This window comes from Bacillus sp. NMCN1, assembly GCF_002998085.1.
GTDB lineage: Bacteria > Bacillota > Bacilli > Bacillales > Bacillaceae > Bacillus.
Genome location: NZ_PVQL01000002.1, coordinates 692057 through 807399, shown reverse-complemented (window position 1 = coordinate 807399; position 115343 = coordinate 692057). Strand labels below are relative to the sequence as shown.

118 protein-coding genes, 1 pseudogene and 2 riboswitches (2 of these 121 running past the window's edge) are annotated in these 115343 nt (G+C 42.5%); of the genes and pseudogenes, 29 read left to right on the top strand and 90 right to left on the bottom strand.

Going from position 1 to position 115343, the window contains the following annotated elements; all coding sequences use genetic code 11:
* From C6W21_RS13920 to yutH, 6 genes are all read right to left on the bottom strand, one after another.
* Window positions 1-1314, bottom strand: the 5' portion of a protein-coding gene (locus C6W21_RS13920; RefSeq protein WP_106056526.1) for an alpha/beta hydrolase family protein. 657 nt of this gene lie to the left of the window's left edge; the window shows 1314 of its 1971 coding nt (coding positions 1-1314); its start codon is at window positions 1312-1314; the stop codon falls past the left edge of the window.
* A gap of 101 nt (window positions 1315-1415) precedes the next feature.
* Entirely contained in the window at window positions 1416-2348 is a 933-nt protein-coding gene (gene thrB, locus C6W21_RS13915; protein ID WP_106050838.1) for a homoserine kinase, read from the bottom strand.
* Window positions 2345-3406 (bottom strand): threonine synthase, encoded by a 1062-nt coding sequence (thrC, locus tag C6W21_RS13910; protein ID WP_024423361.1) that lies wholly within the window; start codon window positions 3404-3406, stop codon window positions 2345-2347. Before thrC ends, thrB begins: the two co-directional genes overlap by 4 nt.
* Window positions 3406-4707 (bottom strand): homoserine dehydrogenase, encoded by a 1302-nt coding sequence (locus tag C6W21_RS13905; RefSeq protein WP_106056524.1) that lies wholly within the window; start codon window positions 4705-4707, stop codon window positions 3406-3408. Before C6W21_RS13905 ends, thrC begins: the two co-directional genes overlap by 1 nt.
* 222 nt (window positions 4708-4929) lie before the next feature.
* Window positions 4930-5898, bottom strand: coding sequence for a 2-hydroxyacid dehydrogenase (locus C6W21_RS13895; protein ID WP_106056522.1), 969 nt, complete (start codon window positions 5896-5898; stop codon window positions 4930-4932).
* Between the two features lie 85 nt (window positions 5899-5983).
* Window positions 5984-7012 (bottom strand): spore coat putative kinase YutH, encoded by a 1029-nt coding sequence (yutH, locus tag C6W21_RS13890; protein WP_106050834.1) that lies wholly within the window; start codon window positions 7010-7012, stop codon window positions 5984-5986.
* A 115-nt stretch (window positions 7013-7127) separates the two neighbouring features.
* On the opposite strand from yutH, the gene C6W21_RS13885 reads away from it, so the two are divergent.
* Complete coding sequence (locus tag C6W21_RS13885) at window positions 7128-7628, top strand: phosphatidylglycerophosphatase A family protein (protein ID WP_106050833.1); 501 nt, start codon at window positions 7128-7130, stop codon at window positions 7626-7628.
* A gap of 46 nt (window positions 7629-7674) precedes the next feature.
* Here the strand turns inward: C6W21_RS13885 and C6W21_RS13880 are convergent, their stop codons facing one another.
* From C6W21_RS13880 to C6W21_RS13870, 3 genes are read right to left on the bottom strand one after another with little or no spacing between them, the layout of a single operon-like run.
* Window positions 7675-8442, bottom strand: a complete 768-nt coding sequence (locus tag C6W21_RS13880) for a TIGR01457 family HAD-type hydrolase (protein ID WP_106050985.1) — start codon at window positions 8440-8442, stop codon at window positions 7675-7677.
* 18 nt (window positions 8443-8460) lie between these two features.
* A complete protein-coding gene (locus C6W21_RS13875) occupies window positions 8461-8895 on the bottom strand; it encodes a DUF86 domain-containing protein (RefSeq protein WP_106050832.1) in 435 nt (144 codons plus the stop codon).
* Window positions 8896-8914: 19 nt separating this feature from the next.
* The gene (locus C6W21_RS13870) at window positions 8915-9190 is read right to left on the bottom strand and encodes a YutD family protein (RefSeq protein ID WP_003213192.1); all 276 of its coding nucleotides are present in this window, start codon (window positions 9188-9190) and stop codon (window positions 8915-8917) included.
* A 120-nt stretch (window positions 9191-9310) separates the two neighbouring features.
* Here C6W21_RS13870 and C6W21_RS13865 point away from each other — a divergent pair, with 120 nt between their 5' ends.
* Window positions 9311-9946 carry a YhcN/YlaJ family sporulation lipoprotein gene (locus tag C6W21_RS13865; protein WP_106056520.1) on the top strand — a complete coding sequence of 212 codons (636 nt, stop codon included), beginning with the start codon at window positions 9311-9313 and terminating at the stop codon, window positions 9944-9946.
* Between the two features lie 40 nt (window positions 9947-9986).
* On the opposite strand, the gene lipA is transcribed toward C6W21_RS13865, so the two are convergent.
* The gene (lipA, locus tag C6W21_RS13860) at window positions 9987-10898 is read right to left on the bottom strand and encodes a lipoyl synthase (protein ID WP_317615081.1); all 912 of its coding nucleotides are present in this window, start codon (window positions 10896-10898) and stop codon (window positions 9987-9989) included.
* Window positions 10899-11210: 312 nt separating this feature from the next.
* On the opposite strand from lipA, the gene C6W21_RS13855 reads away from it, so the two are divergent.
* Complete coding sequence (locus tag C6W21_RS13855; RefSeq protein ID WP_411266037.1) at window positions 11211-12155, top strand: M23 family metallopeptidase; 945 nt, start codon at window positions 11211-11213, stop codon at window positions 12153-12155.
* Window positions 12156-12189: 34 nt separating this feature from the next.
* Here the strand turns inward: C6W21_RS13855 and yunB are convergent, their stop codons facing one another.
* From yunB to C6W21_RS13835, 4 genes are all read right to left on the bottom strand, one after another.
* The gene (yunB, locus tag C6W21_RS13850) at window positions 12190-12954 is read right to left on the bottom strand and encodes a sporulation protein YunB (RefSeq protein ID WP_044140941.1); all 765 of its coding nucleotides are present in this window, start codon (window positions 12952-12954) and stop codon (window positions 12190-12192) included.
* Window positions 12955-13029: 75 nt separating this feature from the next.
* A complete protein-coding gene (locus C6W21_RS13845; RefSeq protein ID WP_106056516.1) occupies window positions 13030-13335 on the bottom strand; it encodes a YunC family protein in 306 nt (101 codons plus the stop codon).
* Between the two features lie 67 nt (window positions 13336-13402).
* Complete coding sequence (locus C6W21_RS13840) at window positions 13403-14776, bottom strand: bifunctional metallophosphatase/5'-nucleotidase (protein WP_106056514.1); 1374 nt, start codon at window positions 14774-14776, stop codon at window positions 13403-13405.
* Between the two features lie 63 nt (window positions 14777-14839).
* Window positions 14840-15691, bottom strand: coding sequence for a DUF72 domain-containing protein (locus tag C6W21_RS13835; RefSeq protein ID WP_106050827.1), 852 nt, complete (start codon window positions 15689-15691; stop codon window positions 14840-14842).
* Window positions 15692-16011: 320 nt separating this feature from the next.
* Between C6W21_RS13835 and C6W21_RS13830 the strand changes: the two genes are divergently transcribed.
* Window positions 16012-17172 carry a PucR family transcriptional regulator gene (locus C6W21_RS13830; protein WP_106056512.1) on the top strand — a complete coding sequence of 387 codons (1161 nt, stop codon included), beginning with the start codon at window positions 16012-16014 and terminating at the stop codon, window positions 17170-17172.
* Between the two features lie 64 nt (window positions 17173-17236).
* Window positions 17237-17356, top strand: a pseudogene (locus C6W21_RS19065) (oxalate decarboxylase); the annotation flags it as partial.
* A gap of 179 nt (window positions 17357-17535) precedes the next feature.
* Here the strand turns inward: C6W21_RS19065 and C6W21_RS13820 are convergent.
* Both C6W21_RS13820 and C6W21_RS13815 read right to left on the bottom strand, forming a co-directional pair.
* Window positions 17536-18726, bottom strand: a complete 1191-nt coding sequence (locus C6W21_RS13820) for an MFS transporter (protein ID WP_106056508.1) — start codon at window positions 18724-18726, stop codon at window positions 17536-17538.
* 159 nt (window positions 18727-18885) lie between these two features.
* Window positions 18886-20121: a pyridoxal-phosphate-dependent aminotransferase family protein gene (locus C6W21_RS13815; protein WP_106056577.1), complete on the bottom strand. Its 1236-nt coding sequence runs from the start codon at window positions 20119-20121 to the stop codon at window positions 18886-18888.
* A 169-nt stretch (window positions 20122-20290) separates the two neighbouring features.
* On the opposite strand from C6W21_RS13815, the gene C6W21_RS13810 reads away from it, so the two are divergent.
* Window positions 20291-21169: an endonuclease I family protein gene (locus tag C6W21_RS13810; protein WP_106056506.1), complete on the top strand. Its 879-nt coding sequence runs from the start codon at window positions 20291-20293 to the stop codon at window positions 21167-21169.
* Between the two features lie 15 nt (window positions 21170-21184).
* On the opposite strand, the gene C6W21_RS13805 is transcribed toward C6W21_RS13810, so the two are convergent.
* From C6W21_RS13805 to C6W21_RS13770, 8 genes are all read right to left on the bottom strand, one after another.
* On the bottom strand, window positions 21185-21928 hold the full coding sequence (locus C6W21_RS13805) for an IucA/IucC family C-terminal-domain containing protein (protein WP_106056504.1): 744 nt from the start codon (window positions 21926-21928) through the stop codon (window positions 21185-21187).
* A 21-nt stretch (window positions 21929-21949) separates the two neighbouring features.
* Window positions 21950-22987 (bottom strand): FecCD family ABC transporter permease, encoded by a 1038-nt coding sequence (locus tag C6W21_RS13800; protein ID WP_106050821.1) that lies wholly within the window; start codon window positions 22985-22987, stop codon window positions 21950-21952.
* Window positions 22980-23996, bottom strand: a complete 1017-nt coding sequence (locus tag C6W21_RS13795) for a FecCD family ABC transporter permease (RefSeq protein WP_106056502.1) — start codon at window positions 23994-23996, stop codon at window positions 22980-22982. The genes C6W21_RS13800 and C6W21_RS13795 overlap by 8 nt, the downstream gene beginning before the upstream one ends.
* A gap of 69 nt (window positions 23997-24065) precedes the next feature.
* Complete coding sequence (locus C6W21_RS13790; RefSeq protein WP_106056500.1) at window positions 24066-25022, bottom strand: ABC transporter substrate-binding protein; 957 nt, start codon at window positions 25020-25022, stop codon at window positions 24066-24068.
* Between the two features lie 564 nt (window positions 25023-25586).
* A complete protein-coding gene (locus C6W21_RS13785; protein WP_106056575.1) occupies window positions 25587-26126 on the bottom strand; it encodes a cupin domain-containing protein in 540 nt (179 codons plus the stop codon).
* Window positions 26127-26482: 356 nt separating this feature from the next.
* Complete coding sequence (gene psiE / locus C6W21_RS13780; RefSeq protein WP_106050818.1) at window positions 26483-26911, bottom strand: phosphate-starvation-inducible protein PsiE; 429 nt, start codon at window positions 26909-26911, stop codon at window positions 26483-26485.
* Window positions 26912-26948: 37 nt separating this feature from the next.
* Window positions 26949-28256: a HAMP domain-containing sensor histidine kinase gene (locus C6W21_RS13775; RefSeq protein ID WP_106056498.1), complete on the bottom strand. Its 1308-nt coding sequence runs from the start codon at window positions 28254-28256 to the stop codon at window positions 26949-26951.
* A complete protein-coding gene (locus tag C6W21_RS13770; protein ID WP_106050816.1) occupies window positions 28243-28938 on the bottom strand; it encodes a response regulator transcription factor in 696 nt (231 codons plus the stop codon). The genes C6W21_RS13775 and C6W21_RS13770 overlap by 14 nt, the downstream gene beginning before the upstream one ends.
* A gap of 252 nt (window positions 28939-29190) precedes the next feature.
* On the opposite strand from C6W21_RS13770, the gene C6W21_RS13765 reads away from it, so the two are divergent.
* Complete coding sequence (locus C6W21_RS13765; RefSeq protein ID WP_106050815.1) at window positions 29191-30396, top strand: DUF418 domain-containing protein; 1206 nt, start codon at window positions 29191-29193, stop codon at window positions 30394-30396.
* Window positions 30397-30477: 81 nt separating this feature from the next.
* Here the strand turns inward: C6W21_RS13765 and C6W21_RS13760 are convergent, their stop codons facing one another.
* Window positions 30478-31410 (bottom strand): helix-turn-helix transcriptional regulator, encoded by a 933-nt coding sequence (locus tag C6W21_RS13760; RefSeq protein ID WP_106050814.1) that lies wholly within the window; start codon window positions 31408-31410, stop codon window positions 30478-30480.
* Window positions 31411-31492: 82 nt separating this feature from the next.
* Here C6W21_RS13760 and C6W21_RS13755 point away from each other — a divergent pair, with 82 nt between their 5' ends.
* Both C6W21_RS13755 and C6W21_RS13745 read left to right on the top strand, forming a co-directional pair.
* Window positions 31493-32143, top strand: coding sequence for an FMN-dependent NADH-azoreductase (locus C6W21_RS13755; protein ID WP_106050813.1), 651 nt, complete (start codon window positions 31493-31495; stop codon window positions 32141-32143).
* A gap of 844 nt (window positions 32144-32987) precedes the next feature.
* Window positions 32988-33344, top strand: a complete 357-nt coding sequence (locus C6W21_RS13745) for a tyrosine-type recombinase/integrase (protein ID WP_106050811.1) — start codon at window positions 32988-32990, stop codon at window positions 33342-33344.
* A 78-nt stretch (window positions 33345-33422) separates the two neighbouring features.
* Here the strand turns inward: C6W21_RS13745 and sufB are convergent, their stop codons facing one another.
* The 19 genes from sufB to C6W21_RS13655 all read right to left on the bottom strand — a co-directional run bounded on the left by sufB (window position 33423) and on the right by C6W21_RS13655 (window position 50353).
* Window positions 33423-34820 carry a Fe-S cluster assembly protein SufB gene (gene sufB, locus C6W21_RS13740; protein WP_106050810.1) on the bottom strand — a complete coding sequence of 466 codons (1398 nt, stop codon included), beginning with the start codon at window positions 34818-34820 and terminating at the stop codon, window positions 33423-33425.
* Between the two features lie 17 nt (window positions 34821-34837).
* Window positions 34838-35284 carry a Fe-S cluster assembly sulfur transfer protein SufU gene (gene sufU, locus C6W21_RS13735; RefSeq protein WP_106050809.1) on the bottom strand — a complete coding sequence of 149 codons (447 nt, stop codon included), beginning with the start codon at window positions 35282-35284 and terminating at the stop codon, window positions 34838-34840.
* A complete protein-coding gene (locus C6W21_RS13730) occupies window positions 35274-36494 on the bottom strand; it encodes a cysteine desulfurase (RefSeq protein WP_106050808.1) in 1221 nt (406 codons plus the stop codon). Before C6W21_RS13730 ends, sufU begins: the two co-directional genes overlap by 11 nt.
* A complete protein-coding gene (gene sufD, locus C6W21_RS13725; protein ID WP_106050807.1) occupies window positions 36494-37807 on the bottom strand; it encodes a Fe-S cluster assembly protein SufD in 1314 nt (437 codons plus the stop codon). The genes C6W21_RS13730 and sufD overlap by 1 nt, the downstream gene beginning before the upstream one ends.
* Before the next feature lie 18 nt (window positions 37808-37825).
* Window positions 37826-38611 carry a Fe-S cluster assembly ATPase SufC gene (sufC, locus tag C6W21_RS13720; RefSeq protein WP_106050806.1) on the bottom strand — a complete coding sequence of 262 codons (786 nt, stop codon included), beginning with the start codon at window positions 38609-38611 and terminating at the stop codon, window positions 37826-37828.
* A 211-nt stretch (window positions 38612-38822) separates the two neighbouring features.
* Entirely contained in the window at window positions 38823-38960 is a 138-nt protein-coding gene (locus C6W21_RS19055) for a YuzK family famiily protein (RefSeq protein ID WP_162839378.1), read from the bottom strand.
* Between the two features lie 215 nt (window positions 38961-39175).
* The gene (locus C6W21_RS13715) at window positions 39176-39544 is read right to left on the bottom strand and encodes a carboxymuconolactone decarboxylase family protein (RefSeq protein WP_003212803.1); all 369 of its coding nucleotides are present in this window, start codon (window positions 39542-39544) and stop codon (window positions 39176-39178) included.
* Window positions 39545-39647: 103 nt separating this feature from the next.
* On the bottom strand, window positions 39648-40469 hold the full coding sequence (gene metQ / locus C6W21_RS13710) for a methionine ABC transporter substrate-binding lipoprotein MetQ (protein WP_106050805.1): 822 nt from the start codon (window positions 40467-40469) through the stop codon (window positions 39648-39650).
* Between the two features lie 14 nt (window positions 40470-40483).
* Window positions 40484-41152 (bottom strand): methionine ABC transporter permease, encoded by a 669-nt coding sequence (locus tag C6W21_RS13705; RefSeq protein ID WP_106050804.1) that lies wholly within the window; start codon window positions 41150-41152, stop codon window positions 40484-40486.
* Window positions 41145-42170, bottom strand: a complete 1026-nt coding sequence (locus C6W21_RS13700; RefSeq protein ID WP_106050982.1) for a methionine ABC transporter ATP-binding protein — start codon at window positions 42168-42170, stop codon at window positions 41145-41147. Before C6W21_RS13700 ends, C6W21_RS13705 begins: the two co-directional genes overlap by 8 nt.
* Window positions 42171-42324: 154 nt before the next feature.
* Window positions 42325-42433: riboswitch (SAM riboswitch) on the bottom strand.
* Window positions 42434-42535: 102 nt separating this feature from the next.
* Window positions 42536-42877, bottom strand: coding sequence for an SCP2 sterol-binding domain-containing protein (locus tag C6W21_RS13695; RefSeq protein WP_034659911.1), 342 nt, complete (start codon window positions 42875-42877; stop codon window positions 42536-42538).
* Window positions 42878-42997: 120 nt separating this feature from the next.
* A complete protein-coding gene (locus C6W21_RS13690; protein WP_106050803.1) occupies window positions 42998-43300 on the bottom strand; it encodes a thioredoxin family protein in 303 nt (100 codons plus the stop codon).
* A gap of 12 nt (window positions 43301-43312) precedes the next feature.
* A complete protein-coding gene (locus C6W21_RS13685) occupies window positions 43313-43657 on the bottom strand; it encodes a toprim domain-containing protein (RefSeq protein ID WP_034660691.1) in 345 nt (114 codons plus the stop codon).
* A gap of 127 nt (window positions 43658-43784) precedes the next feature.
* Window positions 43785-44021 (bottom strand): YusG family protein, encoded by a 237-nt coding sequence (locus C6W21_RS13680; RefSeq protein WP_034659913.1) that lies wholly within the window; start codon window positions 44019-44021, stop codon window positions 43785-43787.
* 43 nt (window positions 44022-44064) lie between these two features.
* On the bottom strand, window positions 44065-44448 hold the full coding sequence (gene gcvH, locus C6W21_RS13675; protein ID WP_003213614.1) for a glycine cleavage system protein GcvH: 384 nt from the start codon (window positions 44446-44448) through the stop codon (window positions 44065-44067).
* Window positions 44449-44514: 66 nt separating this feature from the next.
* Window positions 44515-44871, bottom strand: coding sequence for an arsenate reductase family protein (locus C6W21_RS13670; protein WP_106056573.1), 357 nt, complete (start codon window positions 44869-44871; stop codon window positions 44515-44517).
* Between the two features lie 110 nt (window positions 44872-44981).
* Window positions 44982-46763: an acyl-CoA dehydrogenase family protein gene (locus tag C6W21_RS13665; protein WP_106050802.1), complete on the bottom strand. Its 1782-nt coding sequence runs from the start codon at window positions 46761-46763 to the stop codon at window positions 44982-44984.
* Between the two features lie 14 nt (window positions 46764-46777).
* On the bottom strand, window positions 46778-47953 hold the full coding sequence (locus tag C6W21_RS13660) for an acetyl-CoA C-acetyltransferase (RefSeq protein ID WP_106050801.1): 1176 nt from the start codon (window positions 47951-47953) through the stop codon (window positions 46778-46780).
* 12 nt (window positions 47954-47965) lie between these two features.
* Window positions 47966-50353 (bottom strand): 3-hydroxyacyl-CoA dehydrogenase/enoyl-CoA hydratase family protein, encoded by a 2388-nt coding sequence (locus C6W21_RS13655; protein WP_106056496.1) that lies wholly within the window; start codon window positions 50351-50353, stop codon window positions 47966-47968.
* A 189-nt stretch (window positions 50354-50542) separates the two neighbouring features.
* Here C6W21_RS13655 and C6W21_RS13650 point away from each other — a divergent pair, with 189 nt between their 5' ends.
* The 3 genes from C6W21_RS13650 to C6W21_RS13640 are packed head-to-tail and all read left to right on the top strand — an operon-like array spanning window position 50543 to window position 51317.
* Window positions 50543-50680: a YuzL family protein gene (locus C6W21_RS13650; protein WP_003212904.1), complete on the top strand. Its 138-nt coding sequence runs from the start codon at window positions 50543-50545 to the stop codon at window positions 50678-50680.
* Window positions 50681-50706: 26 nt separating this feature from the next.
* Complete coding sequence (locus tag C6W21_RS13645; protein ID WP_223249598.1) at window positions 50707-50958, top strand: hypothetical protein; 252 nt, start codon at window positions 50707-50709, stop codon at window positions 50956-50958.
* An 11-nt stretch (window positions 50959-50969) separates the two neighbouring features.
* Window positions 50970-51317: a spore coat protein gene (locus tag C6W21_RS13640; RefSeq protein ID WP_106050799.1), complete on the top strand. Its 348-nt coding sequence runs from the start codon at window positions 50970-50972 to the stop codon at window positions 51315-51317.
* A gap of 33 nt (window positions 51318-51350) precedes the next feature.
* Here the strand turns inward: C6W21_RS13640 and C6W21_RS13635 are convergent, their stop codons facing one another.
* The 3 genes from C6W21_RS13635 to C6W21_RS13625 all read right to left on the bottom strand — a co-directional run bounded on the left by C6W21_RS13635 (window position 51351) and on the right by C6W21_RS13625 (window position 53100).
* Window positions 51351-51602, bottom strand: a complete 252-nt coding sequence (locus C6W21_RS13635; RefSeq protein ID WP_066030425.1) for a YusU family protein — start codon at window positions 51600-51602, stop codon at window positions 51351-51353.
* A 72-nt stretch (window positions 51603-51674) separates the two neighbouring features.
* Window positions 51675-52505 carry an ABC transporter ATP-binding protein gene (locus C6W21_RS13630; RefSeq protein WP_003213584.1) on the bottom strand — a complete coding sequence of 277 codons (831 nt, stop codon included), beginning with the start codon at window positions 52503-52505 and terminating at the stop codon, window positions 51675-51677.
* 148 nt (window positions 52506-52653) lie between these two features.
* Window positions 52654-53100, bottom strand: a complete 447-nt coding sequence (locus C6W21_RS13625; RefSeq protein WP_189318203.1) for a YusW family protein — start codon at window positions 53098-53100, stop codon at window positions 52654-52656.
* Between the two features lie 110 nt (window positions 53101-53210).
* Here C6W21_RS13625 and C6W21_RS13620 point away from each other — a divergent pair, with 110 nt between their 5' ends.
* Window positions 53211-54056, top strand: coding sequence for an oxidoreductase (locus C6W21_RS13620; protein ID WP_223249586.1), 846 nt, complete (start codon window positions 53211-53213; stop codon window positions 54054-54056).
* Window positions 54057-54100: 44 nt separating this feature from the next.
* Here the strand turns inward: C6W21_RS13620 and C6W21_RS13615 are convergent, their stop codons facing one another.
* A complete protein-coding gene (locus C6W21_RS13615) occupies window positions 54101-55471 on the bottom strand; it encodes a S1C family serine protease (RefSeq protein WP_106050796.1) in 1371 nt (456 codons plus the stop codon).
* Window positions 55472-55807: 336 nt separating this feature from the next.
* On the opposite strand from C6W21_RS13615, the gene C6W21_RS13610 reads away from it, so the two are divergent.
* Window positions 55808-56485, top strand: coding sequence for a response regulator transcription factor (locus C6W21_RS13610; protein ID WP_106050795.1), 678 nt, complete (start codon window positions 55808-55810; stop codon window positions 56483-56485).
* The gene (locus tag C6W21_RS13605) at window positions 56482-57813 is read left to right on the top strand and encodes a sensor histidine kinase (protein ID WP_106050794.1); all 1332 of its coding nucleotides are present in this window, start codon (window positions 56482-56484) and stop codon (window positions 57811-57813) included. Before C6W21_RS13610 ends, C6W21_RS13605 begins: the two co-directional genes overlap by 4 nt.
* 20 nt (window positions 57814-57833) lie before the next feature.
* On the opposite strand, the gene spxO is transcribed toward C6W21_RS13605, so the two are convergent.
* Window positions 57834-57998 (bottom strand): anti-adapter protein SpxO, encoded by a 165-nt coding sequence (spxO, locus tag C6W21_RS19050; protein ID WP_095285802.1) that lies wholly within the window; start codon window positions 57996-57998, stop codon window positions 57834-57836.
* A gap of 192 nt (window positions 57999-58190) precedes the next feature.
* On the opposite strand from spxO, the gene C6W21_RS13600 reads away from it, so the two are divergent.
* Entirely contained in the window at window positions 58191-59069 is an 879-nt protein-coding gene (locus tag C6W21_RS13600; RefSeq protein WP_106056494.1) for a TetR/AcrR family transcriptional regulator, read from the top strand.
* Window positions 59070-59149: 80 nt separating this feature from the next.
* Here C6W21_RS13600 and fumC read toward each other — a convergent pair whose 3' ends face one another.
* Both fumC and C6W21_RS13590 read right to left on the bottom strand, forming a co-directional pair.
* On the bottom strand, window positions 59150-60544 hold the full coding sequence (gene fumC, locus C6W21_RS13595) for a class II fumarate hydratase (RefSeq protein WP_106050792.1): 1395 nt from the start codon (window positions 60542-60544) through the stop codon (window positions 59150-59152).
* Window positions 60545-60633: 89 nt separating this feature from the next.
* Window positions 60634-60801, bottom strand: a complete 168-nt coding sequence (locus C6W21_RS13590) for a YvzF family protein (protein ID WP_003213147.1) — start codon at window positions 60799-60801, stop codon at window positions 60634-60636.
* Window positions 60802-60910: 109 nt separating this feature from the next.
* Between C6W21_RS13590 and C6W21_RS13585 the strand changes: the two genes are divergently transcribed.
* The 4 genes from C6W21_RS13585 to C6W21_RS13570 are packed head-to-tail and all read left to right on the top strand — an operon-like array spanning window position 60911 to window position 64940.
* Window positions 60911-62335 carry a spore germination protein gene (locus tag C6W21_RS13585; RefSeq protein ID WP_106056492.1) on the top strand — a complete coding sequence of 475 codons (1425 nt, stop codon included), beginning with the start codon at window positions 60911-60913 and terminating at the stop codon, window positions 62333-62335.
* A complete protein-coding gene (locus C6W21_RS13580; protein ID WP_106050790.1) occupies window positions 62322-63416 on the top strand; it encodes a GerAB/ArcD/ProY family transporter in 1095 nt (364 codons plus the stop codon). The genes C6W21_RS13585 and C6W21_RS13580 overlap by 14 nt, the downstream gene beginning before the upstream one ends.
* Window positions 63413-64534, top strand: a complete 1122-nt coding sequence (locus tag C6W21_RS13575; protein ID WP_106056490.1) for a Ger(x)C family spore germination protein — start codon at window positions 63413-63415, stop codon at window positions 64532-64534. Before C6W21_RS13580 ends, C6W21_RS13575 begins: the two co-directional genes overlap by 4 nt.
* 37 nt (window positions 64535-64571) lie before the next feature.
* Window positions 64572-64940, top strand: a complete 369-nt coding sequence (locus C6W21_RS13570) for a hypothetical protein (RefSeq protein ID WP_106050788.1) — start codon at window positions 64572-64574, stop codon at window positions 64938-64940.
* A 46-nt stretch (window positions 64941-64986) separates the two neighbouring features.
* Here C6W21_RS13570 and liaR read toward each other — a convergent pair whose 3' ends face one another.
* The 20 genes from liaR to C6W21_RS13470 all read right to left on the bottom strand — a co-directional run bounded on the left by liaR (window position 64987) and on the right by C6W21_RS13470 (window position 86353).
* Entirely contained in the window at window positions 64987-65622 is a 636-nt protein-coding gene (gene liaR, locus C6W21_RS13565) for a two-component system response regulator LiaR (protein ID WP_106056488.1), read from the bottom strand.
* On the bottom strand, window positions 65619-66683 hold the full coding sequence (gene liaS, locus C6W21_RS13560) for a two-component system sensor histidine kinase LiaS (RefSeq protein ID WP_106050786.1): 1065 nt from the start codon (window positions 66681-66683) through the stop codon (window positions 65619-65621). Before liaS ends, liaR begins: the two co-directional genes overlap by 4 nt.
* On the bottom strand, window positions 66680-67471 hold the full coding sequence (liaF, locus tag C6W21_RS13555) for a cell wall-active antibiotics response protein LiaF (protein WP_189318193.1): 792 nt from the start codon (window positions 67469-67471) through the stop codon (window positions 66680-66682). Before liaF ends, liaS begins: the two co-directional genes overlap by 4 nt.
* A gap of 3 nt (window positions 67472-67474) precedes the next feature.
* Window positions 67475-68344 (bottom strand): LiaG family protein, encoded by an 870-nt coding sequence (gene liaG, locus C6W21_RS13550; protein WP_106056486.1) that lies wholly within the window; start codon window positions 68342-68344, stop codon window positions 67475-67477.
* Window positions 68345-68455: 111 nt separating this feature from the next.
* Complete coding sequence (liaH, locus tag C6W21_RS13545; protein ID WP_106056484.1) at window positions 68456-69121, bottom strand: stress responsive protein LiaH; 666 nt, start codon at window positions 69119-69121, stop codon at window positions 68456-68458.
* Window positions 69122-69136: 15 nt separating this feature from the next.
* The gene (locus tag C6W21_RS13540; RefSeq protein ID WP_106050783.1) at window positions 69137-69529 is read right to left on the bottom strand and encodes a hypothetical protein; all 393 of its coding nucleotides are present in this window, start codon (window positions 69527-69529) and stop codon (window positions 69137-69139) included.
* Window positions 69530-69695: 166 nt separating this feature from the next.
* The gene (locus tag C6W21_RS13535) at window positions 69696-70157 is read right to left on the bottom strand and encodes a cob(I)yrinic acid a,c-diamide adenosyltransferase (RefSeq protein WP_106056482.1); all 462 of its coding nucleotides are present in this window, start codon (window positions 70155-70157) and stop codon (window positions 69696-69698) included.
* 123 nt (window positions 70158-70280) lie between these two features.
* Window positions 70281-71567, bottom strand: a complete 1287-nt coding sequence (locus C6W21_RS13530; protein WP_106056480.1) for a heme ABC transporter ATP-binding protein — start codon at window positions 71565-71567, stop codon at window positions 70281-70283.
* Window positions 71564-72622: a FecCD family ABC transporter permease gene (locus C6W21_RS13525; RefSeq protein WP_106050780.1), complete on the bottom strand. Its 1059-nt coding sequence runs from the start codon at window positions 72620-72622 to the stop codon at window positions 71564-71566. Before C6W21_RS13525 ends, C6W21_RS13530 begins: the two co-directional genes overlap by 4 nt.
* Entirely contained in the window at window positions 72588-73538 is a 951-nt protein-coding gene (locus tag C6W21_RS13520) for an ABC transporter substrate-binding protein (RefSeq protein WP_106050779.1), read from the bottom strand. The genes C6W21_RS13525 and C6W21_RS13520 overlap by 35 nt, the downstream gene beginning before the upstream one ends.
* Before the next feature lie 175 nt (window positions 73539-73713).
* Window positions 73714-75102: a glycoside hydrolase family 28 protein gene (locus tag C6W21_RS13515; RefSeq protein WP_106056478.1), complete on the bottom strand. Its 1389-nt coding sequence runs from the start codon at window positions 75100-75102 to the stop codon at window positions 73714-73716.
* Between the two features lie 20 nt (window positions 75103-75122).
* Window positions 75123-76616 (bottom strand): UxaA family hydrolase, encoded by a 1494-nt coding sequence (locus C6W21_RS13510; protein WP_106056476.1) that lies wholly within the window; start codon window positions 76614-76616, stop codon window positions 75123-75125.
* On the bottom strand, window positions 76613-78070 hold the full coding sequence (locus tag C6W21_RS13505; protein ID WP_106056474.1) for a tagaturonate reductase: 1458 nt from the start codon (window positions 78068-78070) through the stop codon (window positions 76613-76615). Before C6W21_RS13505 ends, C6W21_RS13510 begins: the two co-directional genes overlap by 4 nt.
* 60 nt (window positions 78071-78130) lie before the next feature.
* Window positions 78131-79141, bottom strand: a complete 1011-nt coding sequence (locus tag C6W21_RS13500) for a LacI family DNA-binding transcriptional regulator (protein WP_106056472.1) — start codon at window positions 79139-79141, stop codon at window positions 78131-78133.
* Window positions 79142-79209: 68 nt separating this feature from the next.
* Complete coding sequence (gene uxaC, locus C6W21_RS13495) at window positions 79210-80646, bottom strand: glucuronate isomerase (protein ID WP_106056470.1); 1437 nt, start codon at window positions 80644-80646, stop codon at window positions 79210-79212.
* Window positions 80647-80783: 137 nt separating this feature from the next.
* Window positions 80784-82538: a HAMP domain-containing sensor histidine kinase gene (locus C6W21_RS13490; protein WP_106056468.1), complete on the bottom strand. Its 1755-nt coding sequence runs from the start codon at window positions 82536-82538 to the stop codon at window positions 80784-80786.
* 3 nt (window positions 82539-82541) lie between these two features.
* A complete protein-coding gene (locus C6W21_RS13485; protein WP_106056466.1) occupies window positions 82542-83264 on the bottom strand; it encodes a response regulator transcription factor in 723 nt (240 codons plus the stop codon).
* 176 nt (window positions 83265-83440) lie between these two features.
* Window positions 83441-84256, bottom strand: a complete 816-nt coding sequence (locus tag C6W21_RS13480; RefSeq protein ID WP_106056464.1) for an ABC transporter ATP-binding protein — start codon at window positions 84254-84256, stop codon at window positions 83441-83443.
* A gap of 21 nt (window positions 84257-84277) precedes the next feature.
* Window positions 84278-85300 (bottom strand): FecCD family ABC transporter permease, encoded by a 1023-nt coding sequence (locus tag C6W21_RS13475; protein WP_106050770.1) that lies wholly within the window; start codon window positions 85298-85300, stop codon window positions 84278-84280.
* On the bottom strand, window positions 85301-86353 hold the full coding sequence (locus C6W21_RS13470; RefSeq protein WP_106056462.1) for a FecCD family ABC transporter permease: 1053 nt from the start codon (window positions 86351-86353) through the stop codon (window positions 85301-85303).
* Between the two features lie 259 nt (window positions 86354-86612).
* On the opposite strand from C6W21_RS13470, the gene C6W21_RS13465 reads away from it, so the two are divergent.
* Window positions 86613-87551, top strand: a complete 939-nt coding sequence (locus C6W21_RS13465; RefSeq protein ID WP_106050768.1) for an iron-hydroxamate ABC transporter substrate-binding protein — start codon at window positions 86613-86615, stop codon at window positions 87549-87551.
* 35 nt (window positions 87552-87586) lie between these two features.
* Here the strand turns inward: C6W21_RS13465 and C6W21_RS13460 are convergent, their stop codons facing one another.
* The 3 genes from C6W21_RS13460 to C6W21_RS13445 all read right to left on the bottom strand — a co-directional run bounded on the left by C6W21_RS13460 (window position 87587) and on the right by C6W21_RS13445 (window position 90141).
* Window positions 87587-88993: an amino acid permease gene (locus C6W21_RS13460; RefSeq protein ID WP_106050767.1), complete on the bottom strand. Its 1407-nt coding sequence runs from the start codon at window positions 88991-88993 to the stop codon at window positions 87587-87589.
* Between the two features lie 192 nt (window positions 88994-89185).
* Window positions 89186-89364, bottom strand: a riboswitch (Lysine riboswitch).
* Window positions 89365-89486: 122 nt separating this feature from the next.
* A complete protein-coding gene (gene sspJ, locus C6W21_RS13450; protein WP_003213383.1) occupies window positions 89487-89630 on the bottom strand; it encodes a small acid-soluble spore protein SspJ in 144 nt (47 codons plus the stop codon).
* An 82-nt stretch (window positions 89631-89712) separates the two neighbouring features.
* Window positions 89713-90141, bottom strand: a complete 429-nt coding sequence (locus tag C6W21_RS13445) for a MarR family winged helix-turn-helix transcriptional regulator (RefSeq protein WP_106050766.1) — start codon at window positions 90139-90141, stop codon at window positions 89713-89715.
* Window positions 90142-90312: 171 nt separating this feature from the next.
* Here C6W21_RS13445 and C6W21_RS13440 point away from each other — a divergent pair, with 171 nt between their 5' ends.
* The 4 genes from C6W21_RS13440 (at window position 90313) to modB (ending at window position 94337) form a co-directional block, all read left to right on the top strand.
* Window positions 90313-90804 carry a metal-dependent hydrolase gene (locus C6W21_RS13440; protein ID WP_106050765.1) on the top strand — a complete coding sequence of 164 codons (492 nt, stop codon included), beginning with the start codon at window positions 90313-90315 and terminating at the stop codon, window positions 90802-90804.
* A gap of 125 nt (window positions 90805-90929) precedes the next feature.
* Window positions 90930-92780 (top strand): LTA synthase family protein, encoded by a 1851-nt coding sequence (locus C6W21_RS13435; RefSeq protein ID WP_106050764.1) that lies wholly within the window; start codon window positions 90930-90932, stop codon window positions 92778-92780.
* A gap of 115 nt (window positions 92781-92895) precedes the next feature.
* Window positions 92896-93672 carry a molybdate ABC transporter substrate-binding protein gene (modA, locus tag C6W21_RS13430; protein ID WP_106050763.1) on the top strand — a complete coding sequence of 259 codons (777 nt, stop codon included), beginning with the start codon at window positions 92896-92898 and terminating at the stop codon, window positions 93670-93672.
* Window positions 93673-93677: 5 nt separating this feature from the next.
* Window positions 93678-94337, top strand: coding sequence for a molybdate ABC transporter permease subunit (modB, locus tag C6W21_RS13425; RefSeq protein ID WP_106056460.1), 660 nt, complete (start codon window positions 93678-93680; stop codon window positions 94335-94337).
* A 39-nt stretch (window positions 94338-94376) separates the two neighbouring features.
* On the opposite strand, the gene C6W21_RS13420 is transcribed toward modB, so the two are convergent.
* From C6W21_RS13420 to C6W21_RS13390, 7 genes are all read right to left on the bottom strand, one after another.
* The gene (locus C6W21_RS13420; RefSeq protein ID WP_106050761.1) at window positions 94377-95222 is read right to left on the bottom strand and encodes an aldo/keto reductase; all 846 of its coding nucleotides are present in this window, start codon (window positions 95220-95222) and stop codon (window positions 94377-94379) included.
* A gap of 69 nt (window positions 95223-95291) precedes the next feature.
* Entirely contained in the window at window positions 95292-96161 is an 870-nt protein-coding gene (locus C6W21_RS13415; RefSeq protein WP_106050760.1) for an ROK family protein, read from the bottom strand.
* A gap of 63 nt (window positions 96162-96224) precedes the next feature.
* Window positions 96225-98240 carry a Na+/H+ antiporter gene (locus tag C6W21_RS13410; protein WP_106050759.1) on the bottom strand — a complete coding sequence of 672 codons (2016 nt, stop codon included), beginning with the start codon at window positions 98238-98240 and terminating at the stop codon, window positions 96225-96227.
* Between the two features lie 323 nt (window positions 98241-98563).
* A complete protein-coding gene (locus C6W21_RS13405; RefSeq protein WP_003212961.1) occupies window positions 98564-99175 on the bottom strand; it encodes a trimeric intracellular cation channel family protein in 612 nt (203 codons plus the stop codon).
* 146 nt (window positions 99176-99321) lie between these two features.
* Window positions 99322-99735 carry a disulfide oxidoreductase gene (locus C6W21_RS13400; RefSeq protein ID WP_003212957.1) on the bottom strand — a complete coding sequence of 138 codons (414 nt, stop codon included), beginning with the start codon at window positions 99733-99735 and terminating at the stop codon, window positions 99322-99324.
* Window positions 99732-100418: a DsbA family protein gene (locus C6W21_RS13395; protein ID WP_034660697.1), complete on the bottom strand. Its 687-nt coding sequence runs from the start codon at window positions 100416-100418 to the stop codon at window positions 99732-99734. The genes C6W21_RS13400 and C6W21_RS13395 overlap by 4 nt, the downstream gene beginning before the upstream one ends.
* A gap of 142 nt (window positions 100419-100560) precedes the next feature.
* The gene (locus tag C6W21_RS13390; RefSeq protein ID WP_106056458.1) at window positions 100561-102660 is read right to left on the bottom strand and encodes a heavy metal translocating P-type ATPase; all 2100 of its coding nucleotides are present in this window, start codon (window positions 102658-102660) and stop codon (window positions 100561-100563) included.
* A 431-nt stretch (window positions 102661-103091) separates the two neighbouring features.
* Here C6W21_RS13390 and C6W21_RS13385 point away from each other — a divergent pair, with 431 nt between their 5' ends.
* From C6W21_RS13385 to C6W21_RS13375, 3 genes are read left to right on the top strand one after another with little or no spacing between them, the layout of a single operon-like run.
* Window positions 103092-103835: a metal ABC transporter ATP-binding protein gene (locus C6W21_RS13385; protein ID WP_106050757.1), complete on the top strand. Its 744-nt coding sequence runs from the start codon at window positions 103092-103094 to the stop codon at window positions 103833-103835.
* A complete protein-coding gene (locus C6W21_RS13380; RefSeq protein ID WP_106050756.1) occupies window positions 103835-104707 on the top strand; it encodes a metal ABC transporter permease in 873 nt (290 codons plus the stop codon). The genes C6W21_RS13385 and C6W21_RS13380 overlap by 1 nt, the downstream gene beginning before the upstream one ends.
* 13 nt (window positions 104708-104720) lie before the next feature.
* On the top strand, window positions 104721-105659 hold the full coding sequence (locus C6W21_RS13375; protein ID WP_106056456.1) for a metal ABC transporter substrate-binding protein: 939 nt from the start codon (window positions 104721-104723) through the stop codon (window positions 105657-105659).
* 37 nt (window positions 105660-105696) lie between these two features.
* On the opposite strand, the gene C6W21_RS13370 is transcribed toward C6W21_RS13375, so the two are convergent.
* Window positions 105697-106245, bottom strand: a complete 549-nt coding sequence (locus tag C6W21_RS13370) for a hypothetical protein (protein ID WP_106050754.1) — start codon at window positions 106243-106245, stop codon at window positions 105697-105699.
* Window positions 106246-106333: 88 nt separating this feature from the next.
* On the opposite strand from C6W21_RS13370, the gene C6W21_RS13365 reads away from it, so the two are divergent.
* Window positions 106334-106939, top strand: coding sequence for a TetR/AcrR family transcriptional regulator (locus tag C6W21_RS13365; RefSeq protein WP_106050753.1), 606 nt, complete (start codon window positions 106334-106336; stop codon window positions 106937-106939).
* A gap of 19 nt (window positions 106940-106958) precedes the next feature.
* Here the strand turns inward: C6W21_RS13365 and C6W21_RS13360 are convergent, their stop codons facing one another.
* From C6W21_RS13360 to C6W21_RS13325, 8 genes are all read right to left on the bottom strand, one after another.
* Window positions 106959-107891 carry a response regulator gene (locus tag C6W21_RS13360; protein WP_106056454.1) on the bottom strand — a complete coding sequence of 311 codons (933 nt, stop codon included), beginning with the start codon at window positions 107889-107891 and terminating at the stop codon, window positions 106959-106961.
* Window positions 107888-109204, bottom strand: a complete 1317-nt coding sequence (locus tag C6W21_RS13355) for an ATP-binding protein (RefSeq protein ID WP_106056452.1) — start codon at window positions 109202-109204, stop codon at window positions 107888-107890. Before C6W21_RS13355 ends, C6W21_RS13360 begins: the two co-directional genes overlap by 4 nt.
* Window positions 109205-109320: 116 nt before the next feature.
* Window positions 109321-110766, bottom strand: a complete 1446-nt coding sequence (gene aspA, locus C6W21_RS13350; RefSeq protein ID WP_034659994.1) for an aspartate ammonia-lyase — start codon at window positions 110764-110766, stop codon at window positions 109321-109323.
* Between the two features lie 17 nt (window positions 110767-110783).
* Window positions 110784-112061: a cation:dicarboxylate symporter family transporter gene (locus tag C6W21_RS13345; RefSeq protein WP_003213370.1), complete on the bottom strand. Its 1278-nt coding sequence runs from the start codon at window positions 112059-112061 to the stop codon at window positions 110784-110786.
* 175 nt (window positions 112062-112236) lie between these two features.
* Window positions 112237-112371 carry a hypothetical protein gene (locus C6W21_RS19370; RefSeq protein ID WP_262982825.1) on the bottom strand — a complete coding sequence of 45 codons (135 nt, stop codon included), beginning with the start codon at window positions 112369-112371 and terminating at the stop codon, window positions 112237-112239.
* Window positions 112368-114803, bottom strand: a complete 2436-nt coding sequence (locus tag C6W21_RS13335) for a heavy metal translocating P-type ATPase (RefSeq protein ID WP_106050749.1) — start codon at window positions 114801-114803, stop codon at window positions 112368-112370. The genes C6W21_RS19370 and C6W21_RS13335 overlap by 4 nt, the downstream gene beginning before the upstream one ends.
* An 81-nt stretch (window positions 114804-114884) precedes the next feature.
* Window positions 114885-115091 (bottom strand): copper chaperone CopZ, encoded by a 207-nt coding sequence (gene copZ, locus C6W21_RS13330; RefSeq protein WP_106056450.1) that lies wholly within the window; start codon window positions 115089-115091, stop codon window positions 114885-114887.
* Window positions 115092-115175: 84 nt separating this feature from the next.
* Window positions 115176-115343 carry the 3' portion of a metal-sensing transcriptional repressor gene (locus C6W21_RS13325; RefSeq protein WP_106050747.1) on the bottom strand. 138 nt of this gene lie beyond the right edge of the window, so 168 of the gene's 306 nt are visible here — the last part of the coding sequence; its start codon lies beyond the right edge, outside the window; it ends in the stop codon at window positions 115176-115178.

Sequence of the window (115343 nt, the reverse complement as noted above, 5' to 3'; positions counted from 1 at the left end):
CGGTCCGCCATGAATCTCTAAAATAAGCGGATAAGTCTTCCCGTCTTCCATTTGGGAAGGCTTCATGAACCAGCCATGCACCTCGTCGCCCTCTTTCGACTGAAACGAAAATGGCTCTGGTACCGATAGGATATGCTCCTTGAGAAAGGTGTCATGCTCAAACGTGATTTGCTTTAAATCCGCCTCCCCTAATGTCAGCTCATACAGCTCACTTGGTGAAACATGTGAGAGCTGGCTGAGAAGCAATTTGGATTCGTCTGGATGAAGGCTGAAGTTTGTGATATGTTCTGCCTCTAATCGAACAGGATAGGCTAAGCCTTCAACGGAGAAATAATAAATCCCTGTACTGCCTTGATCAGAAACAAGCGCATAAAATCCTTGGCTGTCCTTTGTCCACTGCGGAAGCTGATTGGCTTCGCCCATGATGCTATCCCCTGCCATACAGTTGCCCACATACATATCGAGCATTTCTGACAGCTGAATGACTTTTTCTTCCTTCAGATCATACAGCCATAATGCTGGGAAGGTTGCATTTTGAAATTCGCGCTCATGCCCGATATACACGAGGCTCTCTCCATTTGGAGCAAAAGACACGGTGGAATAAGAGCCAGCTGATTGTGTGATTTTCTTTGCCTTACCGTCCTCTAATGACAGGAGGCACACGTCACTTATGTAAGGTATCTGAGGATTTGATTGAATATAGGCAAGCCATTTCCCGCACGGAGAGAGCGTGTGATTCACATGATGATGCTGACCGCTTGTGACAGCCTCTACCTCTCCTGAGTGGGTATCGACTTGAATGATCTGCGTAAAACGCCCATCTAAAAAACCTCTGCCATCTGCTTTATAGGTTAAATCATCATATACCGCAGGAGCGAAATCATCTCGCTCTTCCTTTTTTTCATCATGTATAGACTCTGTTTGTTTCAGGGACACAGCCGCATAAATGAAAGCTCCATCTGGTGAAAAGACAGGATGAGATACCCCGTATGGAATCGCCGTTAAGATGCGCACGCCGCCTCCTTGGCTCTGGATCAGCGCCAGCTGAGGGACTTCCTTTGGCTTTTGTAAAATAAAAGCAAGCTGTCTGCCGTCTTTTGACCACACTGGCTGATGATGCTTTCCATCCTCAAATGTCCATTGTGACAGCTTCTCTGTCTCTTCATCTCGAACCCATAAATGGATGTTGTAATCATCTTTTTTCTCATTCACCGTGACTTTTGTAAAAACCGCCTTTTTTCCATCTGGTGAATAAACCGGATGAGAAACAGAAACAATCTTCGTTAAGTCTTCTGCCGTCATCAATTTCTTCATGAATGTATCTCCTCCTTTTATGCATAAAAAATAGTTCGATCCTCTAAATAATAATCCCTGCTTCTTCCCATAAAAACAAGCATAAAAAAGAACGTGCATCTTCACAGCACGTTCTTTACTTGATTGACAGGATCATGCTCCACGACAACACCTTCTACTGGTACCGTCAGCAAATCTACTTCACAATGCGGGAAGTTTTGGGCAAGCTGTTCTTTCAGCGCTTCTCCCTTCCCTTTTTCAACTAAGGTTAAGATTGTCGGTCCAGCACCGCTTAATGCTGTTCCATACGCTCCTTTTAGCGAAGCGACATGCTCTACCTTCGACAGCTCTGGGACGAGCATTGTGCGGTAAGGCTGATGAAATAAATCCTTATTCATCATTTCTCCAACAAGCGGCCAGTTCTGCGACATTAATGCAGCAACAAGCACGTTGCTCACAGCACTCGCACTGACAGCATGTTTATAGGAAAGATCCTCTGGCAGGACATCACGGGCATCCTTTGTCAGCACTTCATAAAAAGGAATCACGACGACAACATCTACGTCCACATGCTGCACTTTGACGGCATGTGTCTTGTCTTCTTCATGAAGACCAATCAGTAAACCACCGAATAAAGAGGCACCAGCATTATCTGGATGACCTTCTACCTCACTTGCAAAAAAGAGCTTCTGATCATCCGTCATATTTAATTCGAGAAGCTGATTGGCCAGCTCAATGGCTGCCACAATTGCAGCAGCACTGCTGCCCAGCCCCCGTGCCAATGGAATATCACTCCACACTTTGACATAAACAGGCGGGAGTGTTTTTCCAAAATGATCTGCGACCTTTTTGGCTGTTTGATAAATGAGGTTGTCGGTGCCTGATGGAATCCCAGACACGACATCTGTTTCTGCTTCAAACAGCCAGCTATCATGGTCATAGACCGATAGCTTTAAATAGCGGCTGAGCGCCATTCCAACTGAATCAAAGCCTGGTCCTAAATTGGCAGTGCTTCCCGGTACTGTGATAGAAAAAAGCATGGAGGCTTTACTCATACGCGCGCAGCCTTTTCTAAGTGTTCAAGGATTTGATCTTCATCTGCATCGAGTGTGACCGGCTTGATTTGTGAAATATCAATCGCCGTATTCGGATCTTTCAATCCGTTGCCTGTTAATACCGCAACAACTTTACTGCCTGGCTTGATTTCTCCAGATTTCACCTGCTTTAGCACACCTGCGATAGACGCACATGAGCCTGGCTCAGCAAACACGCCTTCTTCACGAGCAATCAATTGATATGCATGAAGAATTTCTTCGTCTGTCACTTCATCAATCTTTCCGTTTGATTCATCTGCCGCCGCCACAGCTTGTTTCCAGCTCGCTGGATTTCCGATACGGATGGCAGTTGCCACTGTTTCTGGCTGCTCAATCACTTCATTTCGTACGATCGCTGCTGCACCTTCTGCTTCAAAGCCGCGCATGACAGGCAGTCCAGTTCCTTTTTTCTCATGGTATTCCTTGAAGCCTTTCCAGTAGGCAGTGATGTTCCCAGCATTTCCAACAGGAATCGCCAGCACGTCCGGGGCCGAGCCTAGCTGCTCACAGATTTCAAATGCCGCAGTTTTTTGTCCTTCAATTCGGTACGGATTGACAGAGTTAACAAGTGCAATCGGCGCTTTTTCACAGATGCTGCGGACGATTTTCAGTGCATCATCAAAGTTGCCGTCAATCGCAATGATCTCTGCTCCGTACATCACAGCCTGTGCAAGCTTCCCGAAGGCAATTTTTCCGTCTGGAATGATAACGATACATTTCATATCAGCACGGGCTGCATAAGCCGCTGCCGCTGCAGAGGTATTCCCTGTCGAAGCACACATAATCGTATCATTGCCTTCTTCTTTTGCCTTTGCAACAGCCATAACCATCCCGCGATCCTTGAAAGAGCCTGTTGGATTGACGCCTTCTGTTTTCACATGAAGCTCAATCCCCAGCTTTTCCGAAAGCTTGGCGAGGTGGATCAGCGGTGTATTCCCTTCATTTAATGTTAGTTTTGGTGTTGATTCGTTTACTGGTAAGAATTCTTGGAATTCTTCAATAAGTCCATTCCACTTCATCAGCTTAAACCGTTCCCTTCTACTCGGTACGTGCTCTTCACTTGAACCACCACGTCGAGATCGTTTAATTTTTGCAGGATATTTGAGAAATCTTCTTCTGAGGTCCGGTGTGTAATAATCACAATTTCAGCCAGCTCATCATGCCCTTTCACAGGAAGCTGAAGGATCTTTTCAAAGCTGATGCCTCTTTCAGAAAAAATAGATGTAATGCGGGAGAAAGCCCCGACTTGATCTCTGACATGAATTCTTAAGAACTGCTGAGCAAATACTTCCGATGGCGATTTGATCTTTTTCTCAAACTGCGGTGCGATAAAATTGCTTCCGTTCACACCCAGACGCATGTTTTTCATCACTGCGACTAAGTCGGATACAACAGCTGTTGCCGTTGGCAAACTTCCTGCTCCAGGTCCGTAAAACATCGTTTCTCCTACAGCACTTCCATAAACATACACCGCATTGAATTCATTGTTGACCGATGATAGCGGATGGTGATCAGGGAGTAAGGTTGGCTGGACGCTGACTTCCACTTTCTCTCCGTCTCGCTGGGCAATTCCGATCAGCTTCATTGTGTAGCCAAATCGTTTACTGAAATTAATGTCTTCATCAGAAACGTCAGAGATGCCTCTGACCTTCACATCGTCTAATTCCACATTCATGGAAAAACCGAGTCTTGCAAGAATCGCCATTTTCCTTGCTGCATCCAGTCCTTCTACATCAGCTGTCGGGTCTGCTTCTGCAAAGCCAAGATCCTGCGCTTCTTTTAAGACATCCTCATATGCGCTTTTATCGACGTTCATTTTCGTTAAAATAAAATTCGTTGTGCCGTTCACAATCCCCATCATCTTCGTGATGCGGTCAGAGGCCAATCCTTCCTCCAGCGTACGCAGAATCGGAATTCCTCCGGCGACACTTGCTTCATAATAAAGGTCACAGCCATTTTCTTTCGCAACATGTAAAAGCTCTGTTCCGTAAAGCGCCATTAAATCTTTATTGGCTGTAATAACATGCTTCTTCTCATTTAACGCATCTATTAAATATTGTTTTGTCTCTTCAATGCCGCCCATCACTTCAATAATGACGTCAACCTCTGGATCTCTAATCACATCGTATACTTCAGTTGTGAAGACCTCTCTTGCCACATCCACATCTCTCTTTTTATCGGGATTGCTCACAAGCACTTTTTGTATTAATACCGGACAGCCGATCTGGTGCATTAATTTATCCTGATGATCTTGGATAATCTTGACGACACCGCTCCCCACTGTTCCTAATCCTAATAGTCCAACTCGAATTGCCTTCACCTGAAATTCCACCTTTCTCCGTAAATGTCCTCTCTAAAAAGACATTTGTTAACCTAACACAGACATTCAATGTACACACATTATAAAGGGGTATCCTCATTTTGACAAGGTAATAAAATAAGAGATTGTTAGAATGAAACCGCTTAACAGCTATTTATATCAAGATTCTATATTTTCAAAATATTTTTGTTAGAAAAGCTCCCGAATCCGGGAAGCCTGATATTATGAACGAACCGGCGTTTTGGCTTGCTGACCTTGTAAGACGAGCGCAATATTTTCAGCACACAAACGCATCATCGTTTTTCTCGTTTCGACACTTGCACTTCCAATATGAGGGAGAACCGTGACGTTACGTAATGTTGTTAACGGATGAGACGGGCTGACAGGTTCCTGTCTAAATACATCCAGACCGGCTCCGGCAATTTTTCCTGTCGTGACCGCCTCATATAAAGCATCCTCATCTACAGTCTGTCCTCTTGATACGTTAATAAAATAAGCAGAGTTCTTCATCAGATCAAATGCCTTTTCATTAAACATGTCTTTTGTTTCCGGGGTTAACGGCGTCAGGCAGACGACGAAATCAGACTGCGTGAGCAGTTCCTCAAATGGCGCATAGGTCACACCGAGCTGCGCTTCTGCCTCTGGCTTTCTTGACCGGTTATGGTACAGCACCTTCATGTCAAAGCCTGCTGCCCGCTTGGCAAGCGCTGTTCCGATGCTGCCCATGCCAACAATCCCAAGGGTTTTATGATGAACATCAGCTCCTGCAAGAAGAAGCGGTCCCCAGCCTGTCCAATTTCCTTCCTTAATCCAATCACTCGCCTCGATAATCCGTCTAGCTGACGCCATCAGAAGGGCAAAGGCTAAATCAGCCGTGGATTCTGTTAATACATCAGGAGTATGACAAATGGTGATATTGCGCTTTTCAGCTGCCACAAGATCAATATTGTCATAGCCAACAGCAAGGTTTGCGATCACCTTAACATGTGGAGCCTTTGATAAAAGAGCTTCATCTACTTGATCTGACAGCATGGTGAGAAGTGCATCCGCTTTCGCAGCTTGTTTTTCTAATTCTTCTCGTGGACATGGCTCATCCTCGCTCGGCCACATCTCGATATGAGCGACTTCTTTTAATGGTGTAAGTGATGCTTCATCCAGCTTTCTTGTGATATAGACATAAGGTTTCGTCAAGAAGAACACTCCTTTGATTGATTTCTTTAAGCATAACGAAAAACGCCTCAAGAGAAAAGAGACGTTTCCTCTGTTCACTGAAACTTCAAATCAGTGGACCTGTGATCCAGCCAACAGCCGGAATGAGGCTCCCGCCGCTTCGCATGGCACTCATTTCTTGAAAGACCTTTAGAAAGTATTCATAGCGATTGGCATCATTTAAGACGTAATCTAGCCGTTCTTCATAATATGATTTTTCATTTTCTCCCGACATGTAGTAGCCTTCCACAATTTCAAAATAATGAAGCGGGAACAACAAGCGGCTGTATAACAAACGCTTAGAAAAGGAAGAAAGAGGGGTGACCTGCTCATATTGCTGAAGAAAGGAGAAGCCCTCTTCAATTAAATCTTCCTTATGCTGGACAAAGGTTTCTCTTAAATATTCGGCAATATCCCGGGTCGGATGATCAAAAACCCAATCTACAGGTAAACGAAGCGGCTGCTCATGCGGCCAAGTCCTCCGCGAAAAACGCTGGTGGCAGACAGTGCCCGAGTCACATTCTTTCGGTTCATCATCAAGCTCAGTATCCACTAAATATTGAATGGCGTTTTCCGTTAATCCAAGATAATACGGAAAGGATTCGATGAATTTTTTTTCAAACTGTTCTAGTGGTTTTTGGTGCATTTGCTGCATCCAAAAGCCTTCAAGCTGATCTAACCGTTTTGCCCACAATTCCTTCCAGGCTCCCACACGTTTTGTTTCGGATACCTCATATGGAAATCCTCTTCCCCTGACATGAAAGGCCGCTAGCTCTGACGCCTGTTGAAATGAGCGGCTTGAGATCGGCGGTGCTGCCTTTAATAAAGCATACAGATCCTTTCCATGAGTAAAGATGGGCTTCTCTTCATTTGTTAATTCAAACACAGCGACGTATGGGTCTCCGGCATTCAGTAAATACTGACTGATATGATACAGCTCTGTGAGTTCTTCTTCTCGCAAATGAGACACAGGAACAATGATGAAGAGAGCCTCCGACGTTTGAAAGCTCTGATAACTGCCATATGGCATAAACTGACGCACATCAATACCAAATGTGTGATAAATGGTTTCTTTCATGTTTTCACCTGCGTTCATATGATCGATCTCTTATCATATCGTAGTCGCAGGTTGAATGATTTATGAATACTATTTACTATCCGAAGCTTTTTACCACGTTGTGGACAAATTACAAGGATTGGGTGAGGAATATATGCCGCATCATCATGAGATGAACGAAGTAGAAAAAACAGCAAGACGCCGTTTACAAGAACGAGGCGTATCCATTCAAGATATAGCTGACCTTGTCTACTTTTTACAGGAAAAATATCATCCTGGCTTAGACATGACAGAATGCATCCACAATGTGGAGCGCGTCATCGCAAAACGAGAAGTCCAAAATGCGATATTAACAGGCGTCGAACTAGACGTACTAGCCGAGCAAAAAAAACTGACCGAGCCGCTTCAGTCCATTTTAGAAACTGACGAAAGCCTGTATGGAGTTGATGAAATTCTCTCCTTTGCTATCGTCAATATTTATGGTTCGATCGGCTTTACGAATTACGGATATATCGATAAAGAAAAACCAGGGATTCTCGGGAAACTCAATGATAAATCCACAGGCAAGTGCCACACCTTTTTAGATGACATTGTCGGCGCCATTGCTGCTGCAGCATCAAGCAGGCTTGCACATAGTACGAGAAATGCGGAATAAGCAAAAAAGAGGACGCGCGCGTAACGCTTGTCCTCTTTTTTTATGATCATCGCTCAATCCACTCGGATAATGAATCAATGACATAGGTTGGCTGTTTGTCATACTTCTGAAGCAACTCTTTTGTTGTCACGCCTGTATGAACGAGTAATGTGTCCATTCCTGCATTCATCCCTGCCATAATATCCGTATCATAGTTATCACCCACCATGAGCGTCTCAGACACATCGGTCCCGAGCACCCTCATCGCTTGTTCCATGATAATCGATTCTGGCTTCCCGATAAATGTTGGCTGGACCGTAGTGGTGACGGTCAATACAGATGTTAACGAGCCGTTCCCTGGCAGAAGCCCTCTTTCTGTTGGAATGGCGATGTCTCCATTTGTTGAGACAAATTGTGCGCCTTGACGGATGGCAATCGCACCGACTGCGAATTTTTCATATGTAATGTCGCGGTCAATTCCAACAACAACGAAATCAGCGTTTTCCTGACCAAACGTCAGCCCTTTTTCTTCAATGGCCTGCTTGATTCCTTCTTCACCGATGACGTAAACAGACGCGTCTTTCTTTTGTTCAGCAATATAATTAGCCGTCGCCATACTTGTTGTAAAGACTTGTTCTTCAGTTGCTGGGATATCGAATGAAACAAGTTTTTCCGCTACCTGCTTTGGCGTGCGTGACGAGTTATTCGTGACAAACAAGTAGGGAATGTTTAGCTCATTTAACTTATGAACAAATTGACCTGCTTCTTCGATCTTTTCTGTTCCTTTATACATGGTTCCGTCTAAATCAATTAAATAGCCTTTGTATTTCATGATGCTCACAACTCCAATGGATTATTTAAACGCTGATACTGGGCCAAGCTCCTGCTCCAAGTAGGTACGGATGCGGTTTGGGAAAACATGTAGCGCATGCTCAACCTCGCTGATTACCTGCAGCAAGTCGTGATGAACCACTTCCTGGTATTGCTGCACAAGTGTTTTACGACACGAGACAAGCTTTTTCAGCTGACTGCCTTCCTCTTCTGGTACAACCTTTTCATCAACAAGAATATCCATGATGTCATCATAGCTTCCTGGATCACGCATAATAAAGCCATCAATCATGTCATTTCCCGTATCAAGAATACATTCGACGAGCAAATGAACAATTCGTTCCAGCGCTTTTTTCTCTAATGGACTTGTCCATGTTTGATGACTGCGCATCAATTCATATTGCTCCTCGAAAAAACGTAATGTCTCTTCAATCTTTTTTCTGTCTACGAAATACATCATGACGCTCCCCTTTGCGTTATTTTCTGATTCGTTTTAAGACAAAATAGGCACAGCCAAAATTACAGTATTCATAAATGTATTCATCGAGTGTGCTGATTTTTGTATCAAATGTGGCCTTTTGGTTTTGGTCATCAAAGAACCCCTTCAGTCTCAGCTGATTGTAGCCCCAGTCCCCCACAATATAATCATACTTATTTAAAATATCTGAGTACCTTGCTTTAAACGCTTCTTCATCAAAACCGTCTTTAATATCTCTTACAAGATCAAAAGTAGCATTCTGAATGACGATCATCTTCTCACCTCTTTTTAAACGATCCATCTTTAATGATAATTCATTGGAAGAACTCCATCAATTGCTAAAGCATGTTTTTTCCGTTTTAGCCGAAGCTAAAGAAAAAAGGAGGTCACATTTATGAAGAAACAACTGACAGCCGCGATTCTCCTCAGCATGCTTTTAGGCGGGTGCGGCTTTCAATCAGGTATGAACCGGCAAGTGGATCAGGATTCACCAAGTAAAACCATCCGTCTATCGGATCGTCATGAAGGAAATAATTCCAATATGCCAGAAGCAGACACAAACAGAGCAGGGTATGTTCGTTATCAGCGCCAGCAAGTAACGGATCAGAAAGAAAGAACACCTGCTTTAAATCGCGAGCATCTTGCCCACGTCATTACAAGTTTAACTGTGCAGCTCCCAAACATCAAAGATGCAGCCACACTTGTGACAGATGAGGATGCACTGATTGTGTATCAAACAGGAAACAAAAACCGGGATGAATCTGCCGATCAAGTAAAGAAAACGGCGGTTTCTGTTCTCCCTCGTTATTATCATGTATACGTCTCTGATAATCCAGAGCACTTTCAATCCATTGCCAATTTTTCACGTCTTCAAACCAATTCACGTGATTTTGATCAAATTTTAACCAAAACGATTCAACAAATGAAATATTCCCCACAAGGTGGAGAAATTTCTACGGAAGAAGATGCAAATGGCATGACGAATTCCGATCGTACCATGAGAAGAAACGCTCCTTACGGCCAAAATTAATACGAGAAAAAACGCCAGAAGTGCTCTGGCGTTTTCTTTGTTATGCTTGCGCCTGACGCTTTTTAGACGCTTCGTTTACTTGTTCATCTGCATGATAGGAAGAGCGCACAAGCGGCCCAGCTTCACAATGGCTAAAGCCTTTTGACATCGCAATTTCCTTCAGCTCTGCAAACTCATCCGGATGGTAGTATTTTTGAACTTTCAAATGCTTTTTCGAAGGTTGTAAATACTGACCAATCGCCATAATATCCACGTTGCTCGCAAGAAGATCATCCATGACTTCAATGATTTCTTCCTTCGTTTCACCTAGTCCAATCATAATGCTTGATTTCGTTGGAATATCGGGCTGCATTTCTTTCGCACGGCGCAAGAATTCTAATGAACGATCATATGTAGCACGTGCACGAACCCTTGGCGTTAATCTGCGAACTGTTTCAATATTGTGATTTAAAATGTCAGGACGTGTGTCCATTAACGTCTTCAAATTATCGTAATTGCCACCCATGTCTGAAGGGAGAACTTCAATTGTCGTGAATGGGCTTTTTCTTCTAATGGCACGAACGGTTTCAGCAAACACACCTGCTCCGCCATCCTTCTGATCATCCCTTGCAACCGCTGTTATCACAGCATGCTTTAAGTTCATCAAAGCCACTGAATCTGCCACGCGTTCCGGCTCTTGCAGGTCAAGCTCAGTTGGAAGTCCAGTTTTCACCGCACAGAAACGGCATGCGCGCGTACAAACAGATCCAAGGATCATAAATGTAGCGGTTCTTCTCACTGCCCAGCATTCGTGAATATTCGGACATTTTGCTTCCTCACAAACGGTATTCAGGTTGTTTTCCCGCATCATTTTCTTCAAACCAGTATAGTTTTCATTCGTATTCAGCTTAATTTTAAGCCAGTCCGGTTTTCTTACGTGCTCTTCCTTCTTTGCCAATTCCATCATCTCCATATGAGTTCGTTAAAGGTGCATCTACAAAAATCTTCCTGCTATATACGATGGATGCAGCTAAGAAGCTGCAAAAAATTGAATCTTCGGCCTAAAGCCTTTTCTTTAGACACTTTAACATAGTACAGATTGAACAACAAGGGAATGAGCTGCAAAAATACCCAAAAGCCTCCTAAAAAAATCAGATGAAAATTACTAACATTTTCTTCTTATGAAATAGGGTGATCTAACCACACTAAACGGTAGAAGACGATGCTTGATGAAAGGAGATGGACGTTTGTGAAAGTGGTTTTAGCCATCATGATCGCTCTTTCAATGCTCCCTTTACCTGTTCATGCACAAGGGGAAGGCAAGCAGCTAGATGAACTGAAGCAGCGAATGGCACTATACGAAAAAGTCGCCATCACGACACAAGTTCCATGGTATGTGCTTGCTGCGGTTGATCAGTATGAGCACAATATTCGAAAAAGCAGAAGAGATTTACCGAAACAAAAAGGCGTCATTGGTATCTACATTCCCTGGGAAATGTGGATCGGCCCTGAAAACCCAAATAAGCAGGATACCTCTCCTTTAAGCATTAAAGTGTTTGACGGAATTGGACTTGATGGAAACGGGGATGGAAAAGCGAACAGCGATGACGATGAGGATGTATTATACACGTTTACTCAATATTTGCTTCTTTACGGCAGCAGCATTGATCAATTAAAAATTGCTTTATGGGAATATTATGGACGAGATCAAACCGTTGGAATCATTTCATCTTTTATGAAGCTATTTCAGCACTACGGCCATCTTGACCTCGGAAAGCATGCTTTCCCTCTTCCGGTTGGAGCTGACTACAGCTACCGGAGCACATGGGGAGATGCGAGAGGGTTTGGAGGCAGAAGAATTCATGAGGGCACGGATTTATTTGCCCATTATGGACTTCCCGTTCGTGCGACATCGTATGGCGTGATTGAAATGAAAGGCTGGAACCGCTTTGGCGGCTGGCGGATTGGTATTCGAGATATTCATAATCATTATCATTACTTCGCTCATTTAAATGGCTTTGCAAAAGGACTCAAAACAGGTCAAATTGTTGAACCCGGACAGGTCATTGGCTCTGTCGGAAGCTCCGGTTATGGTCCCCCAGGCACAGCCGGAAAATTCCCGCCGCATCTTCACTATGGCATGTATAAAGACAACGGCAGAACCGAATGGTCTTTTGATCCATATCCTCATTTAAGGGCGTGGGAAAGGGCTGAGCGGAAACGCAAATAGAAAACAGCCCAATCATTCCTTGGGCTGTTTTTCATTATTCTTTCTTCTCCTTTTTCTCTGGGAGAACAATCGATGGGGCACCTGAGTTTGTTCCACTGCCGTTGTAATAATCTGGTACGTCTCCTTGTACGGCTTGTATGGAGACGGGAACTGAGTTTTTGACCACGATTGTTTCAGATGCAAACGGGATAATGACTCTCACCTTGACCTCGATCAGAACACTAATATCAATTAAGGCATTGTTGATGCCATAAGGCTTAATGTTTTTTTCAACGTCTGTATGCGGGTCACCAATGACACTAAAGCGGACAGGTACTTTTGGTCCTAGGTTGGCGATAAGTGCATTTCCGGACGCTTGCCCAAGTGGAATGTTATATATAATGCCATCATGTCCATCTGTTTGATCCTTTAATGCTTCTTTGGCCTCTTTTTGAAAGTTCCCCTTTTCAATGTCCTCTAAATTTTTTTGAAGATGACGTGACAGGTCAGCCATTGCTTTCGATGTTGCTTGCGCATTAAAATCGATGGTCGTCACTTTTCCGTTCTCACTTGTATTCATGACCACCATATCCTTCATATTCTCCTGATCTTCTGCAAAATCTTGAACGGAATATTGGATCAGATGATTGGCGATACGCTCTGTTTCTAGTTCAGCAATGTGAATCAGGGTTGGTTTAATTGAACGGTTAATAAAAAATAGACTAATGACGGTTGAGAGTACAAAGAATAAGATGGCAAGCAGCATGACGTATCGAAATGGCAAAGGGCCCTTTTTATAGGGGCGATAGCGGCGGTTCATTCTCAATAAAAAATCCCCCCTTCTCCACTACAAGTGTATGCAGACAGGCGGGGGGATAGGAATCATCTCTCCATTTTATTTCACCATTTTTAATAAGGCGTCTCTTCCAATCGTTCCAGCTGTAATGCCTAGCGCTTCTGCGGCATATGTCACGGATTCTAAAGGGGCATCAAGCAATTGCTCAATGGTTCTCACACCAACTGCTCTCCCTGCAATAATTCCTCTATCTGCAAGCTTTTCATTTAAGAGCCCGACATCCAGTGCACCGCACATAATATACCCATATTCATTTGTCACTGCCATGAAATTCGTTTTCGGCAGCTTGACGGTGATGGCTGTAAAGGAATGGCCATCAATTTTAATAGGTGTTAAATTCACCAAATCCCTTCACTCCTCTCAACACAATCTATGTGACAAGAGGGCGAGTGTTGTTAGGCTGAAGCGGATTTCAGGTTGCTTCCTTCAAGCGCCATGTCAGAACATCACGTAAAAATTCCGGCATGAAATATTCAATGTGTTCATGGTCACGGATATGAGGAAATAGAGAGCCTAATGTATACATATCGACTGTGCCAACCGTATAGAAAGCGTCCTTTTTGATCAATTGATCATGTACAAAGACATCCTTTACTCGTTTGGTTTCGCCTTCTTCTACTGTATAGGTGAGGCCGCTAAACAGCATTTTCCCCATCAGCTCGCCTCTAAAGCCGAAGCCCTTGATGCGCAGCTGTTCCATTTTTTCTTCATAGGCACGCCGAACGGTTTCGATGAGCTGTTGACCGGTAAGCGTCACCCGAATGGGATTAATGGGATGCGGGCAGATTCGGTGGACTTCTTCTCTTGTCACGATTCCTGCCTCTAATGAATCAAGCACCATACCTGCATTCATCATACCGATATCTGCCCCGCACCAATCTTTAATGGCATCTGTTAAGAGCTGCGGAAGCGGGGATTCATCAAACCACTTCGTTTCTAGCCTTGATTCAATCGCTGTTACTTTCTCCTGCATGAGGGCTTTCGCTCTTCTCTCTGCTTGCTGTAAGGTAGTGATGGCTTCATCTGATTCACTGATCAGCTGATCCACTGACTGTACTGTCGCTTTTTTCTCGATCAGCTCTTTGCTCACTGTGTCAATGGTCAGCTCGACACAGCCAATATAATGCCCATACTTTTCAGCGCATGCAAGCAGCACCCCGTTATCCATTTCACCCTGCTCTAACAAATGATGCGTGTGTGAGCCTAGGATGATGTCGATGTCAGGAAAATCACGGGCGACCTCCCGATCATGGATGATACCAAGATGGGATAAGAGCACAATGACATCCGCCTGTTCCTTCACTTCCTGCAGCATGCCCCGTATGCTGTCAAACGGATCTGTAATCTCCCAGCCCAGCTTTTCATAGACGGGTGTATACGCAATGGTCACGCCTAAGAGACATATTTTTAGTCCGTTTTCCATTTTGATCATATGATAGGGCTTTGCCCACGATGGCCTTTTGCCTTTCTCAAATAAATTAGACAGGACCACTGGAAATTGTGCATGCTCGTACAATTGATCCAGCTGATCATGAGGCAGCGTAATACCTTCATTATTCCCAATCGTGACCCCGTCATAGCCAAGCTGATTGAGGAGCTTGACGTTTACCTTTCCATAATCAGCTTCTGACACGAGGTTCACTCGGTCCATATGGTCGCCAATATCAAACAAGAGCATCTGATCGTGAACTTGACGCTTTTCTTCAATATAAGCTGCGATTTTTGGCCAGTTCTCAAAGTGGCTGTGCAAATCGTTTGTATGATATAACCATAGCTTCTGCAGCATGTTGATCTCTCCCTCAAGTTGTCACTGAACCGTCTCATTCAGGTTGAAAGCCGCAGCTCTCATTTAACTAAATAAATCTAACTGCTTCGGAGAAAGGCTTGAATACGTAATATCCAACAAATCAATCATCTGCTGGCCATTCGCTGCTGCATCTCCGCCGGAGTTATTATTAAACACGACATAGACATCTTTCGATTGTTGATGCAGGATGTCGAGATTCTTTTTCCATTCTTTTAATTCAGCTTCATTATATAAATATAAGTATCGCACTTCACGCCAATTCTCATGGTCTGCTGGGTGAAGCCAGCCCTGTTTATTTCTTCCGTGAAAACGGACCAATGTTTTATCACGGTGTGTAGCTTGTATGATTGGCGGAATGGAGCCTTCTCCAACTTGCGGCTCATCACAAACAGAATGAATCCATCCTTCTTTTTCCATAAAGGACAAGGTCTGCTCATAAAATTCATCTGAGAACCATGTGCGGTTACGGAATTCGAGAGCACACGGAATATCACCCATCTTCTCTTTACACCATCTTAAATAGTGGACGTGCTCTTTTTTGCAATCAAACCATGGTGGAAATTGAAACAGAACCATGGCAAGTTTCCCTTCACGAATGAGCGGAGTCAATGAAAGAATAAATGCGTCAAACATATCTTCCTTCGAAGCAAACGGAATTTCGCCCCTCTGATGACCAGTCATTCCTTGATATGCTTTCACGACAAATTGAAAGGCATCTGGCGTATCCTTTATCCACTTTTCATGATTACGTTCAGGCTGAACTGCATAAAAGCTGGCATCCAGCTCCACAATGGGAAACGTTGACGAATAGTGAAACAGCTTTTGAGCGCTGCCGATTTTCGGCGGATAAAGACTGTCATGATCTCCCCAGCCAGTTAATCCGATATAAATCATGTTTCTCACCTCTTGCCACTCTCATGTATAGACGGCTTCTTCACATGAAAGCCTTTTTCTCTTGTGATCCCCATATTTCTGAAAGAAATTCTTCTGTCTACAACATATCATATTTGCCCGTAATTCTGAATGAAGATGACTGATGGTGCGTGATTTTATCATGAACTCTGTTTGTTTGTTATATTAGTTGACAACTTTCTATCTAAAACGATTTGAGCTGATAACATAAAATGCATATCAGAGAAGTTAACAGCGATTGTCCATTTATTTATTCATCTTCACCAAGAGCTTTAGTTCTCAATAAAGGAGACTTAGTGGATATGAACATAGACGATAACCAGTTTGAAGTATTGCAAAAAATCGCCGAAAGGATTCACAAGCCTGTCTTTTTGTGTAACCAGCATGGACGTATTCTCTGCACATCAAACGCGATGATCACGAGCCCAGATTGGGTTCGCATTCTCCCCTTTTTCCAAAGCAGGACACCCCATTATTTTTCGATGATATATGCAAAGCAACCCTTTTCCGTCTTTCCGATTGATCTAACCGAACAAACATGTGAGTATGTGGTCATCCCTTCCTTCATTTCTCCGCACAATGAAGCACTGCAAGTCATCATTGAACAAGCAGTAAACGAAATCTCGATCGCACGAATGAGACAATATACTGCCCAGCAAACGGCCAAGCGTGCCAGAAATGAAGGGTTTCGCAGATGGATAGAGGGGGCATCGTATTCTCAGCAAGACGCTGCATACATTGCGAAGGCGTTTGGATTAAACATAGATAACAGCTATTTATGTATGATCTATCAGCTTGATCAGTGTCATGAGACCACTCATTTTTTGAAGCAGCAGCTGATATTAGATCAAGTCATTGATCTGCTTGACAGCGCACTTCCAAGCTCTCCTTTCCCTTCCTATCTGTTTGTCAAAGGTGATATGGGCATTGTATTAATGGAAGAGACAGGCAGTTGGTCAGAGATGAGTGACAGACTCCTCTCTTTTTTGAAACAGTTGCAGATGCTTGTTAGCATACAAGTGAATCACACCATTTCCTTTGGAGTAAGCTTGACTAGTTGTCGCATCACCCATCTGTCTGAGGGCTACAGTGAAGCATTAGAGGCTCTTCAAGCTGGACATCTCTCTTCGCAGCCGGAATATATCCAGTTCTATCAGGCAAAGGATGTACCCGATTTACTGAAGCTCATTCCAAAAAAGGATTTAGTCACGTTTCACCAGCTGCACCTTCACCCGTTATATGAAGCTGGACAAAATCTCCTCCACACCTTATCTGTCTATTTAGAAACGCATTGCCATATTTCAGAAACAGCGAAACGTTTGTCTATTCATCGCAACACGGTCATTTATCGATTGGAGAAGTGTGAGGACCTGCTTCGAATCAGCTTAAAAGACCCTGAAGCCACATTAAGGCTGCGCTTAGCATTACGTATTCAGATGCTTCTCTCACCCCATCCTGATTGAATGTTTTCTTCCGAAGTTTCATATAGTTTGGAGGAGAAAAATGAGACACGAGGAGGGATGATAAATGGATGATGAGCTGCGTCACATCCCGCAGCCCATTCGAGAGGATGGTGCTGGTGCCACCGATCTATGCCCGCGGGACGTCCTTCGAGATATCGAGAACCCGGATATGCTTGTACCGCCTATTTCGTTGAATCAGTGGATGGCCTTAACCCCTCCTCAATTATTGAAAGAACATTTACATGTAGATGATGCCATGATTCGTGCGCTTCATAAAGAAAAATCACCTGTCGTGAAATATGAAAGATGATGCGCATCAAAAAACCGATCAAGCCGTACTGATCGGTTTTTTATAAACAAATTTTAAGAGACTGCCGAAGTATGCTGTACTTTTTTCCCCCACACGATGGATGCAATGAAGCTTATGCAAAGCACCAGTGTACCGAGCATAAAAGGAAACTCAATATTCACATCAAATAAGATGCCCGCAAGACTCGGACCGACGATATTGGCAAGACTCATAAAAGATGTATTAAGACCGCCTGCTACCCCTTGCTGATTACCTGCCATTTTGGACAGCAATGTATTAAGAGCTGGCCGAACAAATGAAGTAGCCGACAAAAATAAAATAGAGCCTGTAAAGATCAGCCAAAAGGACGGCGCAAAACGGCAGACGACGAGCATCAAAGCCGCCCCTAGCAGTGCATAACGCACGACTCTCATTTCACCAAATCGTTTCACACAGGCATTCACTAACGCACCTTGGACAAGCACGCCAGCAAGACCCGCAACCGTAATCACAAACGCAATATCCTTCGGTGTAAATCCATGTTTTTGGTCTACATATAAGCCGAAAATCGATTCAAAGTGAATGATGCCAAAATTGAGGACAAACGCCAATATAAACAAAAAACCGTAGGATGTCTTTAAAGCTTGCATCATTTGTACAAAAGGGTTGAAATGAATGTCTTTGTTTAACCGCGCTTCTTCCTGCTTTTCCTTTGTTAAAGTTTCAGGTAAAAACAGGATGGATAACAGGGTAGAAAGAGCTGCAAAGGAACCTGCGATGAGAAAAGGAAAAGCGATTCCATACTCGACCAAATAGCCGCCTACGCCTGGTCCAATAACAAAGCCTAACGTCATTGCTGCACTAAATAGCCCCATTCCTTTCCCTCGGTCCTTCTCACTTGTGATATCAGCAATGTATGCAAACATGGCTGGCATGAGTAAAGCTCCGGCCGCACCGCCTAAAAAACGTGATACAAACAGCATCCAAAGCTGATCAGCAAATGCAAAAATAAACTGGGCAATGGTAAAGCCGGCAATCCCGGCAATGATCAATTTTCTACGTCCAAATCGATCGGTCAGTGCGCCTGCAACCGGCGATAAAGCAAACTGTGTAAGACCTGTTGCAGCCACAAGAAAACCGAGTGTTTTTCCTGTTGCGCCAAAGGCTTCAATGTAACTTGGCATGACAGGGACAATGAGGCCAAAGCCAAGCATGGCAATAAAAATATTGAGCATCAAAATGTATAATCTGCCCATTTTCTTCATATCAAAAAACCTCTTTCTGCAAAATAAATGAAAATGATGACAAAAATGATCAGAACTTCTTCAGTATAGCGATATCACTGTCTATAAGTCTAGTTTTTCAAAATTTAGTTTTCTTTTCCAAATAAAAAATACCCGCAAATAGCGAGTATCCGTATGACTTTATTCATCTTGTTCATAGATAGAAAGAGCCGCCTGAAGCCCTGCTCCACAATGAATGGATGCACCGTATTTGATTAGAATCGCTTCCAGCCCTGCTAACACAAACAGCACGTTTTCTTTTCGGCAGCTATAGCCCATTGTGCCAATTCTCCATATACGTCCGGCTAGCGGTCCAAAGGAGCTGGCGATTTCAATGCCAAAATGCTTCAGCAGATCGGCACGTACCGCTTCTCCATCAATACCACTTGGAATCTCAATACATGTCACAACCGGCATTTTACAATGTGGATCACCGAACAATTCAAGTCCCATCGCTTCAAGGCCCTTCATCAAGGCTTTCTCGTGATATGCGTGCCTTTGAAAACGCTCAGACAGACCTTCTTCCAGCAAAACACGAACCCCTTCTCGAAGTGCATAGAGCATCGTTGTCGCTTCTGTATGATGATTTAACCGCCTCGGACTCCAATAATCCTGGAGCTGGCTGAGATCAAAGTAATTGCTTTTAATTGGAGAAATATCCATTTGCTCCTGCAATTCATCCTGTGTCGCAATTCCCTTTTCCACTTTCTTTCTCGATTCAACGACAGCTGCAACCCGTTCATTATACGTGATAGGTGACATGCCTGATGGAACAGACAAGCACTTCTGCGTACCGCCAATCGCCGCATCAATCTTCCATTCATCCACTTTCACCTGGACCCCGCCAATGGTTGCTACAGCGTCTACAATGAACAGTGCATCGAGTTCTCGGCATGCTTCACCAATTTTCTCAAGCGGCTGCAACCGCCCAGTGGATGTTTCACCATGGACCATCGCAACAATTTTAGGCTTGACCTGTTTCATTTCCTGAATGATATCGCTAGGATTAAAAACCGTTCCCCATTCACATTCCATTGTATGTACCTCAGCACCGTAGCGCTGTCCGATTTCAATGAGAAGATGACCGAATCGGCCAAAGACAGGCACAAGCATCGAATCACCCGGCTCAATGACACTGGCAAGCACAGCTTCAATCCCTGAACGAGATGTGCCGTCAATCGGAAAAGCCCATTCATTTTCTGTTTGGAAAAGCGACCGCAATAAGGTCATCGTTTCATTCATGATATGTGTAAATGCTGGATCAAATTGACCGAGAATTGGCGTACTCATCACACGGAGCACTCGCGGGTCTACTTCAACAGGTCCTGGTGTCATAATCGTTCTCGAAGGTATTTGCAGTTCTTTCACGTGATCCATCCTTTCCCTTGCTGTCATCCTATATGCCCACTTATACAGTAATGCTGATAAAATAGCAATCTCTTTTCCTATGAATCCATTACATAAAATTTACGATAAATCCATTTATTTCTTTCTGACAATATGATAGAAATAAAGAGAATACATTCCCTATCAAGGAGGAAATCGAATGAAGAGAACCTTATTTGGAACTGTAGCTGCCGGAATCATGATATTCGGTACGTTAGCCGCCCCGCTGCCGCAAGCTGCGAATGCTCAAAGCTTTACTCTGAATGAACCGAGCCAAACCATCACATTTTCCCCGTTACAGCTTCAAAACGAAACATCTACACAACAAGCGAAAACAGCCGCTACAAGTCAAATCGATTCCTATTATCAATCTGCTAATGGCAAATCAGGACCCGCTCTTAAGAAAGCTTTACACGATATTATTGATGATCATAAGCAGCTATCCTACAGCCAGGTTTGGGATGCCTTAAAGAAAACAGATGAAGATCCAAAGAATCCAAGCAATGTGCTCTTGCTCTATAGCGGTGTCTCCCGCTCAAAACAAGCGAATGGCGGAAATGTTGGCCAGTGGAACCGGGAGCATGTCTGGGCTAAGTCGCACGGCAATTTTGGGACAAGCCAAGGCCCCGGTACAGATCTCCATCATCTGCGGGCAACAGACGTGCAAACGAATAGCACACGAGGAAATTTAGATTTTGATCTGGGCGGAAATGAATACAAGGGAGCACCGGGCAACTTCTACGATAGCGACTCATTCGAACCTCATAGCCGCGTGAAAGGGGATGTGGCAAGAATGCTCTTTTATATGGCGGTGCGGTACGAGGGCGATGACCGCTTTCCAGATTTAGAATTGAACGACAAAGTGAATAATGGAAGCGCCCCTCTTCACGGCAAAATGTCCGTACTTCTCAAGTGGCACAAACAAGATCCAGTCGATCAAATCGAACAGAACCGCAACGAGATCATTTATGAAACGTATCAGAACAACCGCAATCCCTTTATCGATCACCCAGAATGGGCAAGCGCGATTTGGGAATAAAAAAGAAAGGCACTGCTACGAGCAAGCAGTGCCTTTCTTTTTTTCAAGCGGACAGACAAGACAATAATCGAGACTCTCCGATTTTTTCTCGAGCTTATAATACATACAGCAGGTCTTTCGGTTGGATGTTTCTAATAAGCTGTCATCTAAGTTTAAGCTGTTTTGAAATGGATTTTGTTTTGCTCCGAATACATCACCAGCCGCTTGCTTCAGATACAGATAATCCTCTCGCACACGCTGCTTCACCGCAGGCTCTTCGGCCTCCCGCATCATGCTGCGATAAAGAGAATTGATACGAACCGCTACATTCTCCCATAAAATAGAATACGGAAGTCTTGAAGTGCGCTTCAGCACATCTAAAAGAGGTGTGACACACTCCTTAAACAGCGCATGCACAACCTGCTCTCTCCATTCATGCCGATCTCCTTCTAATGGAATAAACGAACACAATGACTCATCAATTTCAATTTTCCGATCCTCTCTAAAGGCACATGCCTCCGGTGGAAACTGATAGACACCGTCATACAGCGTCATCATGTACAAAGAGGAACTGACGGCTAAGTAGGCATAACGCTTTGAAAACATCGACGCTGCTACCGCCACATTCGGTGCATGCATGGCTTCTTTTTCAGCCTCTAATAAACGCAGAACAGATGCTTCTGAAAAAAGCGCAGCAAGTGTGCGATCAGATGTCATTGGTCCATTTGTGATGTGTACCCCGAAATCAAGTAATTCTCTCTCAACCCACTCTGGCCTCATATCAAAACCTCCATCTTTCATTTATCGATTTCGCTGCTGGTATAACAAATAAATAAAGAACGGTGCACCAATTGCAGCCGTGAATACACCTGCTGGTACATCTAACGGTAGAAAAGCCGTTCTAGCTACTAAATCTGCCAGCATCACGAGAATACTTCCAACAAGCGCAGATGCCGGCACCAGTGCAATAAAGGAACGGCCGATGATCATCCGTGCGACATGCGGCGCCATCAGTCCAACAAATTCAATGCCGCCTGCAAAGGCAACAGCAATCCCCGCCAATGTCACACTCATCAGCAGAAAGAATAACCGTTTTGCCTGCACTTTTACCCCGAGACCTGTTGCGAGATCATCTCCAAGCTCCTTCACATTCATCGTTCTTGCTAACATCATGACAATCGGTAAAATGATCATGACCCAAGGAAGCATCGACGTGACGTCCTTCATCGTAGAACCATATAAACTGCCCGTCAGCCAAATATATGACTTTGTCGTTGTCATCGTATCACTAAGAACAAGAGTAAATGTCACACACGCCTTCATAATGGCAGAAATCCCAATTCCCATTAGGACAAGTGTGATCGGCTTGACCCCTTTTTTCCATGAAAGCAAATAAATGAGGCACGATACGGCAAAAGCCCCTGCAATCGCCCATAAGGATTGATACGCAATAGGCACAGTGCCCATCCAAAAGACAATAAACATAATCGCACCAAACGAAGCACCACTCGTAATCCCAATGATGTCAGGCGATGCAAGCGGGTTGCGGATTAATCCTTGCAAAATAAGCCCTGATACCGCAAGCGCGGCCCCCACTAAGACAGCCAGCAGTGTTCTTGGAATCCTCAGCGTATTTAGCACAAAGGTGTTTCCCTCTCCCTGACCGATTAAATGAAGCAGCACATCCATCGGCTGAATAAACCGGCTGCCCATACAGAGACTGAGAATAAATAACCCAAAAGCAATGGCCGTCAATAAAAGTAAAATCAAAAACGTCCGCTTTGAAAATTGAAATGAAATGCGCCCGCCCTTTGAGCGCACTGTATATGTTTTAGCCACCTGTCTTCAACCCCTTGCGCACGAGATAAACAAATAGAGGCGCTCCTGATACCGCCGTCATGACACCGATCGGCACTTCCTGCGGCATGATCAGAAAACGAGCCGCAAGGTCTGCGACAAGTAAAAGCGACGCCCCCACAACGGCACAATACGGCAGTACCCAGCGGTGATCAGGTCCGACAAGCTTTTTCACAATATGCGGCACTAGAAAACCAACAAACCCAATCGATCCTGCAACAGCGACGGAACCACCCGCTAAGAAGACAACGAGTACCCCCATCGTGATTTTCAGCAGCAGCGTACGCTGGCCAAGTCCCTTCGCAATATCATCTCCTGACAAAAGGACATTGATGGAGCGTCCAAGAAGCAGCGCCACAACTGTTGCACCTAAAATATAAGGCAAAACAGGCAGCAGCATATCAATGCTTCTTCCAGACACTGAACCCGCCATCCAGAACAGGATGCTTTGAATCGACTGTTCATTCACGATTAAAAGACCTTGTGTAAAGGACGCAAACAGTGCAGATATCGCCGCACCTGCAAGGACAATTTTGACCGGTGTCAATCCATCTCTTCCAATGGAGCCCAAGAGAAAAACGAGCATCCCTGCAATCGCAGCACCTAAAAAGGCAGTCCACATATAGCCTGTTAACGACTCTGTTGAAAAGAAAACAATTGAAATGACGATAAAAAATAGTCCACCTGCATTAATGCCTAACAAATCTGGCGCCGCAAGCGGATTTCTCGTTAATGCCTGCATCAGTGCGCCTGAAATGGCTAGACTTGATCCAACAACCGTTGCGATTAAAGCTCTTGATAATCTGGATGTCATGACAATGACACTGTTTGGATCCGATTCATCAAAATGAAGAAACGCATGGATGGTGGCTTTGAGGGAAATCGAGGTTTGCCCAAGAGAAATGCTGAGTATAAAAAAGACCAACATCAATACGACGAATCCAGCAAACAGCAACGCCTTGCTAGAATCCTTTTTTAATAAACTTCTCATCTGATTCCCGCTTTCAATCTGTTATGGAAAAAGGAGAAAATGGTTTTCACATTTTCTCCTCTGCTATCCTTATTTATCAATTCCTAGACGATCTTCAATATCATCAAGCATCATGTTTGCAGCGATAATACCGCCTCCCATGTTCCAAGTGATTTCATCGACTTTATGCACTTGTTTCGCTTTCACTGCGTCAAGCTGCTTCCATAAAGGATGACTTGTCCACTCTTTATATGCTTTTTCAACCGCTTTATCCTGATCATCCATGAAGTAATAGATCACATCTGCATCCATTTGTGGAATGCTCTCTTTGTCTGTAAGTGTAATGATGTCTTGCTTTTTATCTTTGACATTCTTAGGTCCTTCAAAGCCTAGCTCTGTTAAAATCGACCCTGCGAATCCAGTTTGATAGATTCTAGCATGATCTGCACGGAAGTTCACCACAGACACACTCATTGGCCAGTTTTTGATGTCTTTTTTCGCTTTTTCTTTGAAATCAGCGACGCGGTCATCCCACTTCGTCAGCAAATCTTTTGATTTGTCTTGCTGGTTTAACGCTTCACCCATTAATTTCACTGTATCTTTAAATGTGAACACTGTTTCTGTTGCAACAGTTGGAGCGATTTCTTGCAGCTGATCAAAAATTTGCTCGTGGCGAACTTTTGATGCAATGATCAAATCAGGCTTGAGCTTTTCAATTTCCTCTAAGTTTGGCTGTGTTTCCTGCCCAACAATTTTAACATCCTTTAAGTCATCTCTTAAATATTTATACGTAGGTGCTTCAAGCCATGATTCAACAACACCCACTGGTTTAATGCCCATAGCGACTGCTGCATCGGTTGCTCCTTGGTACAGCGTCACAATACGCTTTGGTTTATCCTTAATATTGTCAGTTGAACCGATAGCGCTTTCAACGGTTCTTGTTTTTTCTTTACTAGCTGACTTGCCTTCACTGCTATTGTTCCCGCAAGCTGCAAGTAAAACGATGGAGAGCACAACTAGCAACGACCAAAAAGATTTTTTGAACATGTACCTCACCTATCCATTCTATATGTAGTCATATCGTTTGATAACGATTCTCATTATCACACTATGATTTTATCATAGAAAAGGATGGTGTCAATGTAAAATATAAAAATAACAACTGATCATCGCCTCATCACATCATGACATATTATAGGAAAACACAATTCTTTCATCTTTTTTACCGCCTTCTTTTTCTTTCTGCGATGGAGTGAAATGATTTTTTAAAGAAAGCTTTGAACTCTATGCTTATGTTGGCTAAAGTATCAGCAATAAATTAAAAAAACACCGACAAGAAATGCTGGGATGTATTTCACAGCATCTCTTTTTATCGGTGTTTCTTTAATGAGTGATACTATCTTTGTTGAAAAAGTTTCGATTCTCCTGTACGTTTCATATGCTTTTTCAGGAGTATAGTCTTTTCCTATAAGAACTTCCTATTAGGAAAAATTCTTGAAGAATGTGTGTATAGTGTAATCCCCCTTTTAATATCCTCCAGTCCTTCAAATTCAGTGCACTGCATCCACTCATTCTCATCTAACATCTTGTCAAAAATAACTAAATTCTATTTCAATGACCATGACTTTCTTCCGAAGCTATGGCGTCTTTTTTGGTTACATGGACAGTCCCAAATGGATGATTAGGAGGTGCATATATCGAATAAAGTTTTAACGGAATATTCCCTCTATTAGTTAGGTTATGCCATGTTCCAGCTGGTATAAATATGGCAGAATCATCATACACATTTCTATAGAAATTTAAATTATGTTTACTTTTTCCCATTTGGACAATCCCATGACCTTGTTCAATTCTTAAGAATTGATCAAGGTCAGGATGCATTTCCAACCCTATATCTTCACCAACGCCAATACTCATTAAAGTGGTTTGCAAATGTGTTCCTGTCCATAAGGCAGTACGATAAGTATGATTTTGCTTTGTTGCTTCATTGATATTGATGACAAATGGTTGTGTGCCATAATCTTTTAACCGTCTTTTTCCATCAACGTTAAAGTTTTCAAGCCTTCTTTCATGAGGGAAATTCCAGTAACCAGGATGCACACTTACATAATAAGGATATTCATATGGATTAAAATAAGGATTATAGTACATTTTCAATCAATCCCTTCACCTTGATATAAAACCATCCTATGCAATGGGTAAGGAATTGTACTCCGGTTACATGAAAATCATGATGATAAAAAGAGAGACAAACCCTTCACTTATAGCGAATAAGTGCAACAAGAACAAAAAACTTGCACAGCGACATAACCTACAATGAATAAGATATGTTGATGGTTGAAAAGGGAATAAACATGTATTTCATCAATATGCACCAAATTATGTTGATTTTTATCGTGTGCCAGTTAATTTATTAATGCTATTCAAAAAGCCATAAAACTAGGCAGAAGCTATTGAATGGAAAACGAAAACCTCATTAATCAAGCGTTTTGAATATCCCTCTTCCCTCACTTCATTTCCTCTTGCTCCTGAACCGCATGTCGCTTACTGGCGATAAAGAGTGCACAGGTCATGGCAAGAATGGCCAGCGCCCACCAGAACGTCGATACAGCCTCTTCATGATCGATGATAATCAAACGGATGACAGCTGTGATGCCGATATAAATAAAGTAGCGAAGCGGAAAATGAAAGTTTGATTTAAAGTATTTAATAATTAAGGCAATAAACTCAAAATACATAAAGAAGATCAGCAGTTCTCCAAGCATCCCATAATAGCTTTCTCCTTTGTTAAACAAAGTTTTGTAGACGAATTGGACAATATACCAAGTTTCACTAATTAAGAGGACGCTTAATGCAATGGCTAGAAAGAATAGACAGATATTCAGAAGGCCTTGCAAGAGATCGGGTACCTTTTGGAAGTTGTTGAATCGTTTCATTAGATTGTCTCTCCATTCCATGTTATTCATTTGTCATCTATATTTTGATGTGCCAGAAACGCAACACGATGTAGTAAACAGCGTTCTTTTCCATCCTTTCAAACTGCCCGTGCATGCGGGACATCATTCGTTTTATGCTTCGTTCACCAAATCCAGTGCTTTCCTGCGTGTCACCTGTCTCTTTTATCGCATTACTGACATGAATCTCAAAGATTTCTTGATCGGATAAAAACGTGAGATTGATGTCTTTTTTGGGATCGGCGTATTTAAGTAAGTTGGACATCAAATTATCAAACACTCGGCCAAGCTCCTCGACATTCACGTTGATATAGCTGTCGGGCATCTCTCCTAAAAGATGAACCTTGAATTTCTCTTGCTGCAAGATCGCCACCTGATCTGATAAGAGATCGTAAATGACCTCTTTGACTGCAACGGTCTCAAGCTCAGGTTCATGTTCTTTATCAAGTAGAAAATAGGCAAACAGATTATCAGACAGATTTTTCAACTGCAATGCTTTTCCATACGCATTGGTTATATATTGATCTTTGTGGGTATCCGCTCCAGCCTCCTCTTTTTTCGCAAACTCCAAATTCATTATCAGCGACGTCAGCGGTGTCCTCATATCATGTGACATTTCGGTAACGAGACTGCGGCTCTCTTCTTGCAGCTCGTCGATGGCTTGAAGCTTGTCCAGAAAAGCTTTTCGAAGATCCTCAATACTTTTGGCAATCATGGCTAATTCATCGTGCCCTTTCACCGTCATCTCATAGTCCAGTTCACCGCCTTCAAGAATATGAATCTCTTGATGAATCGTTTGCAGGTAGCGAAGACTTTTGCGAATGCCAAGAAGAACAATGATGAGAAAAATAAACGTCGCCCCGAGCAGCTCGAGTGTAAAGGCAAGATCGTGGTAACGAGATGAATAGAAACCATCCACCATGACCAGGCCTTCACCATCGCTTAACTGAACCGGATACGAATGATGCTCAGCGTACTGGGTCACCTTTTCTTTTCCGTACGCCGATTCATCAGCAGCGGAATAGATGGAGTCATATTGCAGCACTTCATCCTTGAAGATGGTCAAATTAATGTAATTCTCTTTTTTCACCCACTGACCAAAGGCTTTTCGATCTGTTGAAGACAGCTCATTCTCAGACACATAGCGGCTGAATTTTTCAATATACCTGCCTGACTCCTCCTCGTAATACTCGTCCGAACTCAAATATCCGTCAATTAGGTCATTGGTGATCTTTTGCAGCGTCAAAAAGACAAGTCCACTCACGACCGTAGCTGTCAAAATCAGCAGTGCCAGCTTTTTGGCTAGTGTATATTTACGATGTGCCAAATCGGTATCCTCTTCCCCATTCCGTTTTGATATATACAGGACGAGCTGGATCATCTTCAATTTTGGCACGCAGCTTTCGAATATGCACCATCACCGTATTGTTGGAACAATAGAAATAAGGCTGTCCCCACACGCTCTCATAAATATTTTGGGCTGAAAAGATTTTGTTTCGCCTGCTCATGAGCAGCTTCAACATACGATATTCTAATTCAGACAGCTTGATTTGCTGACTTTCTTTCCACACTTCATTAAATTCTTCACTCACCCTCAGCTTGCCCCCAACAAGAAAGGTCTCTTCCTGCTCCTTCTTTTCCTGATAGACGGTGTACCTGCGTAATTGTGCAATCACTCTAGCATGAAGCTCCTTTTCTGAAAAAGGCTTTGTCATATAATCATCTCCGCCGGCGAGTAAGCCTTCGGTTTTATCGAATGTACTTGATTTGGCTGTCAGAAATAGAATCGGGACGTTAGAAGACGCTCTCATCTGCTGGCACGTTTCGATGCCTGAAATACCTGGCATCATCACATCCAAAATCACCAAATCGAGCGAATCGTTCACAAGCTTCAATGCTTGCTCGCCATTCATCGCTCTTAGTACCTCATATCCTGCGCGTGTAAGGGATTCCTGCAAAAGGTCTCCAATATCCTGATCATCTTCTACGACTAATATTCGATGGTTCATATCTCTCTCACCTCATGATACGTGATGTACTTTTTTTTATGTCTTTACTATATATCATCTAGCTATGTGAAAAGATACAGCATAAATCTTAACAGTTTATGAATATGACCATCTGCCATCAATTTGTCACATTCATTTTCAAAAAATTGGATCTTCATAAATTGTTAAGAATTGGGTCGTATATTGAATCATTGTAAGGATCGATGTGTTGATCCGAATTACATTTATCATAACAAGAAAAGGAGCATGGATATGAATGCAAACAAAGTAGCACACGGACAACCGATGAGTCTGCGGGATCGGGTTCATTTCTTAGACATTGTACGGGGATTTGCCTTAATGGGGATTATTCTCGTCAATTACTTTTTGATCGTGGATTCGGCGAAGGGGTTCGATATGGAAGCAAATGATGTTTTTCACAACTTGGTGAATTGGTTCGCCTCAGGAAAATTCATTACGCTGTTTTCCTTCCTATTCGGGGTTGGCTTTATGATTTTTATGGATCGAGCTGCTCAGAAGGTGGACAGCCCAAACAAGCTGTTTGCACGCAGGTTAACCATTCTCTTAGGAATTGGCCTTCTGCATGTCACCTTTGTTTGGATTGGTGATATTTTCACCCATTATGCTGCCGCTGGCTTTTTATTGCTTTTCTTTTACAAACGTACAGCTAAAACCATCCTATACTGGCTGATCACACTCTTTGTCATACAATTGCTCACTCCTTTTTTCGCGATGCTGTTCAATAACATTAATACAGTATCATCAGGCAAGCCGGTTTTTGCTGATTTCGAGTTGGCCAGCCACAACAGCCTGACTTATCTAGCATCTATTGGTGATCGGTGGACAGATATGGTCACAATGGCTTCTGGTTCATTTTCTATCATCTATTCTATGTTCCTCATGTTTTTGCTTGGTGTGTATTTTGTGAAAATGGAGTTTTTCAAAAACATGGAGGCGAAAAAAGCGATTTGGAATCGCATTTGGATCATTTTCACAATCGCGTTTATGATTACACAGAGCAGTACGATCATAGCAGCGGTCAATCCTGTTGAAAATACACTGTGGATGGACATGACCTCTGCCCTTGAACAAAATGGTGGATTAACGGGCAGTATGTTCTATATGAGTACACTTGCGATGCTCTTTCTGCACGTTCCTCAGCTGCGAGGTGCTTTGATGGTCTTTACCAAAGTTGGACGGATGTCACTGACCTGTTATTTGCTTCACTCCATCATTGGGACAATGCTATTTCTGAAGTATGGAGCCGGGCTTGTCGATCATCTTCAGCCGGCTGGCACGTTCTTCATTGGAATTGGAGTATATGCCTTCCTTGTGCTTTTCAGTACGTTATGGTTAAAGCGATTTAAGTACGGACCGATGGAGTTTATCTGGCGTCAGCTGACTTATGGAAAAGTACATGACAAACCAAAGTCAAATACATTCCATGCGGCGAAATAACTGACATGGCAGCTAAAAAGAGTAAGAAAAAGGCGAACTTTAGTGGTTCGCCTTTTCTGTAGTATGTTAGTTTTTTGTGATTCAATACTGGTCGATCATTTCTTGCAATTGATTCAGATAACTTTCTTTTAATTCATCTGGGTATTCAATTTTCACATGTTTTCCAAATGAGATCAAATAGTGAGTCATATACGATAATTCTTCTTGGTTGTACCCACCCACAATATAAGGAGTATCATCCATGATCTCCAATCTCATATTCGGGTAATGATTCTTCAAAAACTTTTCTTTTCCTTGTTCCGTTAATCGACATTTAAATGAGATATCATGATAGGTTTCTTCATACTCAAGTTGCAGTGCTTTTAACTCTTCCTTCGTAAATGTGTCTCTGAATTCTTCTTCAATCACCATTTCGGTCATAAAATCACATCTGTAGATGCCCCACTTTTTATTTTGAACATCATATGCTTTAGCGAACCAAATCCCATTCCGATAAAATAACTCAAGGAATTGCAGTCGAATCAATTTATTTTCATATTGAGTATAGGTTATATTCACAAATTGATCTTCCATCATCGCCTGCAAAATCAATTCTAAGTTATTTTGTTCACTCACTGGCGCGACATTATAATAATGAATGACATCCAAAGTCTCCGTGATCATATATTTTCTCTCATCAGACATTGTGGCCAACAGTTTTTGACGAATCTGTGAGTAAGATTTTTTAAACGGTGTTGCTGACAACAAGTCTAGGGCTTTAAGAGCGAAAAAGATGGCTTGAACTTCATCTATATTGAAATAAATAGGAACTAATGGAGATTGATTCACGAGTCGATATCCTCCATGTCTTCCATTTTCAACATAAAAAGCTAAGCCCATGGACTCTAGCTCTTCCATATCTCTCAGAGCCGTACGTTTAGAAATGCCAAATTCGGATTGTAAATCCTTTAACTGAAAAGAGTGTTTATCGCTTAAAAAAATAAGTTCTTGGTTTAATCGTTCAGATTTTTTCATTTGCCTTCCCTCTTAAAAAGGTGACTTCTTTTGTCACCTTTATCATTTATACTCAGCTTATCAAAAGAAAAGGAGCATGTACATGCAAACATTAATCATTAACGCGCACCCAGATTTCACTCATCGAGAAAGTTATTCAAACAAACTGCAAACACTATTTTCAGAACAGTTTAAAGAAAGATTTCCTCATGAACAGCCAACAATTTTACATTTATATGGAACTGAAATTCCTCGTATCGAAAAAGAACAGCTGCTACGTATTTGGGATAAGCAAGCATCCGAACAAACATTAACAGCTACGGAAGAAAAAATCGCCGCTGCCTCATCTGCTTTATTGGCTCAATTCAAAGCACATCATCGAATCGTGATCGTGTCACCTGTTCATAATTTCAATGTGACTTCACGTATGAAAGATTATATAGATAATATCTTTATTGCTAGAGAAACGTTCAAATATACAGAAGATGGTTCAGTTGGTCTGATGACTGACGATTATCGTGTACTTTTGCTTCAAGCAAGCGGCTCAATTTTCACAAATAACGATCGATATACACCTCTGGAATTTTCACATCATTACCTAAAAGAAATATTTCAAAACTTGATGGGGTTTCATCAATTTCATATTGTCCGGGCACAAGGAATAGCGATTTTAGAGCAAGAAGCGATCTTGACATCTGCCGCTGACGATTTGTCTAAAGCCTTTGATGCGTTTTACTCGCATGGCGGGATATAAGCTATGTTCTTTCAATAACAAAAAGACAAAAAACGTTTGATATCTCGTTTTTGTCTTTTATTATTAACCGATTGAACCTTCCATTTCGAACTTAATTATTTTTGGGAATCACACACAAACATACGTTCTCTGGTTGGTGTGATTCCTTCGGTTTATATTAGTTTTACGTCATATAAAATAATAAGCAGTCATATGTTTGTGGGTGTTTTGTGGGAATACCCACATAAATATATATAAATGAAGGAAGTGAAATACATGAACATAAATAAAATAAGATCGTTCCTTTATAAAACATCAAAATACCTGGGTGACGTCAATGCCGTTCAAAAGGGCACACTATAGGCAAGCGTATCATGCGACGTGCTGCGGGGAAAACGACTGGAAAATTGTTAGGTAAACTATTCAAGTAGCCCGCCATTTGGTGGGTTTTTATGAATACTCCCACCACTTACCACCCTTGCGGTACGATTGAATATATTTAAAAAACCTCTCGCTATGCGAAAGGCTTATTATTATGCTCCTGATAAACTGCACCTTTGACTGTATGATGATATGTCAATAACAGGGATGAAGTTTTTACATTGTGTTTACTTTCACTTTTGTGTAGACGAATTATTATTCTTATTTTGTATAGGGATAGTGATTGAAAGAGCTAAGGATAATAGGAATATTAATATATATATAATCCCATTATAAATATATTGTTTATTTATAATGATTTGTATAAATCCCGTTAATGATACTATAAAAATGAGAATACACATTACACGAGCTAAATTCATTTATATACCACCTAACTAATATTTTTTCCAAAAGCATTCGCCTATGTTAAACCCTGATAAGAATGTTAAGCCATAAAAGCAAGGCGCACAAGCTGTACCCATTGTTACACTACAAGCTCCGCTATGTTCAGCCTGAAAATAATATTGTCTTCTTTCAACATGAGGGTAAATGGTTAAAAACAAATGTTGTGAGAATGTATTTTAAAGAAGTCTGTAAAAGGGCAAATCTTCCCGTTCTGTCTCCACATACATTGAGACATAGCCCTGCTGTACACCTTTTAGAAGCAGGCGTGAATATTAAATATGTATCGGAACGGTTAGGACATTCTAGCATAAAAACAACCGCAGATACGTATCTCCATGTCACCAAAAAAATTGAGGACCAAGCAATGGAAATGTATCTGCGGTATGTTCAATAATTAAATTTTGTGGGTGTTTTGTGGGTGCTTAATATAAATGTAATGCCTAAACACCTTTAATCCCCGGTATATCAACGGTTAACCTATACTGCCTTCCATCTCGAATTTAATCAAGCGGTTCATTTCAACGGCGTATTCCATTGGCAGTTCTTTTGTGAATGGCTCGATGAAGCCCATGACGATCATTTCTGTTGCTTCTTCTTCAGAAATTCCGCGGCTCATCAAGTAGAATAGCTGCTCTTCTGATACTTTTGATACCTTCGCTTCGTGCTCTAATGAAATGTTGTCGTTTAAGATTTCATTGTAAGGGATTGTATCAGAAGTGGATTTGTTATCCATGATGAGTGTGTCACACTCGATGTTTGAGCGCGCACCCTCTGCTTTACGTCCGAAGTGAACGATTCCGCGGTATGTGACTTTACCGCCTTGTTTGGAAATCGATTTCGATACGATCGTTGATGATGTGTTTGGTGCAAGGTGAATCATTTTTGCACCTGCATCTTGGTGCTGACCTTTACCTGCTAGGGCAATACTTAACGTCATACCACGAGCGCCTTCACCTTTTAGGATGACCGCTGGGTATTTCATTGTCAGCTTAGAACCGATGTTTCCATCAATCCATTCCATTGTCGCATTCTCTTCACATACCGTACGTTTTGTGACAAGGTTGAAGACGTTGTTTGCCCAGTTTTGAATCGTTGTATAACGGCAGTAGCCGCCTTTTTTAACGAGGATTTCAACAACCGCACTGTGAAGTGAGTTTGTTGTGTAAACTGGAGCTGTACAGCCTTCTACGTAATGCACATGTGCGCCTTCGTCAACGATGATCAGTGTACGCTCGAACTGACCCATGTTCTCAGAGTTGATACGGAAGTATGCTTGAAGTGGTGTATCTACTTTTACGCCCTTTGGTACGTAGATAAATGAACCACCAGACCATACAGCCGAGTTAAGCGCAGCAAATTTGTTGTCAGTCGGAGGAATGACCTTTGCCCAGTGCTCACGGAAGAGGTCTTCGTTCTCTTTTAATGCGCTGTCTGTATCTTTAAACACAATGCCTAGATCTTCAAGGTCTTGCTTCATGTTGTGATACACAACTTCAGATTCATACTGAGCAGATACACCTGCTAAGTACTTTTGCTCTGCTTCTGGGATACCAAGCTTATCAAAGGTTTGTTTGATTTCTTCTGGTACTTCATCCCAAGAACGCTCAGAGCGCTCTGATGGCTTTACGTAGTACGTAATTTCATCAAAGTTTAATGCATTTAAGTCTCCGCCCCATTGTGGCATCGGCATGTTGTAAAAGTGCTCAAGAGATTTCAAACGGAAGTCGAGCATCCACTGAGGCTCTTCTTTCATACGAGAAATTTCTTCAACGATCTCTTTTGTCAGTCCGCGCTCTGAACGGAAAATGGAAACGTCTTTATCAGAAAAGCCGTATTTATATTCACCAACATCTGGCATTTTTTTAGCCATCCATTTTCACTCCAATCTTATGATTTGCCGTTATCTTCGGCAGATGCGCCTTTTTCAAGCGCCTTCCAGGATAATGTTGCACATTTGATGCGGGCTGGGAATTTTGCCACTCCCTGCAGCGCCTCAATGTCACCAAGATCAATGGAATCGTCGTATTCTTTTCCTAGCATCATATCGGAGAAAATCTGAGACATTTTCAAAGCTGTTTCAATATCTTTCCCTTTAATCGCCTGCGTCATCATAGAGGCAGATGCCATCGAAATAGAGCATCCTTCTCCTTCAAATTTCGCATCAATGACTTTTTCGTTTTCGATTTTCATCGTGAGACGAATGCGGTCACCACACGTTGGGTTGTTCATATCGACGACAATGCTGTCGTTTAACACACCTTTGTTTCTCGGATTTTTGTAATGATCCATAATCACTTGTCTGTACAGTGTGTCTAAGTTTACATTAAAAGACATTCGTAAAATACTCCTTTGTCTTACGGAGCGCTGCGATGAGCTCGTCAATCTCTTCTTCTGTATTGTACAGATAGAAGCTTGCTCTTGCAGTCGCTGATACACCAAGCCATTTCATGAGCGGCTGTGCACAGTGGTGTCCAGCACGAATGGCGACACCTTCCGTATCCAGAACAGTAGACGCATCATGCGGATGGACGTCGTCTAAATTAAACGTCACAAGTCCAGCTCGGTGCTGCGGTCCATAAACAGTCGCACCGTCAAGCTCCTTAAAGCGCTCAAGCGCATAAGTGGCAAGCTGATGCTCGTAACGGCTGACTTCCTCCATGCCAATGTCATTTAAGAAATCAATCGCTTTTCCTAGTCCAACTGCTCCGGCAATAATCGGTGTTCCCGCTTCAAATTTCCAAGGCAGCTCTTTCCAAGTAGAATCATACAGATCCACAAAGTCGATCATTTCACCGCCAAACTCAGCAGGCTCCATATTATTCAAAAGGTCCTTCTTCCCGTAAAGTACACCGATGCCAGTCGGTCCACACATTTTATGCCCAGAGAATGCGAAAAAGTCACAATCTAAGTCCTGAACATCAATTTGCATGTGCGGGGTGCTTTGCGCACCATCGACGACAATGATTGCCCCATGATCATGTGCAATTTTGGCGATTTCTTTAATCGGGTTGATGGTTCCTAATACGTTTGAGACATGTGTGACAGCGACGATTTTCGTTTGATGTGTGATCGTTTGCTTCACATCTTCAAGCGATAGCGTGCCGTCTTCCTGTAACGGAATATATTTCAATGTGGCGCCAGTTGCTTTTGCTGCTTGCTGCCAAGGGATGATATTCGCATGGTGCTCCATGTGCGTAATGACAATCTCATCGCTTTCTTTAAGGTTTGCTCTTGCATAGCTGATCGCCACTGTGTTTAGTGCGGTTGTTGTACCTCTAGTAAAAATAATCTCCTGGACAGATGAAGCACGGATGAATGCACGAACTTTCTCTCTCGCACCCTCGTATGCGTCCGTTGCTTTTGTACCAAGGGTATGAACACCCCGGTGGACGTTCGAGTTGTAAGACCGGTAATACTCATTCATTGCATCAATGACCACTCTTGGTTTTTGAGAAGTCGCTGCACTGTCCAAATACACCAAATCATGTCCGTTCACTTGCTGATGAAGGATTGGAAATTGCTCACGAACGTCTTTGATATTCATTATTTTACTTTCCTTTCAATCACAGAAACAAGCTGCTTTTTAACTCCTTCAATCGGCAGTTCTTTGACGACTGGATTTAAGAAGCCATAAATCACAAGTCTTTCTGCATCTTCTTTGGAAATCCCGCGGCTCATGAGGTAATACAATTGAATTGGATCGACACGTCCAACAGAAGCAGCGTGCCCTGCTGTGACATCATCTTCATCAATTAATAGAATTGGGTTTGCGTCACCGCGTGCTTTTTCACTCAACATGAGAACACGTGATTCCTGCTCTGCATTTGACTTCGTAGCACCATGCTCGATTTTACCAATTCCGTTAAAGATAGAGGATGCTTGATCCTTCATCACACCATGCTTCAAGATATACCCTTCAGAGTTTTTACCGAAGTGGATGATGCTTGTTGTAAAGTTTTCTGTTTGATTGCCCCGGCCGACAACAACTGATTTCGTATCACCGAATGTACCGTCGCCCATAAGTTTTGTGATGTTTTCAGACACGACGTCTCCATCATTCATCAGGCCAAGCGCCCATTCGATTTTACTGTCACGACCATTTGCCATACCGCGTCTGTTCACATACACTGTGACACCTTCTGCAAGGTTATCTACTGCACCGTAAGTGACGCGGGCATTAGCTCCCGTGAACACTTCAGACACGATATTGAAAATCGCTTCTTCCGGCTTTGCCGTACTAATGTAGTTTTCTACATATGTCACAGCACTATGGTCGTCTGCTACGACGATGACATGGTTGAACAAAGTCGTGTCGTCATTTTCATGCAGGTAGACGGCTTGAATTGGTGCTTCAAGCTCTACATTTTTCGGTACATAGAGGAAAGCTCCGCCATTGACTAAAGCAGCGTGTAAAGCTGTTAGTTTATGCTCATCTACTTTCACTGCATCTGTCATGAAGTATTTCTGCACTAGATCTCCATGTTCGCGGATCGCTGTATGAAGATCAGTGAAGATCACGCCTTTGTCTTTCGCTTCTGTTGAAAGAGACAAATATGCTGGCGTTTGATCACGCTGAATGTAGACTGTCTTATCTGTGACCTCTAAACCAATGAGAGATTTCACTTCTTCAGGAAGCTCTTCTAATGATCCAAATGGCGCACTTTCGACTGTATGCTGTTTGAAATTGGTTAAATTCCATTTAGAAATATTCGTTTTGTCAGGCTTTGGCATTGGAAGGTCTTCTGCTTTTTCAAGAGCCTGTAAGCGAAGGGAGCTCATCCATGCCGGTTCCTGATGCTTCTCGGAGAAGCTTTTGACATAATCTTGATCTACTGATAATTTCGTTTCTAATGTCATCAATAATCCTCCTAACGCTTACGCTTCTTGACCAACAGTTTCGTCTTCAATTCCTAACTCTTGTTTGATCCAGTCATAGCCTTCTGCTTCTAGACGCTGCGCGAGCTCTGGTCCGCCAGATTTCACGATACGTCCTTGCATCATGACATGAACGTGATCTGGTGTGATGTAGTTCAGCAGGCGCTGATAGTGAGTGATCATTAAGCAGCCGAAGCTTTCGCCACGCATTCTGTTAATTCCTTTAGAAACCACTTTCAACGCATCGATATCAAGACCAGAATCGATTTCGTCAAGAATCGCAATCTTTGGTTCGATCATCATTAATTGAAGAATTTCGTTGCGTTTTTTCTCCCCGCCTGAGAAACCTTCGTTTAGGTAGCGCTGCGCCATGTCTGGGTCCATTTCAAGGAACTCCATGTTTTCATCCATTTTGCGGATGAATTTCATCAGAGAGATTTCATCGCCTTCTTCTCTGCGAGCGTTAATAGCAGAACGAAGGAAGTCCGCATTTGTTACACCACTAATTTCAGATGGGTATTGCATTGCAAGGAAAAGACCCGCTTGAGCGCGCTCATCTACTTCCATTTCAAGTACATCTTCGCCATCAAGCAAAATGCTGCCTTTCGTTACTTCATATTTAGGGTGACCCATAATTGCAGCAGATAAAGTTGATTTACCTGTACCGTTTGGTCCCATTACTGCGTGGAATTCTCCACCTTTTATCTCGAGGTTTACACCCTTTAAGATTTCTTTCCCTTCAATCTCAACGTGCAAGTCCTTAATTGTTAATGTCGAAGCAGTCATATATCGATACCTCCAAAATAATCATTATTCTCAATTTATTCTCATTCTAATTTTATAACAAATTAAAAGTGAATACAACACATTCACGATATACGTGAGAGGATGCTCTCAAAATTCTAACAAAAAAAGCCGGTAGATAAAAGGATTTATGTCGAAAAGACTGTTTTCATAAAGAAAGGACGGGAAACTGTTCTCCCCGTCCCTTAGCTATTTAATAGCCTCGTATATTCATTTTTGCGAGCTGTCTTTTCTCATCTCGATACGACTGCTCTCGTTTATATTCCACTTTCATCCGTAAGTCATGGTCTCTTTCGTACTCTGCATAGCTCATGCCATGAGCTTTATGCATGGCCTTTTCCATCTCGGCGGTATAATCCAATCCCAGTGTACTATGGTCAGAACAAATAATAAACCATTCCCTTCTTTGAGTGTAGCTTTATTGTATCAAAGTCATGCGGCTTTACTCAAAAGGGATATGACACGCTATGATGGCATATTTTCTCACACAATCGGATGAGAAGCACTCAACTCTCCGAGATGGAAAGATACCATGTTTTCCTTCTATTAATGCGTCTGTCCTCCAAATTCATCAATACATTGCTGAACGACAGTAATGCCTTGACTCAGTGCTGCCCCGCCGCCAAATGCTGCCGCCACGCTCACAACCTCCAGCAAATTCTCTTCTGTCGCGCCTTGATCGAGCGCTCCCTTTGTATGATAAATCATGCAGTATTCATCCTGTGCATGAATGCTGATGCCAAGGGCAATCATTTGTTTTTCCTTTTGCGTTAATGAATCGCTCTGGAAGCACTGCTCTGTAAATTCATTGAATTTCTTCCCAAACACCGGCATTTTCTTCTGGAATTCACCCATTGCCGTTTTATAATCCGTAAGTGATTGCTGCATGGATCCGCTCATATGCTGTTCATTCATCTTTATTCCATCCCTTCAGGTCATTTGTTCGTTTTTATTATGAGCGAGATTTGAAAAAATACACAAAAAACCTCGCTTTGATCAAAGCGAGGTTAAAAAGTTGTTATTCAGATACAGGCAATACTGCACCGTCATATTTTTTGTCAATGAATTCTTTGATTTTATCAGAGTGAAGGACTTCCATTAATGTCTTGATCTTCTCTGATTTTTCTTCACCTTTGCGAACGGCCACGATGTTTGAATATGGGTTGTTCTTCGTTTGCTCAAGTTCGATTGAATCTTTTTTCGGATTCAATTTATTTTGGATCGCATAGTTGACGTTGATAAACACGGCATCGCCTTCACTGTTTTCATAAGCTTTTGCGGTTAGTTCAGGAGCGATTTTTTTGAACTTTAGGTTCTTAGGATTTTCTTTGATGTTCTTGACTGTTGCGTTGATTGTATCAACCTTTGGATCAAGCTTGATGACACCTGCATTTTGAAGTAGGGCAAGCATACGTCCTTGCTCAGCTACGTTGTTTGTCATGATGATTGTGCCGCCGCTTGGAATATCTTTTACTGATTTGTATTTCTTAGAATAGATACCGAACGGCTCAAGGTGAACCGCACCAGCACTTACTAGGTTGTAATCTTTGTTTGATTTATTTTCTTCGTTTAAGTAAGGGATATGTTGGAAAAAGTTTGCATCCACTTCTTTTTCAGCTAAGGCTTTGTTGTACATTTTATAATCACTAAGTACTTTCACTTCGAGATCGTAGCCTTTTTCTTTTAGAAGTGGTTTTGCTTCTTCAAGAATCTCGGCATGTGGTGTTTTTGAAGCCGCAACCGTAATGGTTTTGCTTTCGCTTGCGTTATTAGATGAACCGCATGCAGCTAAAATGCCTGCAAATGCTAGAAATAGTGCACTTAAAATCAATTTCTTCATGAATAAATCCTCCCTTAACGTTTATCAATTTTATTTGTAATCAAATCACCGATTATTTGAATAATAAAGACGATGATGAGAATAAATACAGTAGCTAAAAGTGTGACATCTGTATTACCAGATTGGTATCCTTCCACATAGGCGAGGTCACCAAGTCCTCCTGCTCCAATTGCACCTGCAATCGCAGTTGAGCCAATTAAAGCAATCGCTGTTACGGTAATACCTGAAATGAGGGCTGGCAATGATTCTGGCAGCAATACTTTGAAAATGATGGTCGACGTTTTCGCTCCCATTGACCGTGCTGCTTCAATGACTCCTTTGTCTACCTCACGCAGTGCAATTTCAACAAGACGTGCATAGAATGGAGCTGACCCAATGACAAGGGCTGGTAATGCTGCATTTGGACCTAAAATCGTATGCATTAAGAATTTCGTAAACCCTAGTAAAAGAATGATTAAAATAATAAAAGGAATCGATCTGAAAATGTTGACGACTGCGCCAATGATAGCATTGACCGGTTTATTTTCCCAAAGACCGCCTTTTCCTGTAAGGAAGAGCAAGAGTCCGAGAATAATACCGATGACAAAGGCAAATGCCAATGAAATGAGTGTCATATACACCGTTTCACCCGTCGCACTCCAGATGACATCTAGGTCAACGTTCGGAAACCATTTCTCAAACATGTGTCATCACCTCGATTTCAACCTGTTTGCTTTGGATATAGGCGATGGCTTTTTCTACCTCGGTCTCTTCTCCATTAATATGGATAAAGAGTGTTCCAAACGCGCCTTCCTGCGTTTGAGAAATCTTTCCTTGAAGGATGTTTACATCGACCTTGAAGGATCGAATGATTTCAGTGATGAGCGGCTGCTCGGCAGAATCGCCAATAAAGGACAACCGTACGACCTGACCTTCTTTTACTCGCTCTAAGACGTGCTCGATTGTTTCTTTCGCTTCCTCTGGTTCAGCAAGCTGTTTCACAAATCGCTTCGTCATTTCTTCCTTTGGCTGTCTGAAGACGCGTAATACTTCGCCTTCTTCGACAATGCGTCCATTCTCCATGACCGCCACGCGATGACAAATTTTGCGAATGACGTGCATTTCATGTGTAATCAGCACAATTGTCAGCCCTAATCGTTTATTGATATCAGCTAAAAGATCAAGGATAGAATCCGTTGTTTGAGGATCAAGTGCAGATGTTGCTTCGTCACATAGAAGAACCTTTGGATCATTCGCTAATGCTCTCGCAATCCCCACACGCTGCTTTTGTCCGCCGCTTAGCTGAGACGGATACGCATTTTCTTTTCCTTCTAAACCAACCAATTTAATCAATTCATTCGCACGTTCTCTCCGTTTTGATGCCTTTACACCTGCGATCTCAAGCGGGAACATAATATTTTGTCTCACCGTTCTTGACCAAAGTAGGTTGAAGTGCTGGAAAATCATGCTGATTTCTTGTCTTGCTTTCCGAAGTTTCGCATTCGATACTTCATTGATCCGGTTGCCTGCCACTTCAACAATTCCTTCTGTTGGCAGCTCCAGACCGTTTAATAGGCGAATAAGCGAGCTTTTTCCGGCACCGCTATACCCGATAATCCCGAATATTTCACCTTTATCGATATCCAAGTTGACGTCTTTCACGGCATCAACATTTCCGCTTTTTGAGTGGTACGTTTTTGATACATTTTGTAAATGGATCACAGTCTGTTCACCTGCTTTCTTGCTGAATCTATAGGTTGCCATCACATACGTTATTTATTCTTCCTGCTGTCATGCCTCTAGCCTGACGTGAGGTCAGTAAAAAAGACCTAACTGCAACGCAAGCAGAAAGGCCTTTTATGTTCAATACGCCTTTCTCTCATCTTTCAAAGCATTGCGGCTTTGAGTGAATTGGCACCAATTTCAGCTATGCTGACGGTTGCCGGGTTTCATAGGGCACGTCCCTCCACCTCTCTTAATAAGAGAAAATATGTTGTTTTATGTGATGTTCATGTTTTTACTAACGTAGAATATCATGCTACCCGAGATATGTCAACGCTGTAAATCGCTAATTTCCAAGTAAGCGACTACGTTATCATTTTTCGAAAAAAACCGTTCGTCAGCCAAAGCACTGCCTCTAGTCTAAGGAGCGCACGGAATGACCCTTTGACTTTGACTTGTCCCCTGCTAATTAACTGCTGTAAGGACATATCTCCATCTAATAATTGAAGTATTTCTTTCCTCTCACCATAAAAGATGAGATCCGATAACTCAATTGCAGGTAGTTTCTTCACTTCACCACGTTCATCCACAATCAATGTACAAGAGTCAGTTTCCGCCTCAAATGTAATCTTCAAGGATGATGATGAGAGCAGCGGTTTTAATAATAAACGCTGCCCTGTGTTCCCATGGGTTTTCACATTTTCCACATGTATAACCTCCCTGTCATTTGGTTATACATAACATTTCTCTACAAACATTGGCTTGTCCTTTATAAATAACTCGACAAATTTTCAGACGAATTGCTTGAAATATGACAAAAAACCGCTTTATTTAGCGGTTTCAATCATTTCATGAAGATATGGAACTGAGTGAAAGGCATAGCCTTTTTGCACCAGCTCACCTTTTTTAAACAGTAGAAAGCAAGGAACGCTTTCGATCTCAAAAGCTTTTGCAAAGCCTGGTGAGTAGTTTAAGTTGTTTTCATAAAATGGTACATCCGGCTGCATGGCGTCTACGACTGTCAGCATTTTCTTTGCCAGCTGACATGTTCCGCAAAACGGTGTATATAAGTATAAAAGAAATAAATCGTCCTTTATTTCCTTGAATTCGTGTTCTTCAATCTCTTTCATATACGTCCACCCTCATAAATATTTCGAATGAACATCAATGTTTGCAGCTAATAGGATAGATGCAATGTGGGCTGACGGTGAAGCGGCCACTTCGCGGTATGTTCTGTCGACAAAAAGATGAAGTGCTTCAGGGAATTCTTTTCGAAATTGCTTCCGCAGTTTGTCACCTGCATCGTCACTGTCTGCTAATATGTAAACGTCTTTCCCTAATAATTCGTCTACAAGCTGATCCAGCTTCGATGTACTGATCGTGCCATTGGTGCAAATGATGGTAACAGGTTCACTAATCACTTCTTTTAGCTTTTGTTTGTCTGTTTTACCTTCTACAATGATGACCTTTTCTACCTCGACATTCATCACGATCACCGGCCCTTTTGACGTTGTTCACTTCTCCCTTAGATTACAATCTTTCATTCAGGTTGTAAAGATTGGGCGCTTGCACTAAAAAGACTGCAGCTTATGCTCACTGCAGCCTCATCTGTGATTAGCACCAGCCATTTTCATCATCACAGTCTACATATTTTTCTGTCCCATGGGTCAATGTATCCGTCAGACGATAAAAACGATTTTGATCATAGGAATAACCTGATTTTAACTCATATTGGTTTTCACTAATCATCGTGCCAATCTCTTCATTTTGATGATACAGCACCATGCCGCTTTCTTTGAATCGTCCAGTGACATGATCTGTTATATCCACCTGTTCTTTTTGAAAAGACAAATTGGACACCCCCATAAAAGTAGAGTGTCCAATTTCACGTGAATTAGTCTTCTTTTGTCATTTCTTCATATTGCTCAGCAGTCATCAAGTTCTCGATTTCAGATGTATCTGCTGGCTCTACCACGATCATCCATGCTTTTTCGTATGGAGAGTCGTTGACGAATTCCGGGCTGTCATCCAGCTCATCGTTCACTTCGACGATTGTGCCATTGATCGGTGCGTAAAGCTCAGAAACAGTTTTTACTGATTCTACACTTCCGAAAGGCTCGTCCGCTGTAATTTTGTCTCCTACTTCAGGAAGCTCAACGAACACGATATCGCCTAGCTCAGATTGAGCAAAATGCGTAATACCGATACGCACCTTATCTCCTTCTACTTTGACCCATTCATGTTCTTCTGAATAACGTAAATCTTTTGGTGTGCTCATTCAATACCCCTCCAGTCTTTTCTTACAATCTATATTGAAGATACCACAATCTGAATGAAAGTTACATCATTTCCAGACGCTTTTAAATGTATCTTCATTAAATCCAACTGTCACTCGTTTACCGTCTGTCGTAATCGGGCGCTTGATCAGCATTCCGTTAGACGCGAGTAATTCTAGCTGCTCATCCTCTGACATTGCAGGAAGTTGATCTTTCAGCTGCAGCTCCCGGTATTTCTGTCCGCTTGTATTAAAGAACTTCTTCAGCTCTAAGCCGCTTTTTTCGTAAAGGGCTTTTAATGTGTCTTTATCAGGCGTCTCTTCGACGATATGTATGCTGTTGATATCTTTATTGTGTTCTTCCAGCCACTTTTTTGCTTTTCGGCATGTACCGCAAGATGGGTATTCATAAAAATCTAAAGCCACCATTTTCACCTCCTGCAAATTGTGAGAACATTTTATCACAAAATATTTTAAAAACCTAAATGTATGCTTACAAAAAGGTGCGGATATCACTCCGCACCTTTTAAGCCGTCTTATACGATATATTTCTCTGCTTCAAAGATTCGTTTTGCCACTTCGCGCTTTTTGGCGATGACATTGATGGGGGTGAATCTTGTCAGCTTGCGAAGAGCTGACAGACTCATGCGGAGTGAATCTCCTTCTTCCATCGCGATCAAGGATTCTTTTGCATGGGCTTCAATTTTTAAGAAGGCTTCCTGCGTGAAAATTTGTGTGTAGGCAAGCTTTTGAGCGTTCTTTTCTAGCCCTGATGCAGCGATTGCCTTTTCGGTACGCAGAATCGCCGATTCAGCAGCAAACAGTTCATTGACGATATCCGCTATGTTCACAAGGATTTCTTGCTCTTTGTCTAATGTTTTTCCATACTTCATCGCTGCCATACCAGATACCATGAGGGCGATCTTTTTCGCATGGGCGAGCAAGTATTTTTCTTGATCAAGCGGCTGATTACCCGGCTCTTCCGGCATCATCATCATGAGCTCTTCCTGTAAGGTTTGCGCTTTTTGAAGCAGCGGAAGCTCCCCTTTCATCGCTTTCTTCAGGAATGTGCCTGGTACAAGCAGACGGTTGATTTCGTTTGTCCCTTCAAAAATACGGTTAATCCGCGAGTCACGATAGGCTCTTTCGACCTCGTATTCCTGCATGAATCCATATCCGCCGTGAATCTGCACGCCTTCATCTGCAATATAATCTAAAGTTTCAGAGCCAAGCACTTTACAAAGAGAGCATTCAATCGCATATTCTGCAATGGACTGGGCAATTTGTTTGCCGTCCTTTTGCTCTTCTTCACTTAATAGACCCATGCGCTGTTCAAATAATCCGACTGTGCGGTAAACAGCACTTTCCATCGCATAGAGCTTTGCAGACATGTTGGCTACTTTTTCACCAATTAAGCTAAATCGAGAAATTGGTGTTTGGAACTGCTTACGCTGGTTTGCATATTCTGCTGATAATTGAATGACACGTTTTGACGCACCAATTGTCCCGACAGCCAGCTTGTAGCGTCCGATATTCAAAATGTTAAAGGCAATGACATGACCTCTGCCAGCTTCACCTAGTAAATTCTCCTTCGGCACTTGGGCATCTTCGAGAATTAACGTTCTTGTTGATGACCCTTTAATGCCCATCTTTTTCTCTTCAGGTCCAGTTTTGACACCTGGAAAATCCTTTTCTACGATAAAAGCAGAGAAGTGTTCACCGTCAATTTTCGCATATACGACAAAGACATCGGCAAATGCGGAGTTTGTAATCCATTGTTTTTCCCCATTAAGCACATAATGGGTTCCAGCTTCATTCAGGACTGCGGTCGTTTTTGCTCCAAGGGCGTCAGAGCCTGATCCTGGCTCTGTTAGGGCGTACGCCGCAATCGTTTCTCCAGAAGCGAGTCCAGGCAGGTACGTTTCCTTTTGCGCTTGATTTCCGAACAGCACGATTGGCAGAGATCCAATGCCAACATGGGCGCCATAGGAAAGTGAGAAGCTCCCTGCTCTGGAGAATTTCTCGGTAATGATGGCTGAACTGATTTTATCTAAACCGAGCCCGCCGAATTCTTCAGGCACATCAGCTCCTAGCAGTCCAAGCTCTCCAGCCTTTTTGAGAAGCCTGACGGAATGCTCGAATTCATGATTTTCAATTTGATCTATATACGGAACAACGTCTTGTAAAATATAATCCTCTGTTGTCTTTCCAATCATTTGATGCTCATCAGAGAAATCCTCTGGTGTAAAGATATGCTCATAATTCGTTTCATCAATTAAGAAGCTTCCACCCTTTTTTACATCTTCCATTGCTTTCATCCTGATTTCCCCCTTTAGATCAATTCAAAAATTCCTGCTGCTCCCATGCCCCCGCCGATACACATTGTGACGATGCCAAATTGCTCGTTTCGCCGTTTCATTTCATGAATGAGTGACAGCGTAAGCTTCGTTCCTGTACAGCCGAGCGGATGCCCTAGCGCGATTGCCCCGCCATTGACATTCACTTTCTCTTCATCGATTCCTAAATGACGAATGACTTGAATTGCCTGAGAGGCAAACGCTTCGTTTAATTCAAACAGCCCGATATCCTTCAGCTCAAGTCCAGCGATTTTCAGCGCACGCGGAATGGCTTCAATCGGACCGATTCCCATCACCTCAGGCGGTACGCCGCCAACAGCAAATGCCCGGAACTTGGCAAGAGGCTGAAGGGAAAGTGAGGATACTTTCTCACGGTCCATCATCATCACGCACGCAGCGCCGTCACTTGTTTGAGAAGAGTTCCCTGCGGTCACCGTGCCTTTTGTTGAGAAAGCCGGACGCAAAGTGGAAAGAATCTCCTCCGTTGTGCCCGCTCTCACGCCTTCATCCTGTGAGAACGTGAATTGATGTTCTTCTAACTGATATTGCTCCCCTACCCGCCGCTCTGTTACATCAACGGATACGATTTCATCTGAAAATTTCCCTTCCTGCAATGCTTTGGCTGCCTTTTGATGACTTCTTACCGCAAAGGCGTCCTGATCTTGACGTGTGACCTGATACTTTTGCGCCACTTGCTCTGCCGTGTGACCCATGCTCATATAATATTCAGGCGCTTGCTCTGCCAATTGAGCATTCGGACGAATGGAATGACCCATCATCGGCACCTGTGACATCGATTCGACTCCTCCAGCTAAGATCGTTTCTGCCTGACCGAGCATAATCCGCTCACCCGCATAAGCGATTGACTGAAGACCAGATGAGCAGTAGCGGTTGATCGTGATGGCAGGTACTGTATACGGAAGTCCTGCTAGCGCCCCAATATTCCGAGCCACATTTAACCCCTGCTCTGCTTCTGGTGTTGCACACCCGATGATCAAATCGTCTATCTGTCCGTCGTAATCACCGGCACGCTTTAGTGTTTCTTTTACACACAACGCGCCCATATCATCAGGCCGAACATGTTTTAACGATCCTTTTTTCGCCTTCCCTACTGGTGTTCTCGCGCCAGCGACAATGACTGCTTCTCTCATTTTGACTCCCCCTTAGTTACGTAAAGGTTTTCCTTTGACGAGCATGTGCTGCATGCGTGCTTGTGATTTCACTTCTCCTACAAGACTTAAAAAGGCTTCCCTTTCAAGCTCTAACAAGTATTGCTCCTCTACCTCTGTTCCAAATGGCAGTTTCCCTCCGGAAATAACATGAGCTAATTTTTTAACTATGGTCATGTCATGCTCTGAAATGTATCCAGACAGTCTCATATTTTCAGCAGCCAATATCATCGCTGCATAGCCTGTTTCTCCCATGACGGGCACCTTTTGCTTGAGCGGTGCACGATAACCCGCTCCATCAAGAGAGAGCACAAGTTGTTTCGCATCATAGATCAGGTGGTCCCCGTTCATGCTGATTCGGTCACTCACTCGAAGCATGTTCATATCCCGCGCTTCCTCAGCAGAAGTGGATACTTTAGCCATTGCAATCGTTTCAAATGTTTTCATCGTGGCATCTTGTATAGCGGTCTGCGTTGGCTTAGCTGATCCTTGCAGATGGCGAAGATATAATTCTTTGTTTCCACCGCCGCCTGGAATCAGTCCAACTCCCGCTTCGACAAGACCCATGTATGCTTCACTGGACGCTTGAATAGCTGCTGCCGGCAGGCAAACCTCTGTTCCGCCTCCGAGTGTCATGCCAAACGGTGCAGCAACAACTGGCCGGTCGCTATATTTCACCTTCATCATCGCCTGCTGGAAGCGGCGGATCACAAAGTCAATTTCAAAGAAATTATCGTCCTGAGCCTCCATTAAAATGAGAGCAAGGTTGGCACCAACACAGAAGTTCTTCCCTTGGTTTCCGATGACAAGCCCTCTATAATTCTGTTCCACCTCATCGACAGCGCGATTGATCATGTCAATGACATCTAGTCCAATGGCATTGCTTTTAGAGTGAAATTCGAGCAAGGCGACATCATCCCCGATATCGATCAAGCTCGCACCAGAATTTTTAAAAATCACGCCCTGCTTCTTTTTCAATTTCGCTAAAGATATATTCTTTGCGTTTCCTTTTTCCTGTTCATAAGCCCCATTCTGATAAAATGCCCGCTCTCCATCAGCATTCTCTTGATAGAATGTGTCGTGTCCTTCTGACAGCATGTCTTGCACCCACTGCGGGATGCTGTGACCTTCTGCTTCCATACGCTCGGCTGCTTTTTTCACACCGATTGCATCCCAGAGCTCAAATGGACCGTGCTGCCAGCCAAATCCCCATTTCATTGCGTTATCGATAGACTGAATATCATCCGCAATTTCGCCTTTTAACTGAGCTGAATAAAGAAGCACAGGTGCCGTCATGTTCCAGAGTAATTGCCCTGCACGCCCATCTTGGTAAATAAGCGCTTTCAATTTCGCTTTCGTCCCTTTTTGCTGCTTCGCCATCTCAATGCCTGGATCTTTTAGCTTTGTTCGTTCTCCATACGTGAGCGTCACAGGATCAAGTTCTAAAATGGCCTTTCCATTTTTCTGATAAAATCCTTGCCCTGCCTTACTGCCAATCCATCCTTTTTCGAGCATTCTTTCAATAAACTCAGGCAGCTGGAAAATATCTTTTTCTTTTCCTTCTACTTGGTCATATACGTTGCGGGCTACATGGAAAAACGTGTCGAGCCCTACGACATCAAGAGTACGGAAGGTCGCGCTTTTCGGTCTTCCAATGAGGGGTCCTGTAACCGAATCCACTTCTCCAATGGTGTACTTGTTTTCAAGCATTTCACGCACTGTGACAAGAAGTCCATAAGTGCCAATGCGGTTTGCAATAAAGTTCGGTGTGTCTTTTGCCTCAACCACACCTTTGCCAAGTACGTCCTCGCCAAACGTTTTCATAAAGTGGAGTACTTCTGGATCTGTTTCTTGAATAGGGATGACTTCTAAAAGCTTTAAATAACGAGCTGGGTTAAAAAAATGTGTACCTAAAAAGTGGCGTTTAAAATCATCTGATCGGCCTTCTGCCATTTTTTCAACCGAAATACCGGATGTATTACTTGATACGATGCTGCCTTCTTTGCGGTGTTCGTCGATGAGAGAGAAAACGTGCCTTTTGATGCTGAGCTTTTCAGTGACGACTTCAATGATCCAGTCAGCATCATGTAATAAGGAAAGGTGATCTGTGAGATTTCCCGGTGTGATGTATGATAGGTTTTTTGCTGAAGTAAGAGGTGCTGGTTTTTGCTTTAACAATTTTTTCATCGCTTCTTGACTTAATCTATTCCGAACACTAGGGTGATCAAGCGTTCGCTTTTTCGCCGTTTCTTCCTTTGTCAGTTCGTTTGGCACAATATCTAGCAATGTTACTGGTATCCCGATATTGGCTAGATGCGCAGCAATGCCTGAGCCCATGACACCTGAACCAATGACAGCCGCCTTGCGAATATGTTTGCCCATAAATATCCCCCTAAACATTTTGAATGAACAGTCATTCATTTTTTGTCCAAAAAAAAGGAATGCCTCTTTCTTTATCTTAAAAGATTTTCCGAAACAGTTCAAGAGCGGATTTCAAAAATTTACACATTCTCATGTGCCTTGTATGAATTAAAGATGAGAGGGCATTGTAAGAACGGAGGTGATGTCCACATGTCTCGTTTGAAGAAAAATCCATCGAAAGCAGGCGTAAGTGCTGCAAGTGTAAAAGGAAACGCAGGTCCATCACAGGAAGCAGACCTAGGCGGCAAAAAGACCAGTCAAAATCAGCAATATAAAAAGAATCAGTAAGGAAACAAAATCGTAAGGAGGAACACATCTTGAACAATCAGCAAATGAATATGCCCCCGCAAGTCATTTCAGTGAAAGATTCCTTGTACTTAGAGGATATGCTGAACTGGAACTTGATCGCTATGAAAAAGGCTCACTTTATGGCCGAGCATTGCCAGGACCAAACATTGAAACAAGAATTAAATCAAGTTGGCCAAATGCACCATCAGCATTACACACAAATTCTTCAGCATTTAGGCAGCTCAGGGCAAGGCCAGTCTACTGGCTTTATGCAATAGGAGGAAAAAACATGGATCAACAAAACCAACAAAAAATCGGGAATCCTCAAACTCAGGTTCCCACGACAACAAACATGAATGATCGTGATTTCATCACAGATCTCTTGTCGACTGAAAAATATATGACAAGCGGATACAACACAGCGCTCAATGAATTCAGTCATGAATCTCTTTACCAGGATATTCAACGAATTGCGCTTGAAACACAGAAAACACAAAGACATTTATATGATGTTATGTTCCGATATGGCTGGTATTCTGTTGAAGCCGCTGAACAGCAAAAGCTCCAGCAGGCACACCAGAAATTCCAGCAAACCCTGACAGATCAATCTCCATACGGACCATCACAGATGTCATAAAGAAAAACTGCCAGTGTAGTGCTGGCAGTTTTTTTAACGGTCTTGATTGGCTCGATGAGCTTCGTTCATTTGTTTGATCCGCTGAATTGTTTCTTTGATTTCTTCCTTAGCCTCTGGATACGTTTCATTAAAATGCTTTGCTAGAGGGGGCATGCTTTTTGCAATATGAGAATAGATCACCCACTGTTTCACATCTTGTTTCAGTGCGTCTGTTGATTCACCAAGCAGTAGCTCTGTATATTTATCAAGCAAGCCCTCAAGCTTTTCATCTAATTCATTTCCCATTGAGTTTCCACTCCCTTTTTAAGAAAAAAGCCTGACTCTGTGCGTAACAGATGTCAGGCTTTTGACATACGATTATCTTGCAGCAAGAAATGTCTCCGCTTGCGCTTGCTGCACAATACAGCGTCCTCTGCCATGCGGAATACATAATGGTGTTCCGAATAAAGGATCTGTTGTCACTTGGCAGTTCATATCAAAGACATTTTTCACAAGATCACAATTAATGACCGTTTCTGGTCTTCCTTCTGCATAAATCGTCTTGTCTTTAATCGCTACAAGGTGATGAGCATATCTGCATGCGAGATTTAGGTCATGAAGAACCATGACAATCGTGCGCTGCTCTTTTTCATTTAAGTCAAACAGAAGGTCTAAAATTTCAATTTGATGCGTCATGTCTAAATACGTCGTCGGCTCATCTAACAAGATGATATCCGTCTCCTGCGCTAACGTCATCGCAATCCATGCACGCTGCCTTTGTCCACCTGATAATGAATCGACTGTTCGATCAGCGAGGTCTTCCATCTTCGTTGACTTCAGTGCGCGATTCACTGCTTCTTCGTCTTGCTTCGACCACTGCTTCAGCCAATTTTGATAAGGATATCTGCCTTGCTTCACTAATTGATGTACCGTCAATCCTTCTGGCGCTTCTGGTCCTTGCGGAAGAATGGCGAGCTGTTTTGCTACTTCCTTTGTTGGTAATTTGGCAATGGAATGACCTTCAAGCAGGACAGAACCACCCATTGGCTTCATGAGACGGGCCAAAGAGCGAAGTAGCGTGGATTTACCGCATCCATTGCTGCCAATAAATACTGTGATTTCACCCTTAGGGATTGATACATTTAGTTCATCTATGATCATTGTTTCTCCGTAGCCTAAGCTTAAACCTTCAGTAGAAATGGCACTCATTCCGCTCAAACGCTCCTTTTCTCATGCAAATTTTTTATATGAAATATCGTCTATGTATAGACGGAAAAGATCACTTATCTCAATTTAGTGTATCAGATTTAAGTGATCTTGAAAATCATTTTCAATTAAAAAATGAGAAAGTCTCGTTTCACTTCTTCTTTTGGAATGTACGTTTGGTCCCATCATCAAGCTTAATATCGACCTGAATCCGCTGATAATCATCGTCTAGATTAAAAGCGGCTAATAGCTCATTTACATACGCTTCATTGATCGTCGCACTAGGAATGGACATATCATTTAGCTTCATCTTCATCTCGCGTAATGCTTCTTCACCCTCATAGCGGACACCGTTCATATGATCACGAATGAGTGCTTCTTCCTTGCCTCTTGCCTGACGATAGGTGGCTTCGTATAATTCGCTTTTCTGCCCGTATTGAACATGCAGGTGGAGATGCTCAAAAGGAAGTTCCTTCATTTGAACCGCTGAGAGACTCTCTGCTTCTGCTTCCTTTGTTTGCTGCAGCGGTTCGATCGATTGGCAGCCAGACAGCATAAAAAGCAGCACTCCTATTTGTCCCGCCTTCTTCCAACACATCATGTGCTTCCTCCTATTTCTTATCATCGCTTTTTATTCTTCTCCATCCTTCTTTTCGTTATTCAATAAAACAGCGGACTATGGTAGATTGAAACAAAAAGGAGAACGAGATGATGAAAAGAACAGCCATTGTAACTGGTGCCAATAGCGGCTTTGGCAAGCTCATCACGATAGGTCTCGCCAAGCAAGGCTATAGAGTGATTGCGGGCGTCAGGCAGGAAGCCAATGCGAAAAAGCTTGCCGAAGAGATCAAGCAAGCCTCTTTATCCGAAGCGATACATATTGAAGCATTAGATGTGACAGATACACAGTCGATTCAAGCATTTCAGAAAAAACTACATGCTTACGCACCCATATCCCTGCTTGTCAACAATGCGGGAACAGCCTATGCGGGTTTTGCTGAAGAGGTTCCTGTTGACACGTACCGCCTGCAATTTGATGTAAATGTCTTCGGAGTCATGGAAATGACACAAGCCGTCCTTCCGTTTATGACAAGTGGTGCAAAGATATTCAACATGAGCAGCATCAGCGGATTAATGGGAATGCCCGCACTTTCTCCATATGTATCCTCCAAGTTTGCTTTGGAGGGCTATACAGAGAGCTTACGCCTTGAACTGGCTTCGTTCGGTATACAGGCAGCCTTGATCGAGCCAGGCTCTTTCCAAACGAATATTTGGAACACGTCTATGAACGAGCACATGTTGCAGCCAGGGGAAGGCTCAAAATACAAAAGCATCTATCAAAAGATGATGGCTTATATCAATGCCCAGAAAACCAACTACGGGGACCCTCGTGAAGTCGCAGAGCTTGTAATTCGATTAGCCGAGAAGAAACGGCTGAAAAAGCTGAGATATCCGATTGGGAAAGGGGTACGACTTTCATTCACAGCCAAGCAGCTCTTGCCTTGGAGCATGTGGGAAAAGATCATATTACGTACTCTCTCTTCAAAAAAATGAGCATAAAAAAACAGGAGGACCTTTAACGTCCACCTGTTTTTCATTTATTCAGTTTCAGACTGTCCAAGGGTAATGTCTAGATTTTTGTTTTTCCCTTCACGAATGACAGTCATTGTCGTTTTATCGCCGACTTTTGTTTCTTTGTACAGAATTTCTTTCAGCTGAGAGCTGTTCGCCACGTCTTTCCCTTTAAATTTGATGATGACATCTCCAGACTTCAAGCCTGCTTTTTGTGCAGGTGATCCTTTTGATACATCCTTTACGTAAATCCCTTTGCCGATTTGTTTATCAAATAGGCCGAGCGTATTTTCTTGATACGTTTCAGGCACTTGCTCAAGGTCAATCATTTGTACGCCAAGGTAAGGACGTTCAACCTTTCCATTTTTCAACAGCTCATCTACAATCGGTTTGACATCGTTACTTGGAATCGCAAAACCGAGTGATTCCACACCGCTTTCGCTAATTTTTAAGCTGTTGATGCCAATGACTTGACCATCTGTATTAATGAGTGGTCCCCCGCTGTTTCCTGGGTTAATCGCTGCATCTGTTTGCAGTACATTCATTTCCACCGTACCAGATGATGTGTTCGCTTCAACTGTACGATCAAGACCACTAATAATCCCTTCTGTCACAGTACCAGAGAACTGTGCACCAAGCGGGTTCCCAATCGCGATCACTTTGTCTCCAGCACGGAGCTTAGCAGAATCACCAAAGCTTGCCACTTTATCAATGCCGTCTGCATTGATTTCAACAACAGCTAAATCTGTCATCACGTCACTGCCGACAAGCTTCGCGTCTTTTGTTTTCCCGTCATAAAGAGTGACCTTTAATTTATTGGCACCCTCGACTACATGGTTATTTGTAATGATGTACGCTTTTTTGCCATCTTTTTTAAAGATGACACCAGAACCTGTTCCAGCTTCAGCTTCTGTTGAATCACCGCTGAGGCCAAACGAATTTTGTGTAGATTGATAGTTTGAGACACCTACAATGGTTGGCTCTAAATCTTCTACCATATCAGCGACATTCGTGGCATTGGTGATTTGTTTTGTTGAGAAATTATCAGAGGTGGCAGGCTCACTTGATGCTGTTTGCGTTTGTGTGTTTGCAGCTGTGTCCTGTGACTGCGGCAAAAGCGGTGTAATGCCAAGCACAAGGCCGCCGCCAATAATCCCTCCAAGGATCGGACTGAGCCATGCCGCTTTCCGCTTTTTCTCCTTTTTCGACGCACGGTCATCCCCCAGTTGAGGAGAATGGTTTGTCACACTCTCCTGAGTGGCAGATGCTTCGTTTTCATGAGGTTGAAAAACAAGTTCCTTTTCTTTTTCTGGTTCGTCTATTTGTTTCTCATTCTCTTGATGCACATCTTCTTGATGATTCATCTTCTTCTCTTCATCTTCTCTTCGGAAATCCATGGCTTGCACTCCTTTACATCGTGTTCATGACTTGCTTGATTCATATGTGTAGATAGGACTCATGTCCTCTTAATGGCAATATCATTGAAGATACTTCATGACAATATGTCAAATTATATAATACTTATTCATAGAAAAAAAGCAAGGTGCGCACATTCGTGAAAAGCACCTATTGATCTGCCTTTTGTCTAAGCCCTTTTTTCCCTTGAGCTTATCATAAACAAACATTATGGGATAATGATGAGAAGAATATGTGAAATTGTGAAAAAAGCGTGTGATTGTTGACATGCCGCCTTTGTATCCCGTTATAATGACGTTGAGAGGATGTGGAAGACTTTGTCGTACACCATTTATTTAGTGGAAGATGAACAAAACTTAAACGAACTTTTAACCAAATATTTAGAAAGTGAAAATTGGAATGTCTCCTCTTTTTTAACCGGAGAAGCGGCACGCGGGGCAATGAACAAGCCGCCGCATCTATGGATTTTAGATATCATGCTGCCTGATACAGATGGCTACACACTCATTAAAGAAATCAAAGCCGCATCACCGGACGTACCGGTCATTTTCATTTCAGCACGCGATGCAGATATCGACCGTGTCCTCGGCTTAGAGCTGGGAAGCAGTGATTATATTGCGAAGCCATTTCTTCCGCGCGAGCTGATCATTCGGGTGCAAAAGCTGCTTGAGCTTGTGTACAAAAATAGCGATACTCCGCAGCAGAAAAGCATCACACCCGTCTCCTCCTATGTCATTCATGAGGATGTAAGAGAGGTGTATGAAGGAGATCAGCTGATTAACTTAACTTCTAAGGAATTTGACTTGCTGCTTTTATTTACACATCATCAGGGACATGCTTTTTCTCGTGAAGATATCCTCGTCAAAATATGGGGACATGATTACTTCGGGACAGATCGTGTGGTCGATGATCTTGTCAGACGGCTACGCAAAAAAATGCCCGACTTAAAGGTCGAGACCATCTATGGATTTGGCTATAGGATGCTAAAAGGATGAAGAACAAACCGCTCGCTTTTCAAATTTGGGTCGTCATTTCTGGTATTTTGCTCACGATCTCGATTGTCCTGATCATTCTATTTTCCAATACATTACGTAACTTTTTCACGAATGAAATTTATAAAAATATCGAAAATGAACAGCAGGTGCTCACAGAATATCCGTTGAACCGAGACGGCTCGCCAAAGTCGACACCGGAAAACCGCTCGGTACAGCACATTCTGATTCCGTCAGATGAATTAAACCAAATGGCGCAGTTTTTTCCGCATGCCTTTATTGAGAAAATCCAATCCTTTGTGAAAAAACAAAAAAGCGTAACGAAACGCTATTCCGAAGAGGTGAATGGCCAGCACATCTTTTTTGTCATCAAAAAAGTATCAACAGACAATACACAATATATTCTTCTGTCCTATGCACCAGACTCTTATCGTGACGACCTGTCCTTTACGCTGTTTAAACAGCTGATCTTTATCCTGGGCACCGTTATTTTATTAAGCTGGATTCCATCGATTTGGCTTGCCCGCTACTTATCTCGTCCAATCGTTGCGTTTGAAAAGCACGTGAAGCGGATTGCGCAAGAGGACTGGGATGACCCTGTCATCGTTGACCGGCAAGATGAGATCGGAAAGCTTGGTCATACCATTGAAGAAATGAGACAAAAGCTCATTCAAAAAGATGAAACAGAACGGACTCTTTTGCAAAATATATCACATGACTTAAAGACACCTGTCATGGTCATCCGCGGCTATACGCAGTCGATTAAAGATGGTATTTTTCCTAAGGGAGATCTTGAACAAACGGTGGAAGTCATTGAAGGTGAAGCGGAAAAACTTGAGAAGAAAATCAAGGATTTGCTGTACTTAACAAAGCTTGATTATTTATCAAATCAACACCCCGCACATGCTTCCTTCCTACTCAGTAATACGATGCTGGAAGTGGTCGACCGAATACGCTGGTCGAAAAATGAATTGCAGTGGAACGTGGACTTAGATGATGAGGCTGCTCTTGAAGGCGATCCAGAACAATGGAGTAAATTATTTGAGAATGTACTAGAAAATCAACTTCGCTACGCAAAAAGTACAATTGATATTCAACTGAAACAGGAAGAGGATCAAATACGCATTGTCATTCGTAATGACGGTCCTCCAATTGAAGAACATATGCTATCCAGCCTATACGAACCTTTTAGTAAGGGAAAAAAGGGCGAATTCGGTATTGGATTAAGCATTGTCAAAAAAATTCTCTCCATGCATCAAGCGTCTATATCGATTGAAAATGATGATCTAGGTGTACGTTATACGATCACGGTTTCAAAGAAGAGACTGTAGGTTTTTGACCGCAGTCTTTTTTAGATGAATGAATACCCATTGAAATCACGGTATGTGGCTTTGATTTTCTTGCCAGCTTGATACATCCATTTCTTTTCAATGGTTGTCTCTTTTGGCATTTTAACTTTTTCTACTTGAATTCCTTTTGTTCGCAAGCGTCTCATCATATCATCGATTTCTCTCATGGAACATCATCCTTTCACATTTTTTGACCAGTTGGTCACCTTACTTTATAATATAAAGAATTACACTGTAAAAAACAAGTTACAATCTGATTAATTTTTGAAAACTTTCGTCGTTTATGACCGATAAGTCACATCTCTTTGCGCACGTTTCCTAAGACATTTGTCTCTCGGTAAGAAAGGATGACATTCATATTGAAAAAGAAAGAGAAAATGATCATTGAGGCCGGCATGAAATTGTTTGCCAGCAAAGGCTACAATACAACGTCTGTTCAGGAAATTGCGGATGAATGCCACATGTCAAAGGGTGCTTTTTATCTTTATTTTAAATCAAAGGAAGCACTGCTCATTTCAATCTTACATTACTATTACGATAAGGTATTTACCCGGATTCACGAGGTTCAAACAGAGGGCGGCACACCAAAGGAAGCCTACCGCAAACAGCTTACTGTCTACTACGATAATATTTTGCAGCAAAAGGATTTTATTAAAATGCAGCTGAGCGATCGAGCACTGCCATTGAATGAAGAAACGCAGCAGCTTGCAAAACAAATCAGACTTGCCACCATTCAGCTTCACATTGATAACATTAAGCAGGTATATGGAGATGCAGCGATTCCTTATATGGCTGATCTTTGTTTGACGATTGAGGGCATGAGCCACGTTTATTTCGAGCTTGCGATTTTATATGATTTTCAGCTGGAGGCTGAGGAGCTAGCGGCAACAATGATTCACCGTATCGATGATTTGATGGGCGGTATGATGGGTCGAAACGATTTTCCGCTCATATCTGTAGATCAAGCGAGCGATTGGTTTGGTCCTATTTATGAACGGTCATTCGACCCGCTGACAGAATCTCTTTTAAAAGAATTAAGAGAGCAGGTTGAAGCACACTATGAAGTGAAAGACGAGCCAGATTTATTTGAAGCGCTTGGCATTTTAGAAAATGAATTAAACAAACAAAAACCAAGACAAGTCATCGTGAAAGGCATGCTGTACCAACTGAAATTGTTCGGACCGCTCCAATCCGTATCTGAGTCACTTTTGCGCATTTTGAAAGAGGATCATTTGTAACACCCAGGGCAGTTCCCTGGGTATTCATTTTGTTCACATCACGTTCAATGAAAAAACCAGGGGCAGCCGCCCCTGGTTTCTTATTTTGCTTTCGGTGTCACCATTTCTTCTGGTTTCACAAACTCTTCAAACTGCTCTTCTGTTAACAGTTCTAATTGAAGTGCTGCTTCTTTTAACGTTAAACCTTCTTTGTGAGCAAGCTTCGCAATTTTCGCTGCATTTTCATATCCGATGTGCGGGTTAAGTGCCGTCACAAGCATCAATGAATTGTTCAAGTTTTTCTCGATTGTTTCTAGGTTTGGTTCAATTCCAACTGCACACTTGTCATGGAATGAGTTCATGCCGTCAGCAAGTAATTCAACTGATTGCAGGAAGTTATAAATGATGACCGGCTTAAATACGTTCAGCTCAAAGTTTCCTTGGCTGGCGGCAAAACCGATTGTTGCATCATTCCCCATAATTTGCGCTGCAATCATTGTTAATGCTTCACTTTGAGTTGGGTTGACTTTACCTGGCATAATGGAGCTTCCCGGCTCATTTTCAGGAATGATCAATTCACCAATTCCACAGCGCGGACCACTTGCCAGCCATCTCACATCGTTGGCAATTTTCATTAAATCAGCTGCAAGTGCTTTTAGGGCACCGTGTGCATACGTAATTTCATCATGGCTTGTCAGCGCATGGAATTTGTTTGGTGAAGAATTGAATGTTTGACCTGTCAGCTTGCTGATTTCCTCAGCGACATATTGACCGAACTCAGGATGTGCGTTAATCCCTGTACCAACAGCCGTTCCGCCAATCGCAAGCTCTCTCATTTTTTCAGTTGATTCTAAAATCATTTCTTTTGAACGGTCCAGCATATACACCCAGCCGCTAATCTCTTGACCTACTGTCAGCGGTGTTGCGTCTTGCAAGTGCGTACGGCCGATTTTAACAATCTCTTGATACGCTTTTGCTTTCTCATCAAGAGTCGCTCTTAATTGATCAATCGCAGGCAATAATTTTTTGTACACAGCTAAAACAGCTGCCACGTGCATAGCAGTTGGGAATGTGTCGTTTGAGCTTTGGCTGCGGTTGACGTCATCATTCGGATGAATGCTGAACTCACTATTTTTATCTTTCAAGTAAGCAGTTGCTCTATTTGCAACGACTTCGTTCATATTCATGTTGCTTTGCGTTCCACTGCCTGTCTGCCATACAACAAGCGGGAAATGCTCGTCATACTTTCCACTGATGATGTCATCACATACAGCAGCAATTGCTTCTGCTTTTTCGCTTTCAAGGTTGCCAAGACGTTCGTTGGCAATCGCTGTGCTACGTTTCAAAATTGCAAACGCATTCACAACTTCCTTTGGCATTTTCTCAGAACCGATTTTGAAATTTTCTTTGCTTCGTTGTGTTTGTGCACCCCAGAACTTGTCCTTTGGCACCTTGATTTCGCCCATTGTATCTTTTTCGATTCTAAATTCCGTCATTATGTATCCCTCCATAGCTTCTATACACTCAACTCTATTCTATACAAAAAACGAAAATCCTTTAAGCGTTTTCAATTAAAATTTTATCTTTATTTTAATTTTAGTTCAATATAAACGCGAACATCTTTCGAATATTTGTATTTTGGATTCGTTTTTCCGTAATCCTTTGATGTATATGTCACTTCATAATGCTTGTCAAACGACTGTAGAATACGGTCAATCTCCTCTTTTGTTCCTGCTAAACGAATTTGTGCCATCTTGTTTCCTCCAAAACCCTCTTTCTTTTACCACAAAATAATGTAACACAGAATATTGTTTTTTCAAGCAGGTAATGCTAAGAAAAAGTTATTGAGGCGGGTGATCCTTTTGAATCAGACTCCATTGAAAGAGCACTTATACGATAATCTCTCCGTCATTCTCCCGCAATTAAAGGAAATGGATGATTTGGTCCATGAGAAAAAAACACTGCCTCACGGGCAGGTTGTTTACTATTTATACATAAAAGAATTGAACGAAAAGATGGAGATTCAAACCTTTTTGAAGCTGCTTCTCCAAGATCATACGGCTCTCACAAAAGAGAAGCTGGAATCCAATTTATCGATGATGACCACACGTTCGGTGAAGACCTCTGAAGAATTGGTCGATGCGATTTTTGAAGGGCATTGCGTGGTGCTGATTAATGGATTTCAGCATGCCTATATTTTAGAAACACATGGAACGAAGAAACGCAGCTTAGGGGATTCCACATCTGAAACAGTCGTGAGAGGCCCAAAAATTGGCTTTATAGAAGATTTAGATACAAATTTAGCCCTCGTAAGACAGCGTTTGAAAAACCCTGATCTCAAAACCGTCGATATGAAGATTGGTCAACAGAAATACACCAAGGTGACCATCATGTACATCGACGGTATCGTTCAAGTACCTGTTTTAAAGGAAGTCAAAAAACGGCTTAAGCAAGTCACCATTGATGATATACAAGACTCTGGTGTTCTTGAGGAGCTGATTGAAGACAATGTGTACTCTCCTTTCCCGCAAATTCAAAACACAGAACGGCCGGATAAAGTGGCGTCTGCTTTAAATAATGGCCGGGTCGCCATCTTTGTCGACCATTCACCTTTTGTGTTAATTGTACCTGCATCGCTTGCGACAATTATGCAATCACCCGATGATTATTATGAGAGATGGATCGCCGCCTCTCTTATTCGTTTGCTGCGGTTTACCTCGATCTTTTTTACGTTATTTTTATCAGCCATTTATATTGCGCTTGTGTCGTACCATCAAGGTCTTTTGCCAACCACTCTGGCTATTACGATCTCCAGCACAAGGGAAAATGTCCCGTTTTCACCCATTGTCGAGGCACTCATCATGGAGATGACCATTGAGTTGCTGCGGGAAGCTGGCTTAAGGCTGCCAAATCCGCTCGGTCAAACGATCGGACTTGTTGGCGGGGTTGTCATTGGACAGGCTGCCGTTCAGGCACATATTGTCAGCTCAATCATGGTGATTATCGTTAGTGTCATTGCACTTGCATCCTTTACTGTTCCTCAATATGGGATGGGCATGTCCTTTCGCGTGCTCCGCTTTGTGTCCATGTTTACTGCGGCTACCTTTGGTTTATATGGGATTGTGCTGTTTATGCTCGTACTCCTTACTCATTTAACGCGGCAAAAAAGTTTTGGCACTCCGTATTTCTCACCAGATTTTGTGTTCAGCTATAAAAACGAAGACAATTCCATCATTCGATTGCCTTTAAAAAATCAAAAGAAAGGAGAACGACATGGTCAATCATAAAGAGTCGATTACAAGCTATCAGGCAAGTGCCATTATTGCCAATACAACACTAGGCGCAAGTATGATGATTCTGCCAAGAGCAATGGCTCAGGCTGCAGCTACACCTGACGGCTGGATTGCACTCTTACTCATGAGTGCCATTTACATTGTGTTTATTTTTGCGAATGTCCTCATGATGAAAAAAGTCCCCTTCTCCTCTTATTATGATTATACGATCGAGGGACTTGGAAAATGGATTGGCGCTCTTGCCAACCTCTTGATTATTATTTATTTTCTTGGCGTTGCCAGCTATGAAGTACGAGCGATGTCGGAAATGGTGAAATTCTTTCTGCTTCAAAACACACCTGTAGCGGTGACAATGATCAGCTTTATTGTGGTTGGTTTTTATCTTGTGATTGGCGGAATTGGTGATTTAGCCAGGCTTTTTCCTTTTATTCTAATTGTGACGCTCATCATCTTATTTGTCGCTTACGGACTTAGCGTGCAAGAATTTAAGTTAGATAATCTCCGGCCCGTTTTAGGAGAGGGGTTCTCCCCTGTCTTCAATTCCTTTAATGCATCAGCCATATCATTTGTCGGCATTGAAATGATGCTGTTTATGCCTGCTTATCTGAACACGCAAAAACACACCTTTGCTTATGGAACAGTCGGCTTTTTGATTCCTGCGATTATTTATATTTTCACTTATATTCTTGTGATTGGTGCGCTGACTGTCAAAGAAACGGCGACTTTGACTTGGCCGACCATTGCCTTATTTCAATCCTTTGATATTCAGGGGATTTTTATTGAACGAATTGACTCGTTTTTGCTTATCGTTTGGCTGGTTCAGCTGTATACAAGCTTTGTCGGATATACATTTTTTGCTGCAATCGGAGTATCCAAACTGACCAAGTTTCCTAAGAAGGTGGTCCTCGCTTTAATGGGAATTGTCATTTACTTTGCAGCCATTTTCCCAAAGGATGTCGATACAGTGCGAGATTATTTAACCTATGTGAACAACCTCTTTTTCCTGCTGTTCGGCATTCTCCCGTTTCTCTTATTTTTTATCGTTTTTTTCAAAAGGAGGCGGAAAACATCATGAAAAGGAAGACAGCTTGTGCTCTTTTGACGCTGGTTCTATTAAGCGGTTGCTGGGATAGTACAAATATTGAGGAGCTTAACATGGCGATTGGGTTTGCAGTAGATAAAGGGGACCAAGGACATAAATTAAAGCTGTCTATGCAAGTCCTCGTTCCTCAAAAGATCGATCAAGAAGCAAGCATCAAAGACCCTACGAAAATCATTGAAACAAGCGGGGATTCTATGCATCAAATTTTCCGTACAACGGCGCTGAAAAGCCACCGCATTTTCGCCCAGCAGCTAAGGGTGTATTTGTTTTCTGAGGAGCTCATCAATGAGAATAATTTCGACCTCGTCATCAATCAATTCATTCGAGACAATGAAACGCGGAGAGGAAGCCTCGTCTTTATGACCTCTGAGAAACCTGGGGACATGCTGAAAATCAATGACGACGGACAGCCAGCCTCTTCGACCTTATACGATCTTTCAGAAAACAGAAAAACGGCCATTTCCATGTTCAAGACGGTCTCATTAGGAGATATTTCTTCTGCCATGCAAAACAATGTATCTTTTGCTCTTCCGAAAGTCAGCGTCGATCAAGGAAAATTAATGCTCGACGGTGCCTCTATTATTAAGAATAGACGATTTCTCACCAATATCTCTCCTTCAGCAGTGCAGTCATACAATTTGTTGACAGGGGACGGAGAAGGCGGGGTCATTGAATTTGAATATGATCACAGCATCTATTCTTTTGAGATTTTCAAAATCAAGCACCGTATCAAAACGCATAAATCAGCCAGTGGAAAATATCAATTTGATGTGTCAGTGGAGCTTGATGGGCGATTGTCTGAGGATTGGAATGAACGCGAAAACGCTTTTAATGAAAAGTATCTCAGAGAAATTGAAGGCGTTGTCAAGCGTCGATTAGAGACAAGCGTTAAAGATTTCATCAAGGAATTACAGCATGAGATCAAAGCAGATATTTGCGGGTTCTATCAAAAGGCGAGTATTGCCTACCCAAAGGACTTTCGAAAAGAGGCAAAACATTGGGATGAGATTTTTAGTGAATCAGATATTCGTTACAAAGCAAATGTGAAAATCCGTGACTTCGGGACTAAGGGCGCAACACAATCCTTATAGAGTATGTTAAAATGGTAAGAAAAAAAGGGTGTCAATCATGAAACGAGCTTTACTTTCGGCCGGCATTCTATTTTTGATTCTAGGAATACTCCTGTTAGTCGTTGTATTCATGCAATCAAAAGAAGATTTCTTCATTGAAGCCGACAGCTTTTCGAGCACATTTTTGATCGTGATTTATTATGGACAAACCCCTGCGCTCCTTCTTATTGGAGGCGGTTTATTCGTCGGACTTTCACAGATCATTGGTTTGCAGGAGAAAAAAGCAGCAGTGGCAAAGGAGAGCGTAAAGCTATTATCCGAGATGAAGAAAGCCCTAGAAGACAAATCGGCCGAGGAGCAGGAGGCTTTTCCAGTTCCTGAGCTCCATCAACTATCCGAACGTCCGATCACAGGACAGAAGGACTAATTTAACGCATGTTCTAGCAGCTTTCATTTGAAAGCTGTTTTTTGTTTTATTGAATCAGCTTATGACGATGCGCATACACAGCCGCTTGTGTTCGATCTTCTACATCGAGTTTGGAAAGAATGTTGGTAATGTGTGTCTTCACTGTTTTAATTGTAATAAATAGTTCCTCGGCAATGACCTTATTCGATTTTCCATCAGCAATCAGCTTCAAGATCTCCATTTCTCTTGCTGTTAATGCATCATGAAGGATCGATCCATTTGAGGAATGACGGAGTTTATTCATGACCTTTCCAGCCACTTTTGATTCAAGTCTTGGTTCGCCGATACTTGCAGACCGAATGGCATCCGCAATTTCTCCTGCCTTGGATGTTTTTAATAAATAGCTTAAAGCACCTGCCTCAATCACTGGATAGACTTTATCATCGTCAATAAAGCTCGTTAGAACGATGATTTTGGCATCTTCAATCGCTTGGCAAATTCTTTTCGTTGCTTCGATGCCATCCATTCCTTCCATGACAAGATCCATTAAAATCACATCTGGCTTTAATTCAACCGCTAGCTCTACACCTTTTTGTCCATCTGACGCTTCACCAATGACTTCAATATCAACCTGCGCCTCTAAAAAAGCAGCAAGCCCCATTCTCACCATTTCGTGATCGTCGATTAAAAGCACTCGAATCATCGAACGTTCTCTCCTTTACCTTCATCAAAAATGGGAACCTTCACATCAATTTGTGTTCCTTTTCCCTCAAATGACATAATCTCTGCGACACCGCCTACTTCACTTGTTCTTTCACGAATTGATTCCAGTCCGTAGGAGGCCGTCTTCACATGATCGGTTTGAAAGCCGATCCCATTGTCGATAATCTTCAGCTGCACCTGCCGATTTCGAATGAGCAGACGTACCGTCACCTTTGTCGCCTTTGCATGCCTGAACACATTTGACAGGGCTTCCTGTACAATTCGGAAGAGGTGATCCTCTACCCCTTTAGACAGCGGAACATCATCTTCTATTTCCCAATCAATATCAATCGGCTGCTTTGCTTGAAATTCATTTAGGAGTTCAATCAAGCCTTTTTTCAAGTCTTTTCCTTCAAGGGTGATCGGTCTGAGATGAAGCAAAAGCGCACGCATTTCATTTTGTGCATCGCCAGCCATCCGTTCGACTAGGCGCATCTGCTTTAAAATCTTTTCATCCCTTTCCTTCATGCCTTCAAGAATCGCAGAGGTCATCATCGAAATCGCAAACAACTGCTGGCTGACCGCATCATGCAGTTCTCGTGCTAAACGCTGACGTTCTTCTGAGACGACCGATTTCTTCATTTGCACCTGCCATTCAGCCCGCTCATTCGAGAGCTTTTGCAAAGAGGCTACTTGTCCTTCAACTCGTTTCGCCATTTCATTTAATTGATCTGCCGCTAAGCCAATTTCATCGTCGCCAAGAGATGGCAGTCTGTATGCAAAGTTCCCATTTTCAAACTTTAAAATCGACTCTACAAGCTGATCAAGACGCTTCTTATGCTGATAGCCAAATACATGCGAGGCAGAAACCCCAATGGCAATACTAATGATCAGTAAAATACAAAAAAACGGGATGCCGAACCAGCGGGTAGAGAGGAGAATCATCGGATCAAGCTGATAATAAAAAAACATAGGCAGCATCGTCATGATGACAACACCAAGCGAGATCCCTACTCCAAGACGAATAGATTGCCACTGGATACCTAGATGGAGTTTCCTCATAAGTATCTCACATCCACATCTCCGATCAGTAAAGAGATGGAGATTTTCACTTTTCGTTTGCTCTCATCGTAATTGTTGGTCATCACATACACTTTACTGCCGAATCCGCTTCTTTTTTCATCAATAATTTTCATATCACCGATTGCAGCTGAAGCACTCACACATACTTCAATATCCTGCGGTACGTAAATATCCACATCTCCGATGAGCCCGCTAATCACGATCGTGCTCTCTTCTTCTGCGATGATGGCCTTTGATAAGTCGATTTTAACATCCCCGATAAACCCTGAAATCGTCAAATCACTTAATTGAAACGGCTTTTTCATCAGCCTGACTTCACCGATAAAAAAGTCATGCTCCTTGCGCGGCTTTGTCTGGCTCTTTGTTTTCTTTTGTTCGCCCTCTTTTTCAAGATTGACTTTCAGTGAAGGCTTCCCATCGTCCGATGCTTCCTTTTTATCGACATCAAAAACAGGTTTGTTTTTCAATAAGCGATAGCCGGCATATATCAAAAAGGCCGCAAATAAATATCCTGTGAGACTAAATGTAATATTGAGCAGAAATTTTAAAAAGAGAAAGCCGGCAAAAATATAGGAAACTGAACCGAGCCAACGTTTGGATCTTGAGTGCAGCCAATAGCCAGCCAGCGCAAAAAACACAGGCCAAAACAAATCGGCTCCGATCCCAATAATTTTTAGAAATAGATTAATACCAAAAATCACGACAATGATGCCTAAAATTTGATTCCTTGAAAAACGCAGTTGACTCGCCTCCTTCCTTTCTTCCATTCATTACCGCAGCTTTAAGTTTCCACTTGTCATTTCAATATCGACTAAGTGTGTTCCTTTTCCCTGCTTGCCTTTAAAGCCTCGCCCTTCACTATCCACTTGATCAAAGTGATAGGAGTGATCGACACTTCCACTTGTTTTTTTCACTTGGACGTTAAAGTCTCCTTCATCCGGCAGGTTAAGTTTTGCACTGCCTGATGTCATATGAAAGGAGACAGGTGACGCAATGGTATCAAAGCTTGCCGTTAATCTACCGCTTGTCATGCCTAGTTGCAGCTCCCCTTTGACATCTTTAATATCGGCACGTCCAGAGGTTGCCCCAATATCACTATTTTTCGCATCGATGTGAGACACGGAGAGTCTACCCGATGTCGCTTTGATTTCTACATTTTTTGCTGAGAAATTCTCAGCTTTGAGGTTTCCGCTTGTTGATTTGAGCGTCACATCTTGAAGAGACAGCTTCCCTTCACCATCCATCTCGCTGACCCCGCTTCCACCCGTAATCTTCACATTTTTATGATAATCTGTTGGAATCTTGACTAAAAGTTCTCCTTTTTCAAATGAAGAGAAAAACAAGAATCCTTTATTTTCAGCACGGACGTTAAATGTACTGCCTGTTTGTTCCGCATACATTTTCCCTTTTCCACCTACGACCATCACGGAAATATCGGAACGATTTTCAGGCTTTACCTTCACGCGAAATCCAGAAAGAGAAATATCTATTTGATCAATTTCATCTTTTTTCGCTGAAGCTGTCGTGACTGCTTTTTCACGGGAGAAACTCAAATGAAAGAGATCTTCGTTTTTGAAAAGCATCCCAATCATTAAAAAGACACCTACAAGTATACAAATTAGACCGATTAACCGCTTCATTCATACCATCCCTTTATCCTCTGACCTTTTCATTATAAGGAAAAGCGAAACAGAAAGAAATCAAATATCGGAAGAAAAATCCTGCTTTTCTTCCGATCTGACATCGATTCCTTAGTTTGCTTGCTGCTGCTCAGGCTTCTTCTCCAGCTTGAGCTTCTGCCATTCTTTTTCAACCTCATCGGCATAGTCTAGATGAACATATGCACCTTGATCGGCAAATTGTGCATAGCTGCCCGCTTTTGTCTCCATTTCTTCGATACGGTTTTCCATTCGAAGAAATTCCTTATATGCACTTTCACTGTCTACTTTGTTCATGGATTCGTTCATATGCTGCTTTGCCTGTGCGGCATTTGCTCTTGCAATCAGTGCCTGCTTCTTATCTTTAATATCACGCAGCTTCGTTTCTAACTGCTGCAATTGCTCTTTCAGCTCTTTCAATTGTTTCACAGATTGCTGATAAGCTTCCTGATATTCCTCATGCTTTTCTTCAAAATACTTCATTTCTGTGAGCGCTTTTCGTGCTAATTCTTCTTCTCCTGCGTGAAATGCCAGCTCAGCCTGCTTCTTTCTTTTATCAGCAAATGCTTCCGTCTCTTCTGCTTTTCGCAGGAAGCCTTGCTGAATCGTTTGCTGTTTGATGATCGCATGTTTCGCTTTGGCAATATCGTCTTCCATATCACGAACGTATTGATTCAGCATGACACGTGGATTCTCCATTCTATCTAATCCCTCATTGACCGTTGCAACAAACATATCTCTTACTCTTCTGAATACCATTTGAATTTCCTCCTCTTATTTTTTCTTTAAAAAGTCTTCCCATTCTTGATCAAATGACGTGTGAATAGGTTCTTCCATTTTCGGTGACGTGCTTGGCTCCATATATGATCTGCTTGATGATTCTTTTGCCTGTTCACCATTGATCATCGTCCAGCCGAAGTAGAGAAGCCCCCCAGCCAATGCGATTCCAAGGATAAATGGCAGAGATTGCACAACGAGCATTACACCAATGACCGCTAGAATGACACCGAACGTTTTACTGCCTTTCTCATATTTCTTTACACCTACATAGATGAGCCACGCCCCAATCAGAATCGGGATCAGCCCTCCTAGTGAACCACCGAAGAAGATGGATAGACCGACAAACATTAAAATCGAACCGATGATGGTTTTACTTGTTATTTTCATCTTCATGCCTCCTTTCTTGCTCCTTGCTTTAACTATAGTCAAAAAAGAAAGCTGGCAAAACGTGTCACAGATTGATCTTTCCTTGCGACCTGAGTCGTAACTTTGCTCAGACTGAGCGGTAAAACCTAATAAAAAAGCACTCTTCTCATTCGAAGAGTACTTTTCCTTAATTAGACCGAAACACGTCTGCACTTCGTTCATATTCAACATCAGGTTCACCGAGCCGATGATTCACGATTCGGGCGGCTGCAAATAAATAGTCGGATAGACGGTTCACATAGGTGAGTGCAACCGATGGGATCTCCTCCTGCTTCGCAAGCGTCACAATATGCCGCTCTGCTCTTCTGACGACAGTCCGCGCCACATGTAAGAGAGCTGCGCCTTCCTGGCCGCCCGGTAAAATAAACTTCGTGAGAGGCGTGGCTTCTTCTACATAGACATCCATTCTTTGCTCAAGGACTGCTACAGAAGCAGCAGTTAATTTGCCTTCTTTCCGTGGTTTGACTGCTGCCAAATCATCGCCGCAGTCAAACGTGCCGTACGCCTCTACTCTCACATCATCCTTATCGGCTCTCCCGCCGATCAAGCCTGTTTGACCTTGATCCCCTGTTTTTGTATAAAGTTTCATCGCTGTTCCTCCTTGTCCATTGCTTTGTCCTTTTAGTATACCCTGAAGTGGAAGGGATGTATTTGTTTAACTAAAGCACTGTGATTTCATCGCATCATAAACCAAAAAAGCGAACCCTTTGGTTCACTTTTGAATGGCATTTAATGTATAAAGAAGACGGTGCACTTTCTGTTTTAATCTTTCATGTAAATGCTCATCGTCTTCTGTTTCCTGCATACCCGCAGCAGCGATACAAAGATGATGAATGGACATGCTCGTCTCCTGTTGAATCATGTGGACAAGCTGCCCCATCAGCTGAACAGACGATCCATCTAATAAAGACTCTTTCAGTACAAGCCATATGGTCAGCTCTTCTTGATGACGCATGCCGTAAAGCACCATGTCATCTTCCATGTCTTCAGCCGCAAATTGGTTTGGTCCACTCGTTTGGTCGTAAAACAATATTCCTTCACGATCATCCAGCTCGTCACGAAGCATCTCAGTTCCTATTCCGAGAGATCTCTTCCAAAAGAAGCCGCCCCTTTCCTGATGTGAGGAAAGGACGCGGAGCGGCTGTTTGAGGGAAAACGTCATTCCTTCTGAGCCATACGTTTTCCAGCCATCCGCTAACTTTGCATTTGATGCTATAGAAGCCCCCGCAGGCTCAATAATCAGCTGAGGGTTTGCCCTTCGTGGATGCTGGAGCGGTGTTACATCTGTTTTATACACACGGTTGATTCGCTCATGCGTCAAGACGTGATGCGGCAACCCTGCCATTTCCGTCTTTCCTTCATCAAGCAGCAGCAGCCGGTCACAATACAAACTGGCGATGTTCACATCATGAAACACACCGATCACCGTTAGCCTAGAGGAAGTGGTCTCTTCTTTAATTAAATCAAGCAAATCCTTTTGATAGGCCAAATCAAGAAAACTTGTTGGTTCATCCAGCAATAAATATTCAGGCTGCTGGGCTAATGCCTGTGCCAAGTACACACGCTGCTGTTCTCCCCCGCTCAACTCATGAATGGCTTGACCCTTAAATTGTGCAACATCCGTTTGTTCCATTACTTTGTTTACGACCTGTATATCTTCTCGCGTAACAGATTGCAGCCAGCCTTTTTGATATGGGTAACGACCGAATTGAACCGTTTCTTCCACTGTAAATGAGAAGGCTTGGTCCGTTTTCTGCGGTAGAACAGCCACTTTTTGCGCAAGCGCCTTTGGACGGTAGGATTGAACCAATTGACCGCTCAGGCGTACCTCGCCACTCTCAGGTTCCAGCATCCCAGAAATCATTTTAAGCAAGGTCGACTTCCCGCTTCCATTTGGACCAAGTATACCGAGAAATTCTCCTTGCTTTACCTCAAGACTGATGCCACGTATGACCTCTTTCTTTCCATATCCACCTCTGATCTCCTTCACTTGAATCATAGATGCGTCCCTCCTCTATATTTACGGATGAGGATAATGCCGAATACAGGGGCACCAATTAACGCAGTGATGATGCCAATCGGTAATTCAGTCGGCTCAATGATCGTACGTGATAACACATCTGCTAAAACGAGAAAGGAAGCGCCGTTCAGCATAGACAAAGGCAGGAGGTGCCGGTGGTCTGTGATGGCTAAGAGGCGAATAAAATGTGGAATCACAAGTCCCACAAATCCGATCGTCCCTGACACCGCTACCGCACTACCTGTCAGAATTGAGCCAGCAAGCAGCACTATATATTTGCTCCTTTTTACATGTACACCTAATAACTTTGCCTTCTCCTCGCCATACGTCATGACATTCAAATCCCGCCCCATCAGCATTAATGCAAAGGTCCCAATGAGAAAGAAAGGGAGGAAAAGCGCAATATAGCGCCAGCCCCTCATGGACACACTGCCAAGAAGCCAATGAATAATCTCTTTTAGATCATCACCCGTTAAAGCAATCATCAATGATATAAGCGCACCAAAAAAAGAGCTGAAAATCACCCCTGTTAAAATTAAAGAGGAGATGCTCATCCCCCGATGAACAAGACGCGCAAAAAAAAGGACGAGACATAGGGTCACAAGCGCTGTTGTCATACTGAAAAAAGGCAGTGTGAAACTGCCGAGCAAAGGGAGCTGCAAACTGAAAAATAAGGTCGCGACGGCCCCAACTGATGCCCCTTGAGATACACCTAGCGTATATGGATCAGCAAGAGGGTTTTTTAATAAACCTTGAAAGGCTGCACCAGATAACGCCAGCGCTGCTCCGACTAATGCCGCTAATATCACTCTCGGCAGCCGGATATTCATCATAATATTGCGATCAATTGAATCTATTGTGCCTATCTGCACCCCGAATAGTTCATGAACAAATATACGGAGAATAGAAGGAATGGGAATCCCTAAGCTTCCAAAGGAGATTCCCATTCCAATGCTCACCACAAGAAGTAAAGCACTTAGTGTGTATGCGATGATGAATTTATTTGAACGTGTCAGGATAGATACTTTTCGCAAGAGCCTCTACTCCTTCAACCAATCGCGGTCCCGGTCTTGATGCGAGATCCGTATTCAATTGAAAGACTTGTTTTTCCTTCACTGCTTTGATCGCATTCCAGCCGTCTCTCTTTTTCAGATCAGCTAAGCTGGAACCATCAATTGTGACGATCACATCAGGATTTCGTTTGATAATCGATTCTTCTGTCATTTGCACCCAGCCAGTTTGATCGCCAGCAGCATTTTTCGCATGTATAACAGAAAGCATTTCGTCCATAAATGTATTTGTACCTGTTGTATAGATTTCAGGCGCACCTGATACTTCGACAAAGACTGTTTTTTGTTCGTCTTTGGAGATCGCCTCTGCTTGTTTCTTGATGTCATTCAATTTTGTTTTCATCTCGTCTACAAGCTTTGTTGATGCTTCTTTTACACCTGTTGCTTCACCAATCATATTGATCGATTTGTACACATCCTTAAAGGAGGTGGCATCATTTACAGTCAGTACTTGAATCCCTGCCTCTTCAAGCTGTTTAAATCCATCTTTTGATCCCATCTGCGATGCATGCGCTAGTACAAGATCAGGCTTTAAGGAAATTACCTTCTCGACATTGAATTCAAGTCCGCCAATCTTCTCTACCTTTTCAACTTCCTTTGGATAATTGTCAAAATCAGATCGTCCAACCATTTTATCTCCAAGGCCGAGCGCATAGGCAACCTCTGTATTACTTGGAATTAATGAAACAATACGTTTAGGCTGTTCTTTGATTTCGACTGTTTTACCAGCTGCATCTTTAATCGAGACAGGAAATGCCGCAGCCGCTGTTTCGTTATTTTGTGAACTCTTTGCTTTATGGTCTGTCTCAGCACCTGCACATCCTGCTAAAACACCCATTACAAGCAATAGCGATAGCCAAATGGCCGTTAACTTTTTCATGAATGAACCCCCTGATTTATGTACTGCTTGACGAAATCTCTTCCGTCAATTCTTTTCTAATTTCGGGAATATTATACTACAGTGCAGATAGGTTGTATATGTGATTTCTAAAAGCGTCTTTTTCGTTCTTATAAAAGAAAAACAGCCTCTAAAAAGACTGTTTTTCACCCATCTATCAATTGATTTGTTCCCCATTGATGACGACTTTCTGAAAAGAAGGAGATGCTACATGCTCTAAAGAAAGTGGATACGTCACATCATCTATGACACATTTTTTCATGTTGAAGTGTGTAACGGGGGAATGTGAGTAGGCGGCTATTTTCACACCATATCGTCCGCCGCTGCTTTTCAGTCCTTCTACTTCAATATGACGTACAACAGGACGATGTGGACCCGCATCCCCTTCCTCATACATCATGTCGATACAGACCACTTCATGCTTTAAGCTTTTGACTGTGTTGTTTTTAAAGTAAATATGTTCAATGGTGCCGCCCCTGACAGAGTTGGTTTTAATCCGCAGTGCCCGGTCAAGGTTTGGACTATCCATTACATTATTTTCTGCATATACATACCTTACCCCGCCAGAGATTTCACTTCCAATTGTCACTCCGCCATGTCCATCACGCATCTCATTTCTACGAATGACAATGTTTTCAGATGGAACTCCTATTCTCCGTCCGTCCTCGTTTCTGCCAGATTTGATGGCAATACAATCGTCGCCATTATCAAAATAACAATCTTCAATGAGCACATTCCGGCAAGACTCCGGATTGACACCATCTGTGTTTGGTCCATGCCCGATAATATGGACTCCACGGACGATGACATTTTCACTTAGCACAGGGTGAATTTGCCACATCGGTGAATCCTTCACTGTCACTCCTTCAATGAGAACTTGCTGGCATTGGTAGGGCTGTATAAAGCTTGACCTTAAATAATGGCCTTCTCCAAACACTCTTTCTTCTACTGGTATCCTCTTTTCAGCCATTTCAAATAGAAGCTGACGATCCCGATCCTGAGACGGCTGGCCATTCGTGCCATACTTCCAAGGCCACCAATGATGCTCATCCCCTCTGCCATCAAGCGTTCCAGCTCCTGTAATGGCGATGTTTTCTGCATGGTGTGCATAGATGAGAGGTGAATAATTATAAAGTTCAATCCCTTCATATCTTGTCAGTACAAGAGGCAGATAATCCTTTGGGTTTTGGCTGAATGCCACATAGGCTTTCTCATGCAAATGCATCTCTACATGACTCTTCAATTCTAGAGCACCTGTCACAAACGTCCCTTCTGGAATTAGCACACGTCCCCCTTTTAAACGGTGCGCATCATCAATGGCAGACTGGATAGCATCTGTTGAAAGCTCTATCCCTTTCGCATCTGCACCATAATGAACCACATTAAATTCACGATCAGGGAACAGCGGTGCTTTTATCTGCTTTAACACTTGATCGATTCCGTTTGTTTCTTTGTCTTTCTTCCCTTGCCTTGCTAAACGCGTGAGCCCGATTCCTGTGAGTACCGTTCCTGCTGTGATATACATCAAATCCCGTTTTTTAGACACGTTCTCATCCCCCAGTCGCCTTAAAGTGTGACACCTGTTTTGAAAATAGCCAGCTCTCTAAAATTGTTTTTTTCATGATTTAATTGCTTTCCGCTCGCCACATCAATGACAGTTGAAATGAATTTTTCTAACACAACATCTTCTGGTACATCTTCAAGCAGTTCTCCCGCATTAAAGTCAATCCAGTGCTTTTTTGTTTCATATAAGGCTGTATTCGTCGAGACCTTCATTGTTGGAACAAACGTGCCGAATGGTGTCCCTCTGCCTGTTGTAAAAAGAACCAGCTGACAGCCGGAAGCGGCAAGTGCGGATGAAGCAACCAAATCATTCCCCGGCGCACTTAATAAATTTAGGCCCTTTCGCTTCAGAAATTCCCCATATTTCAATACATCTTGAATTTCAGAAGTCCCTGCTTTTTGTGTACAACCAAGAGATTTATCCTCTAATGTCGAAATTCCACCAGCTTTATTTCCCGGGGAAGGATTTTCATATACTGGCTGTCGATGATCCATGAAGTATTGTTTAAAGTCATTGATCATTTGCACAATATTGTCGAAAGTCGCTTCTGATTCCGCTCTCTCCATTAAAATCGTTTCAGCTCCAAACATTTCGGGCACTTCTGTTAACACTGTCGTGCCGCCTTGAGCAACAATAAAATCGGACAGCCTTCCTAAAAGTGGATTTGCGGTAATGCCGGAGAATCCATCTGATCCTCCGCACTTCAAACCGATTTTCAGCTCAGATAACGGGATCTCTTCACGGTGATCTTCTTTCGCTGCATCATAAATTTCCTTGAGTAAAGCGACTCCCGTCTCAATCTCATCTCCTACTTCTTGGCTTCTTAAAAATTTCACTCTCTCACGGTCATATTCACCTAAAGTGGACTGAAAATCTTCAATATCATTATTTTCACAACCAAGTCCAAGGACGAGCACCCCTCCAGCATTAGGATGCTTCACGGCATTTTGTAAAATGGTTTTTGTATTTTCATGATCGTCTCCAAGCTGTGAGCATCCATAATTGTGCTTTAATACGAGAGCTGTTTCAAACGGATGGATGTTTCCGTCCATTTCAGCGGTGAATATTTGGATGATTTGATCAGCAATGCCATTCACGCATCCAACGGTTGGGACAATCCAAAGCTCATTGCGAATCCCGCTTTCCCCATTTTTTCGTTTATATCCTTTAAATGTAAGATTCATTTTTTCATAGGGGTTGTCTGTGAATGAAGGCTCGTATTCGTAATCGAGCTTGCCTGATAGATTGGTTTTGATATTATGTGTATGCACCCATTCTCCAGCAGAAATGACAGTCGCTGCATGCCCAATGGGGTAGCCATATTTCATGATATTCTCTCTTTGCTTGATATCAGCCAATGCAAACTTATGACCTTTGGGAACGTTCTCATTTAAGACAACAGAGTGTCCTTGATGGTGCAGCTCCTTGCCTTGCTCAAGCACTTTTAAAGCAATACCGACATTGTCTGAAGGGTGAATCACAATAAAATCTTTCATGCCTTCTCCCCCTGACTTTCATATTGATGATGCAGCATTCGTTGAATAGCCGCTCTCATCCCTTGCTCCTGTATGAAGGTAAGCTGATCAGCTACAGCGTGACCCAAATCATTTACATCCGTTAAATTCCTCCCCCATAATGGTTCACATGATAGGATCCTAGCTGCGATCGTTTCATTGGATTGGTTCTCCCCTTCAAAGGCTTCCTTCATGAATGCCATTACAGTCTCATCATCCTTTATCCTTTCTGCATAAGCTCTGTAAAAATAAATGAGACTGCTGAGTGAAAACACAAGTTTCATTGGCAGCTGTTTCTTTTGCTCAACATAATCAAGCAATGACGGAAGAACTCGGGTTCGGAACTTGGATACACCATTGAGCGCAATATCAAGCAATTGATGCTTCACAAATGGATTGCAAAAGCGATCCCAAACCGATCGTGTATAAAGAAGAAGCTCATCTTGAGAGAGCTCAAGCCCTGGCAGTACTTCCTTCTCCAGCATACGCCGGATGAATAGGCCAACATGCTCGTCATCCACAGCTTCTTTTACAGTTTCTATTCCGCATGAATAGGCGATTGGCACCATCGCTGTATGAGCACCATTTAAAATCCGTACCTTGCTCATGCGATAAGGTGCAATATCCTCTACAAAAAGGACATTTAATCCTGCTTCTTGAAAGGGAAGCTCTTTTTGTACAAAGGAAGGTGCTTCAATAACAAAGAGGTGATAATATTCTGCCGTGACAAGCAACTCATCGATATATCCCTCTTCCTTTTGAACAATTTCAGCTGCTTCCTTAGAAAACCCAGGAACAATCCGATCCACAAGCGTGTTACAAAACGTATTGGCTTCCTTGATCCATGTGATAAACGCAGACGGCAGGTCCCACTTAGCTGCCATGTCTATCACATATTCCTTCAAGCGGTCACCGTTATGTTCAACCAGTTCACACGGAAGGATGATCAGCCCTTTTTGTTCATCTCCAGCAAATGCTTTAAAACGGTGATATAAAAACGCCGTCAGCTTTCCTGGAAAACTGGCTTGCGGTCGATCCTCTAAGCGATCCTCCTTTCTGAACATAAGTCCTGCCTCTGTCGTGTTTGAGAAGACAAAGCGGAGATCGGGGTTTTCAGCTACGTGTAAAAAACCATCATAATCCGTATACGTACTGATTCCTCTGCTGATCGATTGAATGATCATACGCTCATTCATTTCTTGCTGGTCATGATAGCCCTGTATACATAAAGTGTATAAGCCATCTTGTTCATTTAAAGCCGCAATGGATCCTTTTCTCGGAGGAACAACAACAGCTCTTCCTTTAAAATTTGTAAAGTCGTTCAGCTTTTGGATGTGCCAATTAATAAAGCCTCGCATAAAATTCCCTTCACCGATCTGCAAAATCGTTTCCGGATACTCAGGCACCGGGTACATGGCTTTTGATAAACGTTTCAAATAGATTCCCCTCTCTTTGTGATATGCACACGTGAACATTTTTTCTTCAAAAGGTGCTGTTTACTGCACCTTTTTGACTGAATCTCTGATCATCAGCTCTGTGTGGACATACATTTTTTCTATATGATCTTCTTCCTGCTCTTCGCCGTTTATGACTGATAGGATGGCTTCTGCTCCAAGTGCACACATTTTTTCGATTGGCTTTTTCACCGTTGTCAGTGCAGGCGTGGTATAGGATGAAAATGCAATATCATCAAAACCGATAATAGAGATATCGCCTGGACACGTCTTGCCTTTTGCATATAAAGCATTCATCGCACCAATGGCCATGTCATCGTTAGAGCAAAAAAGCGCTGTTGGCGGATGATCAAGGGTCAGCAGGGATTCCATTGATTCATAGCCGCTTTTCATGTGGTAGTCGCCTGTGATCATATATTCTTTCTTCATAGGAATATGGTGATCAATTAACGCTTGGAGAAAGCCAGCTTTTCTTTCCTGGGTCGATTTAAAGCCTTCTTTTCCTTCAATGATGGCGATTTGATGATGGCCTTGCTGAATGAAATAGTGCGCTGCCTGATATGCTCCTTGACTATCATCTGCTAATATATTCATCACTTCATTACTTTCTACACGGCGATTCAGCACAATGATTGGAATGCCCTGTTTCTTGACATGATGGATAAACGCTTCATCGTGCTCGCTTTGGCTCATAAGCAAAATGCCATCGTAGCGTTGTTTATGAATGGTTGAATAATCGTGAAAGTCGTCAATTCCTCTTACAAACAGATTGTAATGCTCTGTCATCACGCTATTGACGCCCTTTAACGCATCCACAAAGAAGCTTGAAGATGTGCCTTCTGTTAAACTCGTAAAAAACAGACCGATTGTAAACGATTTTTGTGATACAAGGCCTCTGGCATGGACATTCGGTGAATAATTCAGCTGTTTTGCAATCGACAAAATCTTTTGTTTTGTCTTCTCTTTAATAAAAGGACTATTATTCAAAGCCCTTGATACCGTAGTATGAGAGACGTTTGCCAATTTTGCTATGTCTTTAATTGTGACTGTCATGCTATTCCGCCTTTTATGATTTTTTTCCATCTTATCATAAAACCGCTTTCATTTTCTTACCTTTTTCCTCATGTGATTTTACTTTGATGCTGGAGCTGCTTTGCCCGGTCAAATTGAAAATATTGCTTGGCATTTTCATAACTGATTCCTTTCACGATCCCCCCTAACAGCTCAAGATCATAGGGGACTTCTCCTTTTTCTACCCAATCTCCGATGATATCACAAAGCAGTCTTCGGAAATATTCATGCCTTGTATATGACAAAAAGCTTCGTGAATCAGTCAGCATCCCGATGAAACGGCTAATCAGTCCAATACTGGAAAGAGCCATCATCTGCTCTGTCATTCCTTGCTTCGTATCATTAAACCACCAGGCTGTTCCGTGCTGCATCTTCCCCGGTGTCTTCCCGTCTTGAAAGCTTCCAGCCAATGTTGATATCACCACATTGTCCCTAGGATTCAAGGAATAGAGAATGGTGTTTGGCAGTGCATCTTCTTGTTCTAAACGATCTAGTATTCGGCAAAGCGGCTTTGCAATGTCTTCGTCATTCATCGCATCATACCCCGTATCTGGTCCGAGCCGCTCAAACATTTTCGTATTGTTGTTTCTCAGCGCATTGATATGAAGCTGCATCGCCCAGCCACGCTCACAGTAAGCCTGACCTAGCATAATGAATGTCTCTGTTTTAAATTTAATCTTCTCTTCTTCCGTCAATGGATGACCAGACATTCTTTTATGAAAGATGGTCTTCACTTCTTCTTCTGTCGTTTCTTCATATGTCATTTCATTAATCGCATGATCCGAGATCAAGCAGCCGTGTTCATGGAAGAAATCGATTCTTGCACGGAGTGCTTTTAAGAAGTCTTGATAGGAATGTATTGGGGTAGCTGAAGCCTCTGCTAGCTCTTGAACATATTTTCCAAACAGATCATTCGCTATATCGAGTGCTTTATCAGGTCGAAACCCTGGCAGTACTTGTACAGAGAATCCCTCTTCTCTCAGCTTTTGATGATAGTGAAGCGAATCGACCGGATCATCTGTTGTCACAACGGTTTCAACGTTTGATTTCATAATGAAGTCTCTCGCCCCAAATCCCTCTCCTTGCAGCTTTTCATTGACTTTCTGCCAAATGATGTCTGCATTTTTTTCATTTAATAGGTCTTCAACTCCGAAATACCTTCTCAGCTCTAGATGAGTCCAGTGATAGAGCGGATTTCCTATGGTCATGGGTACGGTCTTCGCCCACGCCAAAAATTTCTCATGATCTGATGCATCCCCCGTGACGTGCGTTTCAGGGATGCCATTTGCTCTCATGGCACGCCATTTGTAATGATCCCCATAAAGCCATGCTTCGGTGATATTTTGGAAGGTTTTATTTTCATAGATGTCTTTAGGACTTAAATGACAATGGTAATCTATAATTGGAAGGTCCTTTGCAAACTCATGGTATAGCTTTTCCGCCGTTGGACTGTTTAGTAAAAACTGCTCATCTAAAAAGGCTTTCATCAAACTCCCCCATCCCTCATATCGTATGAAAAATAATTTGTTCACGTTAACAATTTAATTGTAATCGTTTACAAAGTTGATTTCAATCCTAAAACAGGAAAAAACGATTTCCTTAAGAAAGGAAAATCGTTTTTTGCTTATTTTACAGGAGGTGATTTTTTTAGGATAATCGCAATAGTTGTTCCAGCACCTGGTTCACTTTCCACTTGAATATCACCATCATGCAGCAAGACAAGCTCTTTTGCAATTGCCAGCCCAAGGCCTGTTCCATTCGTTGGGTCATTTGTATTTGTCCCTCTGTAGTAGCGGTTAAATAAGTGATCTACCGTTTCTTGTGCCATTCCGCATCCGTTGTCTTTCATTTCGATCCGAACTTCTTCATTTGTTTCAGACAAAGCAGCTGTAATATGCGTGCCTTTTTGGTTATGCTTGACTGCATTCGCCAGCAGGTTCTCAATCACTCGTCTGAACCAAGCTTTGTCGATCTCAAACATGACACCGTTTGTTTGATCTTCAAAAGAGGATGAAAAATCCTCAGAAAAAGAGCTTCTTGAAAACTCGTCCATAATAGAGGCTAAAAATTCACCCAGTTCGACCGGTTTTCGATTAATAGGCAAGGCCCCATTTTTCAATCGGTACGTGAGGTTTAAATCTTCAATCAAGGTCGACATGTATTCTGATTTCTCACGAATCACCTGTCCCATTTCCATGACTTCTTCCTTGGACCATTGATATTGATCAGATTCAAGCATGAGCCCGTAGCCGTAAATCGTACTAAGAGGTGTTTTCAAATCATGAGACAATCCTGCAATCCATTCTTCCCTTGTGGTTTGAATTTTTCTTCGGTTTGCTTCATTCTCTTTTAATGTAAGCGTGAGCTGATCCATTGTTTTGAGGATATCCTCAAATAATCGGTATTCCCGCTTAATACGACCTTTTTTATTTTTACTGATTGGAATTCCTTTTCTATTTGTTGGTTCCTGCAATTTATTTCTTGATAAAAAAATCAGCCAACGAATAATGTGATAGATCGGCAGCCCATAGCGATACGAGTACCATAATGTCATGACGATGATAACCGTAAGCGCAAGACCCGTAATTAAAATGGTTGTATATTGATTTAAAGCGTCTGTCTCTTTCTCGTATAGTTCGTCTGGTCTGTATACTTTATTTGGTACTGAAACGATGATATACAGGCTTTTATTCACTTTGATGTAAGACAGGTCACTTCTAAACTCCCAAGGCTTCGATTGATACTTGAGCAGTTCAACATCTGTTACTTCATGTTTCAAATTGATATTGGCTCGAATGCCTTTTAAATATTTCCCTTCATCATTGAATAGATGCACCGATCCATTCATTCTCTTCAAGAATTCTTTCGTTTCAAGCGAATATTTAGATAATGCAGCTAAGTCTTTCTCGTGCTGCTTCAGATAATTGGCGACCTTTGTGCTGTTCGTTTTGAACCCGTATAACACGGTAAAGCTTTTTTGATCAATCTCAATTGGCCAGAAGTACATCTTGTAATCTTTAAATTGCCTTTTTTCAAAGATCTTGATCATTTCATCCTTTTGATAGGATGTTGGAATGGTCTTAGGGCGGTGATAGCTATAGACGTTTTGTTTTTTTGAATCAATCACTTGCAGCCAGCCGTCTCGTTTTTTCACTGCTTGCTTGAGCTGATCATCGGCTTCCATTTCTCCATCCTCGTTAAAATAAAGCCAGCTCATGAGTGTGTCTCCATCAGCTTTTGTTAAACCGGTTTCAGCCATGTTCTCATAATATTTTTTTAAATATAAATTTTCAGAGAACGTATTCCCGATCGTTAGAATGGCAATGACGATAAACATCTGTCCGACAAAGTGAAAGAAAAGTTTTGTTCGTAAATTCATGAATTAATGAAGAACCTTTAATGGATGAGGTATAAATTTATAGCCCATTCCACGGATCGTCACAATATATTCTGGCTGACTTGGATCTAACTCGATCTTTTCTCTCAGCTTTCGAATATGAACCATGACGGTGTTGTTATCACCATATGATGGAACGCCCCATACTTTCTCATAGATTTGATCTTTTGAAAGAACCACATTCGGATGATCACAAAAGTACTTCAGCAAAGAGAGAAGCTGAGCAGAACATGCGGTCATCTCTCCTCTTACTTTCAATTCGGCTGAATGAGGATGATAGGAGAAATGGGCATATTCATATTGACTTTGAGCCTCATCTTGTTCTTCCTTTAAGGAGATATATGTTCTGTTTAAGTGGGCCTTAATTCTAGCCACCAGCTCTAGCGGATTAAATGGCTTTGTGATGTAATCATCTGCGCCTTGCGCAAAGCCGGTCAGTTTATCTACATCAGACGTTCTTGCAGTTAAATAGAAAATGGGTGCTTTCGTATATTTTCTCATTTCAGGAAGAACATCAAAGCCAGACTTACCGGGCATCATCACATCTAGAAGTAAGAGGTGGATGTCCTCGTTTTTGACAACATCTAATGCTTCATCTGCATGGTAGGCTTTATATATATGCTTGAATCCTTCTTTTTTTAATACGCGCTCAACCATTTTTACAATTGCTTCTTCGTCATCTGCAATCAATATTTTTGCTGTTTCCACGCATCTCTTTCCTTTCTAGCTATGATCTCTAACCGTATATTACCATTGTCTAAAGTAAAAAAGTACCTCTTTTCTGCATAAAAGCGAAAAAATATCAACTGGAGAAAATGGCAGTACTAGGAAGTTTAAGAGACGCAAAAAAACTCGGCTATTCCACCGAGTTCCTTTTACCTCTATTATCCATTCACAGCTTCTAGCTTTCTTTCATAATTCATTAAGTCATATGTTAAACAGATCGGCTTATTCGTTCTAGGATCAAGTACGATTTCTGCATCAATGTGGAATACCTGACCTAGCACCTCTTTGGTCATGACTTCATGAGGCGTACCATCTTTGATGACTTTTCCTTGATTGAGGGCAATCATGTAATGAGAAAAACGTGCCGCATGATTCAAATCATGAATGACCATCAACACAGTTCGTCCCTGCTCTCTGTTTAACCGTTCTAACAGCTGAAGAATCTCGAGCTGATGTGCAAGATCCAAATACGTCGTAGGCTCATCTAATAGAAGCAGTTCTGTTTCTTGGGCAAGTGCCATCGCAATCCATACACGCTGACGCTGTCCACCGGAAAGTGCTTCAATTGGCCGGTCATGAAAAGCAATCATGCCCGTTTCCTCAAGTGCCCATCTGATGATTCGTTTATCTTCATTTGATAAGCGTCCAAATCCATTTTGATGTGGGAAACGTCCATATGACACAAGCTCATACACTGTCAGTCCGCTTGGTGCTTCGGGCGTTTGCGGTAAGATCGCCATTTGTTTTGAAATGTCTTTTGTAGGCGTTTGATGAATAGCCTGACCATTTAAGTAAACAGCGCCTTGATGGGATTTCATGATTCGGGACATTGTTTTTAAAATCGTTGATTTCCCGCATCCATTCGGTCCGATGAGTGTTGTCACCTTGCCTTTTGGGATACTGATATTTAAATCATCTACAATCAAACGATCATTATAGCCGATACAAAGCTTTTCTGTTTCGAGCGATTTCATATGTTGTACTCTCCTTCCTTATTAGTTCGTTTTCATCAATAAGTAAATGAAGTAAGGTGCGCCTAAAGCAGAAACAACAAGGCCAACTGGAACCTCTGATGGTGCAAGTATGACGCGGCCAAGTGTATCTGCCAGTAATAATAGTAGCGCGCCAATCATAGCGGAGGCTGGGATCATTGCTTGATGCTTCGGTCCAACAAGCTTTCTCGCCAAGTGTGGTGCAGCTAATCCTAAGAAAGAAATACTTCCTGCAACAGCGACACTAGCACCTGCTAATGCAACGGCAATCAGCATAAAAAAGCTTCTTTCTTTATGAACCGAAATCCCTAATCCGTAGGAAAGCTGGTCACCTAAATTCATGATATTTAAGTAGCGTGCTCTTACAACCGCTAATACAAGGAAAATCAGCATCCATGGCAGGACAGACAGGACATACGTCCAGCTTGATCCCCAAATGCTTCCAGATAACCACACAATGGCTTGGTTAAAATCATTTGGGCTCATTTTTAATTGAATCACTACAATCGCTGCTGAAAATGCAGCATTGACGCCAATACCAGTTAAGATCAAACGAACAGGTGTGATGCCCTTTTTCCACGCTAACACATAGATGAGAAATGCAGCAAAGCCTGCACCTACAAAAGCGAAGAGCGGCAGTACAAAGATAGTAAAATCACCTAAGTTCGACATAGAGCCTTGGAAAGCAAAAATAAACAAAACCACTGCAAAGCCTGCGCCCGCATTGACACCAAGAATGCCGGGATCGGCTAAACCGTTTTGAGAAACACCTTGCCAAATCGCTCCTGATACAGCGATAGAAGCGCCAACAAGTAAAGCGATGATCATTCTTGGAAGTCTGAACTCGAATAATACAAGCTCATCCATTTCACTTCCGAATCCAAAAAATGTTTTCAATGTATCCATCGGAGAAATGCGAATTTCTCCGGTATTTAAACTAATAAGGAACACAGCCACGATCGCCAAAAAGATCATGAGCATCGTTCGTTTGTATTTCTTTTTCTTTGCCTGCTGCACCATTTCCATTTAAATTCCGCTCCTTTCACGTCTAGCTAAATATAAGAAGAAAGGAACGCCTATAATTGCAGTAATGGCACCGACTGGCGTTTCAAATGGGGCATTGACCAGCCTTGCAGCAATGTCTGCATAAATTAACAGAACCGCCCCTAAAATAGCTGAGCATGGGATAATCCATCGATAGTCAACTCCGACCAAGAAACGAGTGACATGAGGAATCACAAGCCCGATAAAGCCAATAGAACCTGCCACTGACACAGCAGCACCTGTTAGAAGAATGACGACCAATATTCCAAGTACCTTGACAGTTTTCGTGTACTGTCCAAGCCCTTTTGCCAATTCATCACCTAAGCTGAGAACAGTGATCGAGCGGGCAAGAATCATTGCGATGATCAGCCCCGCAACCGCAACTGGAATGATGACCTTAATATTGCTCCAATTCACACCTGCCACTCCGCCAGCATACCAAAAGCTCATATCTTGAGCGACGTCAAACCGGATGGCAATTGCTGAGGAGATGGAGCTTAAAAGTGCCCCAACAGCCGTACCAGCTAGTGCGAGCTTCACTGGGGTCAATCCACCTTTTGAAAGAGTACCGACACCAAACACAATAGAGGCAGCGAGTGCTGCACCCACAAATGACCAAAGAATTAATGTAAAAGAAGATTGTCCTGGGAAAAAAGCAAACGCAATGGCAATCGCAAATGCAGAGCCATTTGTCACACCCATAATTTCAGGAGACGCAAGCGCATTTCTTGTCATCCCTTGCATAATGGCTCCTGATACGGCTAAAAAGGCACCGACGAGTGCAGCCCCAACTGTACGCGGCAGTCTCAATTCCCGAATGATTTGATGTGAAGTTTGTTGTGGATCAAAATGAAAAATGGCTTCCCATACAGTGTGTAGATGAATGTTTGCCGCTCCTAATAATACCGATAAAAAAAGACCAAATGCTAAAGCGATGATTCCTATGATGACAACAGCTGCTGTTCCAAAGGGCTTTGTGACAATATCCATTGTATCGTCTTTGGCCGGCAGCTGTTTATTCGATTGTGAGCCCAAAACCAGTCTCTTCCTTTCCGTTCATATCTATTCCTCATTAGTGATAATGATTATCAATCTCGAAGTCTAGTATATCACTTTCTTTTCTTTTTGAAATCATTGTTCTGAACATTTTCTTTATTTTCATCAAAAAACCATGAGAAATTTACCATTTTTCTTTAGGTCCTAAAATAGCCGATGCATTTTTCATCCCATCATGTTACGATATAATCGAAAATGAGAATCATTATCATAAGAAAGTGAATAGGAGAGAATCTTTGTGAAAAAACGATCTGGATTTCTTTTGATTTCCTTAGCCATTCTTATTCTTTTTACAGCTGCTTGCGGCAGCTCTTCAAATAAAGAATCTGGAGCCAATCAGAATGACATGATCACTTATCAGGATGTCAAAGGTGAAGTCAAACTCCCTAAAGATCCGAAACGAATTGTGCTTCTGGCAGAAAGCTACTACGGAGACCTCGTGACACTTGGCAAGACGCCGATTGCTGCAACTGCCCCCATCTTTAAAAACCCTTTCTATAAAGGAAAAACGGATGGTGTCAAAAACCTTGGAACAACCCCTTCTGTCGAAAAGGTAGCCGCTTTGAAGCCAGATATGATTATCGCTTGGGGAGAAGACGAGAAATTTGATCAATACAAAAAAATTGCTCCAACCGTTGCAATTAAATACAATCAATATTCCTTTAAAGATCAGCTAAAAGAATTCGGTAAAATGACAGGTACTCCGAAAAAAGCAGCAGAATGGATCACGAAATGGGACACAAAAATTGCTGAGGTAAAACCTAAAGTAACAAAAGCGGTCGGCAGCAAAACCGTTTCAATCGTGTCGCCTTTTGATAAAGGTATTTATATCTTTGGAAACACCTTTGCTCGCGGAGGCGAAATCATTTATGACGAGCTGAAATTACGTGCGCCAAAGGCAGTTAAAAAAGATGCCATCGATAGCGGTGTCGGCTATGCAAACATTTCCCTTGAAAAACTGCCAGAATACGCAGGCGACTATATTTTCACTAGTCCATGGAGCGGTTCAAAAAGTAAAGGTGACCAAGTATATCAAAGCAGCATTTGGACATCACTGCCTGCCGTACAAAATAAACACGTATTTGAAATCGATCCTGTCGGGTACTTCTTTAATGACCCAGTGTCACTAGAAGGACAGCTTGAGTTTATTGTGGACCGATTAACAGCTGCATCATAAAAAAACGTTTCTCCATTTTTGGAGAAACGTTTACCTTATTCCGTTCCTTTGGCGAATCCTTTTGACATGAATGGATAAAGCAAAATACCTACTAAGAACAGACCGATCCCAAGTCCAAATGTTTTCAAATCAGCTGTTCCTGAAATAATGACCCAAGCGGAATACCCCATCGCAACAAGCGCAATGATTCCGTCTCTTGTTCGCTTTCCTTTTTGAAGATCATACGTGTCACCTTGCATGATGACCTTAAAGCTATAGATGGAAGACACAATATACGGAATGAGATACGCAAGTGTCGCTGATGTTGTTAAAAAGGTAAAAGCTTCATTAATCGTACGGGACATCACTGAGAAAATAAACAGCTGTGACATGATATTTGTAATCGTCAAAGCAAAAACAGGACTGCCTTTTTTGTTTGTTTTTGCAAATACTGCTGGGAAATCGCCAGCCTTGGCTGCTTGATACGGTACTTCTGAACCAAGTAAGATCCAGCCAAGCATCGAGCCAAATAAACAAATGATCGCAAGCAGTGCCATGACGATTCCACCAGCCGGTCCAATAATGAGCTGAAGCACGTCAACGAATGGTTTATCTGAGCCTTGCAACTGATCATGCGGCAGGACGCCCATTGTAATCAAAGTAATTATCATGTAAATGGAAAGTGCGATTAAAAGACCTGTAATCGTTGCACGTTTCACATCGCGCTGCGAGGACGCTCTTCCTGATAAAATGACAGCAGATTCGATGCCAATAAATGCCCATAGTGTGGAAATAGCCGCATGATGAATTTGGCCTCCAAGCCCAAGCACTCCTTCGCCTTCTGCTGCAACCGGGAAGTAATAATGTTCAAATAATGCCGTTTGGAATGCAAATAATCCAGCAACAATAAAAAGGACGAATCCAAGTACCTTTGAAAAGGTCGTAATAAAGTTTAATTTACTTGCAGCACTTAAGCTTGTAATTAAGATAGTATGTGTTCCCCAGAGAAGAATGGTACATACAATAAAGGTTGTCAGCTGACCAAGTGTGATCGCTTCTTTTCCAAAGGTGAAAATCTCCGTCTTCACGGTGAGAATAGGGAAAAATGTCGTTAAATAACCGGCTAGACTCGTAATAATTGCGACATTACTAATCCAGCTTGCTACCCAATATCCCCAAACCATTGTAAAACCGGCCGCTTTCCCTTTTTTCGGATCGTTAAAAAGCGCTCTTGCATAACTTTGTGGTCCAGCCGTCAGCTGCGGCTTATGAATGGACAAATGCCCAAAGACAAGTGCAATCATCAGCACACCGCCACCTGTGACAAGCCATGCCATCGTCACACCTAAAGGACTAGCATGCTGGGCAAGTGTACTTGGCAGCATAAAGATGCCTGAACCTACCATATTTCCGACGACAAAAGCCGTCAATAACCAAAAACCCCATTTTTTTGTCTGTTCCATTTCCGTACCTCCGTTATATTCACTTCGGACCAGACCCGGCAGTATCTTCATTGATATATTTGTGAAGCAATGACTTGTATTCTTTATGTTCATCATGGGTCACTTTCTTAACAGCATACCCTTATCTTTGGTACTCAGAACATAAAAAAAAGCCTGAACAACAGTCCATGCTTTTCAAAACATACACCTTGATCTCCGGATAGCCCTCCACGCTTCAAAGACGTGGCAGTCCTGCATTTATTCAATGCAGACCCAGCATAAAGAAAGTTGGAGCTCTCTCTACACTTCGGCGCTGATGCCTTTTTTCTCATGATCTTCGATTCCATCTCTCCCATGAGTGACTCATCATCCGCGCAACCTCTACCTCACTGAGACATAGCGTGAGGATTTCTATTCATTTTTACTACACGAAGGTTATCAAACATTCTCACATCTGTCAAAGGGAAAAACATAGAAAAAAGGCAGAGAATCATTTCTCTGCGCTATTACCTGCTTATTGATCGTTGTTTTTCTTCTTTTGTACAGCTTCCTGAAGCGGATCGCCTGCTAGCTCTTTGCTTGCTTCTTCTAACAGCTGATCTACCTGCTTGTGGTCTTTCTCGCTTTTCGCCTTTTTATCCTTTTGGAAAAATGACATCGCTGTTTCCTCCCTTTTCATAAAATGCGGTTGCCTGTTTAATTTGTGCTACAGTCCGCCGCATTATACAAGGGGGGAAGGCTCAATCATCATGAAAGGTCTGTCTCATTTTTTGCAAATACGTCAAAAAGGTCTTTAAGTCTTCTTTGGTGAAGTCTGACATCATATGCTGAATCACCTTTCCGAAAAGACGTGTATGCTTTTCATAAATCGCTAGCCCTTTTTCCGTAGCTTCTAACCGGACAAGCGTGGGGTCGCCTTTGTCCCTTTCTCTCTGAATATAGCCCTGCTCACATAACTTATTGAGTGCAATGGAGGCTGCACCTGGGTTTAAAGAGAGTCTTTGTTTCAGCTCTTCGGCATGTGATACTTTGCCTTGTATCAAAATAGAAAGAGCATATATCTGCGGTGGCGTGATGTCTTTTTCTAACTCAAGTAACTTGCGGTTTAATTTACGGCTGACTTCATAATGTACAAGAACAATTTCTTTTAAAATGTCTGCATTACTCATCCGAATCGCATCCTTATCGTTAGTATCAACATGACTTCCCCCTTATTATAGAATGTTTTTCCAATCAGCCAACCCTTTTGTCCTCTTTTTCTTTAGAAATAAGCCTTGCTGAATGAATTCACCCTTGATATAGTGAGTACTTGAATAAAAGACAGAACAGGAGTACGCATCATGACAGGAAAAACACACATTATGGGCGGAATCGCCGCCTCAACGGCCGTCGCCTACTACTACGGACTCGACCCAGTCATCATGGCTGCAGCTGGATCAGCAGGTGCTCTGATCCCCGATCTTTGCCATACAAAAAGTAAAATCGGTAGAAAATTTCCGCTGCTCTCGACTCTGATCAGCAGCGTGTTCGGTCATCGCACGTTTACACACAGTTTATTATTTCTGCTGATCATTTATTTTCTCGCGACAACATACATTCCAAATGACAGCCTAAGTATAGGTTTACTCGTTGGAATGGCGAGCCACCTTATCCTTGATGCTGGAACAGTGAACGGCATTAAATTTTTATTTCCAGCTTCCATTAAAGTGCGTCTCCCCTTCTATGTCAAAACAGGCAGCACAGGAGAACAAGTCGTACTAGCTGCCCTCACCGTCGTCACATGCTATTACATCGCCGTCATCTGCGGTATAACCATCCCAATCCAGTTTTAACAGAATAAAAAAAGAGTTTTGCGAAAAAGACAGGATATGAATTGATCATTCCTCATTTTTTTAGTAGGTTTAAGATAAGTGTTTTTGCCTTGCAACTGAATATAGAATGGTGAGGAGATACATAAATGAAAGCGTTTTTCAAAAATCACTGGTTTTTAGTGTACTCCATCCTTTTCATGTGGATGAAAACATACATCATTTATCAATTCGGATTTCACATACGAACGGCCAATCTGTTTCATGAATGGCTGCTTTTGATCAATCCACTTAGCTTTCTACTCCCTTTGTTTGGGATAGCTCTTTTTTTAAATGAAAGCAAACAAAAGGTTTTTTTATTGACTGCAAATTTTATTCTAACGGCGATTCTCATATCGAATACGATCTTTTATGGTTTTTATATTGATTTCATTACTATTCCCGTGTTATTCCAAGCAAAGAACATGGGAGATATGGGCAGCAGTATGACGGAATTATTCCACCCGCTCTTTGTGCTGATGCTCGTTGATTTTGTGGTACTTGCTTGGCTGCTCAAGCGCAAACCATTAGCCCCAAAAGCGGCATTCAAGACGATCAAAATATATTATGCGGTCTGCTGCAGCTTCCTATTGTTTCATGTCAGCTCAGCCATGATGGATCATCCTCGATTTCTGACAAGCTCTTATGATCGTGAAGTCATTGTCAGAAACCTTGGGCTTTTCCAATTTCATCTGTATGACGGCGCTGCCCAAACGGCACGCATTGGACAAAAGGCCTTTGCAGATGAAGATACGCTTTCTACCGTAGCAAACTATACAAAGGCTGATTACAGCGCACCAAACGAAGAGTACTTTGGACTTGCTAAAGGCAAGAACGTTGTGTTCATTTCACTTGAATCGACGCAGCAATTTGTCATGAATCAAAAGGTGAATGGACAATCCATCACTCCCTTTTTAAATCAACTGGCTAAAAAGAGTTTTTATTTTGATGAATTTTATCAGCAGACAGAGCAGGGGAAAACGTCCGATTCAGAGTTTATTGTCGCTAATTCTCTCTATCCTTCTAGCAGCGGCGCTGTCTTTTTCACAGCGAGTGACAATGAATATGACACGTTATACAAACAGTTGAAAAAGGAAAACTATCAATCCATCCAATTTCATGCGAATAATAAAACGTTTTGGAATCGTGATGTGATGTATGAATCTCTAGGAATTGATCGTTTTTATGATGTCGATTCATATGATGTCAATGAACGGAATTCAACTGGCTGGGGCTTAAAGGATATCGACTTCTTTGATCAATCCGTTGATCATTTAAAAAAGTTAAAGCAACCTTATTACAGTACATTCATTACCTTGACCAATCATTTTCCATTTGAAATTGACCCGAAGGATCAGTTTATTGATGAATATGATTCGTCAAGTACCATTTTAAACCGCTATGTGACGACCGTCCGCTATCAAGATGAAGCGACTAAGATGTTTTTTGACCGTATGAAAGAAGAAGGGTTGTATGACAATACGATGTTTGTCCTCATGGGTGACCATTATGGCATATCAGAGGCACATCATGAGGCAATGGCACAGCTGCTCAATAAAGAGGAAATCACGCCGTTTGATGCTGTCAAACTACAGCGGGTACCCTTTTTGATTTACATTCCTGGTGTCACGGATCAAGCACCGCAGACCATTTCTGAAACAGCTGGTCAAATGGACGTAAAGCCGACACTTCTTCACTTACTTGGGATTGAAACGAAGGATGCCATTCAATTCGGCAATGATTTATTTTCAAATGAACGGACGCCTTTCGCTGTACTGAGAAACGGGAACTTTATTACAGATGATTATCTCTATACAAAGAACACCTGCTATGATCAAAAAACAAAAGAACCTGTTGAACAGGATGAGGTGTGTCAGCCTTATATCGAAAAAGCCAATAAAGAGCTTTCCTTATCAGACAAAGTGATCAATGGGAATTTGCTGCGTTTTTATCAGCATTAAAAGTCGCCATCTGGCGGCTTTTTCTTTTCTCTTTTTACTGAATGCCTATGAATGGTCAAATAAGTTTGCTTATAATAAAGGATACATATGATATTGAATGATAAGAGGTGTGAACATGAAGTATACGTTCTTCGCCTTCATCGCCATCTGCTTGCTCCTGAGTGGGTGTCAAACAGAGATGAAGTCATCGGATACAAGCAAAAAAACAGAGCTTGTAATTTCAGCAGCGGCAAGTCTTCAGGATGCACTAAAAGAAATTGAATCTGCCTTTAACGATGAGCATCCGAATGTGACATTAACAAATAATTTCGGGTCATCCGGCGCATTGAAGCAGCAAATCGCTCAAGGGGCAAAAGCGGATATCTTTTTCTCTGCAGCTGAAGCTCCCTTTGATGAGCTTGTGCAATCTGGAGACATCGATCAACATTTTATCAAGGAAGCCATACAAAATGAGCTTGTACTCATTGTGACAAAAGATCACTCTTCCTCTATTAAAAGCTTTCAAGACGTCCAGCACGTAAAAGGAAAGATTGCTCTTGGCACACCTGAATCGGTTCCTGCTGGTACATATGGCAAAGAGATTTTCACAAAGCTGAACATCTGGGATCAAGTGAAAAAGAACGCTGTGTACGGCAAAGATGTGCGGCAAGTTTTAAGCTACGTAGAAACAGGAAATGTGGAAGCAGGTGTTGTGTATAAAACAGACGCCCTCGTTTCCAGAAAAGTGAAAATTGCCGCTGAAGCCAATCAGGACATGCATTCCCCGATCATTTACCCAGTAGGGATCGTAAAAGGGACAGAACATTTAGAGGAAGCCAAGACCTTTTTTCAATTTCTTCAATCAGAAACAGCCAAATCATTTTTTAAAAAGTACGGCTTTCAAGTATCGTAAAGCCTATGCTGACTGAAGAATTTCTATCTCCCATTTGGCTCTCCGTTCAAGTTGCCATCGTCAGCGGGCTGTTGGCCACTGTTTTTGGCACAACGGTCGGCTTTTGGATGGCGCGAACAACTTTTAAGGGGAAAATGATTGTGGAAACGCTCCTGATGATGCCGCTTGTTCTCCCGCCAACAGTTGTTGGGTTTTTATTGCTCGTCGTATTCGGAAAGCATAGCGTAATAGGAGGCGCGATTGAATGGATCTTCCACCAGCCGGTTATCTTCACATGGTGGGCGGCAGTCATTGCATCGACAGTTGTGGCATTCCCGCTTATGTATCAATCAGCAAAGGCTGGCTTTTCTACGATTGAGTCAGATATTGAAGGGGCTGCAAAAGTAGATGGTGCTCATTCATTCCAAGTCTTTGCCTATATTACCGTACCACTTGCCTTGCCTTCCCTACTGTCTGGCAGCATCCTCAGCTTTGCGAGAGCCCTTGGAGAGTTCGGGGCGACCTTAATGTTTGCCGGCAACATCCCAGGAAAAACTCAAACACTTCCAACCGCTATCTATGTGGCGATTGATTCTGGACGAATGGAGCTTGCTTGGTCCTGGACGATTTGTATTGTGATCTTATCTTTTATTATGCTTTTGGCTGTGCGAAGAAGCAGTACATAAAAAATCCCCTTTCTCATATGAGAAAGAGGATTTTTTCATTTATTCAAACCCAACCGTCATCGTCTCTGGATTCGAGCCGACGCGCTCGTTATTGTTTAATGCATCGATTTTTTCCATATCTTCTTTTGATAGTTCAAAATCAAAAATATCTGCATTTTGTTTAATGCGTTCTTCATTGATTGATTTAGGAATTGTCACGACGCCGCTTTGCAGATCCCAGCGCAGGATGACTTGTGCAACAGATTTGTTGTAGCGTGCAGCAATGTCCTTTAATACGTCATGGTCTAATAGCTTTCCTTGCATCAGCGGAGACCACGCTTCGATTTGAATGCCTTTTTCTTTTGCGTATTGACGCAGTTCGACAAGTGTCAGTTTCGGATGAAATTCCACTTGGTTCACGGCTGGAACAACTTCAGCATCTTTTAACAGCTCTTCTAAATGCTGAATGTAGAAGTTGCTGACGCCAATGGCTCTGACTTTACCATCTTTGTAAAGCTTCTCAAGCGCACGCCATGTGTCTTTAAATGTATCTGCATTTGGGCCAGCCCAATGAATCAAATAGAGGTCTAAATAATCAAGACCTAATCGATTTAAGCTTGCGTCAAATGCAGCCAGCGCTTTGTCATAGCCTTGATCCGTATTCCATACTTTAGACGTAATGAACAAATCTTCTCGTTTCACGCCAGATTCTTTAATCGCTTTGCCTACGCCTGTCTCATTTTTATATACGGCAGCCGTATCAATGCTGCGGTATCCGTTTCGTATGGCTGCTTTTACGGCATCTACCACTTGATTGCCGTCCTCCACTTTGAATACACCTAAACCAAACCAAGGCATTTCCACTCCGTTATTCAGTGTTACGGTATCATTCAAGCTTTTGACCATTTTAACAACCACCTTTTTCATAGATTCCATCTTTTTTATTATCTCACGTTGTCCTTTAAAACTCTATTATTAGGCGTTTCTCTTCGCTTCGATGGCTAACAGCAAAGCACCTGTCATGCCGGCCTTGTCCTCAAGTCCAGGAGAGACAATGTATGTATCAAGCGGCGGTAGGTCTACATAATCATTGAGATAAGCAGCAAGCTTCTCTCGAATTAGTGGAAACAGCTGCTTTTGCTTCATGACACCCCCGCCCATCATGATGCGCTCTGGGCTTAAAATGAGCGAGTACTGCATCAGCGCCTGAGCCAAATAATCGGCTTCAAGTACCCAAACCGATTCTTCATGCGTGAGCTCTTTGGCAGATTTCCCCCACCTTTTCTCAATCGCTGGTCCAGCTGCCAGTCCCTCTAAGCACGTACCATGCGCTGGGCAGACTCCTTCAAATGGGTCTGATTCATGCTGCCTGACAAGGATGTGCCCCATCTCTGGATGTGAATGACCGTGAAGAAGCTCATTTTTCATAACAGCTCCGGCACCGATACCCGTACCGACCGTGATATACATACAGCTATTCAGCCCTTTGGCTGCCCCTTTTGTTAATTCAGCTAATGCTGCCGCATTAACATCTGTTGTAAAAGACACTGGGACCCCTAATTGCTTCTCTAGCTCTGGGATGAACGGGTAATGCTTCCACTCTACTTTCGGCGTGTTCATGATATAACCGTAAGAAGGGTCGTCCTTTTGGACACAGATCGGTCCAAAGGAGCCGACCCCTAATGCTTCAATGTCATGCTGCTCGAAAAATGGAATGAGCTTTTGTAATGTTTTTTCCGGGTGCTCTGTCGGAATCGTCATTTCCTCGAGAATGTCCCCATGCTCATTGCCGATTGCACAACAAAACTTTGTACCGCCAGCTTCAATTGCTCCATAATACGCCATCATTGATCTCCCCCTGCTCGTTCTCTTTCTTCATCATAAAACATAGGGGAGAAGATCACAACATTACGTATTGGTCAGAAGAACAGCTTCCATGTCATTGATATACTCCCTTAAATGATGGGCAATATCACGATTGATTTCACCATCTTCATACAAAGTTTGAATTTCATTTCGTATTGTCTGTACAGCTTGGAAGTTAAGCTCTTTTTTCTTCCGGTCAAATGAACGGTCTTTTTGCTGGAAGAAGCTTGGACCGTGTTCACAGCGGAAAATCACTTGATTGTAAAAACCAATGACTTGATGACACGTTTGTTTATTTTCATCGGTCATATGCTGTTTGATCGAGTCCACAGCAGCCTCAGCCGTTTTCTTACGAATTTGTTTGTACGATCCCTCGTTTTCTAAAATGCCGCTTGAAACGCGCTCATCCGGCCGCCATAATTGGAGCCATTGAAGCAAGCGCAGAAACTTCACTTTTGAAAAACGAATTTTAAAGGAGTTGGAATACAGCATTTCCAGCTCATGAAATCTCTCCTGTAGCTCATAGGCTTCTTCTTTATCTAATTTCTCTTCATCAATTAATTGCTGAAGCTTCATTTGCTCTGCTTTAATGCCATGCAATCTGATTTTTCGTTCCTGTTTTCTCATCCCGAATTGGTACGGTTCACGCTGGATATTGCGCAGCTTCATTCGGTAATCATTGATGAGTGCAAGAGACACTTCCCTATTGTCTTCATTCATTCCTTCTCTTAAGGTTTTAATGGCACTTCTCAGCAGCTTCCGTTTCGAATGCTGAATCTTTGTATCCAAGTCCACGGCGATTTGCTTGTCTTTTTTCTCAGATAAAAGAGGCAGTAACACACTAGCTAAAATGAGTGTACATAAGATGACGCCTGCTGCGAGGAAAATAATCAAATGCCGTTCAGGAAACGGTGATCCGTCCGCAAGTGTAAATGGGATGGAGAAGGCACCGGCTAATGTGACTGCCCCGCGCACACCAGAGAATGTCATGAGCATCGAGGCGCGAAGCTTCGGTTTTTTCACGTTTTGCTTTTTCGTTGCACTCCAATTCCCTGCCCAGAACAGCCATACCCATAAGAACCTCAGGATCATAAGACACAGCGTGATGATTAAGATGTAACTGATGACCTGCATATTATTAAAGGCTTCATCCTGGAAAATAACCGTCGATACATCAGGAATCTGCAATCCAAGTATAACGAAAACAAGTCCGTTTAAAATAAATAAAATAATATTCCATGTGTTTGACGAAGCGATTTGCAGTTTGGCTAAATTCGCCTCCATTCGATCCTGCTCAATGGCATGTGTCACACCACCCGCTACAACCGCTAAAATCCCGGACACACCGATTTCTTCCGCTGCTAAATAGATCACAAATGGTGTAAGGATTTGCAGGATGATATGCATCGTGACATCGTCCATTCCTAACCGGCGGAGGAAATAGCGAAAACGAATGATAAAAAAGGATAGAATAAATCCAGTCAATAGACCACCTGCGGCAATCAGAACAAAGCTAAATGATGCCTCAGCAATTGAAAAAGCGCCAGTAACCGTTGCAGCAATGGCAAATTTAAAGGCAACAAGCCCTGATGCATCGTTCATCAGCCCTTCACCTTCCAGCAGCCTCATGATGCCCTTTGGCATATTCACACGGCTGGAAAGAGCACTTACTGCTACCACATCTGTCGGTGATAAAATCGCTGCAAGCGCAAATGCGGCTGGAAGCGGAATGCTTGGGATCATCCAATGGATGGTATATCCTGCTACAATGACTGTCGCAAATACTAACCCTAGGGCTAACAGAAGTATCGGCGCTCTTAATTTCCACAGCTCGTCCCTTGGAGTACGCTTCCCGTCATTAAATAACAGCGGCGCAATAAATAAAACGAAGAATAGTTCAGGATTTAAAGAAATATGTAAACCTGAAGGAAAAGCTGCCACCAATATTCCTAAGCCCACTTGAATTAACGGGACTGGAATAAAGGGGACAAAACGATTGATAATATTAGATGATGCGATGAGTGCTAGTAATACGAGCACTGACAAAAAAATCTCCACTAGTACGTGCCCCTCCTATTTCAATTTTTTCGTCAAGTTTTGCTTACATGCAAAGATGTGTTCATTTCATGTTGATTCATCCGTCCGATCATAGGTGCTTCTTTAGTATTCCGCAAAATGTGAAACCAACACATAACAATCCATCTAGGCAAAAAAAGGCTGAATCCATATATTCAGCCAGCTGACAAAATTTTCATCACATGTATTGTTCCAATGATGAACAAAAAGACCCTGCTTTTATTTTACACGAAAACTCCATTACCTGCTGACATCCAGCTCGTATCAAACAAAAAAAAAAAGAGCGAAACCGCTCTTTTCTCGTTTTACCCTTTATTTAAAAAATAAGACCTAGCGGGAAGCCGCCATTTGAATAGGTAGGAACAAACCCTGCATACGACGAGGATGAGGAACAGCAAATACAAAGCAATCTCTCCTTGTGCTAAACCGAGTCCTACGAGTAAGCCGCCAAGTGCTGCCCAAACTGCGTAAATCTCCGCTTTTAAAACAAGCGGTTTGCGCCCTGCCAGGAGATCACGCACAATTCCGCCGCCGCTTCCAGTCAAAATGGCTGCCACAATGACCGCACTGAGCGGAAGCTCTCTTTGCACAGCAAATAATGCACCTTGAATTGCAAACGCTGCTAAGCCGATCGCATCCGAGAAATTCCCCCATGTGCTCCAGTGCTTGAGCAAAAGCTTTGGAAAAAGAAACACAATCGTAATGGATACAAGAGCAATGGTAAACATCTTGCCCTGTGACCATAAAGCAGACACCGGAAGACCAATTAATAGATTCCGGATCGCTCCACCGCCAAATGCTGTCACAATCCCTAAAATGTACACACCAAGAATATCGTACTCTTCCTCCATTGCCACTATCGCACCACTAATGGCGAATGCGATAATACCAATGATACTTAAGACTTCCCATGCCATTTTCCGCTTATCTCCTTACATGATCTGATCATCTAACACTACTCCCTTAATGTATATCTGACATAAGCGAAAAGCAATACAAATTTTCTTTAAATTTTATCTTTTTGCAAAAATAAAAAATAGCCCGCTTAAAAGCAGGCTATCTCTCAATCTTCTTTTGCATTTAACAGCAGCATACTGATGATGATAAGAATAAATGCAATAAGAGCTAATAGTGGAATGGTGATAAAACCAAACCAGTTCAGATAATCAACGGAACAAGGAATGCCGCTGAGGCAAGGGCGAATCGACGCAAAGCCCGGGATCTTTTGTTCCATATAATGATAGATGGAAAAGCCAGCACCGATCACAGCCAAAGGCAGTACGTAATACTTCACTTTGACATCGCCCCGGAACGTAGCAATTCCAAGTAAAAGCACGAGCGGGTACATGAAAATGCGCTGAAACCAGCACATATCGCATGGGATAAACTTCTTGATTTCACTTAAATACAGGCTGCTCATCGTCGCAACGATAGAGACAATCCAAGCACTGTACAAGTAAATAAGCTTATTTTTCATGATTTCTTCCCTTTGAGCTCTTGATCAATTAATTCTTTGATTTCATCATAGTCATAAAAGTTTTGAACTTGTTTATTGTTAATCAAAATCGTTGGTGTTGAATTCACTTTATATTTGTTCACAAGCTGATCGTCTGTGTTCAGCTGCGGCTGATACGTTTTCTTTGATAAGTTATCTTTGAGTTTGTCCGTATCAATTTTTGTTGTCTTTTTCGCTAGTTCAGTCAGCTTAGCAGGCGTAACCCATTCTGCTTCACTATCTGGCTGTGCTTGATAGACAGCTTCATGGAATGCCCAGAAGTTTTTTGGATCTTCTTTCCACACTTCTTCAGAAGCTAGTGCTGCTAACACTGCGCCATCTCCATGAACAGGCAGTGGTAAGTTAATAAATGAAAAGGATACATCGCCTTTATCTATGTAGTCTGCTTTCAGTTTTGGGAAAATGTCTGTTTCAAATGATTTACATGACGGACATTTGTAGTCCCCAAACTCGACGATTTGCACCGCTGCGTTTTTGTCTCCTATGACAGGCTGTCCTTTAATCGAAGGCTTACTGTCAACTGTTTGTGCTTCTTGGCTGTTCTTGTTCCCAATCACAACAAATAGACCGATGAGAAGAGCTGCGATGATGGTTAAAATGACAGCAAATTTAATGGATGAAGATTGATTATTTTTCTTACTCACATAAGCACCTACCTTATCTTTTTCATTCCTTAAAAAAGAAAAAGGATAATAGCTTAGAAAAATGCCATTATCCAACTTCTTCTATTTTAACAAGAGGGGGTCCATTATGAAAGATGGTATTCATGAAATTTTCCTTACAATTTTATTTCATGACCCTCATCGCATTTAAAACAGCGAGTACGGTGACACCGACATCCGAGAAGACGGCTTCCCACATGGTCGCAATTCCGAATGCACCGAGTATTAGGAAAATGCCTTTGACACCAAGGGCAAATGCGATATTCTGCCATACAATCCTTCTTGTCCGTTTTGCGACAGCGATGGCTTCTGCTACCTTTGATGGCTGGTCCGTCATGATGACGATATCAGCCGCTTCGACAGCTGCGTCTGAACCAAGCCCGCCCATTGCAATTCCTATGTCCGCTCTTGCTAATACCGGTGTATCATTAATGCCGTCCCCAACAAATAATAGCTTTTCTTGAGGCGCTTTTTTCTGATCAATTTCTTCTAATTTCGTTACTTTATCCTGCGGTAATAATTCTGCATGTACTTCGTCGATACCAATTTGATTGGCGACCGCAGTTCCGACTTGCTTAGCATCACCAGTGAGCATGACGGTTTGAATTCCAGACGCTTTTAGAGCAGAAACGGCTTCGATTGCATCTTCCTTCAATTCATCTGCTATCAAGATCGATCCTGCAAACTCACCGTTAATCGCCATGTACACAACAGTTCCGCTTCTTTTTTCTTTTTCATACGCAATGCCTTCTCGCTCCATCAAGCGGTGATTTCCCGTTAAGACACGGGAACCGCTGATGGTCGCTTTAATTCCATGTCCCGCGATATCCTCATATGCTTCGATCTGGCTTTCATCAAGCGGTAAGCTGTATGCCGCTTTAATCGATTCTGCAATAGGGTGAGAGGAATGAGCTTCTGCCAGTGCTGCAAAAGCAAGCAGCTCTTCTTCTGACCACTTGTCGCTGGTTGTGACAATATTGGTCACCGTAAAGTTTCCTTTTGTTAGCGTGCCCGTCTTATCAAATACCGCATATTTCACAGAATTCAATGCTTCTAGATAGTTACTGCCTTTCACAAGGATGCCTCGTTTAGAAGCTGCCCCAATTCCCCCGAAGAATCCTAATGGAATGGACACAACAAGAGCACAAGGACAAGAGATCACGAGAAAGACAAGTGCCCGGTACACCCAGTCAGACAATTGTGCTGATGGAATAAGAAGCGGCGGCACAAAGGCAAGCAATAAGGCGAGCACGACGACAGCCGGTGTATAATATTTTGCAAACTTTGTGATGAAATTTTCTGTCTGTGCTTTTCGGCTGCTCGCATTCTCAACCAAATCTAAAATCTTCGTCACTGCCGATTCGCTTAGCTCTTTTTGCACTTCAATTTCAAGTATACCGTTTTGATTCACAAATCCTGCAAGAACTTCCTTCCCCGCTTCTACATCCCGCGGCACCGACTCCCCTGTTAATGCAGAGGTATCAACGAGCGAGAAGCCTTCAATAACGAGCCCATCCAGCGGAATTTTTTCACCAGGCTTCACGACAATACGGTCACCGGCTTTTACTTCTTCCGGATTTACTTTTTTCGTTTCATTTCCTACTTTTAGATTCGCGTATTCTGGACGTATATTCATTAATTCACTAATTGATCGTCTTGAACGGTTCACTGCTGCCCCTTGGAAGAGCTCTCCAATTTGGTAAAAGAGCATAACTGCCAGTGCCTCTGGATATTGTTGAATAACAAAAGCGCCAGCTGTTGCAATGGTCATTAAGAAGTTCTCATCAAATACTTGGCCGCGCACGATATTTTTCAGCGCTTTAAAAACCACATCACCGCCGACTAGTAAATACGCTGCGAAAAACATGATGAACTTTAGTACACCATCTTCAGGTATAAAGTAAGCAGCTGTTCCAATGACTGCACCGCCAATTAATTTCAGCACAATCGTTTTTAAATTTTTCGTCCCATGATCATGATCGTGATGATGTCCTTCTTCTTTCGGTGATAAACTCACATGAGGTTCAATGGACTGAACAGTTTTTTCAATACGCTTTGTCATCGTTTCTTGCTTATCTGCATGCGTAACAGTCAATGTGCCTGTCGCAAAGTTAACAGAGCAAGCTTCCACTCCATCCATTTTGCTGACACCTGTTTCTATTTTACGTGCACAGTTGCCGCAATCAAGACCGCTTAATACGTATTCATCCTTCATCTTTTTCATGTTCTCACCTTTTTCTATATAATAAGTAACGTTCCCTGGATCGATTCAACCTATTAAAAATTAAAAACTTTATATATGAGCATATATTCATATATTGGATTATCCTTATTATATGAGGAGTTCTTATCTTCTGTCAATCATTTATGAAGAAATAATTAGTTTTTTTGTGTCCAATTCTGTCACACGGATTTACAAAAAACCAAGCTCATGTCCTCCGCTCCACGCATAACATAAAAACGATCGTTTGACCTCTGACAGAAAAAGTGCAGCTTTTCTCTTTACAAAAGAAGGACATACACTTAGAATGAAATAAAAGTTTCCCTAAGGAAACAAATTAGCATTAGAGAATCATTTCATCCTTTAGTCAAAATTATTTAATGTATGCATATATCTTTAGGAAGTGCAATGATGATTGAAAGGGGCCGCAAGAGATGCAAAATGCTTTAACAATCGAACGTCTTCATGTCTCATATCATGGGCAGGATGCATTAGAGAACATCTCTCTTTCCGTACAGGAAGGAACGATGACAGGAATCATAGGTCCAAATGGTGCCGGTAAATCGACTTTACTCAAGGCATGTTTGGATTTAATTGAAAAAGACCAAGGGGATATTCGCTTTTTTGAACAGTCCTTTAAACAGGTCAGAAAACAGATCGCCTATGTACCACAAAGAAATGATCTAGACTGGACGTTTCCTATTCATGTACTCGATACCGTGCTACTTGGAACATATCCGAAGCTTGGCCTGATAAAACGTCCGAAAAAAGAAGACCGCGCATATGCGTACCACTGTTTAGAAAAGGTCGGAATGCAGGACTTTGCCAAAAGACAGATTGGTGAGTTATCCGGCGGTCAGCAGCAGCGTGTCTTCCTTGCAAGAGCACTTGCGCAAAATGCACAGCTCTTCTGTTTGGATGAGCCATTTGTTGGGATTGATATGACCAGTGAAGAAACAATGGTTCGCATTTTGAAAGAATTACGGGATGAAGGAAAAACCATTTTGGTTGTCCATCATGATTTAAGTAAAGCTGATGATTACTTCAGCCACCTCGTTCTGTTAAATAAAAAACTCATCAAAGCTGGACCTGTACACGACATCCTTCGCCCAGAGGTCATGCTGGAAGCATATGAAACGCAGCTACCATTCTTAAAATCAGCAGGAGGAGACGTGTAATGGAATTTTTAACCGGACTCTTTGAGTATGCGTTTTTGCAAAAAGCGTTATTTACATCCGTCATGGTAGGCATTATTTGCGGGGTTATTGGCTGCTTTATTATTTTACGGGGCATGGCCCTGATGGGAGACGCCATTTCGCATGCCGTGCTGCCAGGTGTCGCCATCTCTTATATGCTGGGAATTAACTTTTTCTTTGGGGCCGTTTTAACTGGAGTATTAACAGCGATCGGGATTGGATACGTGAGTCAAAACAGCCGCATTAAAAATGATTCTGCCATCGGCATTGTCTTCACCGCTTTTTTCTCAATCGGAATTATTTTGATCACATTTTTGAAAAGTTCCAGTGATTTATATCATATCTTGTTTGGAAACGTTCTAGCTGTTCGGTCATCTGATATGTGGATTACGCTTGGCATCGGCATTTTTATCCTGCTGGCCGTCACCATTTTCTACAAAGAGCTGCTCATTAGTTCATTTGATCCGGTGATTTCTTCGGTTTACGGTTTACCGAATCGAATGATCCATTATTTTCTCATGACCTTGTTGACCCTAGTGACCGTTGCGTCACTGCAAACTGTTGGGATTATTCTTGTCGTTGCCATGCTTATTACGCCGGCAGCCACTGCTTATCTCTTAACAGACCGGCTATGGATCATGATTTATTTATCTGCTTTTTTCGGTGCAGTTTCTGCTGTCGTGGGACTTGGGCTTAGTTTTACGTATAACTTGTCGTCTGGAGCTTCTATCGTGCTGGTCGCGACCATTTTATTCGGGAGTGCCTTTATCTTTTCACCAAAGCAAGGAATTCTATGGAGATCATTAAAATCTAAACGAAAACGAACGCAGCTAAAAAAGGAAGCGTCTATGTAAAAGGAGGACATATATGAAGAAGGTATTTGCAATCCGTTTGATCGCAGTATTCGTTGCCCTTATGGTCATCGCAGGCTGTTCTACTAAGCAAAATAATTCCGGCAAAGATGACGGCACATTAAAAGTCGTCACGACCTACTCCATTCTTTATGACATTGTGAAGGAAGTAGGCGGAGAGCACGTCTCTATTCACAGCATTGTTCCCATTGGTACAGACCCACATGAATTTGACCCACTGCCAAAGGATGTTCAGCATACGACGGATGCAGACCTTGTTCTATATAATGGCTTAAACCTTGAGACAGGGAACGGCTGGTTTCAAAAGCTGCTCGAATCGAGTGGCAAGGATGGGGATGATGCACCTGTAGCCGAATTAAGTAAAGGCGTCAAAGTAAAGCACTTGTCTTCAAAAGGACTCGAAAGCCAGCAGGACCCCCACGCCTGGCTGAATATCGAAAATGGGATTCTTTATGCTCAAAATGCCCGGGATGCGCTTATTAAAGCGGACCCTGAGCATCAAGAGGATTACGAAAAAAATACAGAAGCCTATATCAAAAAGCTTCAAGCGCTTCACGATGAAGCAAAAGACAAGTTTGATCAGCTGCCAAAAGACAAAAAGCTCCTTGTGACAAGTGAGGGAGCCTTCAAGTATTTTGCAGATGCCTATGGACTGAAAGCAGGCTACATTTGGGAGATCAACACAGAAAGTGAAGGAACACCTGGACAAATGAAGCGCATCATTCATTTTGTCAAAGATCATCAAGTACCTGCGCTCTTTCTTGAAACAAGTGTCGATCAACGCAGCCTTGAAAGCTTATCTGAGGAAACCGGGGTTCCGATTAAAGGAAAAGTATTCACTGACTCTATTGGAAAGAAAGGTGAAGACGGAGACAGCTACTATAAGATGATGAAATGGAATATTGACACCATTTACAAAGGGCTTTCATCATAAGAAAAGACAGGCGGAATGATTCCGCCTGTCTTTTTTATTAGCTGGCTATATTTTGCGGGTGTTTTTTCGGCCAGATAACATAGCTGATGCTAATAACGAAATCAATGGCTAAGACCATTCCCCACACACCGGCGAGCTGCATCAGTGCTTCCGTTCGTTCTGGTGCTTGGATGAGGTAGGATAACCCAAATAGCAAACCAGCCCCGATGACATAAGAGACGAGATGCCGCGTCCAGCCGACCATTTCATACACAGACCGTTCCTTCCCGTACTTTGGTCTCCCCTTCGGTTTAGGGCCTCCTGCAAATCGATAAGCAAACCGGACATCTGCCCATTTCACCATTTGATGTCCAAAGGCGAGACTCATCCCAATATAAACAGCCGCAAGCCCGTGAATGACACTTGCCACAGCTCCCTGCCTTAAATCCATATAAGTCGCTGCAAGAAGAATGAGATCCAAAATCGGTGTACAAATGAGGAAGAAGGCGCCCCACTTTTTCTGTCTAAACACATAACGAAGTGTTAAACCCACCAGAATAAACAGCCAAAAGCCAATTTCACATGCCACAATCAATAAACCGACCAATATTCCCCACATCCTTTTCAACACAGTTGTATTAAATAAAAATAACACAACTGTGTTAAAAAAACAATAGCTGTGCTAAAATCAATGTATGCCAAAAATCGTCGATCACCATAAACAAAAACAAAAAGTCGCTCAAGCTGCAATGAGAGTGATTAAACAGGATGGTTTGGAGAATGCTTCTGTACGAAAAATAGCAGTAGAAGCTGGAATTTCAGCCGGCTCTATGCGTCATTATTTCTCCACACAGCAGGAGCTATTTCTTTTCTCTATGACATTGATTCAGGAAAGAGTCAAGGAGCGGATGACAGGACTTCAGCTAAACGGTTCAACGGAAGAAAATGTCCTCATGTTATTGGAGCAGGTTCTTCCACTTGATGAAGAACGAAGATTTGAAATGGAGGTGTGGCAGGCTTTTACAGTCAAGTCGCTGACAGAACCAGATTTACAGCCGCTCAATGCAAAGATGTATGACGAGCTTTTCCAAACGACCCAATTTTGCTTAATGAAATTAAAAGAGGATGGGCTTTTGCTTGATCATATCGATCTTTTAGTCGAAACTGAGCGGCTTTATGCGGTCATCAATGGGCTTGCATTGAATGGAATCTTGCAGCCTCATCGTTTACCGCCTCAGCTCATACGCTCCGTGCTGCAAATGCACCTGCAATCCATCACCAAAAAAGACATGTCTCCCTAATGAGGGAGCATGTCTTTTTTTAATCTTCCATAAAAATACGTTTTGCTTCGTAGTAGAGCACCTGCACAAATTTCTTCACATTGATACGGGTGTGTTCTTCTCTTCCGCTCGTCTCTTTTGTTAATTCACTCATTTTCTTTCGCACGATGGTGAAATCAAAGAATTTAGATGCGTAATTTTCAAAGGTCGGATGAGAAAAATCGGTTAATCCAAGTGATGCGATGTGTTTCAAGGATTGGTTGATCGCACGCCTTACCCGCTGTTCCGCTGCCTTCGCTTCTCTTGCAATGTCTGCCGATGTGTAAGGCTCATTTAATTTATCCTCGGTGACGCCTGTGAAAATAACCTTTAAAGAAGGAAATGAATCGTGATGTTCGGTATGCAGCGCTAAATATTGATCTGTGAAAAGAATCATATCTAATAAATCTTTAGACCCCTTCTCACCGACAATCCCAAGCTCTGCCAGCAAGAACTGACCTGCCTCTGCAAGACTTTTCCCACGCTGCTTCGTTTTCGTCTGACCACGCTGCTGAAACTGCATGACGGATTTGAGTGAGTGCTGAATGTTCTCAATTGAATGCTCTAAATGAAGCCGTTCAATCATGAGGTGGAGCACACTTAAGACCTCTACACGATTGATCGGCTTTGTCACATAATACTCAACGCCAAGCGTATACGCCTGGCCGATTAATTCCTTTGTTTCTACCTGTGACAGCATTAAGTATTTCCCACGAAACTCATCCTTTATGGCTCGAATCGTTTCAAGACCGTCTCTTTCCGGCATTAATAGATCAATACATAAAATATCAATGTGCAAATCATTTAAGTAGCTTGCTGTTAACTCTGCGCCATCCTCTGCTTCCCCTGCGACAATGCCAAGCTCTTCATCTTCAATGAGCTGAGCCAGTGAAGAACGCACGGCTTCATCATCATCAACAATAAAAAACCTCATCTCCCAATCCCCTCTTTTCTACTGACTTGATCCACTGGTATCGTTAACGTGAAAATCGTTTGTTTATTTGGGATACTCTTCATCTCAACACTTCCGCCAAGCTTCTCCGCTGTATCCTTCACATAGGAAAGCCCGATACCGCTTGATGGATTCCCAGCCTGGTCGTATTTTAAAGTAAAACCGGGTTTAAAAATAACATGATGATTACGCTCTTTAATGCCAGGTCCGTTGTCACTAATTTGAAAGATCACATGGTTCTCTTTCTGTGAAATGGAAAGTGACACCTCACCATCCACCGGAATGGCTTCGACAGCATTGGAAACGATATTATTTAACAAAGATAGAATGGTATACACGTGATAGGAGGGATGCTGCCCATCTTCATCATAATGAAAGACAATGTTTTTTTTAAGAGATTCTGCGTAATTTTCATGGATACGAATCACAAGCCCAGCAATATGCGCAGGACTTGCATAAGCCTGGAAATTTTCCTCATGAATCAGCTTTGATAATGCAGAAAAAATCCGCTGGTTATCCTTTTTGATCTCATGTACCTCTCCTGCAATTTGCAGGGCTGTTTTTCCGAGCTTTTTCAAATCCAATGATTTCCCATCCTTTGCGTGGTGCAGGGATTGATACAATTGATAGGATGTCGCTGTAATGTGCTCAGCATGTGCAAGTGTTTTATGAAAGTATGTAGATTCCGTGTAAAGGTTAGACAGGAGCATCAGCAGATGTTCCTTTTCCTTTTTCATTTGACGCTCTCTCGCCTGCTCTTCATATAATCGAATCATTGTATAACAAGCCAACACGAAAAAGCTTCTAAAAATCGCCAAAACAAAAAGTTGAAACAGCGTCCGCATCGTTAAAATTTCATCAATGGTGCCACGAAGTGCAATCATCTCAACAACGCTCGCACACAGTTCCATGATGATACCTGTCGCTCCAATCAGCCAAGGCTGATCACGGAAACGTCTGACCTTCAATAAATAAAAGAGCGTGCCATAGACGACATAATAAAGCAGGGAAGGAAATCTTAATGAAACCGCCTCTTCCAGCGGAAGATGCCCTGTCACTGCTGTATCAAGCAGCACGCGAAACGCAAAAACAGAAACCCCTGCAATAATACCGCTAGCCCATGCCGGGAATTTTTTCATTTGAAGCAGGATAAAGAAAAAGACAACGGTTCCAAAGCTGACCCGAAAGCTGTCCTCAAATGGATAAAATTTAAACTCTCCGCCAATCGGTGTCAGTACAATGAGCATCACAATTAAATAAGGCTCTGTATTCAGCCATTTTTTCAGTAGATTCAAACGCAGTCACATCCCTAATAATTGACGATAGTATACTATGTGAGCTTGAGAAAAACAAACATCCATGAAAAAGCGCACACCGGAACTTTGCCGGTGTGCGCTTCTCATGATGCCGCTTAATCTTCTAGACGATCCTTTTCTAAAAGTGATGCGCCAGCAATACCTGGTTTGGTCATTTCAAAAGGATTCAAGATGACGTCAAGCTCTTCCTCTGTTAACACATCATTTTGCAGACAAAGCTCACGTACAGATGCGCCTGTAAGAATCGCTTCTCTTGCAATTCGTGCAGCTGCTTCATAACCAATATGCGGGTTCACCGCTGTCATGACACCAGCACTTTTTTCTACATATTCTTTTAATCTCGTTTCATCTGCTTTCAGATCACGCAAGCAGTTGTCCATGAAGGACTCAAATACATTTTTCATCATGCTGAGAGATTGTAGTAAGTTGAATATTAAAACTGGTTCCATGACGTTCAGTTCAAGCTGACCAGCCTCTGATGCAAGACAGATCGTGTGATCATTTCCGATGACTTGGAATGCCACTTGGTTCATGACTTCAGGCATAACTGGGTTGACTTTACCTGGCATGATAGATGAACCTGGCTGTCTCGGCGGCAAGTGAAGCTCACCAAAGCCTGCTCTTGGACCTGAAGCCATCAAACGAATATCGTTCGCCATTTTGGACATATTCATCATACATACTTTAAGTGCAGCTGATACTTCTGTATAAGCATCCGTATTTTGTGTTGCATCGACTAAGTCTTCAGCTCCAACTAACGGTAATCCGCTAATGTCAGATAGATAGCCAACCACTTGGCGAATATATTTAGGATCAGCATTCAATCCAGTTCCGACTGCTGTTGCTCCCATATTGACTTCATATAAATGCTGTCTAGACTGCTTGATACGTTTAATATCACGAGCAAGAACCTTTGCATAGGCACTAAACTCCTGACCAAGTCTGATTGGAACAGCGTCCTGAAGATGCGTACGTCCCATTTTGATGACATGATCGAATTCCTGCGCTTTTTCAGTCATGACTTGATGCATGTTTTCCATCGTATAAAGTAGTTTTTCAATCATATTCAATGTTGAAATATGAATCGCTGTTGGGAAAACGTCGTTTGTTGACTGCGACATGTTCACATGCGTGTTTGGACTTAGCTCAGTATAAGCGCCTTTTTCCTTTCCTAGTAGTTCAAGCGCTCTGTTTGCAATGACTTCATTGGCATTCATATTCATTGAAGTGCCAGCCCCGCCTTGAATTGGATCGACAATAAATTGATTGTTCCATTTTCCTTCAATAACCTCATCTGCGGCTTGAACAATTTTTTCTCCAAGACCAGAATATAGTCGTTGTGTATCCATATTTGCAAGTGCGGCTGCCTTTTTGACAATCCCTAATGCTTTGATGAGTTCCTCATGAACATGGTAGCCAGTAATTGGAAAGTTCTCTACTGCACGTAATGTTTGAATTCCATAATATGCTTGAGTGTCTACTTCCTTTTCACCTAAAAAGTCTCGTTCGATTCGAACTTGCTTGTCCTGTAGCTTCGTCATTTGAAAAGATCTCCTTTTTACGCTGCTTTTGTTTGTTGTTTTAATTCCTCAATATACTTCTTCGATTTCTCTTGATCAAAAACTTTTTCCCACTTAGACATGACAATGGCTGCAAGTGAGTTACCAAATACGTTAACAGTTGTACGAACCATGTCAAGAATACGGTCGATCCCAACGATGAAGGCAAGTCCTTCAAGCGGCAGTCCCATTGCACCAAGTGTTGTGATGACAACAACGATAGATGCACCTGGTACACCAGCCATTCCTTTAGATGTCAGCATCAAGATTAATAGTAACGTAATTTGCTCATAGATGGAAAGCGGCATGCCGTACATTTGTGCAACAAATATGGCGGCAATGGATTGATAGATGGCACTTCCATCTAGGTTAAAGGTGTAGCCTGTTGGGATAACGAACGACGTGATCGCTTTCGGGCAGCCGAACTTCTCCATTTTGTCCATTAATCTAGGCAGTACAGCTTCTGAACTTGCTGTTGAGAATGCAAGAATGATTTCTTCTTTTAGCACTCTAAATAGTGTAAAGACGCTTGTTCCAGCTAATTTTGCGATAATGCCAAGTACGACAATGACGAAGAATGCCATTGTACCGTAAACGACAAGTACCAGTTTACCTAGCGGGAGAAGCGCTCCGACCCCGAATTTGATCACCGTCACACTGATGAGCGCGAATACACCAAATGGTGCAAACTTCATCACTTTATTGGTCACCCAGAACATGGCTTCGAGTATACCCTCAAAGAATCCTAACACTGGTTTCCCTTTGTCTCCTACTGCGGCAATTCCTAATCCGAATAAGACTGTAAAGAAGATCGTTGGTAATAGATCACCTTCTGCAATGGATTGGAAAACGTTTGTTGGCACTAAATGCACAATGGTTTCAGAGAAACTCGCTTTTTCGGAAGAAGCTTTCGATGTCTCTTCATATTTAGAGATATCGCCTTTTTCCATGTTGCTCATGTCAATTCCTGTACCAGGATGGAAGACGTTTGCTGCAAGCAGTCCTACTGCTAATGCAATCGTTGTCACAATTTCGAAGTAAAGAATGGTTTTTCCGCCGAGTCTTCCGATGGTTTTCATATCCCCTACACCAGCTACTGCTACAATCAATGCAGCAATAACAATTGGAAGAACGATCATTTTAATTAAATGGATGAATATATCGCCAATCGGCGTTAACACATTAATAACGGTTTCATTTTGATAAAACAGCGCTCCCACGATAACACCCAGAACAAGCGCAATGAGTATTTGAGAAGCTAACCCTAACTTTTTCATACGTGAACCCCCTTTTTTTGATAACGCTTTCTTTGTTGCTTAATCGCATCTTAACGATGAACCTACAAAAAACGACAAAAAGGAACAAAAAAAGTGAATTTTTTATGAAAAATCTTTTAAAAGGTGGGTTTTTCCACAAAATTGTTAAAAAAAGACTTCGCTTTTGGGCGAAGTCTCAATGATCTTGCATTTGTTCACTTGGTGTATCTTGTTGTAGATAAAATCCATCGTAAATCTCATATCCAATGAGGACAAGAGCAACGTAGAACAATGCACTAATCGTCCAAATCCATCTGACATTCAGCTTCATTGTGCCACTCCTTCTCTAACCGGCTTCAATCGCTGCAATCTGAGTGCATTCAATACAACCGACACGGAGCTAAAGGCCATTGCTGCTCCTGCAAGCCATGGCGCAAGGAGTCCAAAAGCAGCTATCGGTATCCCAATACAGTTATAGGCAAGCGCCCAAAATAGATTTTGCTTGATGTTTCTCATCGTTTTTTTACTAAATTCAAGCGCATCTGCAATGGCATGGAGGTCTCCTGTCATGAGCGTGATATCTGCTGCTTCCATGGCAACATCTGTCCCTGTTCCAACTGCCATCCCAATATTCGCTGTCGCAAGAGCCGGGGCATCATTGATGCCATCTCCGACCATGGCGACTTTCTTTCCTTGTTCCTGAAGCGCCGCAATGTGAGCAGCCTTTTCCTCAGGCAGGACTTCCGCAATGACATGATCAATGCCCGCCTGTTTCGCAATCGCCTCTGCCGTCAGCTTGTTATCACCTGTCATCATGACAACGTGAATTCCTTGCTCTTTCAGACGCTTGATAGCTTGAGGTGAGGATGATTTGATCGTATCTGCCACTGCGACAATGCCGGCGACTTCGCCGTCAATCGCGACGAGCATAGCCGTTTTCCCTTGCTGCTCCAGTAGCGTGACGGATGCTTCGACTTGATCATATGGGATATGATGTTTCTGTAATAGCTTACGTGTACCAATCAAAAGCTTGCGCCCTGCGGCGATTGCTTCAATTCCATGTCCTGGGTCTGCTTGGAAGGCTTCGACCTCGACCGCTTCAAGACCTTGTTCCTTCATTCCGTCTGCGATCGCTCTAGCAAGCGGGTGTTCTGACTGCTGTTCTGCCGATCCTGTTAGCTGTAGCAGCGCATCTTCTGTCCAATTGGCATAAGCCATCACATCTGTGAGACTCGGCTCCCCTTTTGTCACAGTCCCTGTTTTATCTAAAACCACCGTGTCAAGTGACTGGGTCACTTCTAAATGCTCCCCGCCTTTAAACAAAATGCCTGATTCAGCTGCACGGCCGCTGCCAGCCATTATAGAAGTTGGTGTGGCAAGACCAAGCGCACACGGACATGCGATGACGATGACTGCGATAAACGTTTCAAGGGCTGACGTCACATTTCCTGGGTCAATAAGGAAAAACCATATCAGGAATGTGAGCACAGCAATTCCTACAACGATGGGAACAAATATCCCTGATATTTGATCTGCCATCCTTTGAATCGGTGCTTTTGAGCCCTGTGCTTGTTCTACGACTCGGATAATCTGTGAAAGGGCGGTCTCTTTCCCGACTTTTGTCGCTTTCACTTTCACAAACCCATTTTTATTGATGGTTGCCCCGATGACCGCATCTCCTGCGGTTTTATCAACAGGAAGACTTTCTCCTGTTATCATGGATTCGTCTATTGCGGTTGTCCCCTCCACGATCTCTCCATCTACCGGCACTTTCTCACCCGGTTTGACAAACACAAGATCATTCACTTTCACTTCGGAAATTGGCACGGTCATCTCTTTCCCATCTCGCTCGATGACCGCTTCTTTCGCTTGTAGGCCCATCAGCTTTTGAATCGCTTCTGATGATCTCCCTTTTGCTCTTGCTTCCATTAATTTTCCGAGCACGATCAACGTAATAAGCACAGCACTTGTTTCATAATAGAGGGCTGTCTCATGTGTGCCTTGAACCGCTGACTGAATGCTTTCGTATAAACTATAGAAAAACGCTGCTGACGTCCCAAGTGCAACAAGAACATCCATGTTGGCACTTTTATTACGTAAAGCTTTATACGCACCTACATAGAAGGGCCAGCCGACAATGAACTGAACCGGCGCTGCTAACGCCAGCTGAACCCAAGGATTCATGAACGCTTCAGGCAGCCAAATAAAAGACGTGAAGGAAAAATGGCTGACCATTGCCCAAAGAAGCGGCAGTGACAGGATCATTGAAAATAAAAAGCGTGCCGTCTGCTTCTCTATTGCTGCTTGGCGATGATCTTTCTTTCCTTCCTCTGCTTCATCTGCAGCTGGTTCAATTAAAGAATACCCAATGGACTGTACTGCATCCTTTATATCATTTGTAGACGTTTGGCCAGGGTAATACGTGACCTGAAGGGTCTCAAGCGCAAAGTTCACAGATCCGTGATCAACACCATCCATCCGATTGATTTTTTTCTCGATTCGGTTGGCACACGCCGCACACGTCATTCCCTCTATATCAAACTCTGCTTGCTCCATCACCACACCGTAGCCAAGAGATTGGATTTTTTTCGTCAGATCATCTGGTGATAGTTGTTCCGTTTCATATACGATATGAGATGTTTCAAGTGCCAAATTCACATTGGCTTCATCCACACCTTCCAGCTTGTTCAAGCTCTTTTCAATGCGTCCTGCACAGGCAGCACAGGTCATCCCCGTAATATGAAAATCAATTTCTTTTTTCATTCTTCTCACCTCTTCACATACTCCTTGGGGGTATCTTTTTTTGAAAAAAATACGCGCTGACACATGCAGCACGTATATCATTTATACGACATCATATCCCTGTTCTTCAATCACATCAGAGATTCGGTGTAACGTGACTTGATCAGGATGAAATGAAACATCCACCTCTCCCTTGTCTAAATGGACTTTCACAGATTCAACACCTGCTAATTCTCCTACATTTCCTTCGACTGCTTTCACGCAATGTCCGCAAGACATACCCTGCACTTGAAGTGTCGCTTGTTCCACTTCTCATCGCCTCCTTCAATCATTTACTACAACTTACTATACCCTAGTAGGGTATCAATGTAAACATAAATCATTCTTAATGTGCTACGATTTTGTCAGTTTTGTAAAAACGTTCATTAATTCTTCAATGGCTTCATCTCCATTGCCGCTCTTAATGGCATCCGCTACGCAGTGATGTGTATGCTTTTCCATCAATTGAAGGCTGACTTTTTTCAAAGCTGCATTGACAGCGGAGATTTGATTGACAACATC

Coding starts and splice junctions, on each gene's coding strand:
- C6W21_RS13790 (WP_106056500.1), bottom strand. CDS start 25,022: ATGTTCAAAAAATCTTTTTGGTCGTTGCTAGTTGTGCTCTCCATCGTT.
- C6W21_RS13420 (WP_106050761.1), bottom strand. CDS start 95,222: ATGGTCAAAAGCTTGAATGATACCGTAACACTGAATAACGGAGTGGAA.
- C6W21_RS13655 (WP_106056496.1), bottom strand. CDS start 50,353: ATGGGCAAACATATTCGCAAGGCGGCTGTCATTGGTTCAGGTGTCATG.
- C6W21_RS13360 (WP_106056454.1), bottom strand. CDS start 107,891: ATGAGGTTTTTTATTGTTGATGATGATGAAGCCGTGCGTTCTTCACTG.
- C6W21_RS13335 (WP_106050749.1), bottom strand. CDS start 114,803: ATGAAAAAAGAAATTGATTTTCATATTACGGGGATGACCTGTGCTGCC.
- C6W21_RS13380 (WP_106050756.1), top strand. CDS start 103,835: ATGGAATTTTTAACCGGACTCTTTGAGTATGCGTTTTTGCAAAAAGCG.
- C6W21_RS13815 (WP_106056577.1), bottom strand. CDS start 20,121: ATGGATCACGTGAAAGAACTGCAAATACCTTCGAGAACGATTATGACA.
- C6W21_RS13870 (WP_003213192.1), bottom strand. CDS start 9,190: ATGATCGTCATTCAGAATGCTACTTTTGATCTTGTAAGAGATATTAAA.
- C6W21_RS13855 (WP_411266037.1), top strand. CDS start 11,211: ATGCTCCCTTTACCTGTTCATGCACAAGGGGAAGGCAAGCAGCTAGAT.
- C6W21_RS13835 (WP_106050827.1), bottom strand. CDS start 15,691: ATGATTTATATCGGATTAACTGGCTGGGGAGATCATGACAGTCTTTAT.
- C6W21_RS13875 (WP_106050832.1), bottom strand. CDS start 8,895: ATGTATTTCGTAGACAGAAAAAAGATTGAAGAGACATTACGTTTTTTC.
- sufB (WP_106050810.1), bottom strand. CDS start 34,820: ATGGCTAAAAAAATGCCAGATGTTGGTGAATATAAATACGGCTTTTCT.
- gcvH (WP_003213614.1), bottom strand. CDS start 44,448: ATGAGCACACCAAAAGATTTACGTTATTCAGAAGAACATGAATGGGTC.
- C6W21_RS13535 (WP_106056482.1), bottom strand. CDS start 70,157: ATGAAACTTTATACAAAAACAGGGGATCAAGGTCAAACAGGCTTGATC.
- C6W21_RS13830 (WP_106056512.1), top strand. CDS start 16,012: ATGAACATAGACGATAACCAGTTTGAAGTATTGCAAAAAATCGCCGAA.
- C6W21_RS13690 (WP_106050803.1), bottom strand. CDS start 43,300: ATGAAAGAGATTGAAGAACACGAATTCAAGGAAATAAAGGACGATTTA.
- liaR (WP_106056488.1), bottom strand. CDS start 65,622: ATGATTCGAGTGCTTTTAATCGACGATCACGAAATGGTGAGAATGGGG.
- C6W21_RS13540 (WP_106050783.1), bottom strand. CDS start 69,529: ATGAAAATAACAAGTAAAACCATCATCGGTTCGATTTTAATGTTTGTC.
- aspA (WP_034659994.1), bottom strand. CDS start 110,766: ATGACGAAGCTACAGGACAAGCAAGTTCGAATCGAACGAGACTTTTTA.
- C6W21_RS13820 (WP_106056508.1), bottom strand. CDS start 18,726: ATGAAGAAAATGGGCAGATTATACATTTTGATGCTCAATATTTTTATT.
- C6W21_RS13400 (WP_003212957.1), bottom strand. CDS start 99,735: ATGAAAAATAAGCTTATTTACTTGTACAGTGCTTGGATTGTCTCTATC.
- C6W21_RS13745 (WP_106050811.1), top strand. CDS start 32,988: ATGTTAAGCCATAAAAGCAAGGCGCACAAGCTGTACCCATTGTTACAC.
- sufC (WP_106050806.1), bottom strand. CDS start 38,611: ATGACTGCTTCGACATTAACAATTAAGGACTTGCACGTTGAGATTGAA.
- C6W21_RS13795 (WP_106056502.1), bottom strand. CDS start 23,996: ATGAGAAGTTTATTAAAAAAGGATTCTAGCAAGGCGTTGCTGTTTGCT.
- C6W21_RS13805 (WP_106056504.1), bottom strand. CDS start 21,928: ATGAGGCCAGAGTGGGTTGAGAGAGAATTACTTGATTTCGGGGTACAC.
- C6W21_RS13580 (WP_106050790.1), top strand. CDS start 62,322: ATGGTCAATCATAAAGAGTCGATTACAAGCTATCAGGCAAGTGCCATT.
- C6W21_RS13375 (WP_106056456.1), top strand. CDS start 104,721: ATGAAGAAGGTATTTGCAATCCGTTTGATCGCAGTATTCGTTGCCCTT.
- C6W21_RS13405 (WP_003212961.1), bottom strand. CDS start 99,175: ATGGCATGGGAAGTCTTAAGTATCATTGGTATTATCGCATTCGCCATT.
- C6W21_RS13730 (WP_106050808.1), bottom strand. CDS start 36,494: ATGAATATCAAAGACGTTCGTGAGCAATTTCCAATCCTTCATCAGCAA.
- C6W21_RS13810 (WP_106056506.1), top strand. CDS start 20,291: ATGAAGAGAACCTTATTTGGAACTGTAGCTGCCGGAATCATGATATTC.
- C6W21_RS13640 (WP_106050799.1), top strand. CDS start 50,970: ATGGATCAACAAAACCAACAAAAAATCGGGAATCCTCAAACTCAGGTT.
- C6W21_RS13620 (WP_223249586.1), top strand. CDS start 53,211: ATGATGAAAAGAACAGCCATTGTAACTGGTGCCAATAGCGGCTTTGGC.
- C6W21_RS13445 (WP_106050766.1), bottom strand. CDS start 90,141: ATGAGTAATGCAGACATTTTAAAAGAAATTGTTCTTGTACATTATGAA.
- C6W21_RS13530 (WP_106056480.1), bottom strand. CDS start 71,567: ATGATTCAAGTGAAGGAGATCAGAGGTGGATATGGAAAGAAAGAGGTC.
- C6W21_RS13660 (WP_106050801.1), bottom strand. CDS start 47,953: ATGAGAGAAGCAGTCATTGTCGCTGGCGCGAGAACACCAGTAGGGAAG.
- C6W21_RS13590 (WP_003213147.1), bottom strand. CDS start 60,801: ATGGCACAAATTCGTTTAGCAGGAACAAAAGAGGAGATTGACCGTATT.
- C6W21_RS13650 (WP_003212904.1), top strand. CDS start 50,543: ATGTCTCGTTTGAAGAAAAATCCATCGAAAGCAGGCGTAAGTGCTGCA.
- uxaC (WP_106056470.1), bottom strand. CDS start 80,646: ATGAAAGCCTTTTTAGATGAGCAGTTTTTACTAAACAGTCCAACGGCG.
- thrC (WP_024423361.1), bottom strand. CDS start 3,406: ATGAAGTGGAATGGACTTATTGAAGAATTCCAAGAATTCTTACCAGTA.
- liaG (WP_106056486.1), bottom strand. CDS start 68,344: ATGAAGCGGTTAATCGGTCTAATTTGTATACTTGTAGGTGTCTTTTTA.
- C6W21_RS13605 (WP_106050794.1), top strand. CDS start 56,482: ATGAAGAACAAACCGCTCGCTTTTCAAATTTGGGTCGTCATTTCTGGT.
- spxO (WP_095285802.1), bottom strand. CDS start 57,998: ATGAGAGAAATCGATGATATGATGAGACGCTTGCGAACAAAAGGAATT.
- liaS (WP_106050786.1), bottom strand. CDS start 66,683: ATGAGGAAACTCCATCTAGGTATCCAGTGGCAATCTATTCGTCTTGGA.
- C6W21_RS13570 (WP_106050788.1), top strand. CDS start 64,572: ATGAAACGAGCTTTACTTTCGGCCGGCATTCTATTTTTGATTCTAGGA.
- C6W21_RS13715 (WP_003212803.1), bottom strand. CDS start 39,544: ATGAATGAACAGCATATGAGCGGATCCATGCAGCAATCACTTACGGAT.
- metQ (WP_106050805.1), bottom strand. CDS start 40,469: ATGAAGAAATTGATTTTAAGTGCACTATTTCTAGCATTTGCAGGCATT.
- C6W21_RS13490 (WP_106056468.1), bottom strand. CDS start 82,538: ATGAATTTACGAACAAAACTTTTCTTTCACTTTGTCGGACAGATGTTT.
- C6W21_RS13665 (WP_106050802.1), bottom strand. CDS start 46,763: ATGAAAGCAATGGAAGATGTAAAAAAGGGTGGAAGCTTCTTAATTGAT.
- C6W21_RS19370 (WP_262982825.1), bottom strand. CDS start 112,371: ATGAAGCTGAATGTCAGATGGATTTGGACGATTAGTGCATTGTTCTAC.
- C6W21_RS13635 (WP_066030425.1), bottom strand. CDS start 51,602: ATGGGAAATGAATTAGATGAAAAGCTTGAGGGCTTGCTTGATAAATAT.
- C6W21_RS13520 (WP_106050779.1), bottom strand. CDS start 73,538: ATGAAAAAGTTAACGGCCATTTGGCTATCGCTATTGCTTGTAATGGGT.
- C6W21_RS13840 (WP_106056514.1), bottom strand. CDS start 14,776: ATGCTGCAGAAGCTATGGTTATATCATACAAACGATTTGCACAGCCAC.
- C6W21_RS13615 (WP_106050796.1), bottom strand. CDS start 55,471: ATGGATTTCCGAAGAGAAGATGAAGAGAAGAAGATGAATCATCAAGAA.
- C6W21_RS13885 (WP_106050833.1), top strand. CDS start 7,128: ATGCCGCATCATCATGAGATGAACGAAGTAGAAAAAACAGCAAGACGC.
- C6W21_RS13440 (WP_106050765.1), top strand. CDS start 90,313: ATGACAGGAAAAACACACATTATGGGCGGAATCGCCGCCTCAACGGCC.
- C6W21_RS13685 (WP_034660691.1), bottom strand. CDS start 43,657: ATGAATGTCGAGGTAGAAAAGGTCATCATTGTAGAAGGTAAAACAGAC.
- C6W21_RS13625 (WP_189318203.1), bottom strand. CDS start 53,100: ATGTGTTGGAAGAAGGCGGGACAAATAGGAGTGCTGCTTTTTATGCTG.
- C6W21_RS13480 (WP_106056464.1), bottom strand. CDS start 84,256: ATGAAATCGCTCGAAACAGAAAAGCTTTGTATCGGCTATAATGATCGT.
- sufU (WP_106050809.1), bottom strand. CDS start 35,284: ATGTCTTTTAATGTAAACTTAGACACACTGTACAGACAAGTGATTATG.
- liaF (WP_189318193.1), bottom strand. CDS start 67,471: ATGGAAGAAAGGAAGGAGGCGAGTCAACTGCGTTTTTCAAGGAATCAA.
- C6W21_RS13705 (WP_106050804.1), bottom strand. CDS start 41,152: ATGTTTGAGAAATGGTTTCCGAACGTTGACCTAGATGTCATCTGGAGT.
- C6W21_RS13415 (WP_106050760.1), bottom strand. CDS start 96,161: ATGGCGTATTATGGAGCAATTGAAGCTGGCGGTACAAAGTTTTGTTGT.
- C6W21_RS13765 (WP_106050815.1), top strand. CDS start 29,191: ATGAATGCAAACAAAGTAGCACACGGACAACCGATGAGTCTGCGGGAT.
- sspJ (WP_003213383.1), bottom strand. CDS start 89,630: ATGTCATTTTTCCAAAAGGATAAAAAGGCGAAAAGCGAGAAAGACCAC.
- modA (WP_106050763.1), top strand. CDS start 92,896: ATGAAGTATACGTTCTTCGCCTTCATCGCCATCTGCTTGCTCCTGAGT.
- thrB (WP_106050838.1), bottom strand. CDS start 2,348: ATGAGTAAAGCCTCCATGCTTTTTTCTATCACAGTACCGGGAAGCACT.
- C6W21_RS13755 (WP_106050813.1), top strand. CDS start 31,493: ATGCAAACATTAATCATTAACGCGCACCCAGATTTCACTCATCGAGAA.
- fumC (WP_106050792.1), bottom strand. CDS start 60,544: ATGACGGAATTTAGAATCGAAAAAGATACAATGGGCGAAATCAAGGTG.
- C6W21_RS13630 (WP_003213584.1), bottom strand. CDS start 52,505: ATGAGTGCCATTTCTACTGAAGGTTTAAGCTTAGGCTACGGAGAAACA.
- C6W21_RS13575 (WP_106056490.1), top strand. CDS start 63,413: ATGAAAAGGAAGACAGCTTGTGCTCTTTTGACGCTGGTTCTATTAAGC.
- yunB (WP_044140941.1), bottom strand. CDS start 12,954: ATGAACCGCCGCTATCGCCCCTATAAAAAGGGCCCTTTGCCATTTCGA.
- C6W21_RS13500 (WP_106056472.1), bottom strand. CDS start 79,141: ATGACAGTCACAATTAAAGACATAGCAAAATTGGCAAACGTCTCTCAT.
- C6W21_RS13365 (WP_106050753.1), top strand. CDS start 106,334: ATGCCAAAAATCGTCGATCACCATAAACAAAAACAAAAAGTCGCTCAA.
- C6W21_RS13785 (WP_106056575.1), bottom strand. CDS start 26,126: ATGTACTATAATCCTTATTTTAATCCATATGAATATCCTTATTATGTA.
- psiE (WP_106050818.1), bottom strand. CDS start 26,911: ATGAAACGATTCAACAACTTCCAAAAGGTACCCGATCTCTTGCAAGGC.
- liaH (WP_106056484.1), bottom strand. CDS start 69,121: ATGGTATTCAGAAGAGTAAGAGATATGTTTGTTGCAACGGTCAATGAG.
- C6W21_RS13460 (WP_106050767.1), bottom strand. CDS start 88,993: ATGGAACAGACAAAAAAATGGGGTTTTTGGTTATTGACGGCTTTTGTC.
- lipA (WP_317615081.1), bottom strand. CDS start 10,898: ATGGAGATGATGGAATTGGCAAAGAAGGAAGAGCACGTAAGAAAACCG.
- C6W21_RS13475 (WP_106050770.1), bottom strand. CDS start 85,300: ATGGAAATGGTGCAGCAGGCAAAGAAAAAGAAATACAAACGAACGATG.
- C6W21_RS13390 (WP_106056458.1), bottom strand. CDS start 102,660: ATGAAAAAGATGAAGGATGAATACGTATTAAGCGGTCTTGATTGCGGC.
- C6W21_RS13510 (WP_106056476.1), bottom strand. CDS start 76,616: ATGAAAGATTTTATTGTGATTCACCCTTCAGACAATGTCGGTATTGCT.
- C6W21_RS13770 (WP_106050816.1), bottom strand. CDS start 28,938: ATGAACCATCGAATATTAGTCGTAGAAGATGATCAGGATATTGGAGAC.
- yutH (WP_106050834.1), bottom strand. CDS start 7,012: ATGAACGCAGGTGAAAACATGAAAGAAACCATTTATCACACATTTGGT.
- C6W21_RS19055 (WP_162839378.1), bottom strand. CDS start 38,960: ATGCATAAAGCTCATGGCATGAGCTATGCAGAGTACGAAAGAGACCAT.
- sufD (WP_106050807.1), bottom strand. CDS start 37,807: ATGACATTAGAAACGAAATTATCAGTAGATCAAGATTATGTCAAAAGC.
- C6W21_RS13760 (WP_106050814.1), bottom strand. CDS start 31,410: ATGAAAAAATCTGAACGATTAAACCAAGAACTTATTTTTTTAAGCGAT.
- C6W21_RS13865 (WP_106056520.1), top strand. CDS start 9,311: ATGAAGAAACAACTGACAGCCGCGATTCTCCTCAGCATGCTTTTAGGC.
- modB (WP_106056460.1), top strand. CDS start 93,678: ATGCTGACTGAAGAATTTCTATCTCCCATTTGGCTCTCCGTTCAAGTT.
- C6W21_RS13345 (WP_003213370.1), bottom strand. CDS start 112,061: ATGAAAAAGTTAGGGTTAGCTTCTCAAATACTCATTGCGCTTGTTCTG.
- C6W21_RS13385 (WP_106050757.1), top strand. CDS start 103,092: ATGCAAAATGCTTTAACAATCGAACGTCTTCATGTCTCATATCATGGG.
- C6W21_RS13435 (WP_106050764.1), top strand. CDS start 90,930: ATGAAAGCGTTTTTCAAAAATCACTGGTTTTTAGTGTACTCCATCCTT.